This is a genomic window from Streptomyces sp. NPDC102283 (assembly GCF_044766265.1).
Taxonomy (GTDB): domain Bacteria; phylum Actinomycetota; class Actinomycetes; order Streptomycetales; family Streptomycetaceae; genus Streptomyces.
This window is the reverse complement of record NZ_JBIWLQ010000001.1, coordinates 165,256-275,098: the sequence shown is the minus strand read 5'-3', so window position 1 is coordinate 275,098 and position 109,843 is coordinate 165,256. Positions and strand designations below refer to the sequence as shown.

Annotated in this window: 103 protein-coding genes and 1 tRNA gene (2 of these 104 running past the window's edge); 45 read left to right on the top strand and 59 right to left on the bottom strand. The window is 73.3% G+C overall.

All coding sequences use genetic code 11. From position 1 onward, the window contains the following. Window positions 1-583, bottom strand: the 5' portion of a protein-coding gene (locus tag ACIRJT_RS01365) for a metallophosphoesterase (RefSeq protein WP_403903029.1). Its footprint begins 155 nt before the window's first position; only the first 583 of its 738 coding nucleotides appear in the window; it begins with the start codon at window positions 581-583; its stop codon lies beyond the left edge, outside the window. Window positions 584-707: 124 nt separating this feature from the next. Here ACIRJT_RS01365 and ACIRJT_RS01360 point away from each other — a divergent pair, with 124 nt between their 5' ends. Beyond that, window positions 708-1,325 (top strand): CGNR zinc finger domain-containing protein, encoded by a 618-nt coding sequence (locus ACIRJT_RS01360; protein ID WP_403904396.1) that lies wholly within the window; start codon window positions 708-710, stop codon window positions 1,323-1,325. Between the two features lie 142 nt (window positions 1,326-1,467). On the opposite strand, the gene ACIRJT_RS01355 is transcribed toward ACIRJT_RS01360, so the two are convergent. Further along, complete coding sequence (locus ACIRJT_RS01355; protein ID WP_403903027.1) at window positions 1,468-2,751, bottom strand: geranylgeranyl reductase family protein; 1,284 nt, start codon at window positions 2,749-2,751, stop codon at window positions 1,468-1,470. Between the two features lie 97 nt (window positions 2,752-2,848). Here ACIRJT_RS01355 and ACIRJT_RS01350 point away from each other — a divergent pair, with 97 nt between their 5' ends. Beyond that, window positions 2,849-3,376 carry a GNAT family N-acetyltransferase gene (locus tag ACIRJT_RS01350; protein ID WP_403903024.1) on the top strand — a complete coding sequence of 176 codons (528 nt, stop codon included), beginning with the start codon at window positions 2,849-2,851 and terminating at the stop codon, window positions 3,374-3,376. Between the two features lie 67 nt (window positions 3,377-3,443). Here ACIRJT_RS01350 and ACIRJT_RS01345 read toward each other — a convergent pair whose 3' ends face one another. From ACIRJT_RS01345 to ACIRJT_RS01325, 5 genes are read right to left on the bottom strand one after another with little or no spacing between them, the layout of a single operon-like run. Next, window positions 3,444-4,136: a demethylmenaquinone methyltransferase gene (locus ACIRJT_RS01345; protein ID WP_403903021.1), complete on the bottom strand. Its 693-nt coding sequence runs from the start codon at window positions 4,134-4,136 to the stop codon at window positions 3,444-3,446. A gap of 30 nt (window positions 4,137-4,166) precedes the next feature. Continuing rightward, entirely contained in the window at window positions 4,167-5,099 is a 933-nt protein-coding gene (locus ACIRJT_RS01340; protein WP_403903019.1) for a TauD/TfdA dioxygenase family protein, read from the bottom strand. A gap of 31 nt (window positions 5,100-5,130) precedes the next feature. Next, window positions 5,131-5,964 (bottom strand): ABC transporter ATP-binding protein, encoded by an 834-nt coding sequence (locus tag ACIRJT_RS01335; protein ID WP_403903016.1) that lies wholly within the window; start codon window positions 5,962-5,964, stop codon window positions 5,131-5,133. Beyond that, the gene (locus ACIRJT_RS01330) at window positions 5,948-7,000 is read right to left on the bottom strand and encodes an ABC transporter substrate-binding protein (protein WP_403903014.1); all 1,053 of its coding nucleotides are present in this window, start codon (window positions 6,998-7,000) and stop codon (window positions 5,948-5,950) included. The genes ACIRJT_RS01335 and ACIRJT_RS01330 overlap by 17 nt, the downstream gene beginning before the upstream one ends. A 52-nt stretch (window positions 7,001-7,052) precedes the next feature. Beyond that, on the bottom strand, window positions 7,053-7,952 hold the full coding sequence (locus ACIRJT_RS01325) for an ABC transporter permease (protein ID WP_403903012.1): 900 nt from the start codon (window positions 7,950-7,952) through the stop codon (window positions 7,053-7,055). 576 nt (window positions 7,953-8,528) lie between these two features. On the opposite strand from ACIRJT_RS01325, the gene ACIRJT_RS01320 reads away from it, so the two are divergent. Genes ACIRJT_RS01320 through ACIRJT_RS01310 form a run of 3 tightly spaced genes read left to right on the top strand, consistent with a single transcriptional unit; the run spans window position 8,529 to window position 10,960 of the window. After that, window positions 8,529-9,038, top strand: coding sequence for a SigE family RNA polymerase sigma factor (locus ACIRJT_RS01320; protein ID WP_403904393.1), 510 nt, complete (start codon window positions 8,529-8,531; stop codon window positions 9,036-9,038). A gap of 9 nt (window positions 9,039-9,047) precedes the next feature. Next, window positions 9,048-9,974 (top strand): hypothetical protein, encoded by a 927-nt coding sequence (locus ACIRJT_RS01315; protein ID WP_403903009.1) that lies wholly within the window; start codon window positions 9,048-9,050, stop codon window positions 9,972-9,974. Continuing rightward, window positions 9,971-10,960, top strand: a complete 990-nt coding sequence (locus ACIRJT_RS01310; RefSeq protein WP_403903007.1) for a DUF3152 domain-containing protein — start codon at window positions 9,971-9,973, stop codon at window positions 10,958-10,960. The genes ACIRJT_RS01315 and ACIRJT_RS01310 overlap by 4 nt, the downstream gene beginning before the upstream one ends. A gap of 27 nt (window positions 10,961-10,987) precedes the next feature. On the opposite strand, the gene ACIRJT_RS01305 is transcribed toward ACIRJT_RS01310, so the two are convergent. From ACIRJT_RS01305 to ACIRJT_RS01290, 4 genes are all read right to left on the bottom strand, one after another. Continuing rightward, the gene (locus ACIRJT_RS01305) at window positions 10,988-11,638 is read right to left on the bottom strand and encodes an imidazolonepropionase-like domain-containing protein (RefSeq protein WP_403903004.1); all 651 of its coding nucleotides are present in this window, start codon (window positions 11,636-11,638) and stop codon (window positions 10,988-10,990) included. A 14-nt stretch (window positions 11,639-11,652) separates the two neighbouring features. Further along, on the bottom strand, window positions 11,653-12,852 hold the full coding sequence (mqnC, locus tag ACIRJT_RS01300; protein WP_069756823.1) for a cyclic dehypoxanthinyl futalosine synthase: 1,200 nt from the start codon (window positions 12,850-12,852) through the stop codon (window positions 11,653-11,655). Between the two features lie 72 nt (window positions 12,853-12,924). Further along, window positions 12,925-14,931 carry a protein kinase gene (locus ACIRJT_RS01295; protein WP_403903001.1) on the bottom strand — a complete coding sequence of 669 codons (2,007 nt, stop codon included), beginning with the start codon at window positions 14,929-14,931 and terminating at the stop codon, window positions 12,925-12,927. Between the two features lie 293 nt (window positions 14,932-15,224). Beyond that, window positions 15,225-16,115, bottom strand: coding sequence for a menaquinone biosynthetic enzyme MqnA/MqnD family protein (locus ACIRJT_RS01290; protein ID WP_403902999.1), 891 nt, complete (start codon window positions 16,113-16,115; stop codon window positions 15,225-15,227). Between the two features lie 331 nt (window positions 16,116-16,446). Here ACIRJT_RS01290 and ACIRJT_RS01285 point away from each other — a divergent pair, with 331 nt between their 5' ends. Next, entirely contained in the window at window positions 16,447-16,650 is a 204-nt protein-coding gene (locus ACIRJT_RS01285; protein WP_003967102.1) for a cold-shock protein, read from the top strand. Window positions 16,651-16,755: 105 nt separating this feature from the next. Here ACIRJT_RS01285 and ACIRJT_RS01280 read toward each other — a convergent pair whose 3' ends face one another. Genes ACIRJT_RS01280 through ACIRJT_RS01255 form a run of 6 tightly spaced genes read right to left on the bottom strand, consistent with a single transcriptional unit; the run spans window position 16,756 to window position 23,367 of the window. Next, window positions 16,756-17,586: an ABC transporter ATP-binding protein gene (locus ACIRJT_RS01280; RefSeq protein WP_403902996.1), complete on the bottom strand. Its 831-nt coding sequence runs from the start codon at window positions 17,584-17,586 to the stop codon at window positions 16,756-16,758. Then, the gene (locus tag ACIRJT_RS01275) at window positions 17,583-18,650 is read right to left on the bottom strand and encodes an ABC transporter ATP-binding protein (protein WP_403902993.1); all 1,068 of its coding nucleotides are present in this window, start codon (window positions 18,648-18,650) and stop codon (window positions 17,583-17,585) included. The genes ACIRJT_RS01280 and ACIRJT_RS01275 overlap by 4 nt, the downstream gene beginning before the upstream one ends. A gap of 6 nt (window positions 18,651-18,656) precedes the next feature. Then, window positions 18,657-19,514 (bottom strand): ABC transporter permease, encoded by an 858-nt coding sequence (locus ACIRJT_RS01270; RefSeq protein WP_403902991.1) that lies wholly within the window; start codon window positions 19,512-19,514, stop codon window positions 18,657-18,659. Next, window positions 19,511-20,458, bottom strand: a complete 948-nt coding sequence (locus tag ACIRJT_RS01265; RefSeq protein ID WP_403902989.1) for an ABC transporter permease — start codon at window positions 20,456-20,458, stop codon at window positions 19,511-19,513. The genes ACIRJT_RS01270 and ACIRJT_RS01265 overlap by 4 nt, the downstream gene beginning before the upstream one ends. 6 nt (window positions 20,459-20,464) lie before the next feature. Then, window positions 20,465-22,117, bottom strand: a complete 1,653-nt coding sequence (locus ACIRJT_RS01260; RefSeq protein ID WP_403902987.1) for an ABC transporter substrate-binding protein — start codon at window positions 22,115-22,117, stop codon at window positions 20,465-20,467. Continuing rightward, window positions 22,114-23,367, bottom strand: a complete 1,254-nt coding sequence (locus ACIRJT_RS01255; RefSeq protein ID WP_403902984.1) for a C45 family autoproteolytic acyltransferase/hydolase — start codon at window positions 23,365-23,367, stop codon at window positions 22,114-22,116. The genes ACIRJT_RS01260 and ACIRJT_RS01255 overlap by 4 nt, the downstream gene beginning before the upstream one ends. Before the next feature lie 131 nt (window positions 23,368-23,498). On the opposite strand from ACIRJT_RS01255, the gene ACIRJT_RS01250 reads away from it, so the two are divergent. Then, entirely contained in the window at window positions 23,499-24,398 is a 900-nt protein-coding gene (locus ACIRJT_RS01250; RefSeq protein WP_403902981.1) for a MurR/RpiR family transcriptional regulator, read from the top strand. 73 nt (window positions 24,399-24,471) lie between these two features. Beyond that, the gene (locus ACIRJT_RS01245; protein WP_403902978.1) at window positions 24,472-25,299 is read left to right on the top strand and encodes a MerR family transcriptional regulator; all 828 of its coding nucleotides are present in this window, start codon (window positions 24,472-24,474) and stop codon (window positions 25,297-25,299) included. A gap of 74 nt (window positions 25,300-25,373) precedes the next feature. Here the strand turns inward: ACIRJT_RS01245 and ACIRJT_RS01240 are convergent, their stop codons facing one another. Further along, window positions 25,374-26,594 carry an amidohydrolase family protein gene (locus ACIRJT_RS01240; protein WP_403902975.1) on the bottom strand — a complete coding sequence of 407 codons (1,221 nt, stop codon included), beginning with the start codon at window positions 26,592-26,594 and terminating at the stop codon, window positions 25,374-25,376. Between the two features lie 314 nt (window positions 26,595-26,908). Here ACIRJT_RS01240 and ACIRJT_RS01235 point away from each other — a divergent pair, with 314 nt between their 5' ends. Further along, on the top strand, window positions 26,909-29,875 hold the full coding sequence (locus ACIRJT_RS01235; protein WP_403902973.1) for an AfsR/SARP family transcriptional regulator: 2,967 nt from the start codon (window positions 26,909-26,911) through the stop codon (window positions 29,873-29,875). 193 nt (window positions 29,876-30,068) lie between these two features. Then, window positions 30,069-30,248, top strand: a complete 180-nt coding sequence (locus ACIRJT_RS01230) for a hypothetical protein (protein ID WP_403902970.1) — start codon at window positions 30,069-30,071, stop codon at window positions 30,246-30,248. Window positions 30,249-30,379: 131 nt separating this feature from the next. On the opposite strand, the gene ACIRJT_RS01225 is transcribed toward ACIRJT_RS01230, so the two are convergent. From ACIRJT_RS01225 to ACIRJT_RS01215, 3 genes are all read right to left on the bottom strand, one after another. Then, complete coding sequence (locus ACIRJT_RS01225; RefSeq protein WP_403902967.1) at window positions 30,380-30,775, bottom strand: hypothetical protein; 396 nt, start codon at window positions 30,773-30,775, stop codon at window positions 30,380-30,382. After that, on the bottom strand, window positions 30,775-31,056 hold the full coding sequence (locus ACIRJT_RS01220) for a hypothetical protein (RefSeq protein ID WP_403902964.1): 282 nt from the start codon (window positions 31,054-31,056) through the stop codon (window positions 30,775-30,777). The genes ACIRJT_RS01225 and ACIRJT_RS01220 overlap by 1 nt, the downstream gene beginning before the upstream one ends. A 77-nt stretch (window positions 31,057-31,133) precedes the next feature. Next, on the bottom strand, window positions 31,134-32,690 hold the full coding sequence (locus tag ACIRJT_RS01215; RefSeq protein ID WP_403902962.1) for a FadD3 family acyl-CoA ligase: 1,557 nt from the start codon (window positions 32,688-32,690) through the stop codon (window positions 31,134-31,136). 96 nt (window positions 32,691-32,786) lie between these two features. Between ACIRJT_RS01215 and ACIRJT_RS01210 the strand changes: the two genes are divergently transcribed. The 3 genes from ACIRJT_RS01210 to ACIRJT_RS01200 are packed head-to-tail and all read left to right on the top strand — an operon-like array spanning window position 32,787 to window position 35,176. Beyond that, window positions 32,787-33,935, top strand: a complete 1,149-nt coding sequence (locus tag ACIRJT_RS01210; protein WP_403902959.1) for a lipid-transfer protein — start codon at window positions 32,787-32,789, stop codon at window positions 33,933-33,935. A gap of 5 nt (window positions 33,936-33,940) precedes the next feature. Continuing rightward, window positions 33,941-34,396 carry a Zn-ribbon domain-containing OB-fold protein gene (locus ACIRJT_RS01205; protein WP_403902957.1) on the top strand — a complete coding sequence of 152 codons (456 nt, stop codon included), beginning with the start codon at window positions 33,941-33,943 and terminating at the stop codon, window positions 34,394-34,396. A 3-nt stretch (window positions 34,397-34,399) separates the two neighbouring features. After that, window positions 34,400-35,176 (top strand): enoyl-CoA hydratase/isomerase family protein, encoded by a 777-nt coding sequence (locus tag ACIRJT_RS01200; protein WP_403902954.1) that lies wholly within the window; start codon window positions 34,400-34,402, stop codon window positions 35,174-35,176. A gap of 78 nt (window positions 35,177-35,254) precedes the next feature. Here ACIRJT_RS01200 and ACIRJT_RS01195 read toward each other — a convergent pair whose 3' ends face one another. Beyond that, the gene (locus tag ACIRJT_RS01195; RefSeq protein ID WP_403902951.1) at window positions 35,255-35,782 is read right to left on the bottom strand and encodes a hypothetical protein; all 528 of its coding nucleotides are present in this window, start codon (window positions 35,780-35,782) and stop codon (window positions 35,255-35,257) included. 206 nt (window positions 35,783-35,988) lie between these two features. Between ACIRJT_RS01195 and ACIRJT_RS01190 the strand changes: the two genes are divergently transcribed. After that, a complete protein-coding gene (locus tag ACIRJT_RS01190; protein WP_403902948.1) occupies window positions 35,989-36,657 on the top strand; it encodes a hypothetical protein in 669 nt (222 codons plus the stop codon). A 134-nt stretch (window positions 36,658-36,791) separates the two neighbouring features. Here ACIRJT_RS01190 and ACIRJT_RS01185 read toward each other — a convergent pair whose 3' ends face one another. Together ACIRJT_RS01185 and ACIRJT_RS01180 are read right to left on the bottom strand one after the other, a co-directional pair. Next, window positions 36,792-39,212: a PQQ-binding-like beta-propeller repeat protein gene (locus tag ACIRJT_RS01185; RefSeq protein WP_403902946.1), complete on the bottom strand. Its 2,421-nt coding sequence runs from the start codon at window positions 39,210-39,212 to the stop codon at window positions 36,792-36,794. Between the two features lie 255 nt (window positions 39,213-39,467). Next, window positions 39,468-40,277, bottom strand: coding sequence for a VOC family protein (locus tag ACIRJT_RS01180; RefSeq protein ID WP_403902944.1), 810 nt, complete (start codon window positions 40,275-40,277; stop codon window positions 39,468-39,470). 345 nt (window positions 40,278-40,622) lie between these two features. Between ACIRJT_RS01180 and ACIRJT_RS01175 the strand changes: the two genes are divergently transcribed. Beyond that, window positions 40,623-41,270, top strand: a complete 648-nt coding sequence (locus ACIRJT_RS01175) for a TetR family transcriptional regulator (protein WP_403902941.1) — start codon at window positions 40,623-40,625, stop codon at window positions 41,268-41,270. A 179-nt stretch (window positions 41,271-41,449) separates the two neighbouring features. Here ACIRJT_RS01175 and ACIRJT_RS01170 read toward each other — a convergent pair whose 3' ends face one another. Both ACIRJT_RS01170 and ACIRJT_RS01165 read right to left on the bottom strand, forming a co-directional pair. Beyond that, window positions 41,450-41,935 carry a nitroreductase family deazaflavin-dependent oxidoreductase gene (locus ACIRJT_RS01170; RefSeq protein ID WP_403902939.1) on the bottom strand — a complete coding sequence of 162 codons (486 nt, stop codon included), beginning with the start codon at window positions 41,933-41,935 and terminating at the stop codon, window positions 41,450-41,452. Then, on the bottom strand, window positions 41,932-43,143 hold the full coding sequence (locus ACIRJT_RS01165; protein ID WP_403902938.1) for an acyl-CoA dehydrogenase family protein: 1,212 nt from the start codon (window positions 43,141-43,143) through the stop codon (window positions 41,932-41,934). Before ACIRJT_RS01165 ends, ACIRJT_RS01170 begins: the two co-directional genes overlap by 4 nt. Before the next feature lie 340 nt (window positions 43,144-43,483). Between ACIRJT_RS01165 and ACIRJT_RS01160 the strand changes: the two genes are divergently transcribed. Then, window positions 43,484-44,617: a thiolase C-terminal domain-containing protein gene (locus ACIRJT_RS01160; protein ID WP_403904390.1), complete on the top strand. Its 1,134-nt coding sequence runs from the start codon at window positions 43,484-43,486 to the stop codon at window positions 44,615-44,617. A 21-nt stretch (window positions 44,618-44,638) separates the two neighbouring features. Here the strand turns inward: ACIRJT_RS01160 and ACIRJT_RS01155 are convergent, their stop codons facing one another. After that, complete coding sequence (locus tag ACIRJT_RS01155; protein WP_403902937.1) at window positions 44,639-45,247, bottom strand: hypothetical protein; 609 nt, start codon at window positions 45,245-45,247, stop codon at window positions 44,639-44,641. A gap of 114 nt (window positions 45,248-45,361) precedes the next feature. On the opposite strand from ACIRJT_RS01155, the gene ACIRJT_RS01150 reads away from it, so the two are divergent. From ACIRJT_RS01150 to ACIRJT_RS01140, 3 genes are all read left to right on the top strand, one after another. Further along, window positions 45,362-46,042, top strand: a complete 681-nt coding sequence (locus ACIRJT_RS01150) for a pyridoxal 5'-phosphate synthase (RefSeq protein ID WP_403902935.1) — start codon at window positions 45,362-45,364, stop codon at window positions 46,040-46,042. Window positions 46,043-46,187: 145 nt separating this feature from the next. After that, window positions 46,188-47,096, top strand: coding sequence for a zinc metalloprotease HtpX (htpX, locus tag ACIRJT_RS01145; RefSeq protein ID WP_403902934.1), 909 nt, complete (start codon window positions 46,188-46,190; stop codon window positions 47,094-47,096). 65 nt (window positions 47,097-47,161) lie between these two features. Further along, the gene (locus tag ACIRJT_RS01140; RefSeq protein ID WP_403902932.1) at window positions 47,162-47,755 is read left to right on the top strand and encodes a hypothetical protein; all 594 of its coding nucleotides are present in this window, start codon (window positions 47,162-47,164) and stop codon (window positions 47,753-47,755) included. Here ACIRJT_RS01140 and ACIRJT_RS01135 read toward each other — a convergent pair whose 3' ends face one another. Together ACIRJT_RS01135 and ACIRJT_RS01130 are read right to left on the bottom strand one after the other, a co-directional pair. After that, window positions 47,756-48,019, bottom strand: coding sequence for a DUF397 domain-containing protein (locus ACIRJT_RS01135; protein WP_403902931.1), 264 nt, complete (start codon window positions 48,017-48,019; stop codon window positions 47,756-47,758). Then, window positions 48,019-48,840 carry a Scr1 family TA system antitoxin-like transcriptional regulator gene (locus tag ACIRJT_RS01130; RefSeq protein WP_403902929.1) on the bottom strand — a complete coding sequence of 274 codons (822 nt, stop codon included), beginning with the start codon at window positions 48,838-48,840 and terminating at the stop codon, window positions 48,019-48,021. Before ACIRJT_RS01130 ends, ACIRJT_RS01135 begins: the two co-directional genes overlap by 1 nt. 78 nt (window positions 48,841-48,918) lie before the next feature. Between ACIRJT_RS01130 and ACIRJT_RS01125 the strand changes: the two genes are divergently transcribed. Beyond that, window positions 48,919-49,332, top strand: coding sequence for a hypothetical protein (locus tag ACIRJT_RS01125; protein WP_403902923.1), 414 nt, complete (start codon window positions 48,919-48,921; stop codon window positions 49,330-49,332). A gap of 162 nt (window positions 49,333-49,494) precedes the next feature. Here the strand turns inward: ACIRJT_RS01125 and ACIRJT_RS01120 are convergent, their stop codons facing one another. Both ACIRJT_RS01120 and ACIRJT_RS01115 read right to left on the bottom strand, forming a co-directional pair. Further along, window positions 49,495-49,956 carry a Zn-ribbon domain-containing OB-fold protein gene (locus ACIRJT_RS01120; RefSeq protein WP_403902922.1) on the bottom strand — a complete coding sequence of 154 codons (462 nt, stop codon included), beginning with the start codon at window positions 49,954-49,956 and terminating at the stop codon, window positions 49,495-49,497. After that, entirely contained in the window at window positions 49,953-50,405 is a 453-nt protein-coding gene (locus ACIRJT_RS01115) for a DoxX family protein (RefSeq protein WP_403902920.1), read from the bottom strand. The genes ACIRJT_RS01120 and ACIRJT_RS01115 overlap by 4 nt, the downstream gene beginning before the upstream one ends. Window positions 50,406-50,659: 254 nt before the next feature. Between ACIRJT_RS01115 and ACIRJT_RS01110 the strand changes: the two genes are divergently transcribed. The 4 genes from ACIRJT_RS01110 to ACIRJT_RS01095 all read left to right on the top strand — a co-directional run bounded on the left by ACIRJT_RS01110 (window position 50,660) and on the right by ACIRJT_RS01095 (window position 56,558). Continuing rightward, window positions 50,660-52,531, top strand: a complete 1,872-nt coding sequence (locus ACIRJT_RS01110; RefSeq protein ID WP_403902917.1) for an FAD-dependent oxidoreductase — start codon at window positions 50,660-50,662, stop codon at window positions 52,529-52,531. Beyond that, on the top strand, window positions 52,528-53,379 hold the full coding sequence (locus ACIRJT_RS01105) for a class I SAM-dependent methyltransferase (RefSeq protein WP_403902915.1): 852 nt from the start codon (window positions 52,528-52,530) through the stop codon (window positions 53,377-53,379). The genes ACIRJT_RS01110 and ACIRJT_RS01105 overlap by 4 nt, the downstream gene beginning before the upstream one ends. Window positions 53,380-53,503: 124 nt before the next feature. Continuing rightward, window positions 53,504-55,276: a hypothetical protein gene (locus ACIRJT_RS01100; RefSeq protein WP_403902912.1), complete on the top strand. Its 1,773-nt coding sequence runs from the start codon at window positions 53,504-53,506 to the stop codon at window positions 55,274-55,276. A gap of 67 nt (window positions 55,277-55,343) precedes the next feature. Continuing rightward, entirely contained in the window at window positions 55,344-56,558 is a 1,215-nt protein-coding gene (locus ACIRJT_RS01095; RefSeq protein ID WP_403902909.1) for a flavin-containing monooxygenase, read from the top strand. A gap of 52 nt (window positions 56,559-56,610) precedes the next feature. On the opposite strand, the gene ACIRJT_RS01090 is transcribed toward ACIRJT_RS01095, so the two are convergent. Further along, window positions 56,611-58,194, bottom strand: a complete 1,584-nt coding sequence (locus ACIRJT_RS01090; protein WP_403902907.1) for an MFS transporter — start codon at window positions 58,192-58,194, stop codon at window positions 56,611-56,613. 104 nt (window positions 58,195-58,298) lie between these two features. Between ACIRJT_RS01090 and ACIRJT_RS01085 the strand changes: the two genes are divergently transcribed. Together ACIRJT_RS01085 and ACIRJT_RS01080 are read left to right on the top strand one after the other, a co-directional pair. Next, entirely contained in the window at window positions 58,299-61,196 is a 2,898-nt protein-coding gene (locus ACIRJT_RS01085; RefSeq protein WP_403902904.1) for a BTAD domain-containing putative transcriptional regulator, read from the top strand. 131 nt (window positions 61,197-61,327) lie between these two features. Beyond that, window positions 61,328-61,801, top strand: coding sequence for a carboxymuconolactone decarboxylase family protein (locus ACIRJT_RS01080; RefSeq protein ID WP_403902901.1), 474 nt, complete (start codon window positions 61,328-61,330; stop codon window positions 61,799-61,801). 42 nt (window positions 61,802-61,843) lie between these two features. On the opposite strand, the gene ACIRJT_RS01075 is transcribed toward ACIRJT_RS01080, so the two are convergent. Beyond that, entirely contained in the window at window positions 61,844-62,695 is an 852-nt protein-coding gene (locus ACIRJT_RS01075; protein ID WP_403902898.1) for an NAD(P)H-binding protein, read from the bottom strand. Between the two features lie 101 nt (window positions 62,696-62,796). On the opposite strand from ACIRJT_RS01075, the gene ACIRJT_RS01070 reads away from it, so the two are divergent. Next, complete coding sequence (locus tag ACIRJT_RS01070) at window positions 62,797-63,804, top strand: AraC family transcriptional regulator (RefSeq protein WP_403902895.1); 1,008 nt, start codon at window positions 62,797-62,799, stop codon at window positions 63,802-63,804. A 176-nt stretch (window positions 63,805-63,980) separates the two neighbouring features. On the opposite strand, the gene ACIRJT_RS01065 is transcribed toward ACIRJT_RS01070, so the two are convergent. From ACIRJT_RS01065 to ACIRJT_RS01055, 3 genes are all read right to left on the bottom strand, one after another. Then, the gene (locus ACIRJT_RS01065; RefSeq protein ID WP_403902892.1) at window positions 63,981-64,484 is read right to left on the bottom strand and encodes a hypothetical protein; all 504 of its coding nucleotides are present in this window, start codon (window positions 64,482-64,484) and stop codon (window positions 63,981-63,983) included. Window positions 64,485-64,553: 69 nt separating this feature from the next. Beyond that, window positions 64,554-65,420 carry an NAD(P)H-binding protein gene (locus ACIRJT_RS01060; RefSeq protein ID WP_403902889.1) on the bottom strand — a complete coding sequence of 289 codons (867 nt, stop codon included), beginning with the start codon at window positions 65,418-65,420 and terminating at the stop codon, window positions 64,554-64,556. 154 nt (window positions 65,421-65,574) lie between these two features. Continuing rightward, window positions 65,575-65,648 (bottom strand) — tRNA-Met (locus tag ACIRJT_RS01055). Between the two features lie 203 nt (window positions 65,649-65,851). Between ACIRJT_RS01055 and ACIRJT_RS01050 the strand changes: the two genes are divergently transcribed. Then, window positions 65,852-68,080 (top strand): acetate--CoA ligase family protein, encoded by a 2,229-nt coding sequence (locus ACIRJT_RS01050; protein WP_403902886.1) that lies wholly within the window; start codon window positions 65,852-65,854, stop codon window positions 68,078-68,080. Then, the gene (locus ACIRJT_RS01045) at window positions 68,071-68,946 is read left to right on the top strand and encodes an enoyl-CoA hydratase/isomerase family protein (RefSeq protein WP_403902883.1); all 876 of its coding nucleotides are present in this window, start codon (window positions 68,071-68,073) and stop codon (window positions 68,944-68,946) included. Before ACIRJT_RS01050 ends, ACIRJT_RS01045 begins: the two co-directional genes overlap by 10 nt. Window positions 68,947-68,974: 28 nt before the next feature. Here ACIRJT_RS01045 and ACIRJT_RS01040 read toward each other — a convergent pair whose 3' ends face one another. Together ACIRJT_RS01040 and ACIRJT_RS01035 are read right to left on the bottom strand one after the other, a co-directional pair. Continuing rightward, window positions 68,975-69,910, bottom strand: a complete 936-nt coding sequence (locus tag ACIRJT_RS01040) for a pyridoxamine 5'-phosphate oxidase family protein (protein WP_403904389.1) — start codon at window positions 69,908-69,910, stop codon at window positions 68,975-68,977. Between the two features lie 63 nt (window positions 69,911-69,973). Beyond that, window positions 69,974-70,429 carry a VOC family protein gene (locus tag ACIRJT_RS01035; protein WP_403902880.1) on the bottom strand — a complete coding sequence of 152 codons (456 nt, stop codon included), beginning with the start codon at window positions 70,427-70,429 and terminating at the stop codon, window positions 69,974-69,976. A 162-nt stretch (window positions 70,430-70,591) separates the two neighbouring features. On the opposite strand from ACIRJT_RS01035, the gene ACIRJT_RS01030 reads away from it, so the two are divergent. Further along, the gene (locus ACIRJT_RS01030; RefSeq protein WP_403902877.1) at window positions 70,592-71,179 is read left to right on the top strand and encodes a CGNR zinc finger domain-containing protein; all 588 of its coding nucleotides are present in this window, start codon (window positions 70,592-70,594) and stop codon (window positions 71,177-71,179) included. A gap of 24 nt (window positions 71,180-71,203) precedes the next feature. On the opposite strand, the gene ACIRJT_RS01025 is transcribed toward ACIRJT_RS01030, so the two are convergent. After that, window positions 71,204-71,818, bottom strand: coding sequence for a CGNR zinc finger domain-containing protein (locus ACIRJT_RS01025; RefSeq protein ID WP_403902874.1), 615 nt, complete (start codon window positions 71,816-71,818; stop codon window positions 71,204-71,206). 185 nt (window positions 71,819-72,003) lie between these two features. Between ACIRJT_RS01025 and ACIRJT_RS01020 the strand changes: the two genes are divergently transcribed. Both ACIRJT_RS01020 and ACIRJT_RS01015 read left to right on the top strand, forming a co-directional pair. Continuing rightward, entirely contained in the window at window positions 72,004-72,606 is a 603-nt protein-coding gene (locus ACIRJT_RS01020) for an HPP family protein (protein WP_403904387.1), read from the top strand. 78 nt (window positions 72,607-72,684) lie between these two features. Further along, window positions 72,685-73,284: a flavin reductase family protein gene (locus ACIRJT_RS01015; RefSeq protein ID WP_403904384.1), complete on the top strand. Its 600-nt coding sequence runs from the start codon at window positions 72,685-72,687 to the stop codon at window positions 73,282-73,284. Between the two features lie 84 nt (window positions 73,285-73,368). On the opposite strand, the gene ACIRJT_RS01010 is transcribed toward ACIRJT_RS01015, so the two are convergent. Beyond that, window positions 73,369-74,385 carry a saccharopine dehydrogenase gene (locus ACIRJT_RS01010; RefSeq protein WP_403902871.1) on the bottom strand — a complete coding sequence of 339 codons (1,017 nt, stop codon included), beginning with the start codon at window positions 74,383-74,385 and terminating at the stop codon, window positions 73,369-73,371. A gap of 81 nt (window positions 74,386-74,466) precedes the next feature. On the opposite strand from ACIRJT_RS01010, the gene ACIRJT_RS01005 reads away from it, so the two are divergent. Further along, complete coding sequence (locus tag ACIRJT_RS01005) at window positions 74,467-75,057, top strand: TetR/AcrR family transcriptional regulator (RefSeq protein ID WP_403902868.1); 591 nt, start codon at window positions 74,467-74,469, stop codon at window positions 75,055-75,057. 127 nt (window positions 75,058-75,184) lie between these two features. Here the strand turns inward: ACIRJT_RS01005 and ACIRJT_RS01000 are convergent, their stop codons facing one another. The 3 genes from ACIRJT_RS01000 to ACIRJT_RS00990 form a co-directional block, all read right to left on the bottom strand. Further along, the gene (locus ACIRJT_RS01000) at window positions 75,185-76,516 is read right to left on the bottom strand and encodes an MFS transporter (RefSeq protein WP_403902865.1); all 1,332 of its coding nucleotides are present in this window, start codon (window positions 76,514-76,516) and stop codon (window positions 75,185-75,187) included. Between the two features lie 226 nt (window positions 76,517-76,742). Next, the gene (locus ACIRJT_RS00995) at window positions 76,743-77,198 is read right to left on the bottom strand and encodes a DUF2809 domain-containing protein (protein WP_403902862.1); all 456 of its coding nucleotides are present in this window, start codon (window positions 77,196-77,198) and stop codon (window positions 76,743-76,745) included. Then, window positions 77,195-78,580 carry an MFS transporter gene (locus ACIRJT_RS00990; RefSeq protein WP_403902859.1) on the bottom strand — a complete coding sequence of 462 codons (1,386 nt, stop codon included), beginning with the start codon at window positions 78,578-78,580 and terminating at the stop codon, window positions 77,195-77,197. Before ACIRJT_RS00990 ends, ACIRJT_RS00995 begins: the two co-directional genes overlap by 4 nt. Before the next feature lie 73 nt (window positions 78,581-78,653). Here ACIRJT_RS00990 and ACIRJT_RS00985 point away from each other — a divergent pair, with 73 nt between their 5' ends. Further along, entirely contained in the window at window positions 78,654-79,688 is a 1,035-nt protein-coding gene (locus ACIRJT_RS00985) for a GlxA family transcriptional regulator (RefSeq protein ID WP_403902856.1), read from the top strand. Between the two features lie 10 nt (window positions 79,689-79,698). Here the strand turns inward: ACIRJT_RS00985 and ACIRJT_RS00980 are convergent, their stop codons facing one another. From ACIRJT_RS00980 to ACIRJT_RS00970, 3 genes are read right to left on the bottom strand one after another with little or no spacing between them, the layout of a single operon-like run. Then, window positions 79,699-80,748 carry a Zn-dependent alcohol dehydrogenase gene (locus tag ACIRJT_RS00980; RefSeq protein ID WP_403902853.1) on the bottom strand — a complete coding sequence of 350 codons (1,050 nt, stop codon included), beginning with the start codon at window positions 80,746-80,748 and terminating at the stop codon, window positions 79,699-79,701. Continuing rightward, complete coding sequence (locus tag ACIRJT_RS00975; protein ID WP_403902850.1) at window positions 80,745-81,869, bottom strand: acyl-CoA dehydrogenase family protein; 1,125 nt, start codon at window positions 81,867-81,869, stop codon at window positions 80,745-80,747. Before ACIRJT_RS00975 ends, ACIRJT_RS00980 begins: the two co-directional genes overlap by 4 nt. A 46-nt stretch (window positions 81,870-81,915) precedes the next feature. Next, window positions 81,916-82,851 carry an SDR family oxidoreductase gene (locus ACIRJT_RS00970; RefSeq protein ID WP_403902847.1) on the bottom strand — a complete coding sequence of 312 codons (936 nt, stop codon included), beginning with the start codon at window positions 82,849-82,851 and terminating at the stop codon, window positions 81,916-81,918. A gap of 84 nt (window positions 82,852-82,935) precedes the next feature. Here ACIRJT_RS00970 and ACIRJT_RS00965 point away from each other — a divergent pair, with 84 nt between their 5' ends. Next, window positions 82,936-83,862 carry a cyclase family protein gene (locus tag ACIRJT_RS00965; RefSeq protein WP_403902844.1) on the top strand — a complete coding sequence of 309 codons (927 nt, stop codon included), beginning with the start codon at window positions 82,936-82,938 and terminating at the stop codon, window positions 83,860-83,862. An 80-nt stretch (window positions 83,863-83,942) separates the two neighbouring features. Here ACIRJT_RS00965 and ACIRJT_RS00960 read toward each other — a convergent pair whose 3' ends face one another. The 4 genes from ACIRJT_RS00960 to ACIRJT_RS00945 form a co-directional block, all read right to left on the bottom strand. Further along, the gene (locus ACIRJT_RS00960; RefSeq protein ID WP_403902841.1) at window positions 83,943-84,440 is read right to left on the bottom strand and encodes an ATP-binding protein; all 498 of its coding nucleotides are present in this window, start codon (window positions 84,438-84,440) and stop codon (window positions 83,943-83,945) included. Window positions 84,441-84,847: 407 nt separating this feature from the next. After that, on the bottom strand, window positions 84,848-85,843 hold the full coding sequence (locus ACIRJT_RS00955; protein ID WP_403902838.1) for an acyl-CoA dehydrogenase family protein: 996 nt from the start codon (window positions 85,841-85,843) through the stop codon (window positions 84,848-84,850). Between the two features lie 7 nt (window positions 85,844-85,850). Continuing rightward, a complete protein-coding gene (locus ACIRJT_RS00950; RefSeq protein ID WP_403902835.1) occupies window positions 85,851-87,008 on the bottom strand; it encodes an acyl-CoA dehydrogenase family protein in 1,158 nt (385 codons plus the stop codon). 11 nt (window positions 87,009-87,019) lie between these two features. Beyond that, a complete protein-coding gene (locus ACIRJT_RS00945; RefSeq protein WP_403902832.1) occupies window positions 87,020-88,213 on the bottom strand; it encodes an amidohydrolase family protein in 1,194 nt (397 codons plus the stop codon). A 192-nt stretch (window positions 88,214-88,405) separates the two neighbouring features. Here ACIRJT_RS00945 and ACIRJT_RS00940 point away from each other — a divergent pair, with 192 nt between their 5' ends. Further along, complete coding sequence (locus ACIRJT_RS00940; RefSeq protein ID WP_403902829.1) at window positions 88,406-89,977, top strand: class I adenylate-forming enzyme family protein; 1,572 nt, start codon at window positions 88,406-88,408, stop codon at window positions 89,975-89,977. Window positions 89,978-90,080: 103 nt separating this feature from the next. Here ACIRJT_RS00940 and ACIRJT_RS00935 read toward each other — a convergent pair whose 3' ends face one another. Both ACIRJT_RS00935 and ACIRJT_RS00930 read right to left on the bottom strand, forming a co-directional pair. Then, the gene (locus ACIRJT_RS00935) at window positions 90,081-90,602 is read right to left on the bottom strand and encodes an EF-hand domain-containing protein (protein WP_403902826.1); all 522 of its coding nucleotides are present in this window, start codon (window positions 90,600-90,602) and stop codon (window positions 90,081-90,083) included. An 84-nt stretch (window positions 90,603-90,686) separates the two neighbouring features. Beyond that, entirely contained in the window at window positions 90,687-91,061 is a 375-nt protein-coding gene (locus tag ACIRJT_RS00930) for an STAS domain-containing protein (protein WP_403902823.1), read from the bottom strand. A 330-nt stretch (window positions 91,062-91,391) separates the two neighbouring features. Here ACIRJT_RS00930 and ACIRJT_RS00925 point away from each other — a divergent pair, with 330 nt between their 5' ends. Together ACIRJT_RS00925 and ACIRJT_RS00920 are read left to right on the top strand one after the other, a co-directional pair. Next, entirely contained in the window at window positions 91,392-91,985 is a 594-nt protein-coding gene (locus ACIRJT_RS00925; RefSeq protein ID WP_403902820.1) for an RNA polymerase sigma factor, read from the top strand. Then, window positions 91,982-93,325, top strand: coding sequence for a zf-HC2 domain-containing protein (locus ACIRJT_RS00920; protein WP_403902817.1), 1,344 nt, complete (start codon window positions 91,982-91,984; stop codon window positions 93,323-93,325). The genes ACIRJT_RS00925 and ACIRJT_RS00920 overlap by 4 nt, the downstream gene beginning before the upstream one ends. A gap of 21 nt (window positions 93,326-93,346) precedes the next feature. Here ACIRJT_RS00920 and purU read toward each other — a convergent pair whose 3' ends face one another. Continuing rightward, window positions 93,347-94,243 carry a formyltetrahydrofolate deformylase gene (gene purU / locus ACIRJT_RS00915; RefSeq protein ID WP_403902814.1) on the bottom strand — a complete coding sequence of 299 codons (897 nt, stop codon included), beginning with the start codon at window positions 94,241-94,243 and terminating at the stop codon, window positions 93,347-93,349. A 28-nt stretch (window positions 94,244-94,271) separates the two neighbouring features. Then, window positions 94,272-94,718, bottom strand: a complete 447-nt coding sequence (locus ACIRJT_RS00910; protein WP_032764190.1) for a hypothetical protein — start codon at window positions 94,716-94,718, stop codon at window positions 94,272-94,274. 174 nt (window positions 94,719-94,892) lie between these two features. Here ACIRJT_RS00910 and ACIRJT_RS00905 point away from each other — a divergent pair, with 174 nt between their 5' ends. Beyond that, a complete protein-coding gene (locus ACIRJT_RS00905; RefSeq protein ID WP_403902811.1) occupies window positions 94,893-96,164 on the top strand; it encodes an ABC transporter substrate-binding protein in 1,272 nt (423 codons plus the stop codon). Between the two features lie 64 nt (window positions 96,165-96,228). Here ACIRJT_RS00905 and ACIRJT_RS00900 read toward each other — a convergent pair whose 3' ends face one another. Then, complete coding sequence (locus ACIRJT_RS00900) at window positions 96,229-97,923, bottom strand: hypothetical protein (protein WP_403902808.1); 1,695 nt, start codon at window positions 97,921-97,923, stop codon at window positions 96,229-96,231. A 188-nt stretch (window positions 97,924-98,111) separates the two neighbouring features. After that, on the bottom strand, window positions 98,112-99,494 hold the full coding sequence (locus ACIRJT_RS00895) for a transcriptional regulator (RefSeq protein WP_403902805.1): 1,383 nt from the start codon (window positions 99,492-99,494) through the stop codon (window positions 98,112-98,114). Between the two features lie 299 nt (window positions 99,495-99,793). Between ACIRJT_RS00895 and ACIRJT_RS00890 the strand changes: the two genes are divergently transcribed. The 3 genes from ACIRJT_RS00890 (at window position 99,794) to ACIRJT_RS00880 (ending at window position 103,028) form a co-directional block, all read left to right on the top strand. Then, complete coding sequence (locus tag ACIRJT_RS00890; RefSeq protein ID WP_403902802.1) at window positions 99,794-100,471, top strand: bifunctional DNA primase/polymerase; 678 nt, start codon at window positions 99,794-99,796, stop codon at window positions 100,469-100,471. A gap of 83 nt (window positions 100,472-100,554) precedes the next feature. Continuing rightward, complete coding sequence (locus tag ACIRJT_RS00885; RefSeq protein WP_403902799.1) at window positions 100,555-101,394, top strand: ABC transporter ATP-binding protein; 840 nt, start codon at window positions 100,555-100,557, stop codon at window positions 101,392-101,394. Then, window positions 101,391-103,028: a transporter gene (locus ACIRJT_RS00880; protein WP_403902796.1), complete on the top strand. Its 1,638-nt coding sequence runs from the start codon at window positions 101,391-101,393 to the stop codon at window positions 103,026-103,028. Before ACIRJT_RS00885 ends, ACIRJT_RS00880 begins: the two co-directional genes overlap by 4 nt. Before the next feature lie 9 nt (window positions 103,029-103,037). On the opposite strand, the gene ACIRJT_RS00875 is transcribed toward ACIRJT_RS00880, so the two are convergent. Further along, window positions 103,038-103,904: an alpha/beta fold hydrolase gene (locus ACIRJT_RS00875; protein WP_403902793.1), complete on the bottom strand. Its 867-nt coding sequence runs from the start codon at window positions 103,902-103,904 to the stop codon at window positions 103,038-103,040. Window positions 103,905-104,561: 657 nt separating this feature from the next. Then, window positions 104,562-105,254, bottom strand: a complete 693-nt coding sequence (locus tag ACIRJT_RS00870) for a metal-dependent transcriptional regulator (protein ID WP_403902790.1) — start codon at window positions 105,252-105,254, stop codon at window positions 104,562-104,564. Between the two features lie 254 nt (window positions 105,255-105,508). Between ACIRJT_RS00870 and ACIRJT_RS00865 the strand changes: the two genes are divergently transcribed. Beyond that, the gene (locus tag ACIRJT_RS00865; protein WP_007454120.1) at window positions 105,509-106,264 is read left to right on the top strand and encodes an SIS domain-containing protein; all 756 of its coding nucleotides are present in this window, start codon (window positions 105,509-105,511) and stop codon (window positions 106,262-106,264) included. Between the two features lie 182 nt (window positions 106,265-106,446). Then, the gene (locus tag ACIRJT_RS00860) at window positions 106,447-107,709 is read left to right on the top strand and encodes a hypothetical protein (RefSeq protein WP_403902786.1); all 1,263 of its coding nucleotides are present in this window, start codon (window positions 106,447-106,449) and stop codon (window positions 107,707-107,709) included. 18 nt (window positions 107,710-107,727) lie between these two features. On the opposite strand, the gene ACIRJT_RS00855 is transcribed toward ACIRJT_RS00860, so the two are convergent. After that, window positions 107,728-109,146, bottom strand: a complete 1,419-nt coding sequence (locus tag ACIRJT_RS00855) for a PAS domain-containing protein (protein WP_403902783.1) — start codon at window positions 109,144-109,146, stop codon at window positions 107,728-107,730. A gap of 353 nt (window positions 109,147-109,499) precedes the next feature. On the opposite strand from ACIRJT_RS00855, the gene ACIRJT_RS00850 reads away from it, so the two are divergent. After that, a protein-coding gene (locus tag ACIRJT_RS00850; protein WP_403902780.1) for a phytase crosses the window boundary here: on the top strand, window positions 109,500-109,843 show its 5' portion. Its footprint extends 1,069 nt past the window's final position; 344 of the gene's 1,413 nt are visible here — the first part of the coding sequence; the start codon lies at window positions 109,500-109,502; its stop codon lies beyond the right edge, outside the window.

Sequence of the window (109,843 nt, the reverse complement as noted above, 5' to 3'; positions counted from 1 at the left end):
CGCCGAAGACCGAGGCTGCGGCCGTGTGGGCGTGCCCGGTGAGGACGGCGACGACCCGCGGGTGGGCGGCGAGCAGGGTGGCGAGCCGCTCGGGCTCCTGGAGCATCCCGGCGTCCGGCAGCGGGTGGTGGAGCTCGACGGGCGGCTGGTGGAAGGCGATCAGCGCGGGGACGTCGGCGGGCAGCCCGGCGAGCGTGGCGTCGATCCAGGCCAGCGTCTCCGGGTCGAGGCGTCCCTCGTCGCGGCCGGGGATCGTGGAGTCGCACATCAGGACGGCGCACCCGGCGATGCGGTGGACCCGGTTGACGGGTGCGGTGTCGGGGGCTTCCCCGAGGAACGCCTTGCGGTAGGCGGGCCGGGCGTCGTGGTTGCCCGGGCAGGCGAGCACGGGGAACGGCGCGTCGAGCAGGCGTACCGCCTCCTCGTACTCGGCCTCGGCCGCGTGGTCGGCGATGTCCCCGGTGACCAGCAGCGCGTCGACGGGACGCGGCAGGGCCCGCAGATGGTCCATGACGCGGGCGGCCCGCCGGGTCGCGCGTTCGCCGCCGTCCAGGTGCAGATCGCTGATCTGGGCAAGCAACATAAGCAGCCCTCCCTCATCTAACGTTAAATTTCATTATTCCGTTAGGACTCCCGAGACTCTAAAGTGACGAGCGCGAACGTTCAAGAGGCGGCGAGGGGAGCGGCCGGTGACCCAGCGGCCCGTCATGGAACTGGCGAGCACCATTCGGCACGACGGCGACGGCGGCGTCCTCGACGACCTCGCCACCGTCGAAGGGGCGGCCCGGTGGATCCGGCGGCAGAGCGGACTGCTGAGCCCGCTCGCCCCGGCCGGGAAGCACGACGTGGGGGAACTCGTCGTCGACGAGGAGCTCAGGGACACGGTCATCGGTGTACGGCGGGCCGTGCGGGCCCTGTTCGCACGGGTGGTCAGCCCGGCCCCGCCCAGCCCGGCCGACGCCCACCGCCTGATGCCCGCCGAGGAGGCCCTGACCCTCCTCAACGCGGCAGCCGCCAGGGAACCCGTGGCCCCCCAACTGCTCTGGCCCGCCGAAGGGCTCCCCGCGGCCGGGCTGTTGTCGGCCGAGGGCGATCCACGCGTACGGCTCGTCGCGGCGCTGGCGCGCGATGCCGTCGACTTCCTGAGCGGTCCGCAGCGCGAGCGGCTGCGGGCCTGCCACGCGCCGCGCTGCGTGCGGTACTTCATCAGGAGCCACGGCCGGCAGGAGTGGTGCAAGCCCTCCTGCGGCAACCGGGCCCGGGTGGCGCGCCACTACGGGCGCACGCGCGATGCGGCGACGGGTGAAGGGCCCGCCCCACGGTGAGATGTACGCGGCAAGAGGCCCCACGCCGTGCGACGTACTCATGGAGCCGGTTGGCCGCCGTCCGGTCGCGCTCACCACCCGGGGGCTCGTCGTCGTCCACGTACAGGACCGCCTGCGTGCGGCGGGCGCCCGGCCGCGGGCCTCAGGCCTTCGGGGCCACCTTCGACAGGCCGTTGATGATGCGGTCCATCGCGTCGCCGCCCTGCGGATCGGTCAGGTTGGCCAGCATCTTCAGGGTGAACTTCATCAGCAGCGGGTGGGTCAGGCCGCGCTGGGTGGCGATCTTCATGATCTTCGGGTTGCCGATCAGCTTCACGAAGGCGCGGCCCATCGTGTAATAGCCGCCGTAGGTCTCCTTGAGCACCTTCGGGTAGTTGTTCAGGGCCAGTTCGCGCTGGGCGGGGGTGGCGCGGGCGTGGGCCTGGACGATGACGTCGGCCGCGATCTGGCCCGACTCCATGGCGTACGCGATGCCCTCGCCGTTGAACGGGTTGACCATGCCGCCCGCGTCGCCGACGAGGAGGAGGCCCTTGGTGTAGTGCGGCTGGCGGTTGAAGGCCATCGGGAGGGCCGCGCCGCGGATCGGCATCGTCATGTTGTCCGGGGTGTAGCCCCAGTCCTCCGGCATCGAGGCGCACCAGGCCTTGAGGACCTCGCGCCAGTCCAGCTCCTTGAAGGCGGAGGAGGAGTTGAGGATGCCGAGGCCCACGTTGGAGGTGCCGTCGCCCATGCCGAAGATCCAGCCGTAGCCGGGCAGCAGCCGGTCCTCGGAGCCGCGCTTGTCCCACAGCTCCAGCCAGGACTCCAGGTAGTCGTCGTCGTGGCGGGGCGAGGTGAAGTAGGTGCGCACGGCGACGCCCATGGGGCGGTCCTCGCGGCGGTGCAGGCCCATCGCCAGGGAGAGCCGGGTGGAGTTGCCGTCGGCGGCGACGACGAGCGGGGCGTGGAAGGTGACCGGGGTCTTCTCCTCGCCGATCCTCGCCTCGACGCCGGTGATGCGGCCGGTGCGCTCGTCCTTGATGGGCGCGCCCACGTTGCACCGCTCGTACAGCCGGGCGCCGGCCTTCTGCGCCTGCCGGGCCAGCTGCTCGTCGAAGTCGTCGCGCTTGCGGACCAGACCGTAGTCCGGGTAGGAGGCGAGGTCGGGCCAGTCCAGCTGGAGCCGCACACCGCCGCCGATGATCCGCAGGCCCTTGTTGCGCAGCCAGCCCGCCTCCTCGGAGATGTCGATCCCCATGGAGACGAGCTGCTTCGTGGCGCGGGGCGTGAGCCCGTCGCCGCAGACCTTCTCGCGGGGGAAGGCGGTCTTCTCCAGGAGCAGGACGTCGAGTCCGGCCTTGGCGAGGTAGTAGGCGGTCGTGGAGCCGGCTGGGCCCGCTCCGACGACGATCACGTCCGCGCTGTGCTCGGAGAGGGGCTCGGTCACGGTCGGATCTCCCGAAGACTCGAATTCGCGTGCCGCGCGGCACATGTCCCGTGCAGTCTATGGGGGCCTGCGAACCAACCCTCCGAAGGGCTCCCTCATGTCGACAGCACCTGTCACGCCCCCCACCTCGGCCCCCGCCGTACACCTCCGTGTTCCGACCGACGAGGACGCCCTGAGCTGGCACCGGGTCTTCGACGACCCGCAGGTCATGGAGTTCTTCGGCGGCCGGAGCTCGGAGCTCTCCGCGTACGAGGAACTCACCGCGCGCCAGCGGCGGCACGACGCGGAGCTGGGCTACTGCCTGTGGACCGTCACGGACGCGGAGGACGCCGTCCTCGGCTTCACCGGGGCGCAGCCGTGGCCGCACACGCATTACGGGCCGGTCGGCGCGACCGAGATCGGCTGGCGGCTGGGGCGTGCGGCGTGGGGCCGGGGTTACGCCACCGCCGCGGCCCGCACGACGCTGGAGCGGATACGGGCGGCGGGGGTGGGCGAGGTCGTCGCGATGGTCCACTCGCGCAACGCCCGGTCGATGGCGGTCGCGGAACGGCTCGGGATGCGGCGGGCCGAGTCGTACGCCACCCCGCGCGGGCAGGAGGCCGTCTGCTTCCGCCTGGAGCTGTGAGGGCCCGGGCCCGCCCGGAGCCGTGAGGGCCGGGCCCGCCCGGAGCCGTGAGGCTCCCGGACCTGCCTCAGGCGCGGGTGGCCCGGTGCAGGGCCACCACGCCGCCGGTCAGGTTGCGCCAGGCGACCTTCGACCAGCCTGCCTTCTGGAGCAGTGCGGCGAGGGCGGGCTGGTCGGGCCAGTCGCGGATGGACTCGGCGAGGTAGACGTACGCGTCCGGGTTGGAGGACACCGCGCGGGCGGCCGGCGGGATCGCCCGCATCAGGTACTCCGTGTAGACCGTGCGGAACGGGGTCCAGGTCGGCTGGGAGAACTCGCAGATCACGACCCGGCCGCCGGGCTTCGTCACCCGGTACAGCTCGCGCAGCGCGACCTCGGTGTCCTGGATGTTGCGCAGCCCGAAGGAGATCGTGACGGTGTCGAACGTCTCGTCCTTGAACGGCAGCTTCATGCCGTCGCCCGCGGTGAACGGCATCCAGGGGTGGCGCTCCTTGCCGACCTTGAGCATGCCGAGCGAGAAGTCGCACGGTACGACGTAGGCGCCCGCCTTCACGAAGGGCTGCGAGGAGGTCGCCGTACCGGCCGCCAGGTCGAGGATCTTCTGCGCGGGGCGGGCGTCGACCGCCGCCGCGACCGCCCTGCGCCACAGCCGGGCCTGGCCGAGCGAGATCACGTCGTTGGTCAGGTCGTAGTTGGCCGCCACACCGTCGAACATCGAGGCGACTTCGTGCGGCTGCTTTTCCAGGGAGGCTCGGGTCACCCGTCCATTCAAGCAGCCCGGCCGCGGGGATCAGTGAGGGCGGTCTCCCGCGATCGCGACGCGTTCGGCGACCCGGCGGTACGGGGCGTAGTCGTTGACCGCGTAGTGCTGGGTGGCCCGGTTGTCCCAGAACGCGACGTCGCCGGCGCGCCAGCCGAACCGCACCTGGAACTCCGGGGCGTGCGCCTGCTGGAACAGCAGCCGCAGCAGCCGGTCGCTCTCCGCCCGCCCGAAGCCCACGATCCGGGTGGTGAACGAGGCGTTGACGAAGATCGTCCGGCGCCCGGTGACCGGGTGGCGGCGCACCACCGGGTGCTCGACCGGCGGGAACTCCTCCTGGTGCGCCGCCAGCCGCTCGGGCGGGGTGAAGCGCGAGAACCCGGGGACGAAGTCGTGCACCGCCCGGGCCCCCTCGACACGCTCCTTCACCTCCTGGGGGAGGTTGTCGTACGCGGCGGCCATGTCCGCCCACAGCGTGTCGCCGCCGACCGGCGGGACCTCGCGGAGCTGGAGGACCGCGCCGAGGGCGGGGCGCTCGCGGAAGGTGACGTCCGCGTGCCAGACGTTCTCGAAGGTGGGGTGGGCGGTGCGGTCGAGACGGGCGACCTCGGGGTCGTCGCCGGTGGCGAGCAGCGGGTTCGTCTCCAGCTCGCCCCAGTGCCCGGCGAACGCGCGCTGCTGGTGCGAGGTGAGGTGCTGGTCGCGGAAGAACAGCACCTTCCACTCCAGCAACGCCCGGTCCAGCTCGGCGCGCAGGGCCGTCTCCAGCGGGCGGGACAGGTCGACGCCGTGGATCTCCGCGCCGATGACCCGGCCGAGCGGAACCAGCCGGAACAGCTCGTACGGGCGGTCGGTCCAGCCCTCCGGGACCCGGCGCAGCTCGCGCGGGCCCTCGTACAGGCCGTCGGCGGGGACGCGGTGTGCGCGCAGGGCGGGGGCGGGGGGTGTGGTGGTGATGGTCATGGTCCTTCTCCTCTCGGTGTACGGGGTCGGGTCAGCGGGCCGCGTTGCGCACCGCCGTGCCGATCTCGGCGCGCAGGGCGGCGTACGCGGGCAGTCCGCGCAGTTCGTCGGGGTCGGCGCCGGTGCGGGGCAGGTCGATCGGAAGGTCCAGGGCGACCGTTCCGGGGCGGTCGGTGAGGACGATCGCGCGGGTGCCGAGGAAGACCGCCTCGTCCACGCTGTGGGTGACGAAGACGCAGGTGGTCCCGGTCTCGGCGCTCACCGTGCGCAGGTCCTCCTGGAGCCGTTCCCGGGTGAGGGCGTCGAGCGCGGCGAACGGCTCGTCCAGCAGCAGGAGCCGCTTGCCGCCCGCCAGGGCGCGGGCGATGGCGACGCGCTGCTGCTGGCCGCCGGAGATCTGCCAGATGCGTCGGTGGGCGGTGTCCGCGAGGCCGACGCGCTCCAGCAACTCCGCTGTCCGCCCCGCCCGTTCGGCTCGGGGCACACCCGCGTACCTCAGCGCCAGGCCGATGTTGTCGCCGACCGTGCGCCAGGGGAAGAGGCGCGGCTGCTGGAAGACGATGCCCGCCCGGCCGCCGGGGCCGGGGCGCTCGCCGAACACCTCGACCGCACCCTCGGTGGTGTGCTCGAAGCCCGCGATCAGCCGCAGCAGGGTGCTCTTGCCGCAGCCGGAGGGGCCGACGAGGACCAGGAACTCACCTGCCGGGATGCCCAGGGAGAGGGGGCCGAGTGCGGTGACCGCGTCCGGGCCGCGTCCGTAGGTGTGCCGGACGTCCCGTACGGAGACGACGGGCCCGGCTTCGTGGGCCTCCGGGGCAGGGGCCTCCGTGGCCGAGGTCTTCCCGGTGTCAGGGGCTGACGGCATCGCTGAGCCCTTCCGCGTGGATGGCCCCGCGCAGGGCCTCGATGTCCGGTGCGGCGTCGATCTGCTTCTGGTCGACGAGGAACCGGGCGGCACTGTGCAGGTTGTCGGCCAGGCCGCCGGGCTTGCCGGGCGTTCCGAGCCACTTGGCGTCGGCCTGTTCGGCGGGCTTGAGGAAGATGCCCTGCTTCAGCTGGGAACCCGCCTCCGCCGGGCTGATGCCGAGCTGCTTGCCCACGGACGCCGAGGCGGCTTCGGGGTCGTCGTGGATCAGGTCCAACGCCCGGGCCTGTGCTGTGCGCCAGGCGGGCAGGACGTCCGGGTGGGCCTTGAGGAAGCTGGTGGAGGCGACGCCGAGGTCCAGCGTCGGCTTGCCGTCGGCGGCGAGTTCGCGGCTGGAGACGATGACCTTGCCGGTCTTCTTCAGCTCCTCCAGTGTCGGCAGCCACACATACGTGGCGTCGATGTCGCCACGCGTCCAGGCGGCCAGGATGTCCTGCGGTTCGAGGTCGAGGAGCTGGACCTTCGAGGCGTCCACCCCGGCCCGGTCGAGCGCGGCGAGCAGGCTGTAGTGGGAGGTGGAGCTGAACGGGGTGGCGACCTTCTTGCCCTCCAGGTCCTTCACCGAGGAGATCTCGGAGCCGTCGCGGGCGACCAGCGCCTCGTTGTCCCCGGCCACGTCGAGCACCCAGGTCACCTCGTACGGGATGTTCAGCGGCGCGGAGAGCCCCCGGGCCACCGGGCTGGACCCGATCGCGGCGAGGTCCACGGCCCCGGCGACGAAGGCGGTGTTGATGCTGGCCCCGGAGTCGAACTTGGTCCACTTGACCCGGTATCCGGGGAGCGCCTTCTCCAGCCAGCCCTTCTCCTTGACGATCAGGTCGCCGCTGGGGAACGCCTGGTAGGCGATGCGTATCGTCTTCCCGCCGCCGCCGCCGTCGCCGGAGCCGCCGCCCTGGCCGCACGCGGTCATCGCCAGCAGGGAGCCCAGGGCCGCGGCGAGGGAGGCGATGCGGAGCGGGCCGCGTGATCGGGGCATGTGGGTGTCCTTCGTACGGGAGGGGAGGTGGGTGGGCGGGAAGGGGGGCCGGTCACGTGTGGCCGCGCCACGGGGCGAGCCGGTCCGCCAGGAGGCGTAGGGCCGCGTCGATGAGCAGGCCGGAGAGGCCGATGGCGAAGAGGCCGAGCACGACGGTGTCGGACTGGTTGTAGCGCTGTGCGTCGCGGATCAGGCCGCCGATCCCCGGGAGCCCGTTGACGGTCTCGGCGGCGACGACGGAGGAGTACGCGATGCCGAAGGCGAGCCGGACGCCGACGAGGATCTCGGGCAGCGCGGAGGGCAGCACGACGGAGGTGACGACCTGTCCGCGTCGGGCGCCGATCGCGCGGGCCGCCTCGACCAGGGCCGTCGGCGCGGACGCCACGGCGGAGGCGGTGGCGACGGCGACCGGCGGCATCGCCGCGATGGCCAGCAGCCACAGCTTGGGCGCCTCGTCGATGCCGAACCAGATGATCAGCAGGCTGAAGTAGGCGAGCGGAGGCAGGGTCCGCAGGAACGCCACCGCGGGCTCCAGCACCACCCGGACCCACGGCAGCGTCCCCATGAGGACACCGGCCACGAGGCCCGCGACCACGCCCGCACCGGCCCCGACGAAGATCCGGCGCAGGCTGATCCCGAGGTGTTCGATCAGGGTGTGGCCCTGGTAGCCCCGGACGCCGTCGTGCGTACCGGAGGTCTCCAGCAGCGCGCTCCACACGGCGGCGGGCGAGGGCACCAGCACCGGCGACCACAGCTGGAGCGCGGTCACCAGCTGCCAGAGGCCGAGCAGGACGGCGAGCGCGAGGACACGCAGGCCGGTACGGCGCAGCAGCGCGGCACGTTCGGGACGGCGACGGGCGCCGCCGGCAGCGGCCGGCGGGCCCGGTGTCACGGGTCCGGCGGGCTCTGCGGGTTCGGCGGTCCGTTCCCGCACGGACGGGGAGGGCGGCATGGAGGGGTCTCCGGAGTCATGGAGCGTCGCCGGACCTGCGGACAGGCCGGAGGGCGGGGAGGGCGGACGGCCGCCCTGGGGACGCGAGGACGCGAGGGGCGGGGACCGGGTGCGGAGAAGGCGCGGAAGCCGCGGAAGGCGCGGCTACCGGGGACGACGCGCTCAGGCGTCACAGGGCATCACTGAGGATGCCGCGGCAGGCTCAACAACAAGCGCTGGAGACGCGGCAGAGATCGATGGGGAGGCACTCCACCAGAAAACGATCGACTGTCACGGGCGCTGTTCTAGCACAGCGCTTCACGCGGGCACCAGGCTCCGCCAGGGAGTGAGACGCCCCGGGACCGGTGCGTGGAACGGCGGCCGCTCCGTCGAGAAGCCGACGGGGAGGCGGCCGAGGGATCGGCCGAGGAGATGGCCCACACTTCCCTCGAACTGATCTTCACTTCTCTTCAACCTTTTCGGCACACGGGTGCTCTGTAAGGGGTGGGAGTCCGCCCCCGGGGCGGAGTTTCGGGGGAGCACGGAAGCGCGAGGAGAGAGGAGGGCGGATGCATGCCGGCTGGTGCTGAGCCCGCCATGGCCGACGGCGAGGGCGCCGCGTTCGAGGCGTACGCGCGGGCCGGGCAGCGCCGGCTGTACCGGACGGCCTACCTGCTGTGCGGAGACGTCGAGGGCGCGCAGGACCTGACGCAGACGACGCTCGCCAAACTGTTCCAGCACTGGCGGAAGGCGAGCCGTGCGGACAACCTCGACGCCTACGCCAAGACCGTGCTGGTCCGCACCTTCGTGGCCGAACGCCGCCGCACCGTCACCGATCTGCTCGCCCACAGACGCAACGCGCCCCGCCCGCAGCCCAATCCCGCACCGGGCGCCGACCTCCGGGTCACGCTGCTCGCCCTGCTCGCCGAACTCCCGCCCCGGGCCCGGGCGATGGTCGTCCTGCGCTACTGGGACGACCTGAGCGTGGAGACCGTGGCCTCGCTGCTGCGGTGCAGCGAGTCCACGGTGAAGAGCCAGTGCTCGCGTTCACTCGTCCGACTGCGCGCCCGGATGGGCGACGCCCAGCTCTACTCCACCGGAAGCTGAGGGCCGGTCATGATCCCTGAACCGCACGAGCACCTGCCGCCCCGCGCACACGACGAAGAGCTGTTCCGCGACGCCCTGCACCGGACCGTGGGCCCGCTGTCCCTCCAGCCGGACCTGGTCCCCGACGCCGTGCGGGAGGGCCACCGACGACGGGCCAGGACCCGTGCGCTCGCGGTGGCGGGCACCTTCGTCGCGGTCACCGCCGTGACCCTGGGCATCGCCGTGCTCGGCCCCTGGCTGCTGGCGGGGCCGGACTCAGAGCCCACCGGGCCCGCGGCGCCCGCCGGCCCGTCCCTCTCCCTGCCCGCGCCCACCCCGTCCCCCCAACGTACGGAGCCACGCCCCGACATGCCGAGCCCCACGTCCACCCCCGTGCCGACGGACTCCGCGGCCGTCCCCGCGACACCACCCCTCTCCACGCCCTCCGCGTCGGTCCCGCACGGTCTCGGCCCCGAGGAGACCCAGCGGCTGGAGAACTTCCGGCAGCAGGCGGCCGGGGCTCTGGACGCCCTGCTGCCCGCGTCGATCGGGACGGTCCAGCCGGTCGGCGACGAACCGGAGAGCTACCGGGGGCGGCGCGGCTCCATCGTGCACACCGTCCGCCTTTCGGTGCGCCCGGACCGGAAGGGCCCGGCGCCCGCCTGCCGCGACATCCCGGAGAAGGGGCTGACCTGCGGGGACCTCACCCTGGACGACGGCACGCCCGCCCGGGTGTACCGGCAGCCCGCCGAGGGCCGGACGGGCACGGAGGTCTCCCTCCAGTACCGTTCCGGCCGCAGCACGGTGGCCCTGTCCGTCTCGCCCGCGCCGTCCGGGGCGGGCGGCACTCCCGTCACCGCCGGGGACCTGGTCCGGGTCGTCGAGAGCCCGCGCTTCCGGGAGCTGATCGCGTACGCCGACCAGAACCCGGTGCCGTTGAGCGGGGCCGCCTCGTGACGCGCCGCCGGCCCACGGGCACCCTGCCGCGCGCGTACGGCGAACCGGACCGCGACGAGGACACGTTCCGGCTGCGCGTGCCGCCGCCCCGGGCCCCGGGGCGCGCACCGGGCCGCGCACGGTCGACGGCCCGCTCGCTGGTACGCCGCAGACGCCGCAACCGGCGCCGGGCGGCCTCGCTCACCGTGCTGGCCCTCGTGGTCGTGGCGGGCGCGGCCCTGCTGGTCGGCCGCCCCTGGCAGGACGGGGGCGGCCCGGCGGACGCGGCGGCGCCGGGCTCGTCCCGTACGGCCCCGGCGGGCGGACCGGACAACGCGTCGGAGCCGCTGGAGGACCCCCCTCCGTCCACTCCCCCGCCGTCCCCGTCCCCGACTGCCTCCGCCCCGGCCTCGGACGGGAAGGACGGCGACGTACGGGCCGAGGACATCCCCGCCTCGGGCCCCGGCACGTTCACCGTGGCCCGTGCGGGGGTCGACGCGAAGGGCAGGGGGAGCGCCTACCGGGTCGAGGTGGAGGACGGCAGCGGCGTCGACCCCGACCGGGCAGCCGAGGAGATAGCCGCCGTTCTCGCCCACCCGCGCGGCTGGAGCCACGACGGCGATCACACGTTCCGTCAGGTCGCCGACGGACCGGCCGGGCTGGTGATCAAGATCGCCACCCCGGCGACGACGGACCGGATCTGCGGCGAGTACGGCCTGAGGACGCGCGGCGAGGTCAACTGCCGGGGCGGCGAGAAGGTGATGGTCAACCTGAAGCGCTGGCAGCGCGGTTCGCCGCAGTTCGACGGGCCCGTGGCGGAGTACCGGGCGCTGATCGTCAACCACGAGGTCGGCCACTGGCTGGGGCGCGGCCACGAGACCTGCCCGGGGAAGGGGCGCCCCGCTCCCGCGATGATGCAGCAGATCGACGGGTTGAAGGGCTGCGTCGCCAACGCCTGGCCGTACGACGCGAAGGGACGCTACCTGGGCGGCCCGAAGGTGCCGTGAGCTTCCCTTGGGGACCCGGCCCCCGCCTCAGCGGGCGCGGTGCACGAGCCGTCCCGCGAGGACCGTCGCCACGCAGGCGTGCGCCCCGCCCGCGCGGAGGGCCGCCTCGTCGGGTACGTCGAAGGCCGCCAGGTCCGCCCGGCCGCCCACGGTCAGCGGGGCGCCCGCCGTGCGGGCCAGGTCGCCGCCCGCGGCGAAGGGGTCCAGGTCCGGGGGGCCGGGGGGCGCGGGCGACGGCGGGAGGCGGACGAGGCCCGACCGGGCGACGGCCGTGCGCAGGGCGGGGTCCTCCGCGTCGAGGGGGCCCGCCAGGTGCGTCGTGCCGTGCCGCAGCATCCGCTGGAGCCCGCGCCGGACGGAACCGGCTCGCCGGGCCGGCTCCATCGTCGCCGCGAGCCGCTCGAACTCCTCGCCCCACAAAGGGAGTTCACCCAGCTCGTCGGCCTCGCGGGGGTCGGGGTGATAGCAGCGGGTGAGCAGCTCCCGGGCCCGGTCCTGGCGCAGTCCCGGCGTGAGGAGGCCGGGCCAGCGGCGGACCCGGGCCGCCGGGTGCGCGGCGGTGACCTCCTCGTAGGGGCCGAGGGCCGCGATCCGGTCGCCGTCCACCGCTACCGCGCCGTCCACGACGGGCGCCGCGCCCACCGGGAGGACCAGGGGCGCGGCGTGGATCGTCAGCACGGGAAGCCGAGGCCCTAGTTGGCGTTGAGGAGCTTGAGCTCCGGGTGGGCCGTGCCGCCCTCGATCGCGGTGGAGGAGATGTGCGAGACCACGCGCTCGTCGACCGGGTCCATCGCCGGGTCGTCGTGCACGACGAGGTGCTCGTACGTCGTGGCGCGCTGCGCGGGGACCCGGTCCGCCTTGCGGATCAGGTCGATGATCTCCAGCCGGTTGGAGCGGTGCTTGGCGCCGGCCGAGGAGACGACGTTCTCCTCCAGCATGATCGAGCCGAGGTCGTCCGCGCCGTAGTGCAGCGACAGCTGGCCGACCTCCTTGCCGGTGGTCAGCCAGGAGCCCTGGATGTGGGCGACGTTGTCGAGGAAGAGCCGGGCGATGGCGATCATCCGCAGGTACTCGAAGAGCGTGGCCTGCGTCTGGCCCTTCAGCTTGTTGTTCTCCGGCTGGTAGGTGTACGGGATGAAGGCGCGGAAGCCGCCCGTACGGTCCTGGACGTCCCGGATCATCCTCAGGTGCTCGATGCGCTCGGCGTTGGTCTCGCCGGTGCCCATCAGCATGGTGGAGGTGGACTCGACGCCGAGGCCGTGCGCGATCTCCATGATCTCCAGCCACCGCTCGCCGGACTCCTTGAGCGGGGCGATGGCGGTGCGCGGCCGGGCGGGCAGCAGCTCGGCGCCGGCGCCGGCGAAGGAGTCGAGCCCGGCGGCGTGAATCCGGCTGATGGCCTCCTCGGCGGAGACCTTCGAGATCCGGGCCATGTGCTCGATCTCGGAGGCGCCCAGCGAGTGGATGACCAGCTGCGGGTACGCCTTCTTGATCGCGGAGAAGTGCTCTTCGTAGTACTCGACGCCGAAGTCCGGGTGGTGGCCGCCCTGGAACATGATCTGGGTGCCGCCCAGCTCCACGGTCTCCGCGCAGCGGCGCAGGATGTCGTCGAGGTCGCGGGTCCAGCCCTTGGCGGTGTCCTTGGGCGGGGCGTAGAAGGCGCAGAACTTGCAGGCCGTCACGCACACGTTGGTGTAGTTGATGTTCCGCTCGATGATGTACGTCGCGATGTGCTCCGTACCGGCGTAGCGGCGGCGGCGTGCGGCGTCGGCGGCGGCGCCCAGCGCGTGCAGGGGCGCGGACCGGTAGAGGTCGAGCGCCTCCTCCGGGGTGATCCGACCGCCTTCGGCGGCTCGGTCGAGGACGGGCTGAAGGTCGGCCTTCTCGGTCACCGGGCTGTCACCTTTCGGCGGTTTTTCTACGGATCCTCGGACCGATCCAGCGTACGCCAGCCCTTGACGCCGTCAGCCGCCGGACCGGGTGAGCTCGCCGTACGGGAGGCCCGCGGCGCGTTCCTTCGAGCGGTAGTCCAGGGTGCCGTCGTCGGCGAGGCGGAAGACCACGTCCGCCTCGGTGCTGGTGCACAGGCCCGGCGTGCTGGGGCGGTCCGGGTCGGTGCGCTCGCGGATGTTCAGCTCCTTCGCGGTGCCGGAGGCGAGGGTGCCGACGCTGTTGCAGGTGACGGTGGCGCCGAGCTGGGAGATCGTCGTGCTCATCCGGACGACCCGCTCGCCGCGTTTCCCCTCGGTGAAGACGGCGGTGAGGGTGCCGTGCGGCTGGCCGGTCGTCTTCTCGGTGACCGGCCCCTCCCAGGTGCCCACGTACGCCTTCGGCAGCTCGCCGACCGGGGCCCCGCCCGCGTCGGCGGACTCGGCGGGCGTCGGCTTCCCGGAGCCGGGCGGAGAGGCGGAGCCCGACGGGGTCGCCGCGGCGTCGTTGCCCCGGTTCCGGTCGGCGTCGCCGCTCGGGAGGAAGCCGTCGAGCAGGCCCGTGCCGAAGGTGACGACCGCGAGCGCGCCCGCCACCGCCAGGGCGACCGTGCAGCTGACGCGGCGGCCGCGACGCTCCCCGGAGGCCGGCCTGTTCTCGGCGCTGACGGTCAGGGAGAGGCGGGGGTCACCGGCGCGCTGGCCCGGCAGCCCGCTCGCGCCGTGCGCGCCGTCGCCGCCCTGACGGTAGGTCCCGGCGTGCGTGGGCGGCGGGGGCACGGTGGAGGCGGGCTTCGCACGCGGAGGCGCCGGCGGCGGGGGCGGGGGCGGCGTCCCGTACGCGTCGTCCTGCGGATGCGGCGTCCCGTACGCGTCGTCCTGCGGGTGCGGGGTCCGGTACGGCACGTCCCGCGACGCTTCCTGCGGCCCTTCCTGGGGCGCTTCCCGGGGCGCTTCCTGGGGGCGCTGTGCCCCGTACGCGGCTTCCCGCGGCGCCTCCTGCGGACGTGGTGTCCCGTACGGCGCTTCCTGCGGGCCCGGGGCAGGCGGGCCGAACTGCCCGCCCCTGCTCGGCGCGGCCGTTCCCGGGAGCGCCCCCAGCGACGCGCTGCTGAACGGCACCGGTCCCGACTGGACCGGCGCGTCCTGCGGTTCCAGGTCCAGCAGCGCCACCGCGGACCGGCTCACCTCACGCACCAGCCCGCCCGGCAGCCAGCCGCCCGCCACCATCGCCGCCGCCCCGCCGGGAGCGAGCACCCGGGCGAGATCGGCCGGGGCGGGCCGGGCCGCCGGGTCCTTGGCGAGGCAGCCCTCGACCACTTCGCGCAGTTCGCCCTCCAGGTCGCCCAATTCGGGTTCCTCGTGGACCACCTTGTAGAGGAGTACGGCGGAGGAGTCGCCGGGGAAGGGGGCAGCGCCCGTCGCCGCGTACGCGAGGACCGCGCCCAGCGAGAAGACGTCGGCCGCGCCGGAGACGTCCCGGCCGCGGATCTGCTCGGGCGCCATGTAGCCGGGCGAGCCGACGGAGACCCCGGTGGAGGTGAGCGAGACGGTCGCACCGAGGGCCCGTGCGATGCCGAAGTCGATGAGGCGGGGCCCGTCGAGGGCGAGCAGCACGTTGGACGGCTTCACGTCGCGGTGGACGATGCCCTGCCCGTGGACGACGGCGAGGGCCTCGGCGAGCCCCGCGCCCAGGGTGCGCACCGCGTGTTCGGGCAGCGGGCCGTGCTCGGTGATCGCCTGGGAGAGCGGCGGACCGGCGACGTATCCGGTGGCCACCCACGGCACCGGGGCGTCCGGGTCGGCGTCCAGGACGGGGGCGGTCCACTGGGCGCCGATGCGCCGGGCGGACTCCACCTCGCGCCGGAACCGCGCGCGGAACTGCTCGTCGAGGGCGAAGTGGGGGTGGACGACCTTGACCGCGACCGTGCGCCCGCCCGCGCTGCGGCCGAGATAGACCCGGCCCATACCGCCCGCGCCGAGCCTGCCGAGCAGCCGGTAGGAACCGATGGTGCGCGGTTCGCCCGCTTCCAGCGGCTGCATATGGACTCCCCCTGTGAACCCTGCGGACGGTGAACCCGTGGACGGTAAACCCGGTGGACGGTCCGGACCCGGACCGAAGCCTAGGGGGCGCCAACGGCGAGGTCACCGGGAAACGGCCGGACCATTCCCCCTTCTCCGGTCAGGAAGGGATCTTTTCGCCCCGGGGAAAGGCGCGATTGTGTTGTTGTACAGCCTCTCCCATTCCCTTTTGCGGGACGGAAAGAGAATTCCCTCCATTCCCCGGTTCAGTCGCTCGGCCACCCAGTCGCTCGGTCACTCGGTCGCTCGGTCACTCAGCCGCCGAGCAGTTCCACACGGACGTCGGCCGGGTAGCCGGTGTCCCGGCCCGTGCGGCGGGCGAACTCGTGGACGCCGGCCAGCTGGTCCGGGCCGAAGCGGAAGTCGAGCGTCGTGAAGTACTGCTCCAGCACCTCCGCGTCGAAGGCCTCCCAGCGGGCCGCCTGCTCCGCGACCTTGGTGACCTCCTCCAGGGAGAGGTCCCGGGAGGCCAGGAACGCCTCATGGACCTGGGCCGTCCGTTCGGGGTGCGCGGCGAGGAAGTCCTTGCGGGCCGCCCAGACGGCGAAGACGAACGGCAGCCCCGTCCACTCCTTCCACATCTGGCCCAGGTCGTGGACCTGGAGCCCGAGCCGGGGGGCTTCGTGCAGGTTGGCGCGCAGCGCGGCGTCGCCGATCAGCACGGCGGCGTCCGCCTCCTGCATCATCAGGCCCAGGTCGGGCGGGCAGGTGTAGTAGTCGGGGCGCACGCCGTAGCGCTCGGCCAGCAGCAACTGCGCCAGCCGCACCGAGGTGCGGGAGGTCGAGCCGAGCGCCACCCGGGCCCGGTCGAGCTGCTCCAGCGGGAGCTGGGAGACGATCACGCAGGACATGACGGGCCCGTCGCAGCCGACCGCGATGTCGGGGAAGGCCACCAGGTCGTCGGCGTTGCGCAGGTACTCCACGAGGGTGACCGGGCCGATGTCCAGCTCCCCCTTGATCAGCTGCTCGCTGAGCCGCTCCGGGGTGTCCTTGGAGAGCTCCAGGTCGAGCAGGGTTCCCGTCCGCGCCAGGCCCCAGTACAGCGGGAGGCAGTTCAGGAACTGGATGTGGCCGACGCGGGGCCGACTGCGACGGTCGTCGTCGCCTTCACGGGGGGAGACGGTTGAGTCGGTTGAATTGTCCACATCGCGAGGCTAGACCCGCAGCCGCCCGCGAGCATCACCGGGGGCCGCGCGCCCCGTCCCCCACCCCGCCCCACGCCCCGCCCGCGCCCCGGTCCGCGCCCCCTTCCGGGGCCTCCCGCAGGACGCCCGACGAGGGCCGTCAAACATTCGGGGGAAGTGATCTTTCCCTCTACCGCTCGCCAGAGACCGCGTGCTAGGCTCGCCCGCAAGTTGCAGTTTGGTTTCCCTTGCAGTACAGAGCCTGCGGAGCATGTAACCCGCAGGCTTTTGTAGTTTTCAGACTTGTTTGCAGGTTCTGGAGCAGGGCAACCCTTTGGCCCAAGGAGGGCTTATGGCTACCGGAACCGTCAAGTGGTTCAACGCTGAAAAGGGCTTCGGCTTCATCGCCCAGGACGGCGGCGGCCCGGATGTCTTCGTTCACTACTCCGCGATCAACGCGTCCGGGTTCCGCTCCCTCGAGGAGAACCAGGTCGTGAACTTCGACGTCACTCAGGGACCCAAGGGTCCGCAGGCTGAGAACGTCACCCCGGCCTAGTTGCCCGGGTCGGTCGATCGCGGCCGTACATAGCAGTACCCAAGGAGCCCCGCTCCCCCGCTTCGGCGGAGGAACGGGGCTCCTGCCTGTGCAGGACCGGGCCCGTCAGGCCACGGCCGACCGGGCGGCGACCGCGTCGGCCGGGTCCCAGCCGGCGCGCGGCACCGAGGCCAGCAGCAGCCGGGTGTAGGGGTCGCGGGGGTGGGCGAGCACCTCGGCGGTCGGGCCCTGTTCGACGGCCGTTCCCCGCCGCATCACGACGACCTCGTCGGTGATGTGCTGCACCACCGCCAGGTCGTGGCTGACGAAGACCAGCGCGACCCCGGTGTCCCGGCGGATTCCGTCGAGCAGGTGCAGGATCTGGGCCTGGATCGACACGTCGAGCGCCGCCACCGCCTCGTCCAGGACCAGCACCTTCGGGTCGACGGCGAGCGCGCGGGCGATGGCCAGGCGCTGCCGTTGTCCCCCGGAGAGACCGTGCGGCAGGGCCTCTGCCTCACGCGCGCCGAGGCCCACCCGGTCCAGCAGGCCGTCGGCCAGCTCCGCGGGCCGGCCGTGCAGCCGCAGCGCCGTGGTGAGGCAACGGCGGGCGGTGAGCCGGGGGTCGAGCGAGAGGTAGGGGTCCTGGAAGACCATCTGGATCTCCCGCGCGCGGGCCAGCCGGGCCGCCCGGCCGCGCGGGGCGGCGAGTCCCCTGGCCCGTCCCCCGACCCGGACCGTTCCGGCGTCCGGGCGGACCAGGCCCACCAGCATCCGGGCCACGGTCGTCTTGCCGGAGCCCGACTCCCCGACGATCCCGAGCGAACCGCCCGCCGGGACGGTGAAGCCGATGTCGTCGGCGGCGGTCAGGCGGCCCTTGCCGGGCAGCGGGTACGTCTTGCGCAGCCCCTCGACCGCGAGCAGCGGCGCGGGGTCCCGCTCCGAGGAGAGCGTCATCGGTCGGTGCCCTTCATCTGTGTCAGCGGTAGCGGTACGGGGGCGAGTTCGGGCAGTCGGCGGCAGGCGGCGGAGCCCGTACCGCCGTCCGCGAGGGCCACCGGCTCGGGCCGCCAGGTCGCGCACTCCGGTTCGGCGTCCGGACAGCGATCGGCGAAGGGGCAGCCCGCGAAGGCGTCGGCCAGCGACGGAGGCTTCCCGGGGATCGGGCGGATCTCCCGGTGCTCCTCCCCCAGCGTCGGCGAGCAGGCCAGCAGGCCCCGGGTGTAGGGGTGGCGGGGCCGCTCGAAGAGGTCGGCGGCGGTCCGCTCCTCGACGACCCGGCCCGCGTACATCACGTACACGCGGTCGCAGTAGGCGGCGGCCAGGTGCAGGTCGTGGGTGATGAACAGCAGGCCGAGGCCGCGTTCGGCGCGCAGGGTGCGCAGGAGGGCGAGGATCTCCGCCTGGGTGGTGACGTCCAGGGCGCTGGTCGCCTCGTCGGCCAGCAGCAGCCGGGGCTCGGCGGCCAGCGCCCCGGCGATGACGACGCGTTGGAGCATCCCGCCGGAGAGTTCGTGCGGGCGCTGGCGGACCCGGCGCTCCGGTGCGTCGAGCCCGACGGCGTCCAGCAGCTCGACCGCGCGGTCCCGGGCGGCCGCGCCGGTCACCCCGGTCCCGGCGGCGGCGAGCCGCTCGACGAGGAAGTCGCCGATGCGGCGGACGGGGTTGAGGGCGGCGCGCGGGTCCTGGTGGACCAGGGCGACGGTCCGGGCCCGGTGGGCGCGCAGCTCCTCGCCACGCAGGGCGAGGACGTCGCGGCCCGCCACCCGTACGGAACCGTCGAGGGCCGTCCCTTCGGGGAGCGTACGGAGGGCGGCCTTGGCGGTCGTGGACTTGCCGGAGCCGGACTCGCCGACCAGGCCGACGACTTCGCCGCTCGCGACCCGCAGGGACACCTGGTCCAGGACGGGCCGGGCGGTGCCGGGGAGGCGGAGGGTGAGGTGGTCGATGTCGAGGAGCACGGTGTCACTTCCCGGTGCGGCGAGGGCCGCTGTGTCGTGTCCCGCTGCGGCGGATGGCATGGGTGACTACCTCCCGTTGGCGAGTCGGTCGGCGGCCCGGACCCCGACGACGTTGAAGGAGACGACCACCAGGGCGATGGCGATGCCGGGCACCAGGGCGGGCAGCAGCGCTCCCTGGACGACGGCGGCCTGCCCCTCCTGCACCATCAGCCCCCAGTCGGAGCTGGGCGGCTGGGCGCCGAAGCCGAGGTAGGAGAGCGTGGCCAGGGACATCAGGGCCTCTCCGAAGAGGACCACCAGATAGCCGATGACGGAGCGGCCGAGGTTGGGGACGAGGTGGAAGGCGCAGATCCGCAGGCCGCCCATGCCCTGGACGCGGTAGGCGTCGATGTAGGGCTTGCGCCGCTCTCCGATGGCCACGGAGCGGGTGTACTTGGCGACGGTCGGCGTGTAGGCGAGGCCGAGCGCCAGCACGGAGGTGGTCATTCCGGCACCGAAGACCGCGATGATCAGCACGGTGAACAGCAGCCCCGGGAACGCGTACATGACGTCGGTGAGCCGGGAGATGACGGTGTCGGCCCAGCCGCCGCGCCAGGCCGCCAGGGTGCCGAGCGCGATGCCGAGCACGGCGGCGATGGCGAGCAGGAGCGCCGGGGCGACGAGGCTGGTGCGGGCCCCGTACAGCACCCGCGACAGCAGGTCCTGGCCGGAGGAGTCGGTGCCCAGGAGGTGTTCGCCGGTGGTCCCCGCCAGCGAGGCGGAGAGGTCGATGGCGTCGGGGGCGTACGGGGCGATCAGCGGGGCGAGGAGGGCGGCGAGCACCACCAGGCCGAGGACGGCGCCCGCGAGGATCGCCCCGTAGGGACGCCGGGCGGCCGGGATCCTCACCGGGGTCATGGCCGGGGTCAGGGTCGGGGCGGTCATACGGCGGCCTCCTTCACGCGCGGGTCGAGCAGCGGGTGGACGAGGTCGACGAGGGTGGTGACCACGATGTAGCCGGTGACCATGAGCAGCAGGACCGCCTGGGCGACGGGGAAGTCGTGGGTGTTGATCGCGCCGACGAGCAGCGAGCCGATGCCGCTGATGCCGAACGCGGTCTCCACGACGACCGTGCCGGCGAGCATCCCGGCCATGACCAGGCCGCACATGGTGACGATCGGGCCGAGCGCGTTGCGCAGGATGTGGCGGCGGACGATCTCGCGCTCCGGGATGCCGGAGGAGCGGGCGGCCTCCACGTGGTCGGCGGCCCCGGCGTCGGCCATCGCCTGCCGGGTGACCCGGCTGATGATGGCGAGCGCGCCGAGCGCCAGCGCCAGGGCGGGCAGGGTCAGATGGTGCAGGGTGCCGGTGAAGCCCTCGCCTCCCCCGGTGACGGCGAACCAGCCGAGCTGGACGCCGAAGACGGCGGCGAGCGCGATGGCGGAGACGAACGAGGGGACCGAGGCCGCCAGCGTCGTACCGCCGACCACGGCCGAGTCGACCCAGGTGGAGCGCCGGACGGCGGCGAGGATGCCCGCGCCGACGCCGAGGACGACGAAGAGGACGGTCGCGTACGCCACCAGGGCCAGGGTGGTCGGGAAGCGGGCGACGATCAGGTCGGCCACCTGGTCGCTGTACTTGAAGGAGCGGCCGAGGTCGAAGTGGAGGCAGTCGCCGAGCCAGCGGCCGTACTGCACGACGAGGGGCTCGTCGAGGTGGTACTGCGCCCGGACCAGCTCCAGCTTCTCCGGGGTGAGTTTGTCGCGGCCGCCTGCCAGGAAGACGGCGGGGTCGCCGGGGGCCGCGTACACGGCGGCGAAGATGACGAAGGAGGCGGCGAGGAGGGTGGCCAGCAGTCCGGCCAGCCGCCGGGAGATCCGGGCGAGCATCGCGGGTCAGCCCTTCTTGGCGCCGAGATCGGCGGCCCACGGGTAGTAGAGGTAGGCCATGGAGGCGGGCGGTCCGGTCAGCTTCTCGTCGAGGACGAGGACGGAGGGGACCTGGGCGACGGAGATCCAGACGGCGGCGTCGGTGAACTTCTTCTGGACCTCGGCGGCGAGCTTCGCGCGCTCGGCGTCGTCGAGGGTGGCGAGCGCCTTCTTGACGGTGGCGTCGTAGGCGGGGTCCGCGAAGCCGACCCAGTTGTTGGAGGAGCCGGTGAGCGCGTTGTCGTAGAAGCCCATCGGGTCGGCCTTGGAGATGTACCAGTCGCCGACCAGGACGTCGATGCCGCTCCGGGCCTCGGGGTCGCTGTAGAACTGCTCGAACTGGGCGGTGGGCACGGTCTTGATCTGCCCGGTGAGCCCGATCCTCTGGAGGGCGGCCCGGACGGCGTTGGCGACGACGGTGCGGCCCTGGCTGGCGTCGGTGCCGATGACGATCGGGGTGCCCGCGTCGGCGCCGGAGTCCTTCACCAGTTTCTTCGCGGCGGCGATGTCCTCGGCGTCGGGGCTCGCGGGGGCGACCGGGTCGGCGGCGCGCTGGGCGGCCTCGAAGGCCGGCTTCTCGTAGCCCCAGGTGCCGGAGCCGACCGGGGTGGACCAGGGCTGGACCATTCCGCCGTAGCCGGAGGCGGCGATGCCCTTGCGGTCGAGCGCGAGGGAGAGCGCGCGGCGCACGGCCGGGTCCTTCAGTCCGCCGCGTGCGGTGGGGATGAGGACGAGGGAGGAGGTGGAGGGGCCGTAGTACTGGGTGATGCCCTTCTTGCCGTCGAGGGCGGCGGCGGTGTTGGGCGATTCGGCGTACGCGCCGTCGGCGGCTCCGGTGGTGAGCGCGTTGACCAGGGCGCTGTCGGTGGCCCAGCGGAAGGTGACGCGCTTCGTCAGCGGCGCCTCGCCCCAGTAGGCGTCGTACCGCTCGATGGTGATGGAGTCGCCGGACTTCCAGTTCGCCAGCCGGTAGGGGCCGGTGCAGGCGTCGGGCTGTCCGGGGGTGCCGAAGTCCCGGCCCGCCTTCTCGACCTGCTCCTTGTTCCAGACGATGCCCGCGTCGCCGGCGAGCGCCTTGAGGAAGAGGGCGTCGGGGGCCTTGAAGGAGAGGGTGATCTCGCGGTCGCCGGTCTTCTTCATGGAGGCGACGTTCTCGAATTCGTCGCCCTGCTCCATGTCCGGGTCGGCGTGCCGCTGAAGGCTCCAGAGGACGTCGTCGGCGGTCATCGGGGTGCCGTCGTGGAAGGTGACGCCCGAGCGGAGCTTCAGGACGAGGGTGGTGTCGTCGGGGGTTTCGACGCTCTCGGCGAGGAAGGGCTTCGTCGTCATGTCCGGCTGGAGCTGGTAGAGCCGCTCGCAGACGTTGGTGAGGACGACCCGGCCGGCGCTGGAGCCCTGGGTGTCCAGGTCGAGGGAGTCCGGTTCGTCCTCCAGGAGCCAGCGGGCTTCGGGGAGTTCGCCCTTCGCGGCGGCCGTGGTCGGGGTGAGGGTGAGCCGCGCGGCGTCGGCGGCGGAGCCGCTGCCGGCGGGCTTGGTGGCCCCGCTGCATCCGGCGGCGAGCAGGGCGGCGACGACGGCTCCGGCGACCGGGACGGCGCGGCGGGCTGTGCGGTGGGTCATGGCTGGGTTCCTGTCGGTTCCGGGCCGCCGTGCGGGCCGTCGTAGAGGTTCCAGGGAAGGTGCTGGTACTCGCGGTCGCAGGGGGTTCCGGCGGTCACGTGGTAGTCGCCGGTGGTGAGGTCGGCGAGCGAGGAGACGAGGGTGGTCCAGTGTTCGACGGCCGGCCGGCGCGGGTCGGGGTGCGTGCACAGGGACTCGGGGTGGCCGAGGTGGTCGGACATGGCCCGGCGGATCAGATTCCGGGACTCGTCGGGTCCCGTGGAGTGGCGCAGGGCGGCCAGGCCCTGTTCGGCGCGGGGGACGCGGACCAGGGAGTCGGAGGACATCGGGCGGTAGCCGGCGGCGGCGAGCGGGGCGGGGATGCCCGCCTGGTAGTGGTTGCCGTGCACCAGCAGGCCGTCGGTCGGATACATCCAGCCGTGCCCGGCGGGGGTGGTCTCCAGGTCGATGGCGAAGCCCTCGCGGCAGGTGAGCAGGGCGTTGCTGGCGATGTGGGCGCGGGTGCGGCAGAGGACGTCGAGGGCGTCGGCGATGTTGTCCTGGTCGAGGACGGTGCGCCGGACGACGGTCTGGGGCAGGCCGATCCGGTCGTCGAACCGGCCGCCGAGGCCGTTGGCGTTGAAGGCGATCCCGGCGGAGTTGGCGCCCTGGCGGCCGATCTGTCCGGCCTCCACCTGCATGATCAGGGTCGGCTTGGGCGGCTGGACGATCCGGATCATGACGACGGTGTCGGCGACTCCGGCCCGCCAGTCCCAGTTCTGCCCGGCGTAGACGTGGCCGTCGCCGCTGGCCGGGCCGTACGCGGCGAACGAGGTGCAGCCCTCGGCGGGTTCCTCGTCGGCCGGTCCTTCCCCCGCCCCGTCGGCGGCGATCTCGGCGAAGGACTTGTCGTAGATGACCTCGCCGCGGGCGTTCAGCGCGAGGACGTCCAGGAGGCCGGCGCCCGCGCCGTCGGCGATGCCCCGCATCTCCTCGACGAGGTGGGGGGCGTAGGCGTTCACGGGCTCCAGCCAGCGGGCGGCGCGGGCGGTGACCTTGTCCCAGGTGAGCCCGGCGGAGCGGCCGAACGCCTCCTCGTAGTAGGCGAGAGCGGCGTGCAGTTGGGGGCGGACGGCCTCGCCGTACTGCCGGCCGCGCTCCAGCGGGGAGCCGGAGATCTCGATGACGGGGAGGATCCGGGCGGCGGAATCCGTGGGCGGGGGTGCGGAATCCGTGGGGACGGGGGCGGATTCCGTGGGAAGGGGTGCCATTCTTCTCCTCGCGACGGAACGCTTCGGCGACCGACGGACGGGGGCCGACACGGTCCTGTAACGTCGATTTCAGAATGCGTTCCCTTTGGAACGTTCTGCCCAGGACAGTAACGCCGGTCACACGGAAGTCAATGCTTGTAATGGAAATTCCAGAGAACGAGACCGGAGTGACGCGCCTCCGTGCTGCCATTCGTGACCAATGGAACGATCTGTCCACTTCCGAACGGGCCGTGGCCCAGTACCTGGTGACCGCGCCGGTCGAGCAGTTGCTCTTCGCCAGCGCTCAGCAGCTCGGCGCGGCCAGCTCCACCAGCAACGCCACCGTCGTACGGGCCCTGCAACGCCTCGGTTACGCCGGTCTCCCCGCGCTCAAGCGGGAGCTGGCCAACGACTTCACCTCGGCCGTCGCCCCCGAGGTCCGGCTCAAGCGGCGCATCGCGCACGTGGGCCAGGACCTGGACGCCATCTGGACCGACGTCTTCGACGAGGCCCAGGAACGCATCGACCAGGCCCGCCGGCTGACCGGCCCGGACTCCCTGAAGCGAGCGGTCGCCGTTCTCGCCGAGGCCCGCGAGGTCTTCGCCTACGGGGTCGCCGCCTCCGAACCGGGCGCACGGCACCTGGCGTTGGCGCTCGGCCGGATCGGCCGCCGGGCCCGCGCCGTCTCGGAGACCGGGTTCGCGCTGGCGGACCAGCTGCTGGCGCTCGGGCAGGGCGACGCGGTGGTGATCTTCCAGCCGGGGCGGCGGCTGATGGAGCTGTCGGTCCTGATGGAACGGGCCCGCTCGGTCGGCGCGAAGGTGGTCCTGGTGACGGACGAGCTGGGCGAGGCGTACGCGGACCGGGTCGATGCGGTGCTCACCGCGCCGCACACGCCGACCGGCATAACGGCGGAGTCCCTGACCGGACTGCTGGTGGCGGACGCGCTGCTGCTGGCGCTGGCCACCCTGGACGAGGACCGGGCCGTCGGCTCCTCGCACCAGCTGACCGCCCTGCGCGAACAGCTGCTGGACCCGAAGCGGCACGGCTGACGTGACAGCTGAGGAACCTCACCCCGACGACGCTTGACCTTGACCCCGTGTGAAGGGGTGCGGTGGAACCATCATGTTCACCATCGGAGACTTCGCCAGGTACGGACGGGTGTCGCCCCGGATGCTGCGCCACTACGACGCCATCGGACTGCTGACCCCCGACCGCACCGACCCCGCCACCGGCTACCGCCTCTACGGCGCGGCCCAGCTCGCCCGGCTCAACCGGATCATCGCGCTCAAGGACCTCGGCTTCACGCTCCAGCAGGTGGGGACGGTCCTGGACGAGCGGGTGGGCCCGGAGGAGCTGCGCGGCATGCTGCGGCTGCGCCGGGCCGAGCTGGCGGAGGCGGTGGCGGCCGCGTCGGCGCGGCTGACCCGGGTCGAGGCGAGGCTCCGGTCGATCGAGAGCGAGGGGCACATGCCTGGCGACGACGTTGTGATCAAAGCCGTTCCGGCGGTCCGGGTGGCCGAGCTGACCGGGACGGCCGCGAGCTACCAGCCGCAGGACATCGGACCGGTCATCGGCCCGCTGTACGACCGGCTCTTCCCTCTCCTGGAGGGCGCCGGCCTCCGGCCCACCGGTCCCGGGATCGCGCGGTACGAGGACGCCCCCGAGGGCGGCGGCGCGATCGTCGTGCACGCCGGGGTGACGGTGTCCGCCCCGGTGGGCTCGGTCGGGGACACGGAGGTGCGGGTGGTGGAGCTGCCGCCGTTCGAGGCGGCGACGATCGTGCACCGGGGCGCGATGGACGACGTCCTGTCGACGACCCACACCCTGGCCCGCTGGCTGGACGCCAACGGCTATCGCTCCACCGGCTACACCCGCGAGGTCAACCTGGAGTGCCCGCCGGACCGCGGGAGTTGGGTGACGGAGCTCCAGGAGCCGGTGGCTGAGGCCTGATCCGGTCCGGTGCGTACGGGGAGGGGACACGCCGCCCCCTCCTCCGTACGCACGCCCACACCCACGCCCGGCTTCTACGCCCCCGCCCAGAGCCCGTCCGCCGTGAGCCCCAGCAGCTCGATCGCGTTGCCGCGCACGATCCGGTCGACCACGTCCGGGGCCAGGTGGCCCATCTGCGCCTCGCCGACCTCGCGGGAGCGGGGCCAGGTGGAGTCGGAGTGCGGGTAGTCCGTCTCGTACAGCACGTTGCCGACGCCGATCGCGTCGAGGTTCTTCAGCCCGAAGGCGTCGTCGAAGAAGCAGCCGTAGACGTGCTCGGCGAACAGCTCGGACGGCGGCCGGTGGACCTTCTCGGCGACACCGCCCCAGGCCCGGTTCTCCTCCCAGACCACGTCGGCACGCTCCAGGATGTACGGGATCCAGCCGATCTGGCCTTCCGCGTACATGATCCTCAGGTTGGGGAAGCGCTCGAACTTGCCGCTCATCAGCCAGTCGACCATCGAGAAGCAGCAGTTGGCGAAGGTGATGGTGGAGCCGACCGCGGGCGGGGCGTCGGCGGAGGTGGACGGCATCCTCGACGAGGAGCCGATGTGCATGGCGATCACGGTCCCCGTCTCGTCGCAGGCGGCGAGGAACGGATCCCAGTCGTCCGCATGTATGGACGGAAGCCCGAGATGGGGAGGTATCTCGGAGAATGCGACCGCGCGCACGCCCCGTGCCGCGTTGCGCCGGACCTCGGCGGCGGCGAGCCGCGCGTCCCACAGCGGGACGAGCGTGAGCGGTATGAGGCGGCCGTGCGCCTCGGGGCCGCACCACTCCTCCACCATCCAGTCGTTGTACGCGCGCACGCCGAGGAGCCCCAGCTCGCGGTCCTTCGCTTCGGTGAACGTCTGTCCGCAGAACCGGGGGAAGGTCGGGAAGCAGAGTGCGGACTGGACGTGGTTGACGTCCATGTCGGCGAGCCGCTCCGGGACCGAGAACGAGCCCGGCCGCATCTGCTCGTAGGTGATGATCTCCAGCTTGATCTCGTCCCTGTCGTAGCCGACTGCGGTGTCCAGGCGGGTGAGCGGACGGTGCAGGTCCTCGTACACCCACCAGTCGCCGACCGGCCCGTCGTCGCCCTTCGCGCCCATCACGGGCGCGAACTTGCCGCCCATGAAGGTCATTTCCTTCAGCGGTGCGCGGACGACGCGCGGCCCGGAGTCCGCGTACCTGGACGGGAGCCGGTCCCGCCAGACATGAGCGGGCTCCACCGTGTGGTCGTCCACCGAGATGATCTTCGGGAAGGTCTCCATGCGTTCCACGGTAGCGCTGATCTGACGAACCGTCAGCTATCGTGCGCGGATCGGGGCGGCACACGGCACGGGGCACGGCAGCGGACCGGCACGGGGCACGGTTCCCGAATCGTTGTCGAGGGCTTGTGCAGAGCGTCACCCACTGCTGACGAGTCCGCCCGGGACAAGGCAGACTGTTGAGCGCGATACCAGCGGTACCGCGCCAACCGGATGCCTACCGCACTTCGACGCACGGGCGGACATACGGACGCGGGCAGCACCGGCAGGATCCGCAGACGAGCGGGACCGGCAGGCGAGCAGGACAGGGGGCATCAATGGACCGTGACAACGGGCCACGCGTGCGCGTACCGGAGCAGCGTGCTCCGGAGAAACCGGTTACGGCGGACGCCCTCAGGTTCACCGTGCTCGGTCCCGTACGGGCCTGGCGGGGCCCGGAGCCGCTCTCGCCCGGCTCGCCCCAGCAGCGCGCCCTGCTGGCAGCGCTGCTGCTGCGCGAGGGCCGGACGGCGACCGCGGGCGAGCTGATCCACGCGTTCTGGGGCGAGGACCCGCCCTCGCAGGCGCTGGCCACGATCCGGACGTACGCCTCACGGCTGCGCAAGATCCTGGGCCAGGACACCCTGGTGAGCGAGTCCGGCGGCTATGCGATCCGGACCGAGCGGACCGCGCTCGACCTGACGCTGGCGCAGGACCTGGCGGCCGAGGCGGAGAAGGCCCGCGCGGCCGGCGACCGCCTCCGGGCGCGCACCCTGATCAACAAGGTGCTGGGCCTGTGGGACGGCGAGGCGCTGGCCTCGGTGCCCGGCCCGTACGCGGACAACCAGCGGACCCGGCTGGAGGAGTGGCGGCTCCAGCTCACCGAGACGCGGCTCGACCTGGACCTGGAGGTCGGCTGCCACGCGGAGGCCGTCTCCGAGCTGACCGCGCTCACCGCCGCGCACCCGCTGCGCGAGAGGCTGCGCGAGCTGCTGATGGTGGCGCTGTACCGCAGCGGCCGGCAGGCCGAGGCCCTCGCGGTGTACGCGGACACCCGCCGACTCCTCGCGGAGGAGCTGGGCGTCGACCCGCGCCCCGAGCTGGCCCAGCTCCAGCAGCGCATCCTGCGTGCCGACGAGGAGCTGGCCCGCCCGGCGGACGAGCCGGCCCCCGCGCCCGCCCCGCTGCGGCCCGCGCAGCTTCCCGCCACGGTGCCGGACTTCACCGGCCGGTCCGCGTTCGTGTCCGAGCTGGGCAGCCGGCTGGCCACCGCCGAGAGCTCGGTGATGGCCGTCTCCGCGGTCGCCGGGATCGGCGGCGTCGGCAAGACGACGCTGGCCGTGCACGTCGCCCACCAGGCCCGCCGGCACTTCCCCGACGGGCAGCTCTACGTCGACCTCCAGGGCGCGGGGGCGCGGGCGGCCGAGCCGGAGACGGTCCTCGGCTCGTTCCTGCGGGCGCTCGGCACGGCGGACTCGGCGATCCCCGACACCCTGGACGAGCGGGCCGCGCTCTACCGCTCGACGCTCGACGGCCGCCGCATCCTGATCCTCCTCGACAACGCCCACGACGCCGCCCAGATCCGCCCGCTGCTGCCCGGTACGCCGGGGTGCGCGGCGCTGGTCACGAGCCGGGTGCGGATGGTGGACCTGGCCGGGGCGCATCTGGTGGACCTGGACGTGATGTCGCCCGAGGAGGCGCTCCAGCTCTTCACCCGGATCGTCGGCGCGGAGCGGGTCGGCGCCGAACGCGAGGCGGCCCTCGACGTGGTGGCCGCGTGCGGCTTCCTGCCCCTGGCCATCCGCATCGCCGCCTCGCGCCTCGCCGCGCGCCGCACCTGGACGGTCTCGGTCCTCGCCGCCAAGCTCGCGGACGAGCGCCGCCGGCTGGACGAGCTCCAGGCGGGCGACCTCGCGGTGAAGGCCACGTTCGAACTCGGCTACGGCCAGCTGGAACCGGCCCAGGCCCGCGCCTTCCGCCTCCTGGGCCTCGCGGACGGCCCGGACATCTCCCTGGCCGCGGCGGCGGCCCTGCTGGACCTGGACCCGCACGTGGCGGAGGACCTCCTGGAGGCCCTGGTCGACACGAGCCTGGTGGAGTCGGCCGCCCCGGGCCGCTACCGCTACCACGACCTGGTGCGCCTCTACGCGCGTGCGTGCGCCGAGCGGGACGAACAGCCGCCGGTGCGGCGGGAGCTGGCACTGTCACGGCTGCTGGACTTCTATCTGGCCACGGCGGCGGGGGTGTACGCGCTGGAGCGGCCGGGGGACCGGACCGTGGACCACCTGGAAGGGACGGAGCACGAGGGGCTCTCGTTCACCGATCACCGCCGAGCCCTCGACTGGCTCTACACGGAGGCGAGTTGCCTGCTCTCCTGTGTCCAGCAGAATCGTGCTCCCCGCTCGATACGGCGTGCGGTCGACCTCCTGCTGGCCGCGAAGGACCTCGCCGAGTCAGGGGCGAACGCGCGTCAGTTCGAATCTGCGGCCACGGTGGTGAGGGACGCCGCGGTCGAGGCCGGCGACCCCCATGCCGAGGCGAGGGCGCGGACGACACTCGCACAGGTGCACAGCATGGCCGGTCGCTTCGATCAGGCGGAGGACGAGGCACGCGAGGCCATGCTGCTGGCCCCTTCGGTGGACGACGTGTGGACGCACTGCAACGCGCCGAACGAACTGGGCATCATCGCCGGTTACCGCAACCAGCAGGAGGAAGCCGAGGTCCTGCTCCGGCGGGCGTGCACCGCGTTTCGCGCGGACCGGAACCACGCCGGCGAGGCAAGTGCCCTGTGCAATCTCTCCCGCGTCCATCTCGCCATGGGCCGGACAGCCAGTGCGGTGAAGCTGGCGGGCGAGGGCGTGGCTCTCTACAACCGGATGGGCCTCACCCTGCGCCTGGCGAACGGCCGCTACGCCCTGGGGCTGGCTCTGGCGCGCGCGAACCGGCCGGAGGAGGCGCAAGTGCGGCTCACCGAGGCCTTGGCCGTGTTCCGGGAGAGCCGCCAGCGCCTCTGGGAGGGAATGACGCTGTTCCGTCTGGCCGAGGTGCAACTCACCGTCGAGCGCCCCGCGCAGGCCGCCGCCCTGGCGGAACAGGCGCTCACCGTGCTGCTCCACATAGGCGGCGAGTGGCGGCGCGCGAATGTGCTCACGGTGCTGGGCCAGGCGCTCCACGGCATAGGGCAGGCCGACCGGGCGCAGGTCTGCTGGCGGGAGGCGCTCTCCGTCTTCGAACAGCTGAAGGCTCCCGAGAGCGAGGCCGTCTCCCGTCTGCTCTCCAAGACGGGCGCCCCCAGCGAGAGCTGAGTCACGTTCATCGTTCGTTTATCGCCGCGGTGCAGTCTTGCCTCTGTCGAAACGTCGCGTCGGGGGGCAGACGATTCGGCAGTGGAACCGAGCACTAAGGTGAACGGCTCTGAATAGCCCGTCCGGCAGCCCACGGGGGAGCAGCCGGACGGGCTTCGCCAACAGCCCCTGCACCGAGTAACGGAGTTCACCCATGAGCGAAGCGAAGAAGATCAAGCCGCCCCAGGTCCAGCCCGGGACCACCGGCGACATCAAGCCCGAGGACAGCCACATGACGGGCGAGCCCACGGTCACGCCCTTGGACAGCCACATGACGGGCGAGCCCGCGGTCACGCCTTTGGACAGCCACATGACGGGGCCGGACCCGCGCTGAGCGGGAGCCCCAGGGGGAAGCGGCCGCGGTGGCACCGAGGGGGAGCCGCCGCGGTCGCGGTACGGGGGAATGTGTGAGGGGCCCGAGTCGGGGGAGACGCTCGGGCCCCTCCCGCATGTCCGGGACCGTGCCTACAGGCCGCGCAGCTGAACCCTTGGCCGGCACAGCTTCGCCAGGTCGTCCACGTCGGACGTGAACAGCGCGGTCCGGCCCGGCTGCCGGTTCGCGATCACGGCGAGCGCGGCGTCGATGGCGTACTTGTGGCCGTGCAGTCCGGCCTCACGCAGAAGGCGGATCGCCTCGTCGGCGATGTCCTTGGTGACGGGTTCGACGACGATCCCGGCCATCGCCCAGTCCCACACCGGCCGCCGGATCTTGCTGTGGTACGCCTCGACCAAGGCCATCGAGCTGGTCACCACGCGGATGCCCGCCCGGTGGGCGTCCTTGAGCCGGCTCTTCATCTCCGGGTCACCGAGGGCCGCCAGCGAGACTGCCTCGCAGTCCAGTGCGTAGGTGATGTCCGGCATCAGGCGGCCGCCGCGTCCCGGCGTGCGGGGGCGTCCGCTTCCTGTTCGGTGAACCAATGCTCGATCTCTCGACGCTCGGTCTCGGCTGCAGTCAGGTCGGCGTCGGTGACAGGGCCGTATTCGCCCTCCAGGCGCTCCACCAGTTCGCCCAGCCGGTCATGCTCACGCTGCCGCTCTATGGCCCGGGTGACATACGCGCTGAACGCGCCGGGGCCCACCTCGCTGCGGATCTCCTCCGCCAGCTCCTCCGGCAGCGTGACTGTGTACTTCTTGGTTGCCATACTCTCGACCATACCGCCAGGAAAGTCCCCACCCCAGCCGCCGCCACCCCATCCAGTGAACCCGAACAGGCATTCCCCTACCCCCGCCCCCGCAGCTCCCCCTTCACCACCTTGCCGCTCGCGTTGCGCGGCAGCTCCGGGACGAACTCCACCGCCCGCGGCACCTTGAAGTTCGCCATCTCGCGGCGGGACCAGGCGATCAGGTCGTCCGCGGTGAGCGTCGCGCCCCGGCGGCGGACCGCGTAGGCCTTGCCGACCTCGCCGAGTCTCGGGTCCGGGACGCCGATGACCGCGACGTCGGCCACGTCGGGGTGGAGGCCGAGGAGCTGCTCTATCTCGGCCGGGTAGGCGTTGAAGCCGCCCACGATGAACATGTCCTTGATCCGGTCCGTGATCCGCAGGTTCCCCGCCGCGTCCAGGACGCCCACGTCGCCGGTGCGGAGCCAGCCGTCCTCGGTCATCGTGTCGGCCGTCGTGTCCGGGTCCTCGAAGTAGCCGCTCATCACGTGGAAGCCGCGCACCTGCACCTCGCCCGGAACGCCCGGTTCCGCCAGGACGCGCAGCTCGGTGCCGGGGATCGCGCGGCCCGACGTGGTGGCCACGACCTCCGGGGCGTCGCCCCGGCGGCACATGGTGACGATGCCGCTCGCCTCGGAGAGTCCGTACGCCGTGAGGACCGTCGCGATGTGGAGTTCCTCGCGCAGGCGCTCCACCAGCTGGAGGGGGACCACCGCCGCACCGGTGACGACCAGGCGGAGGGCCGAGAGGTCGTGGGCGCCCCGTGCCGGGTGGTCCAGGAGGGACTGGTGGAGCGTGGGCGGGCCGGGCAGGACCGAGATCCGTTCCGCCGCGATGTTCGCCAGCACCGTCTCCACGTCGAACACCGGCTGCGGCACCATCGTGGCCCCCCGCATCAGACAGGCGATGATCCCCGCCTTGTAGCCGAAGGTGTGGAAGAAGGGGTTGACGATGAGGTAGCGGTCGCCTTCGCGCAGGCCCGCCAGGTCGCTCCAGATCGCGTACGCCCGCAACGTCTGCGCATGGGTGATCACCGCGCCCTTCGGGCCGCCCGTGGTGCCGGAGGTGTAGATGATGTCGGAGGGGTCCGAGGGGTCGATGCGGGCAGCCCGTTCCCGTACGGCGGAGGAGGGGACGCCGTCCCCCGCCGCCAGGAAGTCCGGCCAGCTCGTGTAGTCCTCGGGGGCCGTCTCCGCGAGGACCACGACCCGCTCCAGGTCCGGCAGCCGCACCTCGGCCCGCCGCAGCGACGCCACGTACGAGGTGCCCAGGAACGTGCCGGTGACGAAGAGCAGCCTGGCCCGGCTGCGCCGCAGGATGTACGCCGCCTCCGTGCCCTTGAAGCGGGTGTTCAGCGGGACCAGCACCGCTCCGGCCGTCACCGCCCCGAGCGCGGAGACGATCCAGTCCAGGGTGTTCGGGGCCCAGACCGCGACCCGGTCCCCCGGCTCCACACCGGAGGCGATACACGCGGCCGCGGCCCGCTCCACCCGCTCGCCGAGCTCGGCGTACGAGAGCCGGGTGCGGCCGTCGGCCACCGCCTCGGCGGAGCCGTACCGCCGCGCCGCCGCCCGCACCAGCTCCGGGATGCTGCCCCATTCCTCGTCGCCTCGCATCACGTGCCCTCCTGCCGCCGCACTAGCTGACTATCCGTCAGATTAGCGGTAGCCTCTGCCGCTGTCAGCAGGGGCGACGGTGCGGGAGGTCAGCGGATGGCAACGCTCAAGGACGCGACGGCGATAGCCGGGATCGGGCAGACGGCGTTCGCGAAACGGCTTCCCGAGTCGGAGAAGACCCTCGCCTGCCGGGCGATCCTGGCGGCTCTCGACGACGCGGGCATCGCCCCCGCCGAGGTCGACGGCTTCGCCTCGTACACGATGGAGGAGACCGACGAGGTGGAGGTCGCCAAGGCGATCGGCGCCGGGGACGTCACCTTCTTCAGCAAGGTGGGGTACGGAGGCGGCGGTTCCTGCGCCACGCTCGCCCACCTCGCCGCCGCCGTCGCCACCGGGCAGGCGAGCGTCGGCGTGGCCTGGCGGTCGCGCAAACGCGGCTCCGGGCCCCGGCCGTGGAAGAACACGGCCGTCCAGCTCCCCACGCCCGCCCAGTGGACCCGCCCCTACGGGCTGCTGCGGCCGGCCGACGAGATCGGCATGCTGGCCCGGCGCTACATGCACGAGTACGGGGCCACCCGCGACCATCTCTTCAACGTGGCGCTCGCCTGCCGCAACCGGGCCAACCAGAACCCGGCCGCGATCATGTACGACCGCCCGCTGACCCGCGAGATGTACATGACCTCCCGCTGGATCAGCGAACCGCTCTGCCTCTTCGACAACTGCCTGGAGACCGACGGGGCGTTGGCCTGCGTGATCGTCTCCGCCGAACGCGCCCGCGACTGCCGGCGCAAGCCCGTCTACCTCCACTCCGTCGCCCAGGGCCTGCCCGCCCAGCACCACGGGATGGTCAACTACTGGAACGACGACCCGCTGACCGGACCCGCCTGGACAGCCGCCCGACAGCTGTGGAAGAACGCCGACTTCGGGCCCGACGACGTCGATGTGGCCCAGATCTACGACGCGTTCACCCCGCTCGTCCCGCTCTCCCTGGAGGGCTACGGATTCTGCGGGCGCGGCGAGGGCGGCGCGTTCACCGAGGGCGGGGCGCTGGAGAGCGGCGGACGGCTGCCGATCAACACCGGGGGCGGCGGGCTCAGCGAGGCGTACGTCCACCGCTTCAACCTCATCACCGAGGGCGTGAAACAACTGCGCGGCACCTCCACCGCCCAGGTTCCCGACGCCGCCACCTGCCTGGTCACCGCCGGCGAGGGCGTTCCGACGTCGGCCGTACTGCTGAGGAGTTGAGAGGAATGGCCGTGAACGATTCCCTGCTGCTTCCCGTCCCGGACGGAGACGGCGCACCCTTCTGGGAGTACACCGCACGCGGCGAACTGCGCGTACAGGCCTGCGCCTCCCCCGCCTGCGGTGAACTGCGCTTCCCGCCCCGGCCCTGCTGCCCGCACTGCGGGTCGTTCGAGAGCGAGTGGCGGGAGATGAGCGGGCGCGGCCGGCTCTGGTCGTACGTGGTCCCGCACCCGCCACTGCTCCCCGCCTACGCCGAACAGGCCCCGTACAACGCGGTGTTGGTCGAGCTGGCGGAGGCCCCGCACATCCGACTGGCCGGGAACGTCGTCGCCGCCCCGGACGCCCCGCTGAACTCGGTGGACCCGGCGCGGCTGCGGATCGGCGCTCCGGTGCGGGCCGTGTTCTGCCCGGCGGGACCCGACGGCGGCGTCACGCTCGTCCGCTGGCTCCTGGAGCGGTGAGCGATGGCCCTGCGCACCGAGCGGGACGAGGGGAGCGGGGTCGCGCTCGTCACCCTGGACCGACCGGCGAAACTCAACGCGATCGATGTGGAGACGGCCGGGGAACTGGCCTCGCTGTGGAGGGAGTTGCGGTACGACGAGTCGGTGCGGGCGGTGGTCCTCACCGGGGCCGGGACGCGAGCCTTCTGTACGGGGATCGACCGGGGCGTCACCGTCCCGCAGCCCCCGTCCCCGTACGCCCTCGACGACCCCCTCCTGCGGATCGGCCCCAAGGCGAACGACCTGTGGAAGCCGGTGGTCGCGGCGGTGGAGGGGATGGCCTGCGGCGGGGCGTTCTACCTGCTGGGCGAGGCGGAGTTCGTGGTCGCGTCCCGGGAGGCGACGTTCTTCGACCCGCACACGACGTACGGGATGGTCTCGGCGTACGAGGCCATCGCGATGGCCCAGCGGATGCCGTTCGGGGAGGTCGCCCGGATGTCCCTGATGGGCACGGCGGAACGGCTGAGCGCCGGGCGGGCGTACGAGATCGGCCTGGTCAGCGAGGTGACGGAGCCGGGCGGCGCGGTGGCGGCGGCCCTGCGGTCGGCGACGGTGATCGCCCGCTACCCGAAGGAGGCGGTGCAGGGCACGGTCCGGGCGGTGTGGTCCGCGAAGGAGGCGGCCAGGGCCCAGGCGATGTCCCAGGCACCGGCGCTGATCGCCCTGGGAAATCTGCCGCCGGAGCGGCAGGCGGAGCTGTTCGAGGGGCGGGGCGGGGGCGGGGAGCCTCGGGTGCGGTGAGCGTTCGAGGGAGCCCGGGTGCGATGATCCCTGTCCGTCCGTCCCCCCGTCCGTCCCGTCCGCGCGGGGTTCCCGGCCTCAGAGGACCTCGACGGTCACTTCGCAGTCCTTGACCTTGGACACCTTGCGGGGGCTCTCCATCCGCAGGGTGAAGGTGCGGACCTCGCCGCCGTCGAGGTTCACGGTGGTCCCGGCGGTGTCCATGGTGTTGCCCAGGCCGTCGACGAACCGGACGTCGATCTCGTACGCCTGCGAGCCCGGCTCGTTCGCCCGCAGCTCGATCAGCGACGAGGTGACCGCCTTGCGCTTGCCCTTGCGAGGCTGGACGCAGCGGACGATCCGGTAGGCGGGGGCGTCGGACGCGGTGGGCGTCGGGGTGCCGTAGGAACCGGACGAGCCGGAGGACGAGGAGTCGTCGTAGTCGTCGTCGAAGTCGTTGTCGCGGTAGCCGTTGTTGCTCTTCTTCGAGCTGGAGCAACCGCCGCCACCCGAGCTGCTGCTCTTGCCGCTCTTGCCCTTGCCGCCGCTGGAAGAGGTCGAGAACCCGGTGAGCGCGAGCACCACCACGACCAGGACCGCTGCGAGCTTCGTCTGTCGCCGCATCATGGACGCAGCCCCCCTTGAGTTTCGTTGCCGGTACGTCGCGCCGCTGGCGTGCGTCGTCGCCCTCAGCATGCCGCACACGATCACCTGTCCACGTCATGACCCTGTCACGGTCCCGTCATCGTCCGCGTGGCGGGGGTGATCGTCCCGGCGTAGCGTCGGCTGCGGGGGATGCCCGCGCACGTGGGACGACGCCCTGGAGGCTGACGATGATCCGCAACGTCCTCGGCTCCGTCGTCGCCCTGGCCGGGGTGGCCTCGGCCGTGCTGAGCCCGTTCCGCGACTGGTACGCCGGGCGGGCGGGGCAGGACTACCGGGTGGAGGACCTCTTCGGAGGCATCACCGCCGCGGAGTCCGGGGTGCTGGTGTCCCTGCTGCTGCCGTTCCTGGCGGCGGCCCTGCTGGTGATCGTGGGCGTGGTGCTCCGGTCGCGGCTCGTGGTCGCCCTCGCGGGTCTGGTGGTGCTGGGCTTCACGATCCTGTGGATGGTCCGCCAGGGGCAGGCCGCGGGGTCGCTGGTGGTGGCCGGGGACGGGTCCGGGCTCCAGGTGGGTGTGGTGAACGCGCTGGCGGGCGGGGTGCTGATGCTGATCGGGGCGCTGCTGATGAGTGGGCGCGGGCGCGGCCGGCGGAGCCGGCGGGAGCGGGCGCCGGTGGAGCCGTACGCCGCGCCGGGACCGGATCAGGTGGACACCTGGCCGCCGACGCAGGAGCCGGGAATGTCCGTGCAGACGTCGCCGTGGCCGGAGCCGGAGGTGGACCCGTACACAGGGCCCGACCCCCATGACCCCCGTACGCGGTCCTATCCGCAGGCACCGCCGACGGAGACGGACCCCCGGGACCCGGTACACCCGCCGCACCGGCCGCCGCAGGGCTGACGGCCACCCGGTCGAGGGTTCCGTCCTCAAACGCAGGACGGGCTGGGTGGGCGCCGGACCGGCCGGGCATCAAGCCTGTCCGGCGCTTGAGGACATCCTTTGAGCCCGTCCGGCGTTTGAGGACAGGACCCGGATCAGGTCCGGGCCCTGTTCCCCGTGCCCGTTCCCTTCAGCGCGTCCAGCGCGTACACGCAGCGGTCCTTGCTGCAGGCGTAGACCACGCCCGCCTGTGCCACGGGCGAGCCCGTGATCTCGCCGCCCGTCGCGAGTTTCCAGCGCAGCTGGCCGCCCGCGGCGTCCAGTGTGTAGAGGACGTGGTCCGCCGAGCCGAAGTGGACCCGGCCTTCCGCCACCACCGGGGAGCCCACCACGTCGCCGCCTGCCGCGAAGCGCCACTTCGGGGTGCCGGTGACCGCGTCCAGGGTGTACAGCGCGCTGCCGCTGCCGACATGCACGTTGCCCACCGCGACCAGCACCGGTTCGATGGAGGAGCGGGCCTCCGTGGCGATCCGCCAGCGGTCCTTGCCGGTGCTCGCGTCCAGCGCGTACACCGTGCCGAGGTAGTCCGCGAGGTACACCCCGCCGCCGGTCACCGCCGGGCCCGGCGCGAACGCGGGCGGGGAGAGGAAGACCGCGGGCGACTCGAAGTGCCAGCGCACCCGGCCGGAGCCGGTCTCCACCGCCAGCACCCGGGTGCCCGCCGCGATGTAGACGCAGCCGTCGGGGGCCGGGGTGACCCGGACCGGGACTCCGCCGCAGGAGGCCGCGTCGCCGATCGGGTACGACCAGCGCTCGATGCCCGTACGGGCGTCCAGGGCGCGCAGCCGGGCGTCCTGCCAGACGTACACCGTGCCGTCGTGGATGACCGGGCCGGACTCCGCCGTCTCGAAGTCGCTCTGCGCACCGGTGACTTCCCACAGCTTCTCGCCGTTGGACGCCTCCCAGCCCTGGACGCCGCCGCCCCGGGTCGCGGTCAGGACCGTGCCCCGGTCGGCCTTGAGGGCGTACACCCAGGCGTCGGTCGCCAGCCGCCAGTGCTCGGCGCCGGTCGTGGCGTCCAGCGCGTACAGCGAGGGGCCGTCCGAGGCGTGGATCCTGCCGCCCTCGACCGCCATCGCCCAGGCCACGTCCCGGGTCTTGAACTGGCGCCGTCCGTTGCCCACGTCCAGCGCGTGGACCTCGAAGGACGTCACGTACAGCAGGTCGCCGGAGACGACGGGCGTGCCCCACACGTCGTTGGACATGCGGAAGCGCCAGGGCCGCCAGCGGTCGGGGGCGGGGGCCGCACCGTCCGGGGCGGGGCCCGGGGCCGGGACGGGTGCGGTGGAGGCGGTGGACGCCGAACCGTTCACTCCGGCGGGCGGCCTGACCCAGCCGGTCGCGGCGGCCGGGTGCGCCGCGGCGGCCCCGCGCCCCTCGCCCGCACGCGGACCGGGGCCGATCGGCACCTTGGCGCCGGGCAGTCGGACGGGCCCGCCGTCGGGTGCGGCGGAAGTGCCCGCGGCCGGGCCGGACGCGCCGGACAGCGGCGAGGGCGAGGACAGCGGGGAGGGTGAGCGCAGGTCCGCCCCGCTGCGCCAGCCGGTGTCCCGCTCCGGGGCCCTGGGGGGCTGCCTCGGGGGCGGCGGGGGCGCCGCCGGGGCGGGCGGTGCGGTGCGCCCGCCGCCCCTGCGCCGCTCGATCATCGCGGTGGCCGGGGACGGCAGCCAGGCCGAGGCCGTGCCGCTGTCGTCGCTGCCGGAGGCGAAGAGGTGCGGGGCGAGCTGGGCCTGGAGGTCGGCGGGACTGGGCCGCCGGGTGGCGTCCATCTGCATGCAGGACTCGATCAGCGGCCGCAGGTCGTCCGGCAGCCCCTCGGTGTCGGGGCCCTCGCGCAGCAGCATGAACACCGTCTCGACCGGGTTGGCACCGTGGAAGGGGGCGTGCCCGGTGGCGGCGAAGACGAGCGTGGATCCCAGCGAGAAGATGTCGCTGGCCCCGGTGACGCTGCGGGAGTCCCGGGCCTGCTCGGGTGACATGTACGCGGGCGTGCCGACGGCGACGTTCGTCATGGTCAGCCGGGTGTTGGAGACACCGGACGCGATGCCGAAGTCGATCACCCGGGGGCCGTCCTCGACGACGAGGACGTTGGACGGCTTCAGGTCCCGGTGGACGAGGCCCGCGCCGTGGATGGACTGGAGGGCCTCGGCGATACCGGCGGCGAGCCAGCGCACCGCCTGGGTCGGCATGGGGCCGCACTCGTTCACTATCTCCTCGAGCGAGGGCGCGGGCACATAGGCGGTGGCGAGCCAGGGCACGGCGGCCCGCGGGTCGGCGTCGACCACGGCGGCGGTGTAGAACCCGCTGACCGCGCGGGCCGCCTCGACCTCGCGGGTGAAGCGGACCCGGAAGAGCTGGTCCTCGGCGAGCTCGGTCCGCACCGTCTTGATCGCCACGCGTCGGCCGGACGCCGACCGCGCGAGATAGACCAGCCCCATGCCGCCGGCCCCGAGCCGTCCCAGCACCTCGAACGGGCCGATCCGTCTCGGGTCGTGCTGCGTCAGCTGCTCCACCACTTGCCTGCCACCTCCCCGTAAACGGACCTCGGCGACGAAGTCCGCGAATTACCGCCCGGTCGAATCCCGCGCTGGGCAGCGCGCCCTGTGCAGGGTCTCACCACTGGGCATCACCTGGCGGTACGCACCCCGATTCTTCCTGGCCCGCGCCCCGGTTGCGAACCCGGGTGCGGATGAGGGTGTCTCATGTCACTTCGGGCGGTATCCCCCCACATCGGGATACGGAGATGGCGTGGAGGGTGCGGAAGCGGGGGTTCACGGTCGCGGTTCGCCGGGCTCCAGTACGGCGAAGGCGGCCCCCTGGTCGTCGTGCAGCACGGCCATCCGCCCGGCGGGGATGTCGAAGGGCGGCTGGGCCACCCGGCCGCCGAGCTGCACGGCGAGTTCGGCGGCGGCGTCGCAGTCGGCGACGGCGAAGTAGACGAGGAAGTAGCTCGGCATCTCGGCCGGGAACGCGTCCGTGATGACGCTGCGGCCGCCGACCGCGGTGTCCGGACCCGGTTCGGTGCCCTCGGGGGACCACAACCGGAAGTCGACCAGCGCCTCGGAGTCGCCGGAGATGTCGTGGCCCGCCTCGTCCAGGTCGGTCCCGCGGAAGCCGAAGACCTTCTCGTAGAAGGGGTCCACCCGGTCCGGCTGCCGGGTGTAGACCTCGGTCCAGCAGAAGGAGGCGGGGTCGTTCCGCTTCTCGAAGCCCGCGCGTTCCTCCGGCTGCCAGAGCCCGAAGACGGCGCCCCCGGGGTCGGCCGCCTCCGCCACGATCCCGGCGCGCCCCGCCCGTACCGGGTCGGTGATGATCTGGCCGTCGTGCTCGCGGATCGCGGCGACGGTGGCCCGGATGTCGTCGGTGGCGAAGTAGACGCCCCAGGCCGTGGGCATCCGGCCGTCCTTCTTGGCGGCGAGGCCGGCGACCAGGCGGCCGTCGCTGAGCGCGTCCGCGAAGGGCATGCCGCCGCCCGCCCGGAAGGTCCAGCCGAAGAGCCCGCCGTAGAAGCGCTTGCCGGCTTCCAGGTCGGAGAGCTGCACGTCCGCCCAGCACGGCGCGGAATGCGCGAATGCGGCCATGGGACCGGGTCCTTCCGTAGCAGTGACGCCCGTCACAGTCAACGTAACGTCGCACCCAGCCCCGCGCGCCCCGGACGCACCTAAAGGGAACCTTTGACCGATTGGTGAAGAAGGCGCTCACCATGTGGACGAAAGTTGTCCACCGGAGTTGTCCACAGGCTGTTGATAACATTTACTCCGGCCGCACCCCTGGCCTCACCCCGGTCGCACCCCGGGCTCCGAGGCCTCGCGCCCGGCGGCCGAAAACCGCCGCTCATCGCCGCTGCGCACCCGCCCGGTCCTGCGGCGTTCCCCATTTGCAGTCGGCCGAATCGCGCTCCCATCACCCCTCGGTAAGCTGACGGCATGACAGGACAAGTACGCACCGTCGACGGCCGCGTGGCCGGTCGACGCGGTCAGGCGACGCGGCAGAAGCTGCTCGACTGCCTCAGCGAGATGCTCAGCTCCTCGCCGTACCGGGACGTCAAAGTCATCGACGTCGCCCGGAAGGCCGGGACTTCACCCGCGACTTTCTACCAGTACTTCCCCGATGTGGAGGGCGCCGTCCTCGACATCGCCGAGGAAGTCGCCAAGGAGGGCGCCGGACTGACCGAACTGGTCGCCGGGCGCTCCTGGGTCGGCAAGGCCGGCTGGACGACCTCCGAAGAACTCGTCGAGGGGTTCCTCGACTTCTGGCGCCACAACGACGCGATCCTCCGCGTGATCGACCTCGGTGCGGCCGAGGGGGACAAGCGGTTCTACAAGATCCGCATGAAGATCCTGAACTCGGTCACCAACTCCCTCACGGATTCCGTGAAGGAGCTCCAGAGCAAGGGCAAGGTCGACAAGGACGTCAGTCCGGCGGCGATGGCGGGCTCCCTGGTGGCGATGCTGGCCGCGGTCGCCTCGCACCAGAAGGGTTTCACCACCTGGGGCGTGAAGCAGGCCGAACTGCGCCCCAACCTGGCTCTGTTGGTGCATCTCGGCATCACCGGCAAGAAGCCGACGAAGTAAGCGGTCCGGGGCGCGGGAGGACTACCGGCCCCGGACGCCCCTCACCACCGGGCGGGCACCCGCCCACCCGGACGCCCCACGTCCTGTCTCACCGACGGCGGACCACCCACGAACCCCTGCGGGTGGTCCGCCGTCGGCGTGCCCGGAGGACCGGGACGAAGCATCGGGCGCGCCGCCCGCTACCGTCTCTCCAGCCGGAACAGCCGGATCTGCCGTTCCAGCCGCCGCTGGTACGCCGCGTACGGCGGCCAGAACGCTAGTGCGGCCTCCCACACCCGCTCCCGGTCCTCACCCTCCAGCAGGCTCGCGCGCACCGGGATGTCCCGGCCGCGCCAGTTCACGACGGCCGCGCCCCCGTGGGCCAGCAGATTCGCGGTCCAGGCCGGGTGACCCGGGCGCCCGAAGTTGCTGCCGACCAGGATCCAGCTGCCCTCCACCTCGCCCTCCGGCATGCAGGCGAGCGGCGTGGTCCTCGGCCGCCCCGTGCGCGCCCCCGGCACCGTGAGGACGAGCCCGGGCAGCATCCGGGCGCTGAGCAGCACCTTTCCCCGGGTGAGCCGGTGCACGGCCCGGTCCAGTGCGGGGACCACGTGCGGGGCGATCCGTCCGAAGGCGCGGGTCGAGGAGACCTTCTGGACCAGGCGCACACCACGGGCGGCGGTCATCGGACGCCCGCCCCGGGTGCTGCGGCGAGCGGCATCCGATCGGGCCCGAAGAGCCCGGCCCGCCGCGCCGCGTTCTCGCGCAGCCGGTGGACCGGGCCGAAGAGCAGTTCGTCGCCCGCCGCCCGCTTGAGATACCGGTGCGCCTCGTGCTCCCAGGTGAAGCCGATGCCGCCGTGCAGCTGGATGGCCTCACCGGTCGTGATCCGGGCCGCCTCCAGGGCCTGGGCGAGCGCCAGGGGCCCGGCCTCCGGGTCCCGGGCGGCGTGGTGCGCGGCGGAGCGGGCCGCCTCGACCCGTACGTAGAGGTCGGCGAGGCGGTGCTTGACGGCCTGGAACGAACCGATGGCTCTGCCGAACTGCTCGCGCGTCTTCACGTACTCCACGGTGCGCTCCAGGGCGCTCGCCGCCGTCCCGACCGCCTCTGCGGCGAGGATCGCGGCGGCCGTGCGCCCGGCGGCGGCGAGGGCGGCGGCCGCGTCGGCGGTGTCGTCCGCGCCGAGGAGCTCGGCCGGGGTGTCGCGCAGCTCGACGCGGGCCAGCGGGCGGGTCTCGTCGAGCGCGGTGAGCCGGGTGCGTACCAGCCCCGCCGCTCCGGCGTCGACCAGGAAGAGGAGAGTACGGCTGCGCGGGTAGCCCCCGGCGTGGGCGGCGACCAGGAGCAGTCCCGCGCTGTGTCCGTCCAGGACCCGGTCGGCCTCCCCGTAGAGCCGCCGGCCGCCGCCCTCCCCGGGCCCGCGGGCCTGGATGCCGCCGGCCCGGCCGCCGCCCGCCCAGGCCCCGTCGGCGTTGTCGCCGGTGAGACCGAGGGCGGTGGAGAGCGATCCGCCGGGGACGGCGAGGGAGGCGGTCAGGGCTCCCCCGGCGATCCGGGGGAGCAGGGCGGCCCGCTGGTCCGGGGTGCCGAGAGCGGCGATCAGGGGTGCGGCCAGGGCGGCGGTGGCGAGCAGCGGTGTGGGCAGCAGGGCCCGCCCGGTCTCCTCGCAGGCGAGGGCCAGCTCGGTCACCGTGCACCCGGCCCCGCCGTACTCCTCCGCGAGCGCGAGGCCCGGCAGCCCGAGATCCCCGGCGAGCCTGCGCCACAGGGCCGGGTCGTAGCCCTCGGCGGTGCGCACGGCGGCGGGGATCGCGTCGGGGCCGGCGCTCCGGGCGAGCAGTTCGCGCAGGGTGCGGCGGATCTCGTGCTGTTCCGCGGTGAAGGCGGCGTCCATCTGCGGGCTCCTTCCACCCAGGGACCGACGAGCCGGCCCCGGATCTGACGAGCCGTCATATTAGGTGCGGGGGGCGGGAATTCCCAGGGTCCCGCACACGCCCGGACGGCGGAAGCCGTCGGGCGCGAACGATGCGCGCACGCTTGCGGCGACCACCACTATCTGATGTACCGTCAGATTCATGGCCCCAGCCCCGGCTTCCCTCGATCCGGCTTCCTCAGACCAGGCCCCTCCCGACCCGGCCCGTTCCGACCCGGGTTCCTCCCGCCAGGCGTCCGCCGCCCCGGACCGCTCCGCCCCGGCCGCCTCCCGCCGTCCGCGCAAGGTCGCCGTCGTCGGCGTGGCGCTCGCGGACTGCGGCCGGGTCGACGACGCCACTCCGTACGCCCTGCACGCCCAGGCCGCCCGCCGCGCGCTCGCCGACTCCGGCCTCGACCGCTCGGTCGTCGACGGCTTCGCCTCGGCGGGGCTCGGGGCGCTCGCCCCGGTGGAGGTCGCCGAGTATCTGGGACTGCGGCCCACCTGGGTCGACTCCACGGCGGTGGGCGGCGCCACCTGGGAGGTGATGGCCGCCCACGCGGCGGACGCCATCGCCGCGGGCCGGGCCCGTGCCGTTCTCCTGGTGTACGGATCGACGGCCCGCGCCGACATCAAGGCGGGCCGCCGCACGTCGAACCTGTCGTTCGGGGCGCGGGGGCCTTCGCAGTTCGAAGTGCCGTACGGGCACTCGCTGATCGCCAAGTACGCCATGGCCGCCCGCCGCCACATGCACGAGTACGGCACCACGCTGGAGCAGCTCGCCGAGGTGGCGGTGACGGCACGGGCGAACGCGGCGGTGAACCCGGAGGCGATGTTCCGGGACCCGATCACGGTCGACGACGTCCTCTCCGGCCCGATGATCGCGGACCCGTTCACCAAGCTGCACTGCTGCATCCGCAGCGACGGGGGCTGCGCGGTGCTGCTGGCCGCCGAGGAGTACGTACCCGACACGGCGAAAGGGCCGGTCTGGATCCTGGGGACCGGGGAACACGTCTCGCACTCCACGATGTCCGAGTGGGAGGACTTCACGGTCTCCCCCGCCGCCGTCTCCGGCCGCCTGGCCTTCGAGCGGGCCGGGGTGCGGCCCGCCGACATCGATCTGGCCGAGATCTACGACGCGTTCACGTACATGACGCTGGTGACCCTGGAGGACCTGGGTTTCTGCGCGAAGGGCGAGGGCGGCGCGTTCGTCGAGAACGGCCGCACCGGGCTGCGCGGCGAGCTCCCGGTGAACACGGACGGCGGCGGCCTGTCCGCCTGCCACCCCGGGATGCGGGGACTGTTCCTGCTGGTGGAGGCGGTACGACAGCTGCGCGGCGAGGCCGGCGAACGCCAGGTGCGCAAGGCCCGGGGCCGCCTCCCGGAGCTGGCGGTGGCCTCCGGGACGGGTGGCTGGTTCTGCTCGTCGGGGACGGTGGTGCTGGGGCGGGGGTGAGCGCGTGCGGGCACGTGCCGCTCAGTCACCCCCGCGCCCCCACGCGTCCTCGTCACCGACCCGATCCTCCGTGCCGAAGAGGTCGTCCGCCTCGCGGCGCATCGCCGCGCCGTCCACCCGCGCGTGCCCCTTCAGGAAGGCGCCCGCGTGGGCGGCGGCTTCCTCCGGCGTCGCGTACCGGACATCCGCTTCGGCCGCCCCCCGCGTCCCGTCCGCACCCACGCCGGTCCACCGCCAGCCGCCAGACCCTGGCTCCCGGGTCACCTCGGCCGTTCCGCCGCACAGTTCGACGGTCCGGTTCGCCGACACCGGGCGACTGACGGCTTCGGGCCACTTCTTCCGCGCACCCTGCCGGGTGATACCCCACACGGACCCCAGTTGTTCATAGCTCGCGCCGTAGGTCCCGGCAGTGCCTGCCGCGGTCGCCGTCAGCCGCTTGACCTCCGTGTCCACCACCTTCCACGCGGCCAGGACGGACAACGCCACCTCGACGGGCTCCGCCTCCCCCTTACGGTCCTCGGGCAGCCCCGACAGCCGGGAGCGGATGGCCGACGCGAGGGGGTCGAGGGCGTCATGGAGCGCCTTGTCGAGCTCCACCTGTTCTTCCGGAGTGATCCCGAATGCAGTCATGCGACAACCATAGTTACCATCGATAAGTCGTAAACTGTTGTTGTCGGCGGGCTCGTGCGTGAAGCGCGGTGCCCCTTGCCGCCCCCTCACGGCCGGACCAGATGAAATGACCCCATGAGCGAACTCGACTCCCCCGCCCCGCAGCCCTTCGACGAACTCCTGCACGCCCAGCGCGTCTGGGACACCGAGCTGCCGTCCTTCGATCCGGCGTCGGCCCCGCCCGCCCCGGTCCCCCTCTTCCACACCTGGTTCGCCGAGGCCGTGACCGCCGGGCAGGCCGAGCCGCACGCGATGTCGCTGGCCACGGCCGACACCGAAGGCCTCCCCGACGTACGCACGCTGCTCCTCCACGACGCCGACGAGCGCGGCTTCCACTTCGCCTCCCACGCCACCAGCGCCAAGGGCCACCAGCTCGCCGCCCGCCCGCACGCCGCGCTCGGCTTCTACTGGCCCGCACAAGGCCGGCAGGTAAGGGTCCGGGGCCCCGTCGTCCGCTGCACGCCCGCCGAGAGCCACGCCGACCTGCACGCCCGGTCCACCGGGGCGCTCGCCGCCGCGCTGACCGGGGCGCAGAGCGAGGTCGTGGGCTCCGTGGCTGAGCTGCACCGGGCGGCGGACGCGGCCTGGGACCGGGCCCGGGCGGAACCGGACACGGAGGCTCCGACCTGGACCCGGTACGTGGTCGAGCCGGCCGAGGTCGAGTTCTTCCAGGGCGACGCCCGGCGCCGCCACATCCGGCTGCGCTACCGGCGGCAGGAGGACGGCGGCTGGGCGCGCGAGCTGCTCTGGCCGTGACCGGCGCGGGCGGCCCCGGGCCGTTCCGGCCGGACTCGCACAGACCGGACTCACACAGACCGGTGCAGACAGCACTTTTATCCTGTTCTCACCGTAAAGGGGCACTATGGGAGTCAGGTGAGAGGCGAGCTGTTGGGAGGCACCGATGCCACGAGCCCGTTCGCGCTACGCCCCCGACCGGGGCCTGACCGGTCGCATGGTCACCACCATGTTCCTGATCGGTCTGCTCTACGTCGTCTTCGTGGGCGTGCTCCTCGCCGCCCTGCGGGGCTCCTGGCCGATCATCCTGCTCATCACGGGCGGCCTGTTCATCGCCCAGTTCTGGTTCAGTGACCGCATCGCCGCGTACGGCATGGGGGCCCGCGAGGTCACCCCCGAGCAGGCCCCCGAACTGCACGGCACCATCGACCGGATCTGCGCGCTGGCGGACATGCCGAAGCCCAAGGTGGCCATCGCCGAGAGCGACGTGCCGAACGCGTTCGCCACCGGCCGGAGCGAGAAGACGGCCCTGGTCTGCGCGACGACGGGCCTGCTGCGCAGACTGGAGCCGGAGGAGTTGGAGGGCGTCCTCGCCCACGAGATGTCGCACGTCGCGCACCGGGACGTGGCCGTCATGACGATCGCCTCGTTCCTCGGGGTGCTGGCGGGCATCGTCACCCGTATCGCCCTGTGGGGCGGGTTCGCCCGCAGCAGGCCCGGCAACGACCCGGCGGGCATCCTCCTGCTGCTGATCCCGCTGATCAGCGCCGTCGTGTACGCGATCAGCTTCCTGCTGACCCGGCTGCTGTCCCGCTACCGCGAGCTGTCCGCCGACCGGGCCGCCGCCCTGCTCACCGGGCGGCCCTCCGCGCTCGCCTCCGCCCTGACGAAGGTCAGCGGGCAGATGGCCCGCATCCCGACCGAGGACCTGCGGAAGGCGGAGCCGTACAACGCCTTCTACTTCGTGCCGGCGTTCTCCGCGAAGGAGTCCCTGGGCCGCCTGTTCTCGTCCCACCCGACGCTGGAGCAGCGCCTGGACCAGCTGTCCCGCATCTCCGCCGACCTGTCCCGCTGAGCACGCAGCAAAGAGCCGGCCTGTCCCGCTGAGCACGCAGTAAAGAACAGTGAGGAGTTACGCCCGTGGGCCTGCTCGACGCGATCCTCGGCCGGAGCAAACCGGTCCGCCCCGACCTCGACCAGCTCTTCGCCGTCCCCTCCGCCGCCCTCACCCTCCAGGCCGCCGCCGGCTTCGCACCGACCGGCCTGGGATCGGTCTGCTTCGCGGGCGTGGAGGGCGGCGGCTTCGCCCGGCTCGAGGAGGACGTACGCGAACTGCTGGACGCGGACACGGAGCGCGGCGGCATCCCGGTGGAGTTCAGCCGGGACGCGTACGGCTACACCTGGCTGCTCGCCCGCCACCCGGCCGACGACTCCGCCGCCCTGGTCAACGACCTCCACGCGGTGAACACCCTGCTCCAGGACGGCGGCTTCGGCCCGCATCTTCTCTGCTCGCTGATCGGTTTCCGGGCCGAGGAGGGTGCGGAGAGCCGGTCGCTGGCGCTGGTCTACCTCTACAAGCGCGGCACGTTCTATCCGTTCGCCCCGCTCCCCGGAGGCGCCGAGAAGCGGGACAACCAGCTGGAACTCCAGGTGCGGGGCGTCCTCGGGGACGACCTCCGGGTGGAGAAGGACCTGTCCCGGTGGTTCCCGGTGTGGGGCGCGCCGGGGCTGTGATCAGCCGCTGACGGTGATGGTGGTGGCGGTGGCGTGGCCCAGGAACGCGGTCCAGGCGGCCGGGGCGACGGCGAAGGTGGGCCCGTCGGTGACCTTGGAGTCGCGGACGTGGACGGTGTGGGGGCAGGTGGCGACCTCCACGCAGGCCCCGCCCTCGTTGTTGCTGTAACTGGACTTGTGCCAGTCGTAGGCGACTTCGATGCACTCGCCGCCTTCGTTGTTGCTGTAACTGGACGTGAACCAGAACAGTTCGGGTCCGGTCATCACAGTTCCGCCGCCTTCTTCTCCATGAGCTCCGCAGACTCCCAGGGGTTGAGCGCCTGCGCCCGCAGGGTTCCGAAAAGGTCGAAGAGGTCGCTGACCCGTTCGGGCTTGAGGATCAACGTAGTGCCCCCTTGTCCCTCCTGATACACGAGGTGGCGCCCTTCCTCCGTGGCCATCAACTTCATGGGGCCGTTCAGACCGGCATGGGTGTGGCGACACGTCGGCATCACTTGCAGCGTCAGGTGGTTCATCGTTCGCATGCACTCCAGCAGGTGCCGGATCTGCTCCTTGAGCACCTCCTCGCCACCGAGGGGACGCTCCAGGATCGCTTCCTCGATGACATACCCCACGCGTGGCGGAGTCTTCCGGTTCAACACCGCACCGCGCTCCATCCGGGCTTCGACGTGCCGCACGATCTCCTGCTCCGTGTACGCCGGTACTCGCGCCTCGTACAGTGCCCGCACGTACGCCTCAGTCTGGAGCAATCCCGGGATCACCATCGTCTCGTACGCACTGATGACCCGAGCCAGCCGCTCCAGCCGTACCCAGTCCAGGATCTTCGCGGGGTACTTCTCCTCGTCCACCAGCTCCCCGCACGCCGCCAGCGCCCCGCCCGCCGCGAACGCCCGCTCGGCGTCGGCCAGCAGGTCGCGCGACGGGATGCGTTCCGCCCGCTCGACCGCGCCCATCAGCGACTCCGAGATCAGCAGCTGGTCCGCCGCCGCCTTCTGCGTGAGCCCGGCCCGTACCCGGTGGATTCGGATCAGCTCCCCCACGAGCCGCCGTCCGTGTGTCAGCTCGCCACTCGTCCCCACAGCCATCACCGCCCTCCCCACATCACGTCGATGTGGACCGTGTCCTGCTGGTCACGCTACGCAGTCGGCGGAATGCTCGTAGCCATGACGAGCAAGAAGCACCCCGAATGGGTACCCGCCGCCGGGCACCAACTGCACCTCTCCGGGATCTACTTCGACGCCATCCGGCTCCGGGGCGTCCGGGGCGAGGCCGTGCTCCAGCATCTGGCCACCCTGACGGAGGGCGAGCCGGGCCCGGTGGTGCGGGAGATGGCGGGGGCGCGGTGGACGTACTTCCTGATCCCGCCCGGGTCGAGCGACGGGTACGACTGGCCGCCGGGCGCGATGTGCTTCGGGCCGGCCGCGCGCGACCAGTGGGTGGGCATCCCTGCCCCGGACGGCAACACCTATCCGCTGAGCTGGCGGTGCGGGGCGCCGGAGGAGGACGAGTTCGTGGACGCGGAACTGCTGCACGGGCTGGTGCTGGCCCAGCTCGCCCCGGCGGCGGAGGGCGGGTGAGCAAGGAGGTCGGGTGAGGAAGGAGGGCTGGTGCGCAAGGAGGGCTGGTGCGCACCGTGCATGCGGCTCAGGCCGTGGCCCGGGGATGCCCAGCCCCGGCGTAGGTGATCCAGCAGGTAGCGCGGGCAGTATCGACGAGATACCGGATACGTCCGCTGCCGGTCACCGGGGCCGGAACACCGCCACAGCCTCCCCGGCCTTCCCTGTTCCCGCCTCCCCGGCCCTCTCCGTTCCCGCCTCCCCGCCCCGGAACGTGACCGCCAGCCCCATCCCGATCCGGAGGTCGTCGTGCGCGCACTCCACGATCTCCGTCATCATCCGGGGGCCCTCGGCGAGGTCGACGACGGCCGCGACATACGGGACGCGGGAGCCGAAGGGCGGCAGGTCGTTGCGGTGGACGACGGACCACGTGTAGAGGGTCGCCTCCCCACTCGCGCGCTCCCAGCCGACGTCCTCGCCCCAGCAGTACGGGCAGAACTCCCGCGGGTAGTGATGGGCCCGGCCGCACCCGCCGCAGCGGCGCAGGAGCAGGCGCCCCTCCGCCGCCGCGTCCCAGTAGGGGCGGGTGAAGGCGTCCGGCTCGGGGAGGTCGAAGCGCGGGGCCGTCGCGCGCTGCGGGGTCACGGGAACAGTCCGAGGGCGGAGTCCAGGGACCAGGTCTGCCAGGCCATCGCGAACAGGGCCACCAGGGAGATCAGCGCCATCATCGCGTTCTGCCCCTGCTCGGCCCAGTCGTGGATCATCAGGACCAGGTAGAGCAGGTTGAGGAGGAGCCCGGCGACCAGGGCGACGGGAGTGAGGAATCCCGTCACCAGGCCCAGGCCCAGGGCCAGTTCCGCGTAGACGACGATGTACGCCATCGCCTTCGGGCGCGGTTCGACGATCCGCCGGAAGCCCGTGCGCACCACGCCCCAGCGGTGCTTGCCCGCGACGTCCGCCGCCCAGGCGATGCCCGTGCCGCGCTCGAACCAGCCCTTCTTGTCCTTGTGCCGCCAGCTCTCCAGCCACCACAGGCCGAGGCCTATGCGCAGGACGGCGAGCCATTCCGCGCCACTGAGCCAGATCGTCTGCATCGGGCCTCCGGAGAAAGTTTTCTGACGGTACGTCAGTTCAGCGGATATGCGGGCCCTGCGCAAGGGGGAGGAGACGCGGCACGTGCCGGGAGCATGTGGGGGCGCCGCTCGGCGTCGGCCGGGGCGTGCGGCGCGGGAGGCCCGCCGCCGGGATTCCGAGACGTAGTACGCCGTAAATCCGGCCACCGGACCCCCTCGGCGTTTCGCCGCCCGACCGGTTGGAAACTGACCAACCAGCCTGCAGAGGAGGCCCCTTGCTGGTTCTGCTGGACCATCCAGTGCCGACCTCCGTCGAGCCGCTGCTGGAAGGCGCACACGTACTGCACCGCCCCGTGCTGGGGGCCCGGTCGGGCGCTCTCCGCGGCCGGGCACTGGCCCGGACCCGGCCGGACGTCCTGCTCACCCGGTCCGTCCCCGCGGCCGCCGAGACGGCCGCCTGGGGTGCGGCGGCGGGAGAGCGGCCCCTCGTCGTCGTCCTCCTGGACCGGATCGCCGGACCGGGCGGGGCACGGGGGAGCGCCGCGCGCGTCCACCGCGCGTCCGCCCGCCGCCGATTACCCGGGGCCGGACCGGCCGGATCCCGATTACGCGTGACCGTGTGCCCGTCGGCCGGGCCGGCCGAGTCTCCCGCGGACCTCTACGCACGGGCGCTCGCCATCGCCGAACGCCGCTTTCTGGCCGAGCGGGTCGGCCCGGTGCTCGCCGGGCGGCTCGGCGCCGTCCGGCCGGAGGCGGCCTCGGTCGTCCTGGTGGGCGCCGGTGTGGTGAACCTGCTGACCGGGCTGCGGCTGCTCCGGGCCGGTCACCGCGTGACCTTCTACGACAGCGGCCCCGACCCCCGGTCCGGCGCGCCGTGGACGTCCTTCGGGTGCAGCAGGGGCGGCGGCGACGCCCGGATGTTCACGCTCACCGAGGCCGACGGCTATTTCGGGAGCCCCGGAGGCGGGCCCCTGCCCTTCGCCCGGCCGGTGAAGGAAAAGGGCTGGGGCCTGGCCGACCTGGCCCGCCTCGGACCGGCGGAGAGGGCCTGGACCGAGGACAACGCCCGGGTGCCCGGCTGGCTGGCCCGTTCCCTCACCGAGGACGTCCTGGGCTACAACCTCACCTCCGACCGGCTCTGGCGGGACCTCCGGCACGATGCTCCGGAGCTGTTCCACGGAGTCGGCCTGCGGGAGGGCATCCTGCGGGTCTACAGCGACCAGGCCGTGCTGGAAGCCCATGTGGCACGTCAACGCTCACTCACCGAACGGCACTTCGCGATCCTGTCCGCCGACCGGGTCAGCGCCCGGCACCCGGCGCTGGCCGCGGCGCACCGGGCGGGAGCCTTCGTCGGCGGCATCGAGGTGAGCGGGTTCACCGTGCAGGTGCACCGGTTCCTCGGCACCGTGGCCGCCGCGGCCGAGCGGGCCGGGGCGGTGTTCCACTGGGGACGGCCGGTGGCCGCCCTCGTCCCGGGCGAGGGCGGCGCGCCGGACGGGATCAGCTGCCGTGACGGCGAGACGGTCCGCGCCGACCACTACGTCCTCTCCCCCGGCGCCTACGGGGAAGCGCTGCTGCGCGGCACGGCCTCCGCCGGGCTGATCCACGGAATGGCCGGCGCCTGGCTCACCCTCCCCGATCACGGCCGGGGGCTGAGGAACTCCCTGAAGATCACGCGGAGCGGGCACACGGCGGCCGACGCCAACGTCACCGTCACCGAGGGGCCGGACGGCCGCGCCTTCCTCACCGTCGGATCGGGCTACGGCTGGACGGGCGCCGACCCGGACAACCTCGATCCGACGCAGCTCGACGCGCTCTACGCGGCGGTCGAGGACACGGCCTCCTCCTTCTTCCCCGACGCGTTCGACGAGGCCCGGCGGTCCGGCCTGCTGGAGCGGAGCAGAAGGTACTGCGTGCGGCCCTGGACCGCTTCCAGTCTTCCGGTCTTCGAGACCGTGAGGACCGCCGGAGGCGGTCTCCTCCTCATCACCGGCGGTCACAACACGGGCGGATTCGCCCAGGCCCCCGTGACCGCCGAGGCGGTGGCCGCGGCACTTCGCGGGGAAAGCCACCCGATGCACTTCGACTATCACCCGAATCGACTCCGTATGTTCTACGGACAAGAGGATGCGAGGCTCCCGGAATGACGGACGAAAAGGCCGCGGACGGTACGACGGACGGTACGACGGCATGGCAGCAGCGAGGCAGTTCCTTCGGTGACGGGGTCGACGCCTACGAGACCACCCGGCCGGGATATCCCGTCGAGAGCGTCCGGTGGGTCCTGGGAACCGAACCGCGCGACGTTCTGGACCTCGGCGCGGGCACCGGCCTGCTCACCCGGGTCCTGGCGGCCGAGGGCCACCGGACGCGGGCGGTCGAACCCGACGACGCGATGCGCGCCCGCGTCACCGCCACCGCCCCGGGGGCCGTGGCCCTGGCCGGCAGCGCCGAGAACATCCCCCTACCCGACGCCAGTCTGGACGCGGTGCTGGTCAGCCACGCCTACCACTGGTTCGACCCGGCCCCCGCCCACGCCGAGATAGCGCGCGTACTGCGCCCCGGCGGAGTCCTGGCGACCCTCTGGAACCTCCGTGACGAAGAGGTCCCCTGGTCGGCGGCGCTGTCCGGGATCCTCGCCGACGAGGACACCGGAACCGACCCGCGCACCCCCGCGGCGATCATGTTGCACGGCGCGCTGAAGGCGCTGCGCACCCAGGACGCCGAGTGGCTCACCGGCTGGCTGCGCGATCCCACGTTCGGGCCGGAGTTCGGGGCCGTCGAGCAGGGCTTCTTCCCGCACTCCGAGGCGAAGACGATCGATTCTCTCGTCACGCTCATAAAATCACGGTCGTACTACCTGACGTCTTCCCCGGACCGCCGCCGGGAAATCGAGGAACGTATGCGTGAACTCGCCACCGTGCACCCGGAACTGAAAAGCGGCAACACCTTCGAGCTACCCTACGTAACGGTGGTATTCACCACGGTCCGCACCTGACGGACCGCGAAAAGCGGAACCCCGGAACACCGGAACACCGGAACACGGAAAGCCGGAGACCCGGAAAGGAAAGCCGGGAACCGGAAAGCCGGGAACCGAAACGTCATCGCCGAAAGGGAACACGGTGCTCTCACCCGTCGCCGCGTCCGTCCGCTCCGCACGGGACGGCGGAAAGGCACGCTGGGAAGGCTTCTTCACCGGACACCGGGTCTGGGACGGGACGCGCGTCGCGGAGAGCGCCAAACGGCTCCTCGGCATGGACACCGCGGCCGTGGCGAGGGCCGCCGGCGAGGTGGTGCGGCCGTACCGGGCCCAGCCGGGCAGCGCCGCCCCGTCTCTCCTGCTGCACACCACCACACCCCTGCTCAAGGCGTTCGACGGCGACCTGGCCGCTCTGCTGAGCGGCCAGGAACCCCACGACGTGACCACGTACGTCGAAGCCAGGTCGGTGTATCTGGGCACCCCCGACGACCTCACCCTCGGCCGTACCGCGCCCTGGGCCGAGGCCGCGGCGCTCCGGGGCGTCCCCGCCGTCGACATCGGCGACCTGGACCACTACTACCTGACCCACGCCCTGCTGCTCATGGCGGAGGCGCACGAGGAGCGGGCCGACACTCCTCTGCGCCATGTCATCGACTGGCTGCGCGACCGGCCCGACGCGGTGGTCCGGTTGTACGCGCTGGACGTGGAGACACAGATCTTCCTGCTCTGGCTGCTCCGCAGGACCGGGCTGTCCGAGCTGGCCACGGACGCCAACAGCCCTGCGGTCGCCACCGAGTGGAACCGGAAGAACCACATCCACCCCACGGTGGCCGCCGCCCGTGCGATGCCCGCCCCCGCACGGGAGCTGCCCCCCGAGGAGCTGCTCGCCGCCGAGCAGCGGCTCGGCCGGGCCCATCAGCGGCTGGGGCTCACCGTCCCGGTCCTGCCGGGCTACACGATCGCCCGGACCGGCGTCGACCGGGACGCCTTCGTGACCGACGTGCTCGATGCCGCCGCCCTGCTCCGGACCCGGTACGGCCTGGCCCGGGCCGCACTCAAGCCCGCAGACGCGGGTGACGGGGCGCGCATCGTGGGCAACCTGGACCTCGCCGACACCGACCGGCTGGCCGCGGAGGCCCGGAGCGCGCACGCGGTCGGGGACGACCACCTCCTGGAGGCCTGGGTCACCTTCCTCACCGTCTCCCTGGGCGACGAAGAGGCCGGGCCCGGCGCTCCGGAAACCGGCTCCCCGGAAACGGGGCCCGGCTCCCCGGCCGCCCGCCGCGTCCCGGTCGTGCCGTCGGGGCACATCCGCCACGGGCAGGTCGCCGAAGGGCTGACCCTCCAGATGCTCGACGGCTACTCCTGGCGGGGCAACGACTACGTCGACGAGGCCGGCTGGACCGCTCTCGGGCTGCCCCCGGACGCCTACCGGACCGTCCGCGCCGCCCTGGAGTCCGTCCGCGCGGCTTTCCAGGGCCCCGAGAGCATCGCGGACGGCAGCCACGGCGGGCTGGTCACCGGCGGCATCGACTTCGCCGTGGGCCGGCTCGGCGGCGCGTTCGGCGACCGCCTCCTCGTCGGGGCGATCGACTTCAACCTCTCCGCGCACGGCGCCGAGAGCCTGCGCACCTTCCGGGACCGCGCCCGGGAGCAGGGGGTCGACGAGCCGTACGCGGCCACCCGCGTCTTCCTGCCACCGGCGGACCGGACACTCCATCAGATGGCCGCGACGGCCCGGTCCATGGCCGCGCCGGGCGCCCTGCTGGAGGCGGTGGCCTGCGTCCCGCGACGGTGGGGCATGGTCGCCGCCACCGGCGCCGAACCGACCGTCGCCGCCGCCCGGGCCGAGGCTCTGGTAGCGGCCCTGACCGCCCCCGGCCCCCGCCCGCGATCGACCGAACCCCGCCCGTGATCAATTCGCAATCGATTTCGCTCTTGACCGAGACCCATCAACAGAGCGGACGATTACGCTCCGAACCATGCCCAACAGCCCGTCCCCCACCGGCAGTGACGCCGCCGCCCTCACCGACCGTACGGACGACCGTCCCGTCTACGTCATCGGCGGCGGCCCCGGAGGTCTCGCCGCCGCCGCCGCGCTGCGCGCCCGTGGCGTACGGACCGTGGTCCTGGAGAAGTCGGGCCGGGTCGGCGCGTCCTGGCGCGGCCACTACGACCGGCTGCACCTGCACACGACCCGCCGCTGGTCGGCCCTGCCGGGGCTGAGGATGCCGCGCGGGTTCGGGCGGTGGGTGGGCCGGGACGACGTGGTGCGGTATCTGGAGAAGTACACCGAGCACCACGGGCTGGAAGTCGTCACCGGCGTCGAGGTGACGAGGATCGACCGGGCCCCCGACGGCTCCGGCGACTGGCAGCTCACGGCGACGGGCGGACGGGTCCTGCGGGGCCGCGCGGTCGTCGTCGCCACCGGCTTCAACCACACCCCGCGCATCCCCGACTGGCCGGGCCGCGACACGTTCACGGGCGAACTGCTGCACGCCGCGCAGTACCGCGCGCCGGCCCCGTACACGGACCGGGACGTCCTGGTCGTCGGCATCGGCAACACGGGCGCGGAGATCGCCGCCGACCTCGCGGAGGGCGGCGCCTCCCGGGTGCGCATCGCGGTCCGGACGGTCCCGCACATCGTCCGCCGCTCCACCGCGGGCTGGCCGGCCCAGGCCACCGGCATCCTGGTCCGCCGCCTCCCGGTGCGGCTCGTCGACCGCGCGGGGGCCGTGATGTGCCGGATAGCCGTGCCCGACCTGGCCGCCCAGGGCCTCCCCCGCCCCGACACCGGCCTGTACTCCCGGGTCCGCCAGGGCGCGATCCCGGTCCAGGACGTCGGGTTGATCGACGCGGTCCGGACCGGCGCGGTCACCCCGGTGGCGACGGTCGCCTCCTTCGACAAGGACACGGTGGTCCTGGCCGACGGCACCCGCCTCACCCCGGACGCCGTCATCGCCGCCACCGGCTACGACCGCGCGCTGGAGCCCCTGCTCGGCCACCTGGACGTCCTGGACGGGCGGGGGCGCCCGGTCGCCCACGGCGGACGCTCGCCGAAGGACGCCCCGGGGCTCTACTTCACCGGCTTCACCAACCCGATCAGCGGGATGCTGCGCGAAATGGCCCTGGACGCCGAGAAGATCGCGAAGAGGGTGGCCCGCGCGTCGCGCCGAGGGCCCGGAAGCCCCGTGTGACCGAGGTCCCGAAACCCCGTGCGCCGTGGGGCGAAGGGCGGCACCGCCCCGGTCAGACCTCCGACAGGGCCGATTCCGCCGGGTCGTCCCCGTCGGTCGGGTCGTCCCCGTCGGTCACCGGCGCGTCGCCGCCGATGACGCCGACGCGCCGCAGCACGACGGCGGACACGACCGAGAGCAGCAGGGTGCACGCCGCGGCGACGATCATCGCGGTGTTCATCCCGGAGGTCGCCGCCTCCTTGGCCTGGTCGAGCCAGCCGGCAGGCATGCGCTGCGCCGAGGAGACCGCGCCGGCGAGGCTGTCACCCGCGACGTCGGCCACCTCGGACGGGACACCGGCGGGCATGGTGTCGTCGACCCGGTCGCGGTAGACCGCGGTGGCCAGGCTGCCCAGGACCGCCACACCCAGGGCGAGGCCCAACTCCTGCACGGTCTCCGACATCGCCGAGGCCGAGCCCGCCTTGTCCGCCGGCGCGGCGCCGACCACCAGATCCGTGCCCAGGGCCGCGATCGCCCCGAGCCCGAGGTAGACGAGGCCGAAACCGATCACCATCAGGGCGATGCCGTCCGAGGCGTCCACCAGGGCGAGCAGCACGTAACCGACCGTGGACAGCGCCAGGGTGGCCGCCACCACGATGCCCGGCTCCACCCGGCGGGCGACCAGGGGTGACCCGATCGCCGCCAGGAACATCATCAGGGCCGGCGGTCCCATCCACAGGCCCGCCTCGACGGGGGGCAGCCCCTCGACGAACTGGAGCTGCTGGGTGATCAGCAGCATCGAGCCGCCGACGCCGACGAGGCCCACGAGCAGCACGCTCAGCGCGGCGCTGAACGTCCGGTCGGCGAACAGGCGCACGTCCAGCAGCGGGTTCGCCAGCCCGGCCTGGCGCCGGACGAACAGCACCGCGAAGACGACGCCGATCAGCGCGGCGGCGATCGTGGGTCCGCCGGGGCCGTCCTCGGCGAACCGCTTCACCGCGTAGACCACCGGCAGGATCGCGAACAGCGACAGCACGACGCCGAGCAGGTCGAACGGGCCGCTCCGCGGCGCCCGGTACTCGGGGACCAGGACCGGAGCGGCCACCAGCAGCACGATCGCGACCGGGACCGCGAGGAGGAACACCGAACCCCACCAGAAGTGGTCCAGCATCACTCCGCCGACCACCGGCCCGAGCGCCATGCCGAGCGCGAAGCTCGTCGCCCAGACCCCGATGGCCAGGGAGCGCTGACGCTGGTCGGCGAACATGTTGCTGATCAGGGCCAGCGTGGACGGCATCAGTGTGGCCCCGGCGATCCCCAGGGCCGCGCGCGCGACGATGAGCAGCTCGGCGCTGGTGGACCAGGCCGCCAGCAGCGAGACGGCCCCGAAGGCCACGGCCCCGGCCATCAGCAGCTTGCGACGGCCGATCCGGTCGCCCAGCGTGCCCATGGTGAGCAGGAAGCCGGCGATCAGGAACCCGTAGGCGTCCATGATCCACAGCTCCTGGGCGCCGGACGGCCGCAGGTCCTCCGCCAGCGAGGGGAGAGCCAGGTACAGCACGGTGAGGTCGAGGCCCAGCAACACGGTGGGCAACGCGAGGAGGGCCAGTCCTCCCCACTCCCGGGCACCCGCTCTGCGTACGGTCGGTGTGGACATGGAACTCCCCTGCGTTTCGCTTCTCGGCAACGTGCACGCGCCACGGTGCCGCCCCCCACGCACGGTTTCCTGAGGGTCGCCGGGACAGCCCTTAGACTCCGGTCATGCGTTACGGGGTGCTCGGCCCGCTGGCCGTCTGGGACGCCGAGGGGCGGCCGGTCAGGGTTCCCGAAGCGAAGGTCCGCGCCCTGCTGGCGGATCTGCTCGTCCACGGCGGCGGACCGGTGCCTGCGGACCGCCTGATCGAGGACCTGTGGGCGAGCGACCCGCCGTGCGGGTCGGCCAACACGCTCCAGACCAAGGTCTCCCAGCTGCGCCGGGTACTGGGCCGGGAGCGGGTGGTCCGCGAGCCCGCCGGCTACCGGCTGCTGCTCACGGACGACGCGAACAACGGGAGCGGCGGGAGCAACGGGAACGCCGGGACCAACGGGGACGACGCGGTCGGCACGGTCGACGCCCTGGAGTTCGAGGAGCTGGCCGAGCGCGCCCGCGCACACCGGGAGCCGGCGGTGAAGGCCGAACTGTTCGCCCAAGCGCTGGCGTTGTGGCGGGGCCCGGCCTACGCCGATGTGGCCGAGTCCCTGTTCGCCCGCGGCGAGATCACCCGGCTGGAGGAGCTGCGCCTCGATGTCGTCGAGGACCACGCCGAGGCACGCCTCGCCCGCGGCGAGCACACGGCTCTGGCGGCGGAGCTGGGGGCGCTGGTGGGGCGCCACCCGCTGCGCGAGCGGCTGCGCATGGCCCATATGCGCGCCCTGTACCGGGCCGGGCGGCAGGGCGACGCCCTGCGGAGCTTCCAGGACCTGCGGCGGGAGCTGGCCGAGGAGTTGGGGGCGTCACCCGGTCCGGAAGCCTCCGCGCTGCACGAGGCGATCCTGCGTCAGGAGACACAACTGGCCACACCCGCCGTCGGATCGCTGTCGTGCCGTACCAACCTGCCCGCCCCACTGACCCCGCTGATCGGCCGGCGCGAGGCGGCCGATCGGGTCCTGGCCCGGCTGGACCCCGGCGCGAGCACCCGTCTCGTCACCCTCACCGGTCTCGGCGGCGTGGGCAAGACACGGCTCGCCCTCGCCGCGGCGCACGACGCGTCCGGCCGGTTCGCCGACGGGGTGTGGCTGGTCGAACTGGCGGGCCTGGGCGCCACGTCGGGCCCGGACGACATCGCCGAACGGGTCATCACGACGCTGGGGTTGTGCGACACCGCGGCGACGGAGCCGGATCTGGGCGATCTGGTGGGCTGGCTGTGCCGGGCGGTGGCCGACAGGAAGTTGCTGATCCTGCTGGACAACTGCGAGCACCTCGTCGAGCCGGTCGCCGTGCTCGCGGTCGCCGTACTGTCGGCCGTGCCCTCGGCACACCTCCTGCTCACCAGTCAGGAACCGCTCGACATCCCCGGTGAGGTAGTGCATCCGGTTCCGCCGCTGACGCTGCCGCAGGACTCCGACCCGATCGCGATCGCCCGGGCCGGCGCCGTCGAGCTGTTCGTGCAGCGGGCCGCGGCGGCGGCGCCCGGCTTCGTCCTCGACGCGGACAACGCGGAGGCCGTCGCCACCGTCTGCCGTCGCCTCGACGGCATTCCGCTCGCCCTGGAACTCGTGGCGTCCCGGCTGCGGACGCTGAGCCCGCACGAGCTGGCCGCCCGGCTGGACGACCGGTTCGCCCGGCCCGACGTCCGGGTACGCGGGCTCCCCGACCGCCAGCGGACGCTGCGGGGCATGCTCGACTGGAGCTGGCAGCTGCTGACCGAGGACGAGCGCACCGTGCTGCGCCGCCTGGTCGTGCACGCCGACGGCTGCGTCATGGCGTCCGCCCAGGCGGTCTGCGCCGACGCGGGCCTGGGCGCCGGGCGGATTCCCGATCTGCTGTCCCGCCTGGTGGACCGCTCGCTGGTGGTCCGTGAGGGAGACCGGTTCCGGCTGCTCGAATCGGTGGCCGCCTACTGCGCCGAACGACTGGCGGAGGCCGGCGAGGAGGACGCCGTACGCGCCCGGTTCGTCACCCACTGCACCGAGTTGGCCGAGCGGGAGAGCGGGCGGCTGCGCGGACCGGACCAGCGGCGCTGCCTGGAGCGCCTCGACGCGGAGACCGTCAACCTGCGCCGCGCCCTGGATCTCGCGGTCGCCCACGGTACCGCCGGGCACGCGGTGCGGCTGGTGAACGCGCAGGCGTGGTACTGGTTCCTGCGCGGCCGTCTCACCGAGGCCCGCAGGTCGCTCCGGACGGCGCTGGCCGCCGGGAGCGGGGCCGCCCCGGCCGCGCGCGTGGCGGCGCGGGCCTGGCTGGCCGGTATCGAGCTGCGCACCTCGGGGGCCGGTGAGGCGGCGGCCGCGGCGGGCGAGGACCCCACCGCCGGCGTCGAGGACCCTGTGCTGCGAGCCCGGTTGCAGTGGTTCGTCGGCACCGGACTGACCGGCGGCGGCCACCACCGCGAGGGGCTGCGGCTGGTGGCGGCGGGTCTGGCCGGCGCGCGCGCCGCCCGGGACCACTGGGGCGAGGCCGCGGCTCTGGTCGAGCTGGCGAGCCACGCCCCGGGCGAGGACGCGTCCGCGGAGCTGGGCGCCGCGCTGTTCGTGGAGGCCGGCGACCGCTGGGGCCGGCTGCGGGCCACCCGGGCCCTGGCGCTCGCGGCCGAACGCCGGGGTGACGGCGTACGGGCGGAGCGACTGCACCGGGAAGGTCTCCTGATGGCCGAGGAGCTCGGCCTGTGGACCGAGGTCGTCGAGGCGCTGACCTGGCTCGGCAGGACCGCGCTTGCGGGCGGCCGCGCCGAGCGGGCGACGGAGCTGTACGGGCGGGCGCTGTCCGTGTCGGCCGAGCGCGCCTACAGCGCGGGCGAGGTCCGTGCCGAGATCGGGCTGGGACACGCGGCACGGCTCCGCGGCGACCGGGACGCCGCCAGGCGCCACCTGAACCGGGCACGGGCCAAGAGCCGTGCGTCGGGCCGCGCCGCCCACGCGGAGGCCGCCCTGGCGGAACTGGATCCCCCGCCCCGGGCGTGAGCGGCCTGCCGCACCGCCCTCCGGGTGACGCCCGTCACTCTCCTCCCCCGGTTGTCACATTCTCGGGAGCCTGTTCCGTCCTGTGTGTGCAGCCACGGACGACAGCAGGACGACAGCAGAGGGAGCACACCATGAACGCCCGACTCAACGCCTTCGCCAGCCCGGTCACCGGCAAGCTCGTGAAGCACCTGGTCTCGGCGGGCAAGATCGTCGAGGACACGACGCTGCCCGCGGCGACGCAGGAGCTGGTGAAGATCCGCGCGAGCCAGATCAACGGCTGCGGCGGCTGCCTGGACATGCACACCAAGGAAGCCGCCGCGGCCGGGGAGACCTCGCTGCGGCTCAACCTGATCGCCGCCTGGCGGGAGGCGACCGTCTTCACCGACGCCGAGCGCGCGGCGCTGGAGCTGACCGAGCAGGGCACCCGCATCGCGGACGCGGCGGGCGGGGTCCCGGACGACGTCTGGGCGAGCGCCGCACAGCACTACGACGAGGAGCAACTCCTCGCCCTGGTCTCGCTGATCGCGCTGATCAACACCTTCAACCGGCTGAACGTCATCCTCCAGCAGCCGGCCGGCGGCTACCAGGTGGGGCAGTTCGCGTAACCGGGCTGACCGGGACACCGGGCTGACCGAGGCGGTCCGGTGCTACGCCCACACCCCCGTGGCCGCGATGCGCCGCGCCCACGGTTCCAGGTCGGCGGCCTCCCGGCCGAGCACCTGGCGGACGCCGTCGGTCACCTCGCTCGTACGGCCCGCGCGATGCAGGGCGAACATCGCGCCCAGGGAGTCGGCCGCGGCCTTCGGCCATCCCTGGGCGAGGAGTTCGGCGCGGTACGCCCGAGAGGTCAACTCCTCGTAGCGGACCGGGCGACCGGCCGCGCGGGCGATGGTCTCCGCGGCTTCGGCGAAGGTGAGGGCGCGGGGGCCGGAGAGTGTGTACGTGCGGCCCGCGTGGCCGTCCTCGGTGAGGACGGCCGCCGCGACCGCCGCCACGTCCTCGGCGTCGACGAAGGGTTCGGTGACGTCACCGATCGGCAGCCCGAGGCGGCCCTCGCGGAGCGGGGCCCGCCACAGGTCCTCGTCGAAGTTCTGGAAGAAGTTGTTGGGGCGCAGGAGGGTCCACTCGGCCCCGGACTCCCGGGCCGCGTCCTCCGCCGCCACCATGCCCCGGCCGAAGCCCTCGCCCGCGTGCTCGATGCCGTGGCCGGACAGGACCACGAAGCGGCGGACCCCGGAGGCCTCGGCGCGCGTCACGAACTCGGCCACGGGGGACGGGTCGTCGGGGGCGACGAGGTAGAGGGCCTCCGCCCCGGCGAGGGCGGGCTCCCAGGTGTCGGGGAGGGTCCAGTCGAACCGGACCTCACCGGAGCGGGAGGCGGGGCGGACCGTGGTGGTTCCGGTCGCGCGCAGCCGGGCCACGACCCGGCGGCCGGTCTTGCCGGTGGCACCGAGGACGAGGATCCCGGACGGAACGCGGTGCGTGCTCTTCGTCGTCATGGGCCCAGTCCACCGTGACGGCCCCGCCGGGCCCATGGGCGTCCGTCCGCTGTGCATAGGTGAGCGTCCGGGGCGCGGGCGACGCTGCCTACAGTTGCGTCATGGACGTGTTCGACGAGCTGTTGCGGGGCGTGCGGGGCAGTGGCGCGGTGTTCGGCCGTTCGGTGCTGCGCGCGCCGTGGTCGGTGCGGTTCACCGACGGGGCGTATCTGACCCTGTGCCTGCCGATGCGGGGCGGAGGGTGGATCGTGCCGGAGGGCGGCGAGCCGCTGCGGGTGAGGGTCGGCGAGGCCGCGATCGTCCGCGGCCCGGCCCCGTTCGTCTTCACCGACGACCCGGAGAACGGTACGGGGACGGGCCGGGGCGACGGCGTGCGCGCGGTGGGCAGGGGCGCGGCCCCGAACACGGCACCCGCGCCCGGACCGGGTCCCGGCTCCGGCTACGGCTCCGGTCCTGGCTCCGAGTCCGGCCCCGGTCCCGGCTCCGGCTTTCCCACCGTGCTGTTGGCGGCGACCTACGACGTACGGGCCCAGGTGCCCCAGCGGCTCCTGCAGGCGCTCCCGCCGGCCCTCGTGGTGCCCGACGAGCAGGACTGCGCGCCGCTGCGCGACTTCCTGGAGGGACAGATCGGGGGCGGACGGCCGGGCGAGCAGATCGTGCTCGACCGGCTGCTGGACTGGTTGCTGGTGTGCACGCTGCGCGACTGGTTCGACCGGCCGGAGGCGGATCCGCCGGGGTGGTACGGGGCGCTCGGCGACCAGGTGGCGGGGCCGGCGCTGCGGGCGATGCACGGGGACCCGGCGCACCCCTGGACGACGGCGGAGCTGGCGGTCCGGGCGGGGGTCTCCCGGACGACCCTGGCGAAGCGGTTCACCGAGCTGGTCGGGGAGGGCCCGGTGGCCTATCTGACCGCATGGCGGATGACGCTCGCGGCCGACCTGCTGACCCGACCGGAGCTGACGGTGGCGGCCGTGGCCCGGCGGGTCGGCTACGCGGACGCGTTCGGTTTCAGCGCGGCGTTCAAGCGGTTGCGCGGCGAGAGCCCGACCGCGTTCCGGCGCGCGGCCGCGGCCGCCGGACCGGTGGAGACGGCCGCCCCGGCAGGGTGAGAGTCCAGCCGGCAGGCCACCCCGGGCGGGGTGAGAGTGCGGCCGGCAGGCGCCCCAACGGGGTGAGCGCCCCACGGGCCCACGGGCCCACGAGAGGGCCCACGGGCCCACGAGAGGGCCCACGGGCCCACGAGAGGGGCGGCGGGCCCACGAGAGGGGCGGCGGGCCGGCTGCCGTCACGTCGCGCTGCTCCGACTCCGGCGCTGCTCGCGACGGCGCTCCCTCCTCCGCTCCCTCCTCCGCACCCGCGCCCGCTCCCGTCGCTCTTCCTGCGCGCGGCGCGCCCGCTCCTGGAGCCTGACCCCGCGGACCGGGTCGGTGTTGTACCGGACCAGCCACGGAACGAGGGCGCCGATCAGCACGAGGACGGACGCCACGATCCAGTGGCCGCCGGACGTGCCCATGCCCAGGGCGACCGCCGCCCCCGGAACCGCTCCGGCCGGAAAGCCCAGGGTGCGGCGCCAGTCCCCGCGGTAGAGCCCCGCCTTGACAATGATTCCCAGCGCCCAGGGCACGGCCATGAACGCGGCGAAGAACTTGCCGCCCCCCTCCGGGACACCGCAGCCCTTGGCGTCCCAGTCGCACCCCACGTCCACCATCCCGGCCAGACCCCAGGCGAAGCACAGCACCAGCCCGGCCGTCAGAACGGCTCCCACCCATCCAGCCCACCCAGCACGCATGTGCGAAGGATACGAACCGCCGGCCACCGGCACGTCCGAATCGGGAAATCGGCCCCCGGCGCCGGGGGCTCAGTCCCAGGCGCCCCGCGCCGCCGCGTCCCGGACGAACGCGGCGAAGTCGCGCGGCTCCCGGCCGAGCGCCCGGCGCACGCCGTCCAGGACGGGCGCCTCCCCACTCGTGATGATCGGGTACAGCGCGTCGGTCCAGAGGCCGGCCTCCACGTCCGAGTAGCCCTGGGCGACGAGCCCGGCCCGGAAGGCGTCCGAGTCGACGCGGACGTACGCGGCGCGCTTCCCGGTCTCCTTCGCGATCTCGTCCAGGACATCGTCCATGCCGAGCGCGCGGGGGCCCGAGAGTCCGTACTCCTGGCCCGCGTGACCGTCCTCGGTGAGCGCGGCGACGGCCACCTCCGCGATGTCGTCGGCATCCACGAACGCGGCCTTCCCGTCCCCGGTGGGCAGGGCCAGTTCGCCCCCGCGTACGCCGTCGAGGAAGACGCCCTCGCTGAAGTTCTGGGCGAACCAGCCCGGCCGCAGGATCGTCCAGGTCACCCCGGAGGCGCGTACGGCCCGCTCGCCCTCGCCGTGCGGGCCGCCGTCCTCGTAACCGGGGCCGAAGAAGCCGGGCACGTCCACGCCCCGGGCCGAGAGCAGCACCAGCCGCCGCACCCCGCTCGCGACGGCCTGTTCGACGAAGGCGGGTGTCGGGGAGGGCGAGGTGTCGAGGGGGGTGATGTAGACGGTGGCGACCCCGTCCAGGGCGGCCGCCCAGGTGGTGGGGTCCGCCCAGTCGAACGAGGTGTCGCCGGACCGCGAGGCCGCCCGGGTCCCCACTCCCCGCTCACGGAGCCGGGCCACCACCCGGCGGCCGGTCTTGCCGGTGCCGCCGATCACGAGTACGGGTTCCTGCGCGGAGGTCGTGTCTGTCTGTGTCATGGCACCAGCCTCGCCCGGTGGGGCGGCCCCCGCCCATGGTTCAGTGACCGGGAGGGATGTCCGAACGTCCGGCGGAGGCGGCACTCGGCGTGCCACCGGGGAAACGCGCGAGGCCCGGATCCACAGGGACCCGGGCCTCGGTCGTGTTCTTCAGTAGCGGGGACAGGATTTGAACCTGCGACCTCTGGGTTATGAGCCCAGCGAGCTACCGAGCTGCTCCACCCCGCGTCGGTAAACACCACCCTACGCCACGGAATGCCTCTCCGTGACCACGAGGGGCTCCGCTGGCACCACCGCCCGGCGTCCGCACGAGCCTTTGCCTGCACACCCATTCCTGACGCAGCGTCAGTTCAGTAAACTGACAGAGTGTCAGCTAACTGGCCGGCCCCGCCGGTTCACCGGTGGGCCATCGAGCAGGAGTGGGCGGAACGATGCTTGGATCGACTCACGGCACCCTCACCACCGACTTCCGTGCCCGGGTGGTGGCCTGCGGCGAGGAGCCGCACGCCGCCGTCGTCAGCCTGCCGACGGCCTCGGCCCGGGGCGGTCTCGACGTCAGCGGGCGACCGCTGCACCTGACCGTGCCCGACCTGGACCGCTTCTTCCGGCCCCGGTCCGTGGCCGTCGTCGGCGCCTCGGACGCCGAGGGCCGCCCCAACACCGGCATCACCCGGCAGCTCATCGCCTGGGCCGACCGGGTCGGGGCCCGGCTGCACCCGGTGCACCCGACCCGGCGGACCGTGTTCGGCCGGGAGTGCTTCCCCTCGGTCGCCGACGCGCCCGGGCCGGTCGACCTCGCGGTCCTGCTGGTCGCGGACCCGCTCCCGGTGATCGAGGAGCTGGGCGAGGCCAAGGTGCCCTTCGCCGTCGCCTTCGCCTCCGGGTTCGCCGAGACCGGTGAGGCCGGCGCGGAGGCCCAGGCCCGGCTGGCGGCGGCGGCGTCGCACTCCGGGCTGCGCCTGCTCGGGCCGAACACCAACCTGAACGCCTTCGAGAGGTTCCGGGAGGACCTTCAGGGCCCCGCCATCGCCCTGATCACCCAGTCCGGGCACCAGGGCCGCCCGCTCCACGCCCTCCAGGAGCTGGGCATCCGGCTCTCGCACTGGGCCCCCACGGGCAACGAGGCCGATCTGGAGACCGCCGACTTCCTCGCGTACTTCGCCCAGCTCCCCGAGGTCGGGGCCATCGCCTGTTACGTCGAGGGGCTCAAGGACGGACGCGCCTTCCTGCTCGCCGCCGACCGGGCCGCCCGCGCCAAGGTCCCCGTCGTCGCCGTGAAGGTGGGCCGCACGGAGGCCGGCGCCAGGACCGCCGCCTCGCACACCGGCAAGCTGACCGGGGCGGACGAGGTGGTGGACGCGGCGATGCGGCAGTTCGGGGTGATCCGGGTGAACGGCCTGGACGAACTCCAGGACACCGCCGCCCTGTTGGCCCGCGCCCGGCCGCCGCGGGCCGAGGGGGTCGCCGTGTACTCGATCTCCGGCGGCACCGGCGCGCACTTCGCGGACCTGGCGACGGCTGCGGGCCTCTCGCTGCCCGTCCTGTCGCCGGAGAAGCAGGACGAGCTGCACACCTGGATACCCGACTACCTGAACGTCGCCAACCCCATCGACAACGGCGGCCACCCGGTCGGCGACTGGCGCGGCCGGAAGATCATCGACGCGATCCTCGCGGACCCGTCGGTCGGGGTGCTGATCTGCCCGATCACCGGCCCCTTCCCGCCGATGAGCGACCGGCTCGCCCAGGACCTGGCGGACGCGGCGGAGGCCACCGACAAGCTGGTCTGCGTCATCTGGGGCTCCCCCGTCGGCACCGAGGACGCCTACCGCACCACCCTGCTGGGCTCCTCCCGCCTCGCCACCTTCCGTACGTCTCGCAACTGCGTCACCGCCGTGAAGGCCTATCTGGACCACCACCGCTTCACCGACCGCTACCGCTCCCCCTTCGATGACGCCCCGCGTACCCCGTCGCCCTCCTTCCGCAAGGCGCGGGGCCTGCTGCGGCCGGGACAGCAGCTCAGCGAGCACGCGGCGAAGCAACTCCTGCGCGCGTACGGGATCCGGGTGCCGCGCGAGCAGTTGGTGACCAGTGCCGCGGCGGCGGTCCGGGCGGCGGGCCCGGTCGGCTACCCGGTGGTGATGAAGGCCTCCGGGCCCCGGCTCGCCCACAAGACGGAGCTGGGCCTGGTGAAGGTCGGCCTCACCTCGGCCAGCCAGGTCCGCGACGCCTACCGCGAGCTGACCGACATCGCCCGGTACGAGTCCGTGGACCTGGACGGCATCCTGGTCTGCCAGATGATCGACCGGGGCGTCGAGATGATGGTCGGGGTGACCCACGACGCGCTCTTCGGCCCGACGGTCACCGTGGGGCTCGGCGGGGTCCTGGTGGAGGTGCTGCACGACGCGGCGGTCCGGGTGCCGCCGTTCGGCGAGCAGCAGGCCCGGGACATGCTCGGCGAGCTGCGCGGCCGGGCCCTGCTGGAGGGGGTGCGCGGCGGGCCGCCCGTCGATGTGGACGCCCTCGTCGAAGTGGTGCTGCGGGTGCAGCGCATGGCCCTGGAGCTGGGCGACGACCTGACCGAGCTGGACATCAACCCGCTGGTGGTGCTGGGCCGGGGGCAGGGCGCGGTGGCCCTGGACGCGCTGGCGGTGTGCCGGTGAGCGGGGAGGCGGCAGAGCCCGCCACCCGGGACGCGGCAGAGCCCGGCACCCGGGACGCGGCAGAGCCCGGCACCCGGGACGCGACGGTCCTGCACTCCCTCGACGGTGGCGTCTCGTGGATCACCCTCAACCGGCCCGAGGCCATGAACGCCGTCACCTGGGACCAGCGGGAGCGGATCATCGACCTGCTGGCCGAGGCCTCCGCCGACCCCGCCGTACGGGCCGTCGTGCTCACCGCCACCGGTCGGGGCTTCTGCGCGGGCGCCGACCTGCGCGGCACCCCGGCCCCGGCGGGCGAACGGGTCCCCGGGGACGTCGCCCGCACGATCCGGCTCGGCGCGCAGCGGCTGATCGCCGCCGTGCTGGACTGCGAGAAGCCGGTGATCGCCGCCGTCAACGGGACGGCGGCCGGGATCGGCGCGCATCTGGCGTTCGCGTGCGACCTGGTCCTGGCGGCCGACACGGCGAAGTTCATCGAGGTCTTCGTACGCCGGGGGCTCGTCCCGGACGGCGGCGGCGCGTATCTGCTGCCCCGGCTGGTGGGGCCGCAGCGCGCCAAGGAGCTGATGTTCTTCGGGGACGCGTTGCCGGCGGCGGACGCGGAGCGGCTGGGGCTGGTCAACCGCACGGTTCCGGGCGGGGAGTTGGAGGCCCTGGCCAAGGAGTGGGCGGGCCGGCTGGCGGTGGGCCCCACCCGGGCCCTCGCCCTGACCAAGCAGCTGGTGAACGCCTCGCTGGACGGCGACCGGGCCGCGGCGTTCGCGGCCGAGGCCGCCGCCCAGGAGATCAACATGACCACGCGCGACGCCAACGAGGGCGTGGCGTCCTTCGTCGAGCGCCGGTCGCCGGAGTACCGGGGCCGCTGAGGGGGGCACCCCGGCCGTGCGGATCGGTTCAGCCGGCCACCGGAGGGTTGAACCGGTGGAATTCGGGGTCCGACCAGCGCAGCGGGGAGGCGGCGGCGATCTCCCGTACGGCGGTGACCTCGAACTCCACGAGGCGCTCCGCACCCGGGACCCGCGCCACCGCGTCCCCGTCCCAGACGGTGCGGGCGGAGCCGGTCAGATGGAGGGAGGCCCCGGAATCCCAGCCGGGCACGAGGAGACCGGCGGCCGGGTTGAGTTCGAGATTGCCCAGGGTCAGGAACATGCCGTTGCCCGCGTAGTCGGGCCAGCGCAGCAGCCGGGGTGTGAGCACCTGGACGAATCCCGGGTTGCCGCCCCGGTGCGAGGCGTCGGCGTCGCCCCGGTCGGACGCGGTGGCGACGAAGAAGGTGTCGGCGGTCCGCAGTGCCTCCTGCTGCGCGGGGCTCAGGGCGTCGCCGTCCGTGACCGCGAGCCGCTGACCGGCCTCCTCGCCCGACGCGATCCGGCGGTGGCGGCGCACCTGGATGTACTTGGGGCAGTTGCCGAGGGCCTGGTCGAGGTCGACGCGGAGCCCGTTCCCGTCCCGGACCGCCCGGCCGTTCATCCGCATCCGGCGCCGGGTCGCCGGTTCGATGCCGATCATGCCGATCCGGGCGGGGGCGGCCCCGCCCGTTCCGGCGCCGGACAGCACAGCGGCCAACGGGTCGCCGGGCGGCGGCAGTGCCTCGATGGTCAGGGTGTCCGGCGCGGGAACGCTCAGGAATCCCGGTTCGCCGGTGAGCTGGGTCGCCCACATCCGCCCCCGCTCGTCCGCGCCGCCCACCACCAGGAAGGGCTGCCGGACGAGGAAGTCCGCCGCCACCTCGGGGATGTCGGAGCGGATGGCCCGCCCCGCGCTCACCGCCCGCCGGGCGAGACCCGCCCTCTCCTGCACGGCGACCTCGCCCCGGTGATATCCGCTCATGACCCCGCCCGCCTGCCCTTCTGCCGATGTCTGCATGTCCGAACGCCTGGATGCCCGAAGGCCCTAGAAGAAGCCGCAGGTGGGAGCGCCTGCGGTGGGGGCGTCGGCAGGGTCGGCCCCGGTCGGCGCGTAGACCTCCAGGCGGATGCCGTCGGGGTCGGTGAAGAAGATGCCGCCCGAGGTGCCGATCTCGCCGTGCGGCACGACGCCCTCGTGGACGAACTCCGCACCCAGCCCGCGCAGGACCTCTTCGGTGGCCCGGACCTCCTCGACGGAGTCCACCTGGAACGAGAGGTGGTGGAGACCGGGAAGGGCCGTCGCGAACGTGCCTTCGCTCTGCTGCCACAGGGTCACCAGGAGTCGGGAGCCGCGCCCCAGGAAGATCCAGCGGCGATCGGCGTCCTTCCCTTCGGCCAGCACCTCGAAGTCGAAGACCTCGCGGTAGAAGGCGGCCGAGCGTTCCAGGTCGGTGACGTTGAGCCCGACGTGGCCGGTCTGAAGATTCTTCGCCTTGCCCATGATCGATCCCACTCCTTCGGTCGAGGTCGCGAGGTGATCCTGTAACCACTGAACTCAATCTTGAGGGTTAGATTTGACCCAGGTCAACCGGTGATCTTCATTTGGCTGGTTATGATTGAACGAGCAGTCACCCCCCTCCCGCGTGACAGAAGGAGCCCAGCCGTGTCGCACTCCCCCGGTGCGGACCCCCGGCCGCTGACCGGCGAGCCGCTCGCCCTCGACCTGCTCAACACCCGCTGGATCGACGGGGACGGCCCGCACGACCTGCTGGAATCCGTGGCCGGCCTCGCCGTCTGGCTGAACAGCCCTCCGGTACGCGGGCACCTCGGGCTCGCCCCCGCCCCGGCCGCCGACCGCGTCACGCTGGACCGGCTACTCCTCGCCCGGACGGCGCTCGACACCCTGGCCGCCTCGGCCGCCCATCAGGATCCGGCCACCCCCGAGAGCGCCGACCGGCTGAACGAGGTCCTCTCCCACGGGCGCATCCGCCGCACACTGGGGCCCGAAGGGGCGCCGGCGTCGGCGGTGGAGGTGGACGACCCGTCCTGGGCCCCGGCGTGGTACGCGGCGGAGAACTGGCTGCACCTGGTCGCGGACCGGCCCGACCGCATCCGCCCCTGCGCGAACCACGCCTGCGTGCTGCACTTCTACGACGTCTCCAAGAACGGGACGCGCCGCTGGTGCTCGATGGCGGGATGCGGCAACCGCGCGAAGGCGCAGCGCCATTACGCCCGGCGCTCCGGGGCCTGAAACCGCCCCTACGCGCCGTCGCGCCTACACCTCCCGCACCAGCCCGCCGTCCCGGGCGCGCCTGCTGTGGCGGGCGACCCTCACACGGTTGCCGCAGCCCACCGTGCACCACTCCCGGCGGGCATGGGCCCGGACGAAGTAGAGGATGCAGCCCGGTGCGGGGCAGGCTCGCAGGCGCTCCGCGACCGGGCCCGCGAACAGGTCCACGGCAGCTGCGGCGATCTCCCCGAGGGCCTCCCTGCCGACGTCGTCCGCAGCGGTGCGGACCACGGAGCGGAAGTCCGGCCCCGGCACCAACTCCGGCCAGTGCGCGGCCGATCGCGCGAGGGTGTTCACCACGGCGAGCGGGCCGGCGCCGGGGGGCGCCGCGGACGTACGCGCCGCGGCCAGCGACCGCAGCGCCCCGCGCAGCTCCAGGAACTCCCGATACCGCACGGGCGGGACGGACTCCACCCCGTTCAGCCTCTCCGCCAGGGCGTCCGGGAAGCGGTCGCGCCGCGCGGCCAGCCAGACGCCCACGGCCCGCGGCCCGGCGGCGAGCGCGTCCACCCGGCGCCCCCGCATCCCGCCCCTCACATACGTGGTGTTGACCAGGTCCAGAGGCAACGGCTCGCCCGAGAGCGGCAGTTCACCGGCCACCGGTCACCCCCGTCCGTCCACGTCGCTCTTGTCCACGCCCCCCATCCTGCCCCGGGCCCCGGCCGGGGAGAACCCGCTCTTCGCCACACGCCCGTACACATCCGCGGAACACTCCCGGCTGAGCTAATGCGAGAATACCTCTCCATGCGTTAGTTGACCGCCGAGGAAGGAACCCTGTGTCCGAGATGCCTGCCCCCGAGCTCGCCGCGCCCCACCCCTGCGCACCCCGTCCGGTCGCGGCGCGCCGTCTCGCCTCCGCCGCACGCCGGGTCGCGGCCCTGCCGGCGAGCAGGGCGCCCACCCGCCCGCCCCTCACGGTCATCGCCAGGGCGACGCTCGGCGGCTCGGTCTCCCTGGTCCTGCTCGTGGCCGTCGGCGTCCTGCTCGGCCACCCCATGCTGATACCGCCGCTCGCGGCCAGCGCCGCCCTGGTCTTCGCCGCCCCCACGCTGCCGCTGGCCCAGCCCCGCAGCGTCATCGGCGGGCAGCTCGTCTCGGCCGTCGTGGGTTTCCTGACGCTCGCCGTCGCGGGCGGATCGACCTGGGCCGCCGCGGTCGCGGGCGGCCTCGCGATCGGGGCGATGGCGCTCACCCGCACCGCGCACTCCCCCGCCGCGGCCACCGCGGTCATCGTCGTGCTGACCCAGCCCGCGGCCACGACGTTCCTCCTCCTGCTGCTCCTGGCCACCGCCCTGATCACGGGCGCCGGCTTCCTGGCCGCGCGCGCGGGCGGCCGCTCCGGAAAGAGCGGCTCCGGGGCCGCCCCCTACCCGGCCTACTGGTGGTAGGCGCCACCCTCGACGGCAGGAGGCCTTCACATCTGACGTATCGTCAGTTCTAATGTTCCCGTGATGGGACACGCAGGCATGGCCGCCACCGCCGTCCGGTACCTCAGGTCCGTCGGCGCCGCCACGACAGCCGCACCGGGGACGCCGCCCGAGGCGTTGCCCCGGCCGGACCTGAGAGCCGTCCGGGACGACGAGCGGCTGCCCGTGGCCCCGGACGAATTCCGGCGCGTGCTGGGCCACTTCGCCAGCGGCGTCACCGTGATCACCGCGCGCGACGCGGACGGCCCCGCGGGCTTCGCCTGCCAGTCCTTCGCCTCGCTGTCGCTGGACCCGCCACTGGTGTCCTTCATGGTCGCCCGTACGTCGACGACCTGGCCGCGCATCGCCCGCGCCGGGGCGTTCTGCGTGAACATCCTCGGAGCGGAACAGGGCGCGCTGTGCCGGGGGTTCGCGGTGAGCGGCGCCGACAAGTTCGCGGGGGTGACCCACGGGGCCGCCCCGGCCACCGGCTCCCCGCTGCTGGACTCCGTGCCCGCCTGGATCGACTGCCGCGTCCACGCCGTCCACACCGGCGGCGACCACCTCATCGTGGTCGGCCGGGTGGAGGCGCTGGGGGCGGCGGACGAGGGGGAGCCCCTCCTGTTCCACCGGGGGACGTTCGGCCGGTTCAGCCGCTGATCCCGGCCGGTTCAGCCGCTGATCCCGGACCTTCGGCGGGGTTCGGTCGAGAACGGCCCGCGACCGCCCGCTCCGGCCTTTCGGTCAGCTGGGGGGTGCGTCGACGAAGGTGGCGCCGATCTCCGCCAACCGCTCGGCCACGTAGGCCGGGTCGAGCAGGGTCTCGGGTGTGCGGATGCCCGGCGGGACGGGTTCGCCGCGCAGACCGAGCTGCCGCTCGACACCGAGGGCGATGCCGAGTGCGGTCAGAGGACGCTGTCCTGCGGGGTGGACGAGGTAGCGGCTCGTCCTGAGCGGCGCACCCGTTGGACCTGCCCCTTCCAGGTCGATCCGGATCTCGATGGAAGGGCGGCCGCCGCGGTGCCGGGCCGCGGATTCACCGACGGCCATGTCGAAACGGACGTTCGGTGCGCCCGTCGCGAGGGCGAGGCTCGGTACGTCGAGGATGGCGATGCTCCGGCCGGGCAGGGCGACGCCGTCGGCTCGGGGCACATCCGCCTGGGCGTCGGGGCCGTTGACCCAGGTGAAGACGCCGTCCCGGCGCACCGTCCCCGCCGTGGTGGCGGTGGACCACCGCTCCAGATCAGCGGCCCCCGCGGGCCCTCCGGTGTCCAGCTCGTCCAGCACGGCGCCGATCCGGACGGTGTCGACCCGGCGGAACTCCCCGGCCAGCCCCAACGTCGCGAGGACGACGACGCCGGCGCAGAAGTGGCTCGCCACCAGGATCGACGAGGCGCTCGCCCGCCGTGCGCCCGCGACGACCTCCGGCGCGATCTCCACCAGGCCGCTGGAGATGCTGAGGTAGGGCAGCCCGTGGTCCTGTGCGTAGTGCAGCCCGTTCAGGCGGTCGTCCCACAGTGCGGCGACCACCGCCGAGTAGCGGTGGCCGTGCCCGGCCGGAAGGCCGAGATCGCTGCGCCGCAGGTCGATGGTGACGGCCGTGGCGGCGCCGAGTCCGTCGGCCACCCGCTGCGCGCGGCCGATATCGCGCCCCGCGATCGCCAGCGGCAGCCCCGGGTGCCACTGCCGCAGGAGCGCGGCGGTCCCCGAGCCCGCCTGCCCCGAACCACCCAAGATCAGTACCGGTTTCAACTGTCCCATCGCGGGTCCCCACTTCCCTTAAGCTACATTTTGTAGCCTACGTTTTGTAACATAGTCTGGGGCGCGACACAACGGAGGATCATGGCCACCACCTCGACCCGCCTGCCCAAGCAGGCCAGGCGGGAGCAGCTGCTGAACACCGCCGTGGCGATCGTGCGCGACCAGGGCACCGACGGTCTGACTCTGGTCACCCTCGCGGAGGCGGCCGGGGTGAGCAGGCCGATCGTGTACGACCACTTCGGCACGCGCCCCGGCCTGTTGCTCGCGCTCTACCGACGCCTCGACGAACGTCACCGGGCCGCGATCGCACAGGCGTTGCAGGAGGCCGAACCCACCGCCGCCGAGGTCGCCCGCCTCACCGGCACCGCGTATTTCGCCTGCGCCACGGACATGCCGGAACTCGCCGCCGTATCCGCCGCGCTGAAAGGGAATCCGGAGATGGAAGCGGTCCAGCGCGAGATGCTCGACAGGTACACGGACCTGATGGCCGCCGCGCTGCTGCGGCACTCCGGGCTCACTCCCGAAGCCCTCCGGCTACGGTGCGTCGGTGTGCTGGGCGCGGCCGAGGCGATGGCCGCCGAGCTGAACCGGGGACGGGCGTCCGCCGACGACGCGGTCGCCGCCCTGACCGACCTGATCATGGGCAGCATCGACCCCCGGACCGGCCACTGACCTCACCCGGGCACGAGCCGGGGCACGCCCCGACCGCCCGCGCCGTGCTGCTCGCCGGCGGGCGGGGCCGTCGTGGGCCCGGCCGTACCGCGCGACCGCCTCGGCGAAGGAACGGACGGCGGCGGGATCACGGCGAGCGCCGGAGACCGGCTCCCGCCCCGGCCGTCCGTCTGCGGATCACCAGCGACATCAACGCCGCCATGGCGCACAGCGCCCCCGCCGCGTACCAGACCACGTCGTAGCGGCCGAAGGCATCCCGCGCGACCCCACCGAGGAACGCCACCACCGCCGCGCCCACCTGGTGCGAGGCCAGCACCCAGCCGAAGACGATCGCGCTGTCCTCGCCGTACTGCTCGCGGCAGAGCGCCAGCGTCGGCGGGACCGTGGCGACCCAGTCCAGCCCGTAGAACACGATGAAGAAGATCATCGGGGGCCGCACATCGGGGCCGATCAGCAGCGGCAGGAACAGCAGGGAGATCCCGCGCAGCGCGTAGTAGACGGCGAGCAGCCTGCGGGCGTCGAAGCGGTCGGTGAGCCAGCCGGAGATGATCGTGCCGATGATGTCGAAGACCCCGATCACCGCGAGCAGCGAGGCCGCCACGGGGATGGGCATGTGGTTGTCGTGGGCGAACGGCACGAAGTGGGTGCGGATCAGGCCGTTGGTGGAGGCCCCGCAGATCGCGAAGGCGCCCGCCAGCAGCCAGAACGGGCCGGTGCGGGCCGCGTCGAACAGCACCCGCACCGTCCGGCGCGCGGCGCCCCGGGCCGGTGCGGGCTTGGGCACGAACTCCCCGCCGTACGGGGCGAGCCCCACATCGGCCGGGTGGTCGCGCATCAGGAGCCAGACGAACGGGACGACGACGAGGGCGGCCAGGGCGACGGTGACCGAGGCGGGCCGCCAGCCGTGCTGGTCGACGATCCAGGCGCAGAGCGGAAGGAAGACGAGCTGTCCGGAGGCCCCCGCCGCGGTGAGGATGCCGGTGACCAGGCCCCGACGGGTCACGAACCAGCGGTCGGTGACCGTCGCGGCGAACGCCATCGCCATGGACCCGGTGCCGAGCCCGACCAGCAGGCCCCAGTAGATCATCAGCTGCCAGGAGGCGGTCATCCAGACACTGGCGACCGCCCCGGCCGCCACCATGGTCAGCGCGATCGCCACGACCCGCCGGATGCCGAAGCGGTCCATGAGCGCGGCGGCGAACGGCGCGGTCAGCCCGTACAGCGCCATGTCGATGGAGACCGCGAGCCCGATCTCGCCCCGGGACCAGCCGAATTCGTCGTGGAGCGGGTTGATGAGCAGCCCGGGCAGGGAGTTGAACGCCGCACCGCCGATGATCGTCACGAAGGTGACTGCGGCGACGAGCCACGCCCGGTGGACGCGGGGAACGCGGGGTCCCCGACGGGCTTCGCGGGGCGGCCGCCGGTCGTCCAGGGCGGCGCTGTCGAGGGTCTCGGTCACGTGGACCAGCTTCTTGGTCCGTGCCCTTCGCCACGAGTGGCCTGAGGGACATGGTTCGCAGGAATCGGGCCACGCTCCGGCGTACGGAGGGCCGGAACCCCGCACGTGGCATCGCCGTCGCCGGTCGGCGGGGCCGAGGGACCGGCGCGGCCTCTCCCGGTGCTGGGCGCGGCCCTGTTCGTCGCCGGTACGGTCCGCAGGCGGACCGACGCCCACGCCCTGGAGGTCATCGAGTTGCGGGGTGCCGAGGAGCGGGCCCGGCTGAAGAAGCGGTGGCGAGCCGCCGGGTCCCGGCGTGGACGGACCAGGCCGCCGCCGCGCCCACCGCGTACCAGAACAGGTCCGGTGCGTTGAAGGTCGAGCCGAGCACCAGCCGGGCCGCCGTGCTGTGCGCCGACAACTCCCCCGGTACGCCGGTGAGCTGCGCGAACTCCACCGCCCAACTCAGGCCGAGCGCTGCCAGGGCCACCACGGCCGGTCGTGCGCGGGGCGCGCAGAAGGCGACGAGGGTGCAGAGCAGCACCGTGTAGAGCGCGCTCCCCGCGTACTTGGCGAAGGCGCCGTCCGCTCCGGCGCGCACGGCCAGGCCCGCGGCGACGGTGACGACGGCCGCCGCCGCCGCGACCGCGCGGACCCCGGCGGCGCGAACCGTACGCGCCGGGGGCCGCGCCGATGGCCTCATCCGAGCCCGATCCTCTTGAGCTGCCGGATCGGCCGGGCCACCAGCAGCACCGCCACCACCCCCATGTTGATCACGGCCGCCGCCACCAGCAGTTCGGGCGCCCCGACCGCCTCGGCCACCGGCCCCGCCAGGGCGCGGCCCGCCGCGACCATCAGGAGCGAGCCCGCCACGTCATACGCGTGCAGCCGGTTCAGGGCCTCCGGCGGGACGTGCGTCTGGACCGTCGTGGACCACATCACCAGCCAGAACGCGGCCGACCCGCCCGCCAGCAACTGCCCCGCCGCCAGCACCGGCAGCGGCATCCCGAGCGCCAGCACCAGCAGGCTCACCGCCACCAGCGGCAGCGCCACCGCCCCGGCCGCCAGCGGATGCGAGGGGCGCAGCCGCAGGGCGAGGAGTCCCCCGACGACGCTGCCCGCCCCGTTCACCGCCATCAGCATCCCGTACGCCCCCGAGCCGTGCGCCTCGGTGACCAGGACGGCGGTCAGCGGGAGCATCGGGCCGAGGACCGCGAAGCCGTACACCGTCCAGACCGCGATCACCCCCCACAGCCAGGACCGGGCCCGGAACTCCCGCCATCCGTCGACCAGTTCCGCGGCGAAGGTGCCGCGCGCCGCGTCGTCGTGCGGGGCCGGGGCCAGCCGCATCAGGAAGAGGCAGGCCCCGGAGACCGCGAAGGTCGCCGCGTTCGCCGCGTAGACGGCGCCGGCGCTGGCGAGGCCGACGAGCACCCCGGCGAAGGCGGGCCCGGCCATGGTCATCAGCGCCTCGGCGACCCGCAGGACGGCGTTGGCGCGCTGGACGTCGGTGGAGACGCGCGGCACCGTCGAGGCGACGCCCGGCTGGAAGAGCGCCGCGCCGACGCCGGCCACCGAGCTGAGGACGTACACCGCCCACAGCGGCGGGTTGCCCGTCGCGAAGGTCACGGCCAGCACGGAGGCACCGATCAGCCGCAGGGCGTCGGCGATGATCATCATGCGGCGTGGGGTGAACCGGTCGGCGAGCACCCCGCCGAACAGCACGAACACCGCCAGCGGCCCCATCCAGGCGGCGAGCGCGAAGCCGACCGAGGAGGCGGGCCGCCCCGCGCCCAGCAGCCCGGCGGTCAGGGCCACCGGGATCATGCCGTCACCGAAGAGAGCGACCGTGCGGGCCACGAAGAAGTAGCGGAAATTGCGGTTCCAGAGCCGCGCGGGGCCGGGGGTGGAACCGAAGGAGGATCCGGCGCCCAGGCCCGTCCCGGCGGGGCCGCCCGGTCCGCCCGGTTCGAGCGGGGGCAGCGTCGGAAGCGGGTTCTCGAGGGGACTCGGGAGCGGGTTCGGGGTCGTTCGGGTGTCGCACGCGGCGTCGGGAATGGACGCGCGCTCTGTCGGCTTCTCCATCACGTCGCTAACCTGTACCAGCTTGTGGTCTATACCACTACCGCAATGTCCTGTGATCTTCGAGGAGGCCGTCGTGCAGCACCGCGTCGTCGTACTGGCCCTCGACGGGCTGCTCCCCTTCGAGCTGGGTATTCCGCAGCGGATCTTCGGCCGCAGCCTCGGCACGGAGGCGGGCGGGAAGGGCAGGGACGGCGGGAAGCTGTACGACGTGGTGACCTGCTCGGTCCGCCCGCCGGGCCCGGTGCGGACCGACGCCGACTTCTCCATCCTCGTGGAGCACGGCCCTCAGGCGCTCGCCACCGCCGACACGGTGGTCGTCCCCGCCTCCTACGAGCTGGGCCCGGTCTTCGAGGAGGGCCGGCTGACCGAGGAGCTGGCCGCCGCGCTCGCCCTGGTCCGGCCCGGCACCCGGATGGTCTCCATCTGCACCGGCAGTTACGTCCTGGCGGCGGCCGGCTACCTCGACGGCCGCCCCGCCACCACGCACTGGTCGTCCGCCGACCACTTCCAGCGGACCTTCCCGCAGGTCCGCGTCGACCCGGACGTCCTGTTCATCGACGACGGCGACGTCCTCACCTCCGCAGGGGTCGCCGCCGGGATCGACCTCTGCCTGCACCTGGTGCGACGCGACCACGGGACGGCCGTCGCGAACGAGATCGCGCGCCGCACGGTCGTGCCCCCGCACCGGGACGGCGGGCAGGCCCAGTACATCCACCGCCCCGTCCCCGAGCCGCAGTTCGCGACCACCACCGGCGCCCGGGCCTGGGCGCTGGCCCGGCTCGACCGGCCGATCCTGCTGCGGGACATGGCGGAGCAGGACGCGATGAGCGTACGGACGTTCACGCGCCGCTTCCGCGAGGAGGTCGGGATCAGCCCCGGACAGTGGCTCACCCAGCAGCGGGTGGAGCGGGCCCGGCACCTGCTGGAGTCGACGGACCTGTCCATCGACCAGGTGGCCCGCGACGCGGGCTTCGGCACGGCGACCTCGCTGCGCCAGCACCTCCAGGCGGCGCTGGGCGTGCCGCCGACGGCCTACCGGCGTACGTTCCGGGCCTCCGCGGACACCGCGCCCCGAGGCCCTCGCACCCCGGTCCAGGGGCGCCCGTAGATGACACGGGTCAGAAGACCAGGACCCCCCGGGCCACCCGCCCGTGGTGCGCGTCGTCGGCCGCCTTGGCGAAGTCCTCCACCGGGTACGTCTCGGTGACCAGTTCGTCCAGCAGCAGCCGGCCCTCCCGGTAGAGGTCCGCGTACAGGGCGATGTCGCGCTGCGGCCGCGAGGAGCCGTAGCGGCAGCCGAGGATCGACTTGTCCAGGTACATCGAGGAGACCAGGAACGACGCCTCGGCGCTCGCCGCCGGTACGCCCAGCAGCACGGCCTGCCCGTGCCGGTCGAGGAGGTCGATCGCCTGGCGGATCAGCTCGGTGCGGCCGACGCACTCGAAGGCGTGGTCGGCCCCGTCGGGCAGGACGTCGCGCACGCCCTCCGCGCTCGTCAGGAAGTGCGTGGCGCCGAACCGCCGGGCCACCGCCTCCTTCGCCGGGTTGCTGTCGACGGCGACGACGGTGAGCGCGCCGGCCAGCCGGGCCCCCTGGAGCACGTTGAGCCCGATGCCGCCGGTCCCGATGACCACGACGGTGTCGCCCAGGCCGACCTTCGCCCGGTTGAGGACGGCCCCGACGCCGGTCAGGACCCCGCAGCCGATCAGGGCGGCCGAGGTGAGGGGCAGGTCGTCCGGGATCTTCACGGCCTGGACGGCCCGCACCACCGTGCGTTCGGCGAACGCGGAGTTGGAGGCGAACTGGAACAGCGGCTTCCCGCCCCGCGAGAACGGCCGCCCCGGCCGCCCGATGGCCTTCCGGCACATGGTCGGCCGCCCCCGGTCGCACTGGGCGCAGGCCCCGCAGTTGGCGAGGGTGGAGAGCGCGACGTGATCCCCGGGCCGCACGTGACCGACGCCCGGCCCGACCGCTTCCACCACGCCCGCGCCCTCGTGGCCGAGCACGACGGGGACCGGGAAGGGGATCGTGCCGTCGATCACCGACAGATCGCTGTGGCAGAGTCCGGCGGCGGCGACCGCCACCAGCACCTCCCCCGGGCCCGGGTCCCGTATCGCCAGGTCGTCCACGACCTCGGTCCGTGTGCCGTCGAAGACGACGCCTCTCATCTGGGCTCCCTCGGTAGGCCGAGCACCCGCTCGGCGATGATGTTCCGCTGGATCTCGTCGGAGCCGCCGTAGACGGTGTCGGCCCGGCTGAAGAGGAACAGGTGCTGTGCGTCGTCGAGTTCGTACGGCCGCCGCTCCGACCAGGGCTCGGGGCCGACCGCCCCCGCCTCGCCCGCGACCCGCACGGCCAGTTCGCCGAGCCGCTGGTGCCAGCCGCCCCACAGCAGCTTCGCCACACTGGGCGCGCCCGGGTCGCCGGTGGAGCCGAGGGTGCGCAGGGCGTGCCGGCGCATGGTGTCCAGCTCCGCCCACTGCCGGACCAGCCGGGCCCTGATGACCGGGTCCTCGGCGGCCCCGCTCGCCACGGCGGCGGCGACCACCCGGTCCAACTCCTCGGCGAACCCGATCTGCTGGGCGAGCGTGGACACCCCACGCTCCAGGGCGAGGAGGCCCATGGCCACCTGCCAGCCGTTGCCCTCGCCCCCGACGACCTCGGCGGCCCGCGCCCCGTCGAGGAACACCTCGTTGAACTCGCTGGTCCCGGTCAGCTGCCGGATCGGCCGCACCTCGATCCGGCCCGGCTGGTCCATCTCCACCAGCAGGAACGACAGCCCGTGGTGGCGGGTGGAGCCGGGGTCGGTGCGGGCGAGGACGAAGCACCAGTCGGCGTCCAGGGCGAGCGAGGTCCAGATCTTCTGCCCGGTCACGGCGTAACCGCCCGCCCCGTCCGGCACGGCGGCGGTCCGCACCCCGGCGAGGTCGGAGCCCGCACCCGGTTCGCTGTACCCCTGGCACCACAGCGTCTCGCCCCGGGCGACGGGGGGCAGGTGGCGCCGCTTCTGCTCCTCGGTGCCGTACGTGATCAGCGTCGGGGCGAGGAGGTTCTCCCCGATGTGGCCGATCCGGGCGGGGGCCGTGGAGCGGGCGTACTCCTCGGCCCAGACGACCTGCTGGGCGAGGGTGGCGCGGCGGTTGCCGTAGCTCTCGCCGTCCTCACCGGGCCAGCCGATCCCGATCCACCCGGCCCGCCCGAGCTCGCGTTCCCAGGCGTGGGGGTCGGGGGCGGGGGTGTCGGCGAGATGGCTGTGCAGCCAGGTGCGCGCCTCGGTACGGAAGTCCATGCTGCCTCCTGTCGTCCCGGGGGCTCCGCCCCCGGACCCCTGCTCCTCAATCGCCGGAGGGGCTTGCATTCTGGTTCGGCCGGTCGCCCGACCTCGCCGCCGCCGCCATCTCCTCCAGCCGCGCCAGCATCGGCATCGGGTCCGCCCCCACCGTCCCCGGCAGGAAGTCCGCGATCCGTTCCGGGGTCCAGGGCCCCTCCCCGTACGCCGCCCGCAACTCCCTCGGCTGGGCCCAGACCGCGATCTTCGGGCCCGCGATCGTGTACACCTGCCCGGTGATCCGCTCCGCGCGCGCCCGCTCGCTGAGGAGGTAGACCACCAGGGCCGCCACGTCCTCCGGCTCCCCGATCTCCTTCAGCTCCATCGGAACCCCGGCCGACATCCGGGTCCGGGCGACCGGCGCGACCGCGTTCGCCGTGACGCCGTACCGGTGCAGGCCCAGCGCCGCGCTGCGCACCAGGGAGATGATTCCGCCCTTCGCCGCGCTGTAGTTGGCCTGGGCGACGCTGCCCTGGTGGTTGCCGCTGGTGAAGCCGATCAGCGTGCCCCCGCCCTCCTGCTTCCGCATCACCGCCGAGGCGGCCCGGAAGACCGTGAACGTGCCCTTGAGGTGGGTGGCGAGGACCGGGTCCCACTCCTCCTCGGACATGTTGAACAGCATCCGTTCACGGAGGATCCCGGCCACGCAGACCACTCCGTCGAGCCGGCCGTACTCCGCCAGCGCGGTGTCCACGATCCGCTGTCCGCCCGCCATCGTGGAGATGTCGTCGGCGACCGCGACCGCCGCACCGCCCGCCGCACCGATCTCCTCGACGACGGACCGGGCGATCTCGCTGGTCGGTTGGGAGCCCTCGACGGAGACTCCGTAGTCGTTGACGACGACCCTCGCCCCCTCCGCCGCCGCGGCGAGGGCGACGGCCCGCCCGATGCCCCGGCCGGCCCCTGTCACGGCGACCACCCTGCCTGCCAAGAAGTTCCCCATGCCCGGCCCCTTCCCGCGGTTTCTGACGGACCGTTAGATTTTACGGTCAGTCAGATACTCCGGCACAAGACCCAGGAGGTCCCCATGTCCCTGCCGGCCGAGTTCCACGAGATCGCGAAGCGCGTGAACAACTGGGGCCGCTGGGGCGAGGCCGACGAGATCGGGACGCTCAACCTGATCACCGACGCCGTCGTGCGCGAGGCCGTCGCCGCCGTCCGCACCGGCCGCCGGATACCGCTCGCGCTGCCGCTCCACCGGGACGGGGTGCAGAGCGGGCTCATCCCTGGCCGGATCAATCCGCTGCACACGATGGTCCAGATCAACCAGGAGATCTTCGGCCCCGGCACGGTCGCCACCAGCGACGACGCCGTCACGATGGGGCTCCAGGCCTCGACCCACTGGGACGCCCTGACCCATGTCTCGCACAGCGGGAAGGTCTACAACGGCCGCCCGGCGGACACGATCACCGCCCACGGCGGGGCCCGGTTCTCCTCGATCGCCGCCGTGGAGCACCTCGTCTCGCGCGGAGTGCTGCTGGACGTGGCCCGCGCGCGGGGGGTGGACCGGCTGCCCGGCGATCACGCCGTGACGCCGGACGACCTGGCCGCGGCGGAGGACTTCGGGGGCGTACGCGTACGGGCCGGGGACATCGTGCTCGTACGGACCGGGCAGGTGCGCCTCGCGCTGGCCGGGGACCGGCAGGCGTACGGCTATCCGTCGCCGGGGCTCTCGGTGCGCACGCCCGAGTGGTTCCACGCCCGGGATGTCGCGGCGGTCGCCAACGACACCCTGACCTTCGAGGTCTTCCCGCCGGAGATCGAGGGCCTGTGGATGCCGGTGCACGCGCTGCACCTGGTCGAGATGGGCATGCTCCAGGGCCAGAACTGGAACCTGGAGGCGCTGTCCGGGGCCTGCGCGGAAGAGGGCCGGCACGCCTTCCTGCTCACGGCGTCGCCGGAGCCGTTCGCCGGGGCCACCGGCTCGCCGGTCGCCCCGGTGGCGATCCTGTGAACGGCCTCCGCGCAAGGGAAGGGGAGGGGAGGAAGCCGTGGAGGAAGGGGAAGAAGGGGCGGAGAGCGGGGGAGCCGGGCTCAGGCCAGGTTGGTGAAGAGGCAGGAGGGCGGTTCGCACGCCTCGCCGCCCTGACCGACGACCGGGGGCGTCTCCGACAGCCGCACCGGGCCGCCCCGGTCGACCTCGCACCAGATCTGCTTCCCGGCACCCTCCGGCAGCCAGCCCCAGCGGTCCGCGAGGCCGTCCACCAGCTCCAGACCCCGGCCGCCCGTCTCGTCGCCCTCCGCGTGCCGCTGGAGCGGCGGGCGGTCGCTGGCGTCCGCGACCTCGACCCGGACGGTCCCGGCCGCGCCGGGCGCCCCGGTCCCGCCGAAGAGCATCCGCAGGACCGCCGGACAACCCGTGTGGACGACGGCGTTGGTGACCAGCTCCGAGATCAGCAGGATGAGCGTCTCGGCGAGCGGCTCGTCATCCCCTATCCCGGAACCGACCAGACGCGACCGCGCCCACCTACGGGCCCGCCCCACCTCCGCGGGATCCGGACCGACCTCCAGCTGAACCTGAAGCACCTGCACCGCTCACACCATCCGAACCGGCGGACACATCGCCTCGCGCCTCCTCAGGGTCACGGAACGTGATTCCCTTACGCGACAGCATGGTTGACGTACAGTCACCGCAACAAGCGCTTCGGGCATATTCCAGCGCGAAGGAGTACGCGTGGTGCATACTGTGCGACGCACGCTGCGGGGAGTCGAACAGGAGCGCGCAGAGACCGCGAGAAACGCTCTTCGGGCAGGCCCGGCACATCTCCGGCGAGAGCCCTCGCCCCGGACCGGAGCCGCCGCACAGGCCGCCCCCGGATCGTCCGGTTCCAGAACCACTCGCATCCCACGGAGCGTACCCGAGCCGGACACCGACTCCACCCGGTGACGAATCGCGCACAGGACACAAGTCGCTGTCGGCGCCGCACGGCTGCGCTGCGTCACCCTCCGCCCCCGGCTTCCGGGCCTCCTCCGCCGGGCCCCGCCGAGCTGCCGGAACGCGGCCGCGCGGCCCCCAGACCGGCGGCCAGGAACTCCTCCGCACCGGCTGCGGTGAGGCGGGCCGAGGACCGGAGCCAGGCCCGTTTCAGGTGGAGGTGGACATCTGCCTCCCAGGTGAAGCCCATCCCGCCGTGGATCTGGAGGCAGTCGCGCGCGTTGCGTACGGCCGCCTCGTCGGCGAGCAGTTTCGCCGCCGCGATCTCCACCGGGTCGCCGGTCACAGCGGCCGCGTACACGGCGGCGCGGGCCGGTTCGGTGCGGGCGAGCATGTCGGCGCAGAGATGTTTGACCGCCTGGAACGATCCGATGGGCGATCCGAACTGCTGTCGGTCCCCGGCGTGTTGAACGGCCGTCTCGGTGGTACGGGCAGCGCTGCCGAGTTGTTCGGCAGCAGTGAGAAGCGCCCCCTCGAAGTGGAATGCGCCGGAGTGCGCCTCCGTGGCCGCCGTACGCCCCGCCACCCGGTGCAGCGGGGTGAGCGGGTCCACCGACCGGACGGGCCGGGCGGCGGCGACGAAGGCGCGCAGCGGCTCCCCGGCGAGGGCGTCGGCGCCCACCAGTACCGCGTCCGCCTCCGCCAGGTGCGCCACCGGCAGGTCCCCGTCCACGGCCGTCACCACCGCCTCGCCCTCGGCGGCCCCCTTCACCAGGCCCGCCGCGAGGTGGGTGGCGATCAGCGGGCCCGGCAGCAGCGCCCGGCCCGCCTCCTCGAAGAGCAGCACCGCCTCGGGCAGCCCGAGGCCCACCCCGCCCGCCTCCTCCGGCAGCCGGAGCGCGAAGAGGCCGGCCGCGCCCAGCTCCCGCCAGAGCGAACGGTCCAGGGTCCCGCCGCGCTCGACCGCCGCCCGCAGCCGGTCCCGGTCGAACACCGCGTCGAGCAGGTCGCGCATACCGGACCGCAGGGCCCGCTGGTCGTCCGAGAGCTGGAAGTCCACGGTGGCCTCAGCGCCCCTTCGGCAGGCCGAGGATGCGCTCGGCGACGATGTTCCGCTGGATCTGGGAGGTGCCCGCGGCGATCGTGTAGGAGAGGGAGGAGAGCCGGTCCAGCACCCATTCCTGGTCCAGGTCGAACGCGTCGCCGCCCCCCAGCACCTCCGCCGCCGCCTCGTACAGCTCCTGGCGGGCCCCGGAGTAGCGCAGCTTGAAGACGGAGCCGCCGGTGCCGGGGACGCCGCCCGTACGCTCCGACTCCGCCACGTTCCACTGGGTGAGCCGCCACAGGGCCCGGAACTCGGCGTTGAGCCTGCCGAGGCGCCGGCGCAGCACCGCGTCGTCCCACCGCCCGTTGCGCCGGGCCTCGTCGGCGAGCGCGTCCAGGGTGCGGCGGCAGGCGACGACCTCGCCGACGAAGGCGGTGCCGCGTTCGAAGGAGAGGGTGACCATGGTGACCCGCCAGCCGTCGTTCTCCGCGCCCACACGACAGGAGACCGGCACTCTGACCTCGTCGAGGAACATCTCGGCGAACTCCGTGGACCCGGCCAGGGTCCGCAGCGGCCGGACCGTGATGCCGGGGGCGTCCATCGGCATCGCGAGCCAGCTGATCCCCCGGTGCTTCGGCGCGTCCGGATCGGTGCGCACCAGCAGCTCGCACCAGTCGGCGACCTCGGCGTGCGAGGTCCAGATCTTGGCTCCGCTGACCACGTAGGCGTCGCCGTCGCGCACGGCCCGGGTGCGCAGGGCGGCCAGGTCGGAGCCCGCGTCCGGCTCGCTGAAGCCCTGGCACCAGACCTCGTCGCCGCGCAGCACCGGGGGCAGCCAGCGGGCCCGCTGCTCGGCCGTGCCCTCGGCGGCGATCGTCGGCCCGGCGTGCAGCAGCCCGACGAAGTTCGCCCCGACGTAGGGGGCGCCGGCCCGCTCCGTCTCCTCCAGGTAGATCAGGTGCTGGGTCGGGGTGGCGCCCCGCCCGCCCGCGTCCACCGGCCAGTGCAGGCCCGCGTACCCGGCGTCGTACAGCATCCGCTGCCAGGTGGTGTCGTAGGCCCGGCGCGCGGGCCAGTCGTCGGGCGAGGGCTTCGGGGGCAGGCCGGGGAGGGCGCCGGCCAGCCACTCCCGCAGCCGCCGCCGGAACTCCTCCTCGGCCTCCGTGTACGCGAGATCCACGTCCGGGCCGCCTACTTGTCCAGGTCCAGGCCGAGCATCCGGATCGCGTTTCCGCGCATCAGTTTGTAGACGGTCTCCTCGTCCAGTCCCTTGACGTGGTCGAGGGCGACCTCCTTGGTGTGCGGGAAGGTCGAGTCCACGTGCGGGTAGTCGGTCTCGAAGGTGGCGTTGTCGCGGCCGACGACGTCGAGGGCGAAGATGCCGTGCTTGTCGCGGAAGAAGCAGCAGAACATCTGCCGGTAGTAGTACGTGGACGGCGGCTCGGGGATCAGATCGCGCACCCCGCCCCAGGCCCGGTGCTCCTCCCACACGTCGTCGGCGCGCTCCAGGGCGTACGGGATCCACCCCATCTGGCCCTCGCTGTACGCCAGTTTCAACGTCGGGAACTTCACCAGGACCCCGCTGAAGAGGAAGTCCATCATCGAGGCCATCGCGTTGTTGAAGGAGAGCGAGGCCTGCACGGCGGGCGGTGCGTCCGGGGAGGCGGCGGGCATCTGGGAGCTGGAGCCGATGTGCATGTTGACGACCGTGCCGGTCTCCTGGCAGACGGCGAAGAACGGGTCCCAGTAGCCGGTGTGGATGGACGGCAGGCCGAGGTGGGTGGGGATCTCGGAGAAGGTGACCGCGCGGACGCCCCGGGCCGCGTTCCGCCGGATCTCCGCGACCGCGAGGCCGATGTCCCAGAGCGGGATGATGCAGAGCGGGATCAGCCGGCCGCCGCTGTCGCCGCACCACTCCTCGACCATCCAGTCGTTGTAGGCGCGCACGCAGGCGAGGGCGACCTCCTTGTCGTGCGCCTCGGCGAAGGTCTGTCCGCAGAAACGCGGGAAGGTCGGGAAGCAGAGGGAGGCCTCGACGTGGTTGAGGTCCATGTCCTTGAGGCGTTCGGCCGGGTCCCAGCAGCCGGGCCGCATCTCGGCGCGGGTGATGCCCTCCAGGGTCATGTCGTCGCGGTCGAAGCCGACGGCGGCGATGTTCCGCTTGTACGGGAACTTCAGGTCCTCGTAGATCCACCAGTCGGTGGGCGGCCCGTCCGGATCCATCGTGATGACGTACTTCCCGCCCGTGTACGCCAGCTCCCCGATACCCGCGGTGAGCGGCTGCGGCCCACGCTCGCGGTATTTCGCGGGCAGCCAGGTGGAGAAGAGGTGCGCGGGCTCGATCACATGGTCGTCGACGCTGACGATCCGAGGCAGTTCCGTCATGGTGTCGTCCCCTCCGGCGCCCCCGGCGAGGTCGCGGGGGCGGGCGTGTTCCGATGGCTTCCTGGTTACTTTCTGATGAGCCGTCAGATCCGTTTGCGGCACTCAGGCTAGCCCCGCACCCCTGGACCGACAAGGCGCGGAGCCCTACGCTCTCCGCATTATCTGACTGGCCGTCAGTTCGGAGGGACCGCTGTGACCGCCGTGAACGACGTGACCGCATCCGCCCACGCCCTGGGCGCCTCCCGCACCTTCTGGGAGCTGATCGAACGCCGCGCCGCTCTCACCCCCGACCGCCCGGTCCTGCTCCAGGAGGACCGGAGCCTGACCTTCGGCGAGTTGCGGGACCGCGCCGAGCGGGTCGCCGCGGGGCTGTACGGGATGGGCGTGCGGGCGGGCAGCGTGGTGGCCTGGCAGCTGCCGACCCGGCTGGAGACGGCCCTGCTCTCCTTCGCCCTGACCCGGCTCGGGGCCGTACAGACGCCGGTCATCCCGTTCTACCGGGACCGCGAGGTCCGGTTCGCGCTGCGCGGGTCGCGGGCCGCGTTCTTCGCCGTGCCCGGTGTGTGGCGCGGCTTCGACCACACGGCGATGGCCGAGCGGATCGCCGGGGAACTCCCCGGCCGGCCGCAGGTCTTCGAGGCGTACGACAGCCTCCCCGACGGCGACCCGGCCGTGCTTCCTCCGTCGCCCGCCCCCTCGTCGGGCGAGGAGGTCCGGTGGATCTACTGGACCTCCGGCACCACCTCCGATCCCAAGGGCGTCCTGCACACCGACCGCTCCCTGATCGCGGGCGGCTCCTGCCTCGCCCACGCCCTGAAGCTCTCCGCGCGGGACGTGGGATCGATGGCGTTCCCGTACGCCCATGTCGCCGGGCCCGACTACACGGTGATGCTGCTGCTGTACGGGTTCCCCGCGGTGATGTTCGAGCAGTTCGCGCTGCCGGACGCGCTGGCGGAGTACCGGCGGCACGGGGTGACCGTGGCGGGCGGGTCGACGGCCTTCTACGCGATGTTCCTGGCCGAGCAGCGCAAGGCGCCGGACAGGCCGCTCATCCCCTCCCTCCGCCTCCTCGCGGGCGGCGGGGCACCGAAGCCGCCGGAGGTCTACCACGCGGTGGTGCGGGAGATGGGGGTCCAGCTCACCCACGGCTACGGGATGACCGAGGTCCCGATGATCACCATGGGCGCCCCGGACGACACGGCGGAGAACCTGGCCCTGACCGAGGGGCGGCCCCCCGAGGGCATGGAGATCCGGATCGCCGACGAACACGGCCAGCCGCTCCCGTACGGCGCCGAGGGCGAGGTGCGGCTGCGCGGGGAGGCGGTCTGCCGGGGGTATCTGGACGCCGGGGCCTGTGCCGCGGCCTTCGACGCCGAGGGGTTCCTCATCACCGGGGACCTGGGGCGGCTCCGGGCGAGCGGACACCTCACGCTCACCGGCCGGCTGAAGGACATCATCATCCGCAAGGGCGAGAACATCTCCGCCAAGGAGATCGAGGACCTGCTCCACACGCACCCCGCCGTCGCCGACGCGGCGGTCATCGGGCTGCCCGACCCGGAGCGCGGCGAACGCGTCTGCGCGGTGGTGGAACAGCCGCCCGGCGCCCCGCCCCTGACCCTGGCCGGGCTCTCCGCCCACCTGCGGGAGGCGGGCCTGTCGGTCCACAAGGTGCCCGAGCAGTTGGAGGTGCTCGACGCGCTGCCCCGCAACGAGACGCTGCGCAAGGTGCTCAAGTACCGGCTGCGGGAACGGTTCGGCGGGTGAGGTGGGCGGTGGCCGGGTGCCACTGGCGTCACGGGGGCGGCAGCGTCACGGGGGCGGGAGGCGTTACGGGAGCGGCGCGCCGTCCCCGTAACGCCCGGGATTTCTACGCGTCGGGCTCGATCACCGTGAAGTACACGGCGAACGCCGCCACCACATCGCTCTCCGCCACCCGCCCGTCCCGGTCCGTGTCCAGACTCTGGGCGGCGATGCTCGCGATCTCCTCACTGGCCCCGAGGACCCGGAGCGCCCGCTCCACGTCCGCCACCGCCGCCCTGCCGTCCTTCCCGCTGTCCGCGACCGCGATGGTCGCCCGCAGGAACGGCCGGGCGATCTCGGCGAACCGCTCGGGATTGTCCCGGAGCCGCTTCACCGCCCCGCCCACGAACTCCTCACGGGTGACCCGCTGGTCCCCGTCCACATCGGCGATCCCCGCCATGCCCTGCCAGAAGGCCTCGGCACCGGTGTAGAGCGCCTGGCCCTTGTCGCAGCGGGCCGTCGTACCGAACTCGGTGAGCAGACGGGCCGCTGCGGCGTTGAAATCGGCACGATCGATATAGCCGTTGCCGTCCTGGTCGAAGGCGGCGAAGCGGTGCGCGATCTTTCGCTCGTACTCTGCGCTGTCCATGCGGGGAGCGTACGACGCCCGGAGCACCCACGTGTCACCGAGCAACGCTTCCTGTGTGACAACCTCGCATCGGGAACATCCGCGTCAGGCGCTCAACGGCCTGCACTGCTCGTCGGTGGCGGACCGCGCGTCCGGATAGACGTCGAACAGCCGGCGCACCCCGAGCGCCCCGAGCACCTTGTTGACGTGCGAACCGTCCTCCGCGCCCCGGGCCGGGAGGATCAGCCGCAGGCGGCCTCCGCAGGACTTCATCAGCCGGCGCGAGGCGATGAGCACACCGACGCCGCTGGAGTCGCAGAAGAACACCTCGGACAGGTCGAGCACCACATCGTGCTGCCCCTCGGCCACCGCCTCGTGGACGGACTGGCGCACGACGGGCGAGGTCACCAGATCGAGTTCGCCGCTCATGCTCAGCACGGTCCAGGAGCCCTGCTCCGCCTCGTCCACCTTCAGCGTCACGCGACTGGACCTCTCGTTCCGGGGCTCCCGGCAATCCGGAAGTTTCCGTTCCTCCTCGCGGCTGCCCAACCGCACTCCCATGAAACACCGACGCGCCGACCGGCGCCCGGAGATTTCCGGCGGAAAGGAGCACTTCGGGCCGTTTCCGCTGCTCGGAGCGGGCGGGGAGGCATTCGGGCCGAAAATCGACTACCGTCGTCGGCCACGCGCCGCGGGAAGAGAGTTGCCGCAAAGGTGCGTGCGCCGCACGCCCGGCGGACTACATTCGGTCCTCACGGGCACAGGGCGGATCACAGGGCTGGGTGGACAGGGCCGGGGGCTGGGGGGTTCATGGCGAAGGAGACAGCACCCCGCTGGGACCGCAGGATGCAGCAGAGGCTGGCCCGCGGCGAGGCGGCGGCGCTCGGTGAGCTCTACGACCGGTTCGCGGCCCTCGTCCACAGCCAGGCGCACCGGATGCTCGACGACGAGGACGCCGCCGACCTGGTGACCCGCGAGGTCTTCGCCCAGGCCTGGGAGAACCCCGAGGCGTACGACCCGAAGCAGGGCTCGATGCGTTCCTGGGTGGCCCACCTCACCCACCGCCAGTCCGTCCAGCGGCTGCGCCGCGCGGCGGCCTCCTCGTACGCGGCGGAGCACGGCGCGGACGCGGCGCCCGACCCGGAGGAGCTGGAGCGGCGGGTGCGCAGCGCCACGGCCGCCGCCCGCGCCGACTACATCGTCTCCTCGATGCCCGCGCCGCTGCGGCAGGCCCTGGAGCTGGCGTACATCCATCGCCGGGACTACCGGCAGACCGCCGCCGACCTCGGGGTCACCGAGGACGAGGCGCGTCGCCGGCTCCGGCTGGGGCTCCAGCTGCTCTCCACGGCGAACGCCCGCCCGCTCGAAGGGGCCTCGCCACCCGGTTACGGACGGGTCCGGTGAGCGGCGACGGACGCGATCGCGAGGGAGACGAGGAGGTGCGCGGCGCCCGCCGGATACCGGGCCCGCGCGGGGCGGCGGACGACCTCGACCTGGAGTCCGTACCGCGGCCTCCGCTGCCGCCGCCCGGATCGGCCGCCCCCGACGAGGCCGTACCGGAAGAGGCTGTTCCGGAACAGGCCGTTCCGGAGCCGCCCTTGCCGGAGCAGCCCGTGCCGGAGCAGCCCATGACCTCTGCCCCGGACCTCCCGCACCAGGTCCTCAAGGCCCTCCTCGGCGCGTGGGCGCTGTCCGCCTGTTCGGCCGGGGAGACCGCCGCCGTGGAGGAGCACCTCACCGTGTGCGCCCCGTGCGCGGGCGAGGCGCTGCGGCTGCGGGACGCGGTGGGGCTGCTGCACACCGACGGCTCCCTGGATCTCGACCAGACGCTGCGGTCCCGGGTGATGGACGGCTGTCTGAGCCGCCGCCCGGCCCGGATCCCGGTGCCGGAGTGGGCCGCCCCGTACGACGCCGAGACCGCCCGGCTCGACGCGCTGCTCCGCGACATCGGGGACTCCGAATGGCATGCTCCGGTGCGCCTGCGGTGGTTCGAGGAGGAGCGCGAGATCAGCCGCAGGACCACGGTCGCCGGGGTGATCGGCCACCTGATGGCGGTCGACGGGGTGCTGTCCGCCGCACTCGGCCTCGACGACCCGCTCGGCGGCGGCGAGGCACCGCTGGACCCCACCGAGCGCACCGAGGCGTACTGGTCCTCGACGCGCCCGCCGCCCACCCGTGCCGTCCGCGAACCCTGGCGGGCCCAGAGCCACGAGCTGATCCGCACGGCGTCCTTCGCCGGACGGAACGTCGCCGAGGCCTCCGTCTCCTACGGGACCTTCGCGCTGCCGCTCCAGGACGCGGTTCTGGAGCGCGCCTTCGAGTGCTGGGTGCACGGCGGGGACATCGCCGACGCCGTCGACTACCCCTACCAGGCCCCGTCGGCGGCCCATCTGCACCGCATGATCGACCTGGCGGCCCGGATGCTTCCGGCCGCCGTGGCGGGACGCCGCCGCGCCGGGCTGGCCGGACCGGCGAAGGACCTCGTCGCGGCCGGTGCGCCGGGCCGCTCGGTCCATCTGGAGATCGAGGGCCACGGCGGGGGCGACTGGTACATCGCGCTGGACTCGCCGGCCGCCGTCGGGTCGCCGGAGCGCGCGGTGGCGCAGGTGGCCCTGGACGGGGTCGAGTTCTGCCGGCTCGTCGCGGGCCGCATCTCGCCGGTGGAAGCGGCGGCGGGCCAGGAGGGCGACCGCGAGGCCATCCGCGACGTGCTGTTCGCGGCGGCCTCGCTCAGCAGGCTGTAGGCCTGCCGGGCGACTCCGGACCTACGCGAAGATCACCGTACGGCGGCCGTTGAGCAGGATGCGCCGCTCCGCGTGCCACTTCACCGCGCGCGCCAGCGCCCGGCACTCCACGTCCCGGCCGATGGCGACCAGCTGGTCGGGCGTCACGCCGTGGCCGACGCGCTCGACCTCCTGCTCGATGATCGGGCCCTCGTCGAGGTCGGCGGTGACGTAGTGCGCGGTCGCGCCGATCAGCTTCACCCCGCGCGCGTGCGCCTGGTGGTAGGGCTTGGCGCCCTTGAAGCTCGGCAGGAACGAGTGGTGGATGTTGATGATCCGGCCGCTCAGCTGCTTGCACAGGTCGTCGGAGAGGACCTGCATGTAGCGGGCCAGGACGACCAGCTCGACGTCCTCCTCGCGGACCAGCTCCAGCAGCCGCGCCTCGGCCTCCGCCTTGTTGTCCTTCGTCACCGGGAGGTGCCGGAACGGGATGCCGTACGAGGCGACGAGCTCGGCGAAGTCCGTGTGGTTGGAGACGACGGCCGCGATCTCGACCGGCAGCGCCCCGGTGCGGGAGCGGAACAGCAGGTCGTTGAGGCAGTGGCCGAACCTGCTGACCATCAGCACGATCCGCATGCGCTCCGCGGGCCGGTGGATCTGCCACTCCATCCGGAAGGCCTCCCCGATCGCGGCGAAGCTGGCGCGCAGCTTGTCCACCGTCACGGTGGCGTCCGCCGAGAAGTGGACGCGCATGAAGAACAGGCCCGTGTCGTGGTCCCCGAACTGCTGACTGTCCTCGATGTTGCAGCCGGTCATGAAGAGGTAGCTCGACACGGCGTGCACGATGCCCTGTTTGTCGGGGCAGGAGAGCGTGAGGACGTACTGCTCGGTCGCGGCGGCGTCCGAGGCGGCGGAAGGGGCGGGCTGCGGCGCGGTCATCCCCGTAGGGTGCCACACCCGCCCGGCGCTACGCGGCCCTGGTCATGATGCGGATGACGTCCAGCGAGCGCGGCGGTATGTCCGGATCCTCCGCGTCGTTGGTGGCGAGCATCACATGGGCCTCGCGGGCCGCGTGGACGGCCTCGGGCCAGCCGTGGTGCTCCAGGTAGGCGGAGACGGGGGCGTCCGCGCCGACCTGGTGCATGATCCGCAGCACCCGCAGGGCGGCGGCGTCCACGGCGGCGGCCTCGGCGGAGTCCCGGAATATGGTGCCGACGTACTTCTCGGCGGACCAGTTGTCGAGCCAGGTGTCCTCGACCAGGCGGTACACGGCGTCGGTGACGTCCCCGTACCCTTCCCGGCCGGCGAGCCAGCACTCGTGGTGGAAGACGGGGTCGGAGAGCATGTGCAGCGCCGAGCGCACGTTGGTGCGCCAGCGCCACCACGGCATGTCAGTGAGCGGCATGCCGCCCATGGTGGAGGAGCGACGGCCGCGACGGGAAGAGTTCTCCGAACCTTGCTGCACGGTCGTCGATCGTACGTTCCTTCACCGCTCCCCCGCACGGGCCCCCGTAATTCACCTGGACGTCACCGTGCGTTGAGAACGGCACACCGCGCCGTTACCCGGGGCCCGAAAGAGTCCTGGTCCATGACCGGACGGCGACGCCCCACCTTTCCCCGCCCCTTGCCGGGCGTCATCAGCGCGGCGGCGGCGGGGGCGGTGCTGCTGTCCGGCTGCGGTGTGCTCCCTGGGGCTTCGGGGGGGTCCAGGGAGCCCGTCACCGTGATGACCTGGGCGCCCGACCGGTCGGAGGACATCAACGCGGTGAAGATGGCCGGGGTGCCCGCGATGGCCCAGACGTACGCCCGCTGGGTCAACGACACCGGCGGCGTCGACGGGCGCGAGCTGAAGGTGGTCGTCTGCGACGAGTCCGACACCGCGCTGGGCGCCGAGAGGTGCGCGCGGGAGGCCGTCGACAGGGAGGTGGCCGCCGTCGTCGGCTCGTACAGCCGCCACGGCCAGAGCTTCATGCCGGCGCTGGAGGCGGGCGGCGTCCCGTACATCGGCGGCTACGGCGCCTCCACCGAGGAGTTCAGCAGCTATCTCTCGTACCCCGTCAACGGCGGCCAGCCGGCGCTGCTGGCCGGTCACGGACGGCAGTTGGGCCGCAGCTGCGAGCGGGTCTCGCTGGTGCGGCCCGACTCGATCGGCGGCGACGGCATGCCGCCGCTCCTGAACAACGGGCTGATGGCCGCCGACCGGCCCGCCTCCACCGACATCCTGGCCCCGGTGGACGCCACGTCCTACGACGAGCAGGCCGCACAGGCGCTGGAGCGGTCGGGCGGCGGCTGTGTGACGGCGGTGCTCGGCACCCGTACGGAGACGTTCTTCGACTCCTTCCGCCGCCTGGAGCCGGACGGCGAGCAGGTCAGGATCTCCTCCGTGCTGGGCAGCGTCAGCCAGCCGCTCATCGACCGCACGGGCGGCCCGAACAGCCCCTTCGAGGGCGCCTACGTCACGGGCTGGTACCCGGACGCGAGGAACGCGCGCTGGAAGGAGATGCGCCAGGTGATCGGGAAGTACGCCTTCGGTGACAACCGCATCGACCCGGACGACACGGCCGTGCAGACGACGTGGATCGCGTACACGGCGCTGCGGGCGGCGGTCCGGGCGGTCGACGACGAGGAGGTCACGTCGGGGCGGGTCGTGGCCGCCCTCAACCGGGGCGTCGAGGTCGACACCGGCGGCCTGACCCCGACGCTCCGCTGGCGCTTCAAGGACCTGGTCGGCACGTTGAGCTATCCGCGCATCGTCAACACGAAGGTGACGTTCCAGGTGGTCCGCGAGGGCCGGCTCACCGCCCAGAAGAAGGGCTTCGTGGACGTCCTGGACGCCCTGACGGACGCCCCGCGCGGCTAGGGACCGCTCGCCCGGACAGGGCGGTGGCCGGGGCGCCCGCCCCGCCCACCGCCCTGTCCGGACCTCAGAGTTCGGTGTACGCGTGCTTGGTGAGGCCGTGCTTCGCCGCGATCGTGTTCCAGAGCTTGGACGCCTCGCGTTTGGCCTGGGTGGCCACCCCGCTCTGCTGGTTGCCCTTGGCCGTCTCGCTCGTCGACCGGGCCTGGCCGCCCTTGCAGACGGACTTGTTCTTCTTGGCCTGCCGCGCCCAGGTCGCGTAGTGCTCGTCGGCCGCCGCCGAGGCCTTCCACGCCCGGTTCAGCGAGGCCGTCAGCTCCGCGTTCCGCGGGAGCTTGTCCACCGCCAGGCCTTCGAGCCGGGTCACCAGGTCGCGGCGCTGCTGGGCTGCGCCCTTCAGATCGGCGTCGGCCCGGTCCAGGTCCTTGCAGGACTTGATCTTCTCGACCGCGCCGATCACCGCGGCCCGGCTGTTGTTGCTGTCGGCCAGCAGCTTGTCCAGCGCCTCGGCCTGCGGCTTCGCCGGGTCGGGCGGCGCGGCCTCGGTGGTCGGGTCAGTGGCGGGTGAACTCTGCGAGGCGACCGGCTGCTTGTCGTCCTCGCCGGAATCGTCGCCGCCCATGAGAGTCATCAGCCCGCCCGCACCGAGTCCGATGACCGCGCAGCCCGCGACGACCGCGGCGATCAGCGGAACGTGCGCGGACCGCCGGCGCGGGGCGTCGCCGCTGCGCTGCGGGACCGGGCCGTCCTGCTCCGCACGGCCCTGGAAGCCCTGGGGACCGGGCTGGTGGCCCCCGGGCGCCTGCGGCGGCAGCGCGCCGCCCTGGGGCTGCTGCTGAGGCTGGTGGCCCTGCTGCTGGTACGGGGACGGGGGCTGCTGCTGGTACGGCGGCGGGGGCTGCTGCCCCGCGTCGAACTGCGGCATCTGCTGCGTGGCGCCCGCCGGCTCCTCCGTACGGAACAGGTTGTCGAACTCCGCGGGCGGCTGCCGGTCCCCCGGCGCGCCCGGCCTGATCCCGTACGGCGCCCCTCCGGGCACCGGGGGTATGTACTGGGTCGCGTCGGCGTCCCCGCCGCCCTGCGGGGGCCCCACGGGGCCGGGACCGCCCGGGACGGGCGCGATGTACTGCGTGGCGTCCGCGTCACCGCCGGGTCCCTGCGCGCCCTGCCCGCCCTGAGCACCCTGCGCGCCCCGACCACCCGGCCCGGCCTCCGGCGGCAGCGGCCGTGCGTACGGCTGGGGTTGGGGCTGGGGCGGCTGGGGCTGGGGCGACTGGTGTTGCTGCTGCTGCGGGTAGTGCGGCTGGTACGTACCGGGCTGCTGGGACGGGTGTTGCGGCGGCTGCGGCGGCTGGTAGGGGCCGGGCAACTGCTGCGGCTGCTGGTAGGGGCCGGGCAACTGCTGCGGCTGCTGCGGCTGCTGGTACGCAGCGGGCTGCTGGGGCTGCTGCTGATACGCCCCGGCCTGCTGGTACGCCTCGGGGCCCGGCGACTGCTGCGCGGGCGGCAGGGGCTGCGCGGGCGGGTAGCCGTAGCTCCCGTCCGGCTGCTGCTGCGGTCCCGGCGGCCCCCACTGCCGGCCCCACGGCTGCCCGCCCGCGGGCGCCGCCTGCTCGCCCTGCTGCCCGCCCTGCCCGGCTCCGGGCGCTCCGGGCGCTCCGGGGGTCCAGGGGGCTCCGCCGTCGGCAGGCAGCACGACACCCTCGTGCGCGGGTCGTGCGGCGGGGAGCTCGTGCTCGCCGCCCTGTCCGCTCTGCGTCACCAGGACTCCTACGTGTGAACCTACGGAACCGTCGGCTCACGCTATCGGGTGGTCACCCGCCTCCGCCAAGCGCGTCGTGCCCCTCACGACCCCTTCACAGCGTGGGTAACACCCGACGGCCCCGCGACGCTGTTAACGGGCCGGACCGCCGCGAACACGGCCCGGACCGCATCGGCGACCACGTGTCCTCAGGCCGCCTGGAGCTCCAGCCGCTCGCCGAACTCCCGCACCGCGGGCTCCTCGCCGTAGGGCGTGAGCCGCTGCTGGAGGTCGTCGAGATATTCGGCGCCCCGGCTGGAGCGCACCGTCGACAGCAGCTCCATCGCCCGGGTGCCCGTGTGGCACGCCCGCTCCACCTCCCGCTGCTGCACCTGGGCCGAGGCCAGCAGCACCAGCGCGATGCCCCGGCGCCTGTTCCGGGCCTCCGGCAGCGCGGCCAGCGCCTCCTTGGCCCGCCGGGCCGCCTGCTCCGGCTGCCCCAGGTCGCGGTGGCAGTGGGCCAGTTCGTCCGCGAGGTAGCCCGCGTCGAAGTGCGCGATCCAGACCGGGTCGTCGCCGGACTCCGGGCCCGCCTGCTCCAGCGCGGCGACCGCCCGCCCCGACACCGCGTGGCAGGTCCTGGCGTCCCCGAGCAGCGCGTGCCCCCGGGCCTCCGCCGCGTAGAACATCGCCTGGGCGCGGGGGGTGACCTGCCCCCGGGCGCCTTCCTGCGCGGCGCGCGCCAGTTGGGCGATCTCGCGGGGGTTGCCGAGCTGGGCGGCGAGATGACTCATCGACGCGGCGAGCACATAGCCGCCGTACGCCCGGTCGCCCGCCGCCTGCGCGAGCCGCAGCGCCTGGATGTAGTAGCGCTGGGCGAGGCCCGGCTGGCCGGTGTCGACCGCCATGTAGCCGCCGAGCTCGGCGAGCCGGGCCACCGCGCCGAACAGCTGCCGCCCCACCTGTTCGCGGTACGCCCCCGAAAGCAGGCCGGAGACCACGCTGTTGAGGTAGTGCACGAGCACCGGCCGCACATGGCCGCTGCCGAAGCGGTGGTCGAGGTCGGTCAGCGCGGCGGTCATCGCCCGCACCGCCTCGACGTCGGACATCCCGACCCGGGCCCCCGCCGTCCGCTCGACCTGGGCGTCCGGGCCCGAGATCAGCCAGTCCCGGCTGGGCTCGACCAGCGCGGACGCGGCGACCGCCGACCCGGTGAGCAGATCGCGGCGGCCCACGTCGCTGCGCCACAGCTCGCAGACCTGCTCGACGGCCCCGGCGACGGTCGGCGCGTACTGGAGGCCGACGCCGGAGGCCAGGTTCTTGCCGTTGGCCATGCCGATCTCGTCGATCGTGACCGTACGGCCGAGCTTGCGGCCGAGCGCCTCGGCGATGATCCCCGGGGCCCGGCCCCGGGGCTGCTGCCCCCGCAGCCAACGGGCCACGGAGGTCTTGTCGTAGCGCAGATCGAGGCCCCGCTCGGCCCCGACCATGTTCACGCGGCGCGCGAGGCCCGCGTTGGAACAGGCGGCTTCCTGGATGAGCGTCTGGAGCCGTTCGTTGGGCTGGCGGGCTACGAGAGGCCTTGCAGCCATATGTCCCCCTGAAGCATCGGTTATGTGCAGTGATCGGTGGAAGGGATCACTGCCCGTCACATACACAAGAAATGCGCATATTCCATCGGCATTCGGTACGGGCATGGCGCGTTGCACCGTCGCGGAGGTCCGCAGGCGGCCCTGGGCGGCGGTCCTGGAGGTGGTTACCCGCCGTTCGGTGCGACGCCTCACGCGCGCCCCCGCTCGTGCACCGATGCGCCCCGCGTGCGGGATCGATGCGCCGGGCCCCGGTTCGGGGGAGGCCGTAACCCCAGGTGACGGCGGGAGTTGTGCACGGCGTGGAAGAGCCCATCGGAGTCACGGAAGCCGCACAGGTCCCTCAGCAGCGGGGCGAGCATCTGCTCGACGCCGCGGTGCGGTATGCGGAAGAGCGTCACTGGGACGTGTTCCCCGGCACCTGGCTGGAGGCGGTGGGCGGCGGAGAGCGGTGTTCGTGCGGCGACGCCGGCTGCGCCCTGCCCGGGGCCCACGCGGACCGGCCCGACTGGGCGGGCCAGGCGACCGGCAGCGGGGCCGCCGCCCGGCGCATGTGGAGCAGGCAGCCCCGCGCCTCGGTGCTGCTGCCGACCGGCCGGACCTTCGACGCGCTGGAGGTTCCGGAGGCCGCGGGCTTCCTGGCGCTGGCCCGGATGGAGCGGATGGACCTGACGCTGGGCCCGGTGACCCGCACGCCCGACCGCCGGATGCTGTTCTTCGCGCTGCCGGGCGCCGCCGCCAAGGCGTCCGAGCTGGTGCGCGGGCTCGGCTGGAACGCCGAGGCGATCGATCTGACCGGCCTCGGCGAGGGCTGCTACGTCGCCGCGCCGCCCACCCGTGTCGGCGCCCGGGGTGCCGTGCAGTGGGCCCGCAAGCCCACCCATGCCAACCGCTGGCTGCCCGATGTGGAGGAGCTGATCAACCCGCTGGCGTACGCCTGCGCACGGGAGGCGGCCGACGCCCGTACGCGCGTTCCGTAAGGCGCCCGGACGGCGTCTCCCGGGGCCCCCGGCAGGCCTTTCGTAGGGTGGTCCCCACCTATGGGATATCGAAAGGCTGTGCCATGCCGGACCGGGCAGATGCACGTACCAAGACAGACGCGGCGAAGGACGTGACGGCGGGCGGTGCCCAGGAGACGCGGCCCGCCGTCCGCGTACAGGGGCTGTGGAAGCGGTTCGGGGATCAGGTCGCCGTCGCGGGGATCGATCTGGAACTGCCCGCGGGCAAGTTCGTCGGCCTGGTGGGGCCCAACGGGGCCGGCAAGACGACGACGCTCTCGATGGTCACCGGGCTGCTGCGGCCCGACATGGGGAAGATCGAGGTCGCGGGCCACGACGTGTGGACGGACCCGGTCGAGGTGAAGTCCCGGATCGGGGTGCTGCCGGAGGGGCTGCGGCTGTTCGAGCGGCTCTCGGGGCGTGAACTGCTCGCCTACAACGGGCGGTTGCGCGGCCTCCCGGGTGACGAGGTGGACAAGCGGGCCACCCAGCTGCTGGACGTCCTGGATCTCGCCGGCTCGCAGCACAAGCTGGTCGTGGACTACTCGACCGGCATGCGGAAGAAGATCGGGCTCGCGGCGGCCCTGCTCCACAACCCCGAAGTGCTCTTCCTGGACGAGCCGTTCGAGGGCGTCGACCCGGTCTCGGCGCAGACGATCCGGGGGGTGCTGGAGCGCTTCACCCGGTCCGGGGCGACCGTGGTCTTCTCCAGCCATGTGATGGAGCTGGTCGAGTCGCTGTGCGACTGGGTCGCCGTGATGGCGGCGGGCCGGATCAAGGCGCGGGGCACGCTGGCCGAGGTGCGCGGCGACGCCCCCTCGCTGCAGAGCGCCTTCCTCGAACTGGTCGGCGCGGGCGGCCGGGACGCCGGCGACTCCCTCGACTGGCTGGGCGGTTCCCGATGAGCGTGCTGGACGCCCCGGTCACCTCGGCCGCCCCCGCGGTGCCGACGACGGGCCTGACCCCGATCTTCGTCCGGCTCAAGCTGACGTTGCTGCGCAACGGACTGCGGCAGTCCTCCGGGCGCAGGGCGGCGTTCATCGCCTCCCTGGTCTTCACCCTGCTGCTCGCCGCGGGTCAGGTGCTCGGCCTGGTGCTGCTGCGCGGCAACGAGCACGCGGGCACCGTCGTGGTGCTGCTGACCGGTGTCGTGGCGCTCGGCTGGGCGGTGCTGCCGCTGTTCTTCCCCAGCGGTGACGACACCCTCGACCCGACCCGGCTGGTGATGCTTCCGCTGCGGCCCGAGCCGCTGATCCGGGCCCTGCTGGTGTCCTCGATGATCGGTATCGGACCGCTGTTCACCCTGTGTCTGGTGGTCGGTTCGGTCATCGCGCTGGCGCACGGGGCGGCGGGCGTGGTGTTCGCGGTGCTCGCGGTCCCGCTGACGATGCTGCTCTGCGTGGCGCTGTCCCGGGCGGTGGCCACGGCCAACGTCCGGCTGCTGAACTCCCGCAAGGGCCGCGACCTCGCGGTGCTCAGCGGGCTGGTGATCGCGGTGGGCATCCAGTTCGTCAACTTCGGCGCGCAGCGGCTCGGTCAGGCCGGCGGGCTGTCCACGCTGGAACCGGCGGGCGACGTGGTCCGCTGGCTGCCCGGCGCCTCCGCCGTGGCGTCGGTGGGGGCGGCCTCGGACGGTGCGTACGGGGTCGCCGCCGCCCAGCTCCTGATCACGGTGGCGGCCCTGGCGGCGCTGATGCGGATGTGGCGGCGGACCCTGGTGAGGCTGATGACCTCGCCGGACGGTTCGACCCTGGCGGCGGCGGAGCCGGCCCGTGAGGAGTCCGGCCGGGGCGGTCTGTCGGCGCTGCTGCCGGAGGGCCGCACGGCGACGGTGATGCAGCGCAGCCTGCGGTACGTGGCCCGGGACCCGAAGACCAAGGCGGCCTGGGTGACGGCGCTGGCGGTCGGGGCGATCGTGCCGCTGCTCAACGCGGTCCAGGGCACCGGCTCGGTCTACTTCGCGTGCTTCGCCGCCGGGATGCTCGGCATGCAGATGTACAACCAGTTCGGCCAGGACACCTCGGCCTTCTGGATGGTGGCGCTGACGATCTCCTCGCCCCGGGACGCGTACGTCGAACTGCGGGCGCGGGCGTTCGTCCTGCTGTTGCTCACCCTGCCGTTCACGCTGCTCGTGTGCGCGGTGACGGCGGCGGTGATCGGTGACTGGCAGGCACTGCCGGGGGCGCTCGGCCTGTCGTTCGCGCTGCTGGGCTCGATGCTGGCGACGGGCGCGGTGGCCTCGGCGCTGTTCCCGTACTCGATTCCGCAGGAGGGCGCGTTCAAGAACGTGGTGCCGGGGCAGGGCGGCCTGGCCTGGATCTCGATCCTCGGCGGCATGGTGGCCGCCGCGCTGCTGGCCGCGCCGGTGATCGTGCCGACCATCTGGATGCACGTCACGGACCGCCACGACGCGCTGTGGCTCCTGGTGCCGGGCGGGCTCGCTTACGGGGCGCTCGTCGGGTGGGCGGGGCTGCGGATCGCCGCACGCCGCACGGCGGCCCGGCTGCCGGAGATCCTGACGGCGGTCAGCAAGGGCTGAGGGCCGGGGCTACGGGAGCACCCGCAGCTGCTCCAGGAACGGTTCGACCGCGGCCCGCCAGCCCTCCGGCTGGTCGTAGTGGACGAGGTGGCCCGCGTCCGCCACCTCCGCGTACTGGCCGCGGGGCAGCACCCGGACCATCTCCTGGGCCTCGGCGCGGCCCAGCTCCCCGTCGAGTCCGCGCAGCACCAGCGCGGGGCACTGGACCTGGGCCAGCTCCTCCCAGTGGGCGTCGAAGACCCAGGTGGCGCGGGTGCGGAGCATCTGGTGGCGGGAGAAGACGGGGCGCCAGCCGTCTTCCCGCTCGGCCATCACCTCCGCGTAGAACTCGCCGCGCGAGGGGTTCGGCCGCTCCACCCAGGGGTCGTCCTCGCCGAACCACTTCCGTACGTCGGCGAGGGTGGCGAAGGGCAGCGGCCAGGAGTCGAACCAGTCGCTCCACTCGCGCTGGGAGGCAGCCCCGAGGGCGGAGGCCCGCATGTCGCAGACGACGAGGGCGCGGACCAGGTCGGGACGCTTGGCGGCGAGCTGCCAGCCCGTGAGGGCTCCCATGGCGTGGCCGACGACGGTGACGGGGCCGAGCCCCAGCTGCTCGATCGCGGCCTCGGCGTCGGAGACGTAGGCGTCGCGGCTGTACGGGCCGTCGGCGGGCTTGTCGCTGCGGCCGTGGCCCCGCTGGTCGAGGCCGACCGCGCGGTGCCGTTCGGCCAGCCAGCGGGCGGTCGGGGCCCAGTGCGAGGCCCGGCCCATCAGTCCGTGCAGCAGTAAGACCCCGGGAGCGCTGTCCGCTTCCGCGCGCTCCTTGGGCGGATCGGCGAACTCCCATGCCGCGAGGCGTACGCCGTCGTTTCCGGTCACATCGATGCGCCGCACCATAGTCCTGGCACCCCCTTCTGGTCCTCGATCACCGTGTGGTCGCGCCCCGTCAGGCTATCGAACTCTTATTCGAAAATGAGGCTCCGTCACCCAAGACCCCACGTTCGAGTGACACCGGTCAAGGATTGATGCCGACCGGCCTGGGGAGATCTTCAGCGGGAGGCGGGCCGCTCGGGGACAGGGGCCCGCGGAAACTGACCTTGAGAGCTCGGGGCTCCAGGTCAGCACAGGGGAGGAACGGCCCCGGCGCCTTCGGGCGCCGGGGCCGCCCCCTGCCGGGGGACGACCCTCGGGCAGCACCCGGCGGATCAGGGCCGGAGCCGCGACAACGATGGCAGACCGCGGCGCGAACCACCCCGCACCGGCCGGGATCAGGGCATGGAGAAGCACGCCGGGCACCGTGCGGTGCGCGTGATGGAACGACGGGCGCATCCCCTGCTCCCTCCCCGACCGTGCCAGCCGGAGCCGGCCGACACCCTCAGGTCCTCTGCCTGGCCTCAGCCTGGCATGTGACGCGTCCGGCCGCTGCCATTCCGGACGGAAATCGGAAAGCGCACATCACGGTTGTGTTGCCGTGGCCGACGCACCGGGCCGACGCCGGGCGACGAACGCGCCCGCACCGGGCGACGATCGCGTCGGCGGCGGGCGGCGACCCGGTCAGCGCTTGGCGACGAAGACGTGCGAGGCGACCTCGGAGTCGAGCTCGGCCGCCTCCCCGCTGGAGCCGACCAGCACCCCGCCGGGCGACTCGGTCACGCTGACGACGGACCCGGGCTGCACCCCGGCCCTGCGCAGCGTGTACATCAGCTGGGCGTCGGTCTGGATCGGCTCCCCGATCCGCCGCACCACCACGGTCTTGCCCTCGGTGCCCGGGTCCAGCTCGGCCAGGCTGACCATGGAGGCGTCCAGGAACGATTCGGCCCCGGCCTTCTCGCCCAGCTCCTCCAGGCCGGGGATGGGATTCCCGTACGGCGACTCCGTCGGGTGGCGCAGCAGCTCCAGCACCCGCCGCTCCACCGCCTCGCTCATCACGTGCTCCCAGCGGCAGGCCTCGGCGTGGACCTGCTCCCACTCCAGGCCGATGACGTCCACGAGCAGACACTCGGCGAGCCGGTGCTTGCGCATGACACGGGTGGCGAGGCGGCGGCCCTCCTCGGTCAGCTCCAGATGGCGGTCCCCCGCGACTCGGACCAGTCCGTCGCGCTCCATGCGGGCCACCGTCTGGCTGACGGTCGGACCGCTCTGGTCCAGCCGTTCGGCGATACGGGCGCGCATGGGGACCACGCCTTCCTCTTCCAGTTCGAGGATGGTGCGGAGATACATCTCCGTGGTGTCGATCAGTCCGGACATACGTGCCCCTCGATGCTGTGACTAGAAAACGTCGTGCGATGGCCCTGCACCAATTCTGACGCATAGCGCCGACAACCGTGCCGCCCCGGCGGAAGACCGGTGGAAGTGCGTGCGGCGGGGGCCATGAGGCGCTATTGACAGTCCACTGGTCCAGACCGCAACGTGATCGGCGGCACCGGCATTCCCGCACCGCGGGACGCCTGCCGCACCACCCGTACCACCCCGTCCCCATCCCCGCCGAAAGGGCTCTCCCGATGAGCGACAGCAAGCTGGCCGGTCAGTTCTTCGATGCGGCCATCGGCCTGCTGACGCGGGTGCGGGACGAGGAGGCGGACAGCATCGCCGCCGCCGGCGCGGCCGTCGCGGACACCGTCGAGTCCGGCGGCAGGCTCTTCGCCTTCGGCGCGGGCCACTCCTCGCTGGCCGCACAGGACGTCGTCTACCGCGCGGGCGGCCTGGCCCTGATGAACCTGCTCACCGTGCCCGGCGTGGTCGGTGTGGACGTCATGCCCGCCACGCTCGGCTCGGCGCTGGAGCGGGTGGACGGGCTCGCCTCGGCCGTCCTGGACTCCAGTCCCGCCACCGCCGGGGACCTCCTGGTGATCGTCTCGCTGTCCGGGCGCAACGCCCTGCCGGTCGAGATGGCGCAGAACGCCCGCGCCCTCGGGCTGAAGGTCATCGGCCTCACCTCGGTCGCGTACGCGGAGAGCACCCGCTCCCGGCACGCGTCGGGCGGCTTCCTGCGCGACCACTGCGACATCGTCCTGGACAGCAAGATCGCGATCGGCGACGCGGAGCTGACGGCTCCCGGCGTCGACGCCCCCTTCGCCCCCGCCTCGACCGTGGTGACCAGCGCGATCATGCAGGCGATGCTGGCCGCCGCCGTCGAGCAGCTGGTGGCCCGCGGCGTCGAGCCGCCGATGTTGCGCTCGGGCAACGTCGACGGCGGCCACGAGTGGAACGGCCGGGTCATGACGGAGTACCGGGACCGGATCTTCTACCGCCACTGACCGCCCGGGTACCGCCGCTGACCGCCCGGACCGGATTGCCGGAAGCAGATTGCCGGAAGCAGGCAGGCGGCGGCTCCCGACCACTGCCTGTTCCTGTCCTTGTCCTTCCGCACTCCCCCGGCTCAAGCTGAGCACGCGGGGCGCAGGGGCGGCCCGCCGGCGAGAGTTCGGAGGGGGGCGGGGTGAGACACATCCCCGTGTTCAGGTGGGTGCTGGCCCTCGGACTGGCACTGATCACCTGGTCGGCGGTCCTGTACGCGACCGCGCCGGCCTTTCCCGAGCTGAAGCAGGTCGAGCTGACGGTGCTCGACGAGAAGCCGGACGGCGCGTGCACCGTGACCTGGGTCGACCCGTACGGGGCCGGCGAGCTCGAAGGGACCTACCGGTGCGATCCCGAGCGGGACACCACGCTGAAGGCGCCGCACTACGACGACCGGGGCTTCGGCTGGGACACGGGGTGGGTGCTCGCCGACGGACCCGACAAGGGTGACCTGTACTCCCTGGAGGAGGAGGCCGCGGCCGACGACGCGCGGATCGACCTCTCCGACGCCCTCGTGATGATCGGACTGCCCCTGACGGTCGTCGCCGTCGTCGGCGGCAACGTCCGCTCGCTGCGCCGGGCGCGCGGCGTGCGCCCCAGGCTGGTCCGCCGGGCGACCCGGCTCAAGGAGGCCGCCGAGCTGGTGGCGCAGGACCACCGCCGGGCCGTGGAAGCGGTACGGGCGGCCTGGGCGCCGCTGCACCAGGAGCTGGTGGACGGGAAGCTGGGCCGGATTCCGGTGAGCCGGATGCGGGGCCTGGCGGAGAAGCGGCTGCGGGCCGGGGAGCTGGAGCAGGGCGGCGTCCGCACCGTACGGGACGTGCTCGACGCCGGGACGTGGGCGCTGGCCCAGTTCTTCGGCATGGAACGGGACATGGCCGAGCAGACGGTGGCCGCGGCCCGTCGGACGGCCGACGCGGTGGGCCGGGAAGTGACGGTCCGGTTCGACGCCGGCCCGGAACCGCGCACCACCGCGCTGCTCGCCGCACTCCAGGTGCTCGTGGACGCCGGCCCGGGCGCACGCCACGCGGCACGGGTCGGCGGTGAGCTGGCGGCGCGGCTGGAACCACTGCTCATCGCCGCCGAACCCGCCTCCGGGGTCCGGGAGATGCTGCGGACCTCGCCGTACGAGCGGGACAACGCCGTGTCGGCGGTGAACAAACTGCGCCTCGTGCTGGCCGAGACCGAACGGGAGTGCCTGGAGGAGCGATTCGCCCAGGCGTCGGTCGACCTGCTGCGCGGCCCGGACACGGACGCGGACGAACTGGCCACCTGGGCGGACTTCGAGGCCCGGCCGGCGAAGTACTACGGGGCGCTCGCGGAGACCATCGGGAAGAGCGTCGCCCCTGCCGCGCCCCGGGAGCCCGGGCGGGCCGGGGCGGGCAGCCGCCGCAGGCGCGGGTGAGGCGCGGCGGGGGCCCGGCTACGCCCCCGCCGTCGCCTGCGCCAGGTCGACCGCTCCCGCGACCCGGGCCGCGACCGTCTCCGCGTACGCCGCGTCGGTACGTTCAAAGGCGGACCGGTTCGCCGCGCGGAGGAACGTCAGCACGCCCAGTGTCCGGCCCCGGCTCCGGAGCACCGCGCAGAGCGCGTGCGCCGCGTCCCGGGGCCAGCGCCGTTCCGCGGCCCAGGCCCGCGCGGCGTCCCCGGCGGCCGCGCTCGTACGGACGGTGCCGGTGCGCTCGACGGAGCGGAGGGCCGGGTGGCCGGGTTCGTAACGGGCCGGGATGGCGCCGCCGGACACCGGGAGGCAGGGGCCGGGGGCGTCGAAGGGGGTGGCGGCCGTGCGCACCAGGCGCTCGCCCGCCACCAGGTCGACCAGGACGTGGTCGGCGAACCCGGCGAGCGCGAAGTCCAGCAGGGAGGTCGCCGCCTCCATCGGGTCCTCGCACTCGGAGGCCGTGCGGGCGGCCCGGTGCAGCTGGCTCGTCCGGAACCTCAGCCGGTCGGCCTCCTGCTCCGCGAGCCTGTCGGCGGTGACGTCCCGGAACAGCCACCCCACCCCGAGCGGGACCGGCTCCTCCGTCAACGGCGAGGCCAGCCGCAGGAATCCGCTGCGCCAGCACCGGCGGCGTTCGCCCTCCGCCGTCCGCAGGGTCACCCACACCTCGGCCGGAGCGCTCGGGGCGCCTTCGGCGAGCACATGGTGCAGGGCCGCCTCCAGCTCCTCGACGCCCTGGACCACCAGTTCGCCGAGCGGACGGCCGAGGAGGGTGGTGCGGCCCCCGCCTAGCGCGCGGGCCGCGTACGCGTTGACGACCGTCGGGCGCAGGTCGACGTCGACGAGGACCACGCCCCAGGACGCGTCCTCCAGCAGCGCCTCGCTCAGCGCGATGGCCCGCTCCAGGTCGATCTGGGCGTGGACCTCGCTGAACGCGCAGTAGACCCCGGCCGGCTTCCCGTCCGCCCCGCGCACCCCGGCGGACTGGGTCCGCACGAGCACACGGCCGCCGTCCTTGCGCAGCAGGGCGAACTCGTGCACCTGCCGCCCCGGCGCGTCCATGGCCGACATCAGCCGCGCCCGCACCTCGTCCGCGTCGGCCCGGCGCACCGCCCAGCCCGCGAAGCCGGCCCGCCCCACGGCCTCGCGCGCCGTCCAGCCGAGGACGCGTTCGGCCTCGCGGTTCCAGTGGGTGACCGTGCCGTCCGCGTCGAACGCGCAGAGCGCGGCGTCCATGCCGTCGAGCAGCGCGGCCAGCAGTTCGGACCCGGCAGGCTCGCCGGGGACCCCGCCCTCGCCGACCGGCGGCCCGGGGTCGGCGGAGCACCCCGGGGGCCCGCCGCCGGAATCCTCGTCCGGCCCGAGCTCGTCGGTGGTCCCGCTGCTCCTGGAAGCACCCACTCCGCACCCCCCGCGACACGTGTCCGCCGTTTGCCCACGCGTCGCCGCGTGTATTGCCGCACGTCAGACCATTCAACTCGAACGTGACCCAGCACACATCAACTTCACCGAAATCATTTCTCTCCCCGTGGATTCCGCATCGCCCCCACCATCGCTTTCACGCCACACCGCAACAGCGCCCGGGGCCCATCACCCCCTCCGCCGCGCGGAGTTCACCGGAGGCACGGCCCCGCGTGACGACGACGTCATACGGAGTCCACCGGGCACGCCCAGCCTTGGGTCGCCCTCGCCCACGCCTCATTCCGCCCGTTCCTCCGCCCCTCGACCGCCCCTCGACCGCAAGGAGTCCCTCCGTGACGCCCTTCCGCACCGCACGTCCGACGGCGGCGACCACCCTCGCCGTCTGCGCCGCGCTCGCGACACTCGTCGCCGCCGCCCCCGCGCCCGCCGCACCTGCCGCTCCCGCCGCCCGGCAGGACGGCCCCCGGCCGCTCCCCGCCGTCACCCCGCGCGCCGAGACCGCCACGCTGTACGACGACGAGCAGGGCGGCAACGCCAACGCGGACGATCCCGCGATCTGGCGCGATCCCGCCGCCCCGGACGACAGCCTGGTGATCGCCACCGCCAAGGAGGGCGGGCTGCGGGTCTACGGTCTGGACGCCCGCCTGGTGCAGTCGCTGCCCGCCCCCTCCGCGCC

Coding starts and splice junctions, on each gene's coding strand:
- ACIRJT_RS01210 (WP_403902959.1), top strand. CDS start 32,787: ATGGCAACGCTCAAGGACGCGACGGCGATAGCCGGGATCGGGCAGACG.
- ACIRJT_RS00895 (WP_403902805.1), bottom strand. CDS start 99,494: ATGGCTGCAAGGCCTCTCGTAGCCCGCCAGCCCAACGAACGGCTCCAG.
- ACIRJT_RS01005 (WP_403902868.1), top strand. CDS start 74,467: ATGGCCACCACCTCGACCCGCCTGCCCAAGCAGGCCAGGCGGGAGCAG.
- ACIRJT_RS01350 (WP_403903024.1), top strand. CDS start 2,849: ATGTCGACAGCACCTGTCACGCCCCCCACCTCGGCCCCCGCCGTACAC.
- ACIRJT_RS01095 (WP_403902909.1), top strand. CDS start 55,344: ATGCCCAACAGCCCGTCCCCCACCGGCAGTGACGCCGCCGCCCTCACC.
- ACIRJT_RS00980 (WP_403902853.1), bottom strand. CDS start 80,748: ATGAGAGGCGTCGTCTTCGACGGCACACGGACCGAGGTCGTGGACGAC.
- ACIRJT_RS01265 (WP_403902989.1), bottom strand. CDS start 20,458: ATGCTCGCCCGGATCTCCCGGCGGCTGGCCGGACTGCTGGCCACCCTC.
- ACIRJT_RS01200 (WP_403902954.1), top strand. CDS start 34,400: ATGGCCCTGCGCACCGAGCGGGACGAGGGGAGCGGGGTCGCGCTCGTC.
- ACIRJT_RS01115 (WP_403902920.1), bottom strand. CDS start 50,405: ATGCAGACGATCTGGCTCAGTGGCGCGGAATGGCTCGCCGTCCTGCGC.
- ACIRJT_RS01315 (WP_403903009.1), top strand. CDS start 9,048: ATGATCCCTGAACCGCACGAGCACCTGCCGCCCCGCGCACACGACGAA.
- ACIRJT_RS01190 (WP_403902948.1), top strand. CDS start 35,989: ATGATCCGCAACGTCCTCGGCTCCGTCGTCGCCCTGGCCGGGGTGGCC.
- ACIRJT_RS00925 (WP_403902820.1), top strand. CDS start 91,392: ATGGCGAAGGAGACAGCACCCCGCTGGGACCGCAGGATGCAGCAGAGG.
- ACIRJT_RS01320 (WP_403904393.1), top strand. CDS start 8,529: ATGGCCGACGGCGAGGGCGCCGCGTTCGAGGCGTACGCGCGGGCCGGG.
- ACIRJT_RS01195 (WP_403902951.1), bottom strand. CDS start 35,782: ATGATGCGGCGACAGACGAAGCTCGCAGCGGTCCTGGTCGTGGTGGTG.
- htpX (WP_403902934.1), top strand. CDS start 46,188: ATGCCACGAGCCCGTTCGCGCTACGCCCCCGACCGGGGCCTGACCGGT.
- ACIRJT_RS01175 (WP_403902941.1), top strand. CDS start 40,623: ATGACAGGACAAGTACGCACCGTCGACGGCCGCGTGGCCGGTCGACGC.
- ACIRJT_RS00970 (WP_403902847.1), bottom strand. CDS start 82,851: ATGGGGAACTTCTTGGCAGGCAGGGTGGTCGCCGTGACAGGGGCCGGC.
- ACIRJT_RS01085 (WP_403902904.1), top strand. CDS start 58,299: ATGCGTTACGGGGTGCTCGGCCCGCTGGCCGTCTGGGACGCCGAGGGG.
- ACIRJT_RS00945 (WP_403902832.1), bottom strand. CDS start 88,213: ATGACGGAACTGCCTCGGATCGTCAGCGTCGACGACCATGTGATCGAG.
- ACIRJT_RS01340 (WP_403903019.1), bottom strand. CDS start 5,099: ATGACCATCACCACCACACCCCCCGCCCCCGCCCTGCGCGCACACCGC.
- ACIRJT_RS01080 (WP_403902901.1), top strand. CDS start 61,328: ATGAACGCCCGACTCAACGCCTTCGCCAGCCCGGTCACCGGCAAGCTC.
- ACIRJT_RS01325 (WP_403903012.1), bottom strand. CDS start 7,952: ATGCCGCCCTCCCCGTCCGTGCGGGAACGGACCGCCGAACCCGCAGAG.
- ACIRJT_RS01035 (WP_403902880.1), bottom strand. CDS start 70,429: ATGGGCAAGGCGAAGAATCTTCAGACCGGCCACGTCGGGCTCAACGTC.
- ACIRJT_RS01270 (WP_403902991.1), bottom strand. CDS start 19,514: ATGACCGCCCCGACCCTGACCCCGGCCATGACCCCGGTGAGGATCCCG.
- ACIRJT_RS01215 (WP_403902962.1), bottom strand. CDS start 32,690: ATGCGAGGCGACGAGGAATGGGGCAGCATCCCGGAGCTGGTGCGGGCG.
- ACIRJT_RS01050 (WP_403902886.1), top strand. CDS start 65,852: ATGCTTGGATCGACTCACGGCACCCTCACCACCGACTTCCGTGCCCGG.
- ACIRJT_RS01020 (WP_403904387.1), top strand. CDS start 72,004: ATGCCTGCCCCCGAGCTCGCCGCGCCCCACCCCTGCGCACCCCGTCCG.
- ACIRJT_RS01155 (WP_403902937.1), bottom strand. CDS start 45,247: ATGACTGCATTCGGGATCACTCCGGAAGAACAGGTGGAGCTCGACAAG.
- ACIRJT_RS01170 (WP_403902939.1), bottom strand. CDS start 41,935: ATGACCGCCGCCCGTGGTGTGCGCCTGGTCCAGAAGGTCTCCTCGACC.
- ACIRJT_RS01220 (WP_403902964.1), bottom strand. CDS start 31,056: ATGGCAACCAAGAAGTACACAGTCACGCTGCCGGAGGAGCTGGCGGAG.
- ACIRJT_RS00885 (WP_403902799.1), top strand. CDS start 100,555: ATGCCGGACCGGGCAGATGCACGTACCAAGACAGACGCGGCGAAGGAC.
- ACIRJT_RS01060 (WP_403902889.1), bottom strand. CDS start 65,420: ATGACACAGACAGACACGACCTCCGCGCAGGAACCCGTACTCGTGATC.
- ACIRJT_RS01335 (WP_403903016.1), bottom strand. CDS start 5,964: ATGCCGTCAGCCCCTGACACCGGGAAGACCTCGGCCACGGAGGCCCCT.
- ACIRJT_RS01165 (WP_403902938.1), bottom strand. CDS start 43,143: ATGGACGCCGCCTTCACCGCGGAACAGCACGAGATCCGCCGCACCCTG.
- ACIRJT_RS00865 (WP_007454120.1), top strand. CDS start 105,509: ATGAGCGACAGCAAGCTGGCCGGTCAGTTCTTCGATGCGGCCATCGGC.
- ACIRJT_RS01125 (WP_403902923.1), top strand. CDS start 48,919: ATGACGAGCAAGAAGCACCCCGAATGGGTACCCGCCGCCGGGCACCAA.
- ACIRJT_RS01230 (WP_403902970.1), top strand. CDS start 30,069: ATGAGCGAAGCGAAGAAGATCAAGCCGCCCCAGGTCCAGCCCGGGACC.
- ACIRJT_RS00875 (WP_403902793.1), bottom strand. CDS start 103,904: ATGGTGCGGCGCATCGATGTGACCGGAAACGACGGCGTACGCCTCGCG.
- ACIRJT_RS01240 (WP_403902975.1), bottom strand. CDS start 26,594: ATGGAGACCTTCCCGAAGATCATCTCGGTGGACGACCACACGGTGGAG.
- ACIRJT_RS01070 (WP_403902895.1), top strand. CDS start 62,797: ATGGACGTGTTCGACGAGCTGTTGCGGGGCGTGCGGGGCAGTGGCGCG.
- ACIRJT_RS00965 (WP_403902844.1), top strand. CDS start 82,936: ATGTCCCTGCCGGCCGAGTTCCACGAGATCGCGAAGCGCGTGAACAAC.
- ACIRJT_RS00880 (WP_403902796.1), top strand. CDS start 101,391: ATGAGCGTGCTGGACGCCCCGGTCACCTCGGCCGCCCCCGCGGTGCCG.
- ACIRJT_RS01040 (WP_403904389.1), bottom strand. CDS start 69,910: ATGAGCGGATATCACCGGGGCGAGGTCGCCGTGCAGGAGAGGGCGGGT.
- ACIRJT_RS01105 (WP_403902915.1), top strand. CDS start 52,528: ATGACGGACGAAAAGGCCGCGGACGGTACGACGGACGGTACGACGGCA.
- ACIRJT_RS00910 (WP_032764190.1), bottom strand. CDS start 94,718: ATGGGCGGCATGCCGCTCACTGACATGCCGTGGTGGCGCTGGCGCACC.
- ACIRJT_RS01135 (WP_403902931.1), bottom strand. CDS start 48,019: ATGACCGGACCCGAACTGTTCTGGTTCACGTCCAGTTACAGCAACAAC.
- ACIRJT_RS00975 (WP_403902850.1), bottom strand. CDS start 81,869: ATGGACTTCCGTACCGAGGCGCGCACCTGGCTGCACAGCCATCTCGCC.
- ACIRJT_RS01130 (WP_403902929.1), bottom strand. CDS start 48,840: ATGGCTGTGGGGACGAGTGGCGAGCTGACACACGGACGGCGGCTCGTG.
- ACIRJT_RS01245 (WP_403902978.1), top strand. CDS start 24,472: ATGTTCACCATCGGAGACTTCGCCAGGTACGGACGGGTGTCGCCCCGG.
- ACIRJT_RS01285 (WP_003967102.1), top strand. CDS start 16,447: ATGGCTACCGGAACCGTCAAGTGGTTCAACGCTGAAAAGGGCTTCGGC.
- ACIRJT_RS00870 (WP_403902790.1), bottom strand. CDS start 105,254: ATGTCCGGACTGATCGACACCACGGAGATGTATCTCCGCACCATCCTC.
- ACIRJT_RS01065 (WP_403902892.1), bottom strand. CDS start 64,484: ATGCGTGCTGGGTGGGCTGGATGGGTGGGAGCCGTTCTGACGGCCGGG.
- ACIRJT_RS01330 (WP_403903014.1), bottom strand. CDS start 7,000: ATGCCCCGATCACGCGGCCCGCTCCGCATCGCCTCCCTCGCCGCGGCC.
- ACIRJT_RS01010 (WP_403902871.1), bottom strand. CDS start 74,385: ATGGGACAGTTGAAACCGGTACTGATCTTGGGTGGTTCGGGGCAGGCG.
- ACIRJT_RS00905 (WP_403902811.1), top strand. CDS start 94,893: ATGACCGGACGGCGACGCCCCACCTTTCCCCGCCCCTTGCCGGGCGTC.
- ACIRJT_RS00995 (WP_403902862.1), bottom strand. CDS start 77,198: ATGAGGCCATCGGCGCGGCCCCCGGCGCGTACGGTTCGCGCCGCCGGG.
- ACIRJT_RS01235 (WP_403902973.1), top strand. CDS start 26,909: ATGGACCGTGACAACGGGCCACGCGTGCGCGTACCGGAGCAGCGTGCT.
- ACIRJT_RS01280 (WP_403902996.1), bottom strand. CDS start 17,586: ATGACGCTCTCCTCGGAGCGGGACCCCGCGCCGCTGCTCGCGGTCGAG.
- ACIRJT_RS01090 (WP_403902907.1), bottom strand. CDS start 58,194: ATGTCCACACCGACCGTACGCAGAGCGGGTGCCCGGGAGTGGGGAGGA.
- ACIRJT_RS00990 (WP_403902859.1), bottom strand. CDS start 78,580: ATGGAGAAGCCGACAGAGCGCGCGTCCATTCCCGACGCCGCGTGCGAC.
- ACIRJT_RS01180 (WP_403902944.1), bottom strand. CDS start 40,277: ATGGCCGCATTCGCGCATTCCGCGCCGTGCTGGGCGGACGTGCAGCTC.
- ACIRJT_RS01295 (WP_403903001.1), bottom strand. CDS start 14,931: ATGCAGCCGCTGGAAGCGGGCGAACCGCGCACCATCGGTTCCTACCGG.
- ACIRJT_RS01075 (WP_403902898.1), bottom strand. CDS start 62,695: ATGACGACGAAGAGCACGCACCGCGTTCCGTCCGGGATCCTCGTCCTC.
- ACIRJT_RS01250 (WP_403902981.1), top strand. CDS start 23,499: ATGCTTGTAATGGAAATTCCAGAGAACGAGACCGGAGTGACGCGCCTC.
- ACIRJT_RS00935 (WP_403902826.1), bottom strand. CDS start 90,602: ATGGACAGCGCAGAGTACGAGCGAAAGATCGCGCACCGCTTCGCCGCC.
- ACIRJT_RS01225 (WP_403902967.1), bottom strand. CDS start 30,775: ATGCCGGACATCACCTACGCACTGGACTGCGAGGCAGTCTCGCTGGCG.
- ACIRJT_RS01275 (WP_403902993.1), bottom strand. CDS start 18,650: ATGCCATCCGCCGCAGCGGGACACGACACAGCGGCCCTCGCCGCACCG.
- purU (WP_403902814.1), bottom strand. CDS start 94,243: ATGACCGCGCCGCAGCCCGCCCCTTCCGCCGCCTCGGACGCCGCCGCG.
- ACIRJT_RS01360 (WP_403904396.1), top strand. CDS start 708: ATGGAACTGGCGAGCACCATTCGGCACGACGGCGACGGCGGCGTCCTC.
- ACIRJT_RS01205 (WP_403902957.1), top strand. CDS start 33,941: ATGGCCGTGAACGATTCCCTGCTGCTTCCCGTCCCGGACGGAGACGGC.
- ACIRJT_RS01015 (WP_403904384.1), top strand. CDS start 72,685: ATGGCCGCCACCGCCGTCCGGTACCTCAGGTCCGTCGGCGCCGCCACG.
- ACIRJT_RS01260 (WP_403902987.1), bottom strand. CDS start 22,117: ATGACCCACCGCACAGCCCGCCGCGCCGTCCCGGTCGCCGGAGCCGTC.
- ACIRJT_RS01150 (WP_403902935.1), top strand. CDS start 45,362: ATGAGCGAACTCGACTCCCCCGCCCCGCAGCCCTTCGACGAACTCCTG.
- ACIRJT_RS01255 (WP_403902984.1), bottom strand. CDS start 23,367: ATGGCACCCCTTCCCACGGAATCCGCCCCCGTCCCCACGGATTCCGCA.